This is a genomic window from Pantoea sp. SGAir0183 (genome assembly GCF_043545505.1).
Map to the genome: position 1 here is coordinate 856129 of NZ_CP028053.1, position 115343 is coordinate 971471.

At 55.3% G+C, this 115343-nt stretch carries 102 protein-coding genes, 3 tRNA genes and 1 other RNA gene (1 of these 106 running past the window's edge); 69 read left to right on the forward strand and 37 right to left on the reverse strand.

Annotated features, from left to right (window positions below):
• The first annotated feature begins 52 nt into the window (after positions 1-52).
• From mscS to C1N59_RS04165, 3 genes are all read left to right on the forward strand, one after another.
• Positions 53-928 (forward strand): small-conductance mechanosensitive channel MscS, encoded by an 876-nt coding sequence (gene mscS / locus C1N59_RS04155; protein ID WP_394550355.1) that lies wholly within the window; start codon positions 53-55, stop codon positions 926-928.
• A 122-nt stretch (positions 929-1050) separates the two neighbouring features.
• The gene (gene argO / locus C1N59_RS04160) at positions 1051-1674 is read left to right on the forward strand and encodes an arginine exporter ArgO (RefSeq protein WP_394550356.1); all 624 of its coding nucleotides are present in this window, start codon (positions 1051-1053) and stop codon (positions 1672-1674) included.
• A 141-nt stretch (positions 1675-1815) separates the two neighbouring features.
• A complete protein-coding gene (locus C1N59_RS04165; protein WP_006120834.1) occupies positions 1816-2547 on the forward strand; it encodes an oxidative stress defense protein in 732 nt (243 codons plus the stop codon).
• 456 nt (positions 2548-3003) lie between these two features.
• On the opposite strand, the gene C1N59_RS04170 is transcribed toward C1N59_RS04165, so the two are convergent.
• A complete protein-coding gene (locus C1N59_RS04170) occupies positions 3004-3906 on the reverse strand; it encodes a LysR family transcriptional regulator ArgP (protein ID WP_006120833.1) in 903 nt (300 codons plus the stop codon).
• A 181-nt stretch (positions 3907-4087) separates the two neighbouring features.
• On the opposite strand from C1N59_RS04170, the gene rpiA reads away from it, so the two are divergent.
• The gene (gene rpiA, locus C1N59_RS04175; protein WP_033739634.1) at positions 4088-4747 is read left to right on the forward strand and encodes a ribose-5-phosphate isomerase RpiA; all 660 of its coding nucleotides are present in this window, start codon (positions 4088-4090) and stop codon (positions 4745-4747) included.
• Between the two features lie 280 nt (positions 4748-5027).
• Positions 5028-6266 (forward strand): phosphoglycerate dehydrogenase, encoded by a 1239-nt coding sequence (gene serA / locus C1N59_RS04180; RefSeq protein ID WP_006120831.1) that lies wholly within the window; start codon positions 5028-5030, stop codon positions 6264-6266.
• 42 nt (positions 6267-6308) lie between these two features.
• On the opposite strand, the gene C1N59_RS04185 is transcribed toward serA, so the two are convergent.
• The 3 genes from C1N59_RS04185 to zapA all read right to left on the reverse strand — a co-directional run bounded on the left by C1N59_RS04185 (position 6309) and on the right by zapA (position 7535).
• The gene (locus tag C1N59_RS04185) at positions 6309-6905 is read right to left on the reverse strand and encodes a 5-formyltetrahydrofolate cyclo-ligase (RefSeq protein WP_394550357.1); all 597 of its coding nucleotides are present in this window, start codon (positions 6903-6905) and stop codon (positions 6309-6311) included.
• 77 nt (positions 6906-6982) lie between these two features.
• Positions 6983-7166: non-coding RNA, 6S RNA (gene ssrS, locus C1N59_RS04190), on the reverse strand.
• A 39-nt stretch (positions 7167-7205) separates the two neighbouring features.
• Entirely contained in the window at positions 7206-7535 is a 330-nt protein-coding gene (gene zapA / locus C1N59_RS04195) for a cell division protein ZapA (protein ID WP_006120829.1), read from the reverse strand.
• A 170-nt stretch (positions 7536-7705) separates the two neighbouring features.
• Between zapA and C1N59_RS04200 the strand changes: the two genes are divergently transcribed.
• The 8 genes from C1N59_RS04200 to C1N59_RS04235 all read left to right on the forward strand — a co-directional run bounded on the left by C1N59_RS04200 (position 7706) and on the right by C1N59_RS04235 (position 17729).
• The gene (locus tag C1N59_RS04200; protein ID WP_006120828.1) at positions 7706-8284 is read left to right on the forward strand and encodes a YecA/YgfB family protein; all 579 of its coding nucleotides are present in this window, start codon (positions 7706-7708) and stop codon (positions 8282-8284) included.
• Between the two features lie 33 nt (positions 8285-8317).
• Positions 8318-9640, forward strand: coding sequence for a Xaa-Pro aminopeptidase (pepP, locus tag C1N59_RS04205; protein ID WP_080752861.1), 1323 nt, complete (start codon positions 8318-8320; stop codon positions 9638-9640).
• Positions 9637-10815: a 2-octaprenyl-6-methoxyphenyl hydroxylase gene (gene ubiH / locus C1N59_RS04210; protein ID WP_394550358.1), complete on the forward strand. Its 1179-nt coding sequence runs from the start codon at positions 9637-9639 to the stop codon at positions 10813-10815. The genes pepP and ubiH overlap by 4 nt, the downstream gene beginning before the upstream one ends.
• 13 nt (positions 10816-10828) lie before the next feature.
• Positions 10829-12031, forward strand: a complete 1203-nt coding sequence (ubiI, locus tag C1N59_RS04215; RefSeq protein ID WP_006120825.1) for an FAD-dependent 2-octaprenylphenol hydroxylase — start codon at positions 10829-10831, stop codon at positions 12029-12031.
• 431 nt (positions 12032-12462) lie between these two features.
• The gene (gcvT, locus tag C1N59_RS04220; RefSeq protein WP_054633207.1) at positions 12463-13560 is read left to right on the forward strand and encodes a glycine cleavage system aminomethyltransferase GcvT; all 1098 of its coding nucleotides are present in this window, start codon (positions 12463-12465) and stop codon (positions 13558-13560) included.
• 24 nt (positions 13561-13584) lie between these two features.
• A complete protein-coding gene (gene gcvH, locus C1N59_RS04225) occupies positions 13585-13971 on the forward strand; it encodes a glycine cleavage system protein GcvH (RefSeq protein ID WP_033739626.1) in 387 nt (128 codons plus the stop codon).
• An 81-nt stretch (positions 13972-14052) separates the two neighbouring features.
• Positions 14053-16926 carry an aminomethyl-transferring glycine dehydrogenase gene (gcvP, locus tag C1N59_RS04230; protein WP_054633208.1) on the forward strand — a complete coding sequence of 958 codons (2874 nt, stop codon included), beginning with the start codon at positions 14053-14055 and terminating at the stop codon, positions 16924-16926.
• A 59-nt stretch (positions 16927-16985) separates the two neighbouring features.
• Positions 16986-17729 (forward strand): SDR family oxidoreductase, encoded by a 744-nt coding sequence (locus tag C1N59_RS04235; protein ID WP_054633209.1) that lies wholly within the window; start codon positions 16986-16988, stop codon positions 17727-17729.
• Between the two features lie 34 nt (positions 17730-17763).
• Here the strand turns inward: C1N59_RS04235 and C1N59_RS04240 are convergent, their stop codons facing one another.
• Together C1N59_RS04240 and C1N59_RS04245 are read right to left on the reverse strand one after the other, a co-directional pair.
• Entirely contained in the window at positions 17764-19191 is a 1428-nt protein-coding gene (locus C1N59_RS04240) for a 6-phospho-beta-glucosidase (protein WP_054687105.1), read from the reverse strand.
• A 114-nt stretch (positions 19192-19305) separates the two neighbouring features.
• Positions 19306-20025: a MurR/RpiR family transcriptional regulator gene (locus C1N59_RS04245; RefSeq protein ID WP_054633252.1), complete on the reverse strand. Its 720-nt coding sequence runs from the start codon at positions 20023-20025 to the stop codon at positions 19306-19308.
• 163 nt (positions 20026-20188) lie between these two features.
• On the opposite strand from C1N59_RS04245, the gene C1N59_RS04250 reads away from it, so the two are divergent.
• Complete coding sequence (locus tag C1N59_RS04250; RefSeq protein ID WP_394550359.1) at positions 20189-20842, forward strand: PAQR family membrane homeostasis protein TrhA; 654 nt, start codon at positions 20189-20191, stop codon at positions 20840-20842.
• Positions 20843-20874: 32 nt separating this feature from the next.
• Here the strand turns inward: C1N59_RS04250 and ygfZ are convergent, their stop codons facing one another.
• Positions 20875-21861, reverse strand: a complete 987-nt coding sequence (gene ygfZ / locus C1N59_RS04255; protein ID WP_033739617.1) for a tRNA-modifying protein YgfZ — start codon at positions 21859-21861, stop codon at positions 20875-20877.
• Positions 21862-22085: 224 nt separating this feature from the next.
• Here ygfZ and sdhE point away from each other — a divergent pair, with 224 nt between their 5' ends.
• Positions 22086-22352: an FAD assembly factor SdhE gene (gene sdhE, locus C1N59_RS04260; RefSeq protein WP_006120816.1), complete on the forward strand. Its 267-nt coding sequence runs from the start codon at positions 22086-22088 to the stop codon at positions 22350-22352.
• Positions 22327-22743, forward strand: coding sequence for a protein YgfX (locus tag C1N59_RS04265; protein WP_054633211.1), 417 nt, complete (start codon positions 22327-22329; stop codon positions 22741-22743). The genes sdhE and C1N59_RS04265 overlap by 26 nt, the downstream gene beginning before the upstream one ends.
• 10 nt (positions 22744-22753) lie before the next feature.
• On the opposite strand, the gene fldB is transcribed toward C1N59_RS04265, so the two are convergent.
• Positions 22754-23272, reverse strand: coding sequence for a flavodoxin FldB (fldB, locus tag C1N59_RS04270; RefSeq protein WP_006120814.1), 519 nt, complete (start codon positions 23270-23272; stop codon positions 22754-22756).
• Between the two features lie 102 nt (positions 23273-23374).
• Between fldB and xerD the strand changes: the two genes are divergently transcribed.
• The 6 genes from xerD to C1N59_RS04300 all read left to right on the forward strand — a co-directional run bounded on the left by xerD (position 23375) and on the right by C1N59_RS04300 (position 30181).
• Positions 23375-24268: a site-specific tyrosine recombinase XerD gene (gene xerD, locus C1N59_RS04275; RefSeq protein ID WP_033739613.1), complete on the forward strand. Its 894-nt coding sequence runs from the start codon at positions 23375-23377 to the stop codon at positions 24266-24268.
• Positions 24269-24289: 21 nt separating this feature from the next.
• A complete protein-coding gene (gene dsbC / locus C1N59_RS04280) occupies positions 24290-25003 on the forward strand; it encodes a bifunctional protein-disulfide isomerase/oxidoreductase DsbC (protein ID WP_033739611.1) in 714 nt (237 codons plus the stop codon).
• 3 nt (positions 25004-25006) lie between these two features.
• Positions 25007-26746: a single-stranded-DNA-specific exonuclease RecJ gene (gene recJ, locus C1N59_RS04285; RefSeq protein ID WP_039338426.1), complete on the forward strand. Its 1740-nt coding sequence runs from the start codon at positions 25007-25009 to the stop codon at positions 26744-26746.
• Positions 26747-26936: 190 nt separating this feature from the next.
• Positions 26937-28035 (forward strand): peptide chain release factor 2 gene (gene prfB / locus C1N59_RS04290; protein WP_100208631.1). Its coding sequence is split into 2 segments (ribosomal slippage): positions 26937-27011 and positions 27013-28035, totalling 1098 coding nucleotides; the frame shifts between segments, so codons are not numbered across the junction.
• Positions 28036-28044: 9 nt separating this feature from the next.
• On the forward strand, positions 28045-29565 hold the full coding sequence (gene lysS, locus C1N59_RS04295; RefSeq protein WP_033739607.1) for a lysine--tRNA ligase: 1521 nt from the start codon (positions 28045-28047) through the stop codon (positions 29563-29565).
• A 124-nt stretch (positions 29566-29689) separates the two neighbouring features.
• Positions 29690-30181, forward strand: coding sequence for a cupin domain-containing protein (locus tag C1N59_RS04300; protein WP_039338424.1), 492 nt, complete (start codon positions 29690-29692; stop codon positions 30179-30181).
• Here C1N59_RS04300 and C1N59_RS04305 read toward each other — a convergent pair.
• A complete protein-coding gene (locus C1N59_RS04305) occupies positions 30178-30804 on the reverse strand; it encodes a hypothetical protein (RefSeq protein WP_006120808.1) in 627 nt (208 codons plus the stop codon). The genes C1N59_RS04300 and C1N59_RS04305 overlap by 4 nt on opposite strands.
• Positions 30805-31172: 368 nt before the next feature.
• Between C1N59_RS04305 and C1N59_RS04310 the strand changes: the two genes are divergently transcribed.
• Positions 31173-32336 (forward strand): MFS transporter, encoded by a 1164-nt coding sequence (locus C1N59_RS04310; protein WP_006120807.1) that lies wholly within the window; start codon positions 31173-31175, stop codon positions 32334-32336.
• Here the strand turns inward: C1N59_RS04310 and C1N59_RS04315 are convergent.
• On the reverse strand, positions 32333-33253 hold the full coding sequence (locus C1N59_RS04315; RefSeq protein WP_054633212.1) for a LysR family transcriptional regulator: 921 nt from the start codon (positions 33251-33253) through the stop codon (positions 32333-32335). The genes C1N59_RS04310 and C1N59_RS04315 overlap by 4 nt on opposite strands.
• A 101-nt stretch (positions 33254-33354) precedes the next feature.
• Between C1N59_RS04315 and lysA the strand changes: the two genes are divergently transcribed.
• Positions 33355-34611, forward strand: coding sequence for a diaminopimelate decarboxylase (lysA, locus tag C1N59_RS04320; RefSeq protein WP_033739602.1), 1257 nt, complete (start codon positions 33355-33357; stop codon positions 34609-34611).
• A 51-nt stretch (positions 34612-34662) separates the two neighbouring features.
• Here the strand turns inward: lysA and C1N59_RS04325 are convergent, their stop codons facing one another.
• The 4 genes from C1N59_RS04325 to mutH form a co-directional block, all read right to left on the reverse strand.
• Positions 34663-35703 carry an NADP(H)-dependent aldo-keto reductase gene (locus C1N59_RS04325; protein WP_006120804.1) on the reverse strand — a complete coding sequence of 347 codons (1041 nt, stop codon included), beginning with the start codon at positions 35701-35703 and terminating at the stop codon, positions 34663-34665.
• Between the two features lie 139 nt (positions 35704-35842).
• Complete coding sequence (locus tag C1N59_RS04330) at positions 35843-36061, reverse strand: YgdI/YgdR family lipoprotein (RefSeq protein ID WP_006120803.1); 219 nt, start codon at positions 36059-36061, stop codon at positions 35843-35845.
• A 119-nt stretch (positions 36062-36180) separates the two neighbouring features.
• Positions 36181-36891 carry a TerC family protein gene (locus C1N59_RS04335; RefSeq protein WP_006120802.1) on the reverse strand — a complete coding sequence of 237 codons (711 nt, stop codon included), beginning with the start codon at positions 36889-36891 and terminating at the stop codon, positions 36181-36183.
• 98 nt (positions 36892-36989) lie between these two features.
• The gene (gene mutH, locus C1N59_RS04340; protein ID WP_006120801.1) at positions 36990-37667 is read right to left on the reverse strand and encodes a DNA mismatch repair endonuclease MutH; all 678 of its coding nucleotides are present in this window, start codon (positions 37665-37667) and stop codon (positions 36990-36992) included.
• Between the two features lie 685 nt (positions 37668-38352).
• Between mutH and rppH the strand changes: the two genes are divergently transcribed.
• From rppH to recD, 12 genes are all read left to right on the forward strand, one after another.
• Entirely contained in the window at positions 38353-38880 is a 528-nt protein-coding gene (rppH, locus tag C1N59_RS04345) for an RNA pyrophosphohydrolase (protein WP_006120800.1), read from the forward strand.
• A 12-nt stretch (positions 38881-38892) separates the two neighbouring features.
• On the forward strand, positions 38893-41139 hold the full coding sequence (ptsP, locus tag C1N59_RS04350; RefSeq protein ID WP_006120799.1) for a phosphoenolpyruvate--protein phosphotransferase: 2247 nt from the start codon (positions 38893-38895) through the stop codon (positions 41137-41139).
• Positions 41140-41247: 108 nt separating this feature from the next.
• The gene (lgt, locus tag C1N59_RS04355; RefSeq protein ID WP_033739682.1) at positions 41248-42129 is read left to right on the forward strand and encodes a prolipoprotein diacylglyceryl transferase; all 882 of its coding nucleotides are present in this window, start codon (positions 41248-41250) and stop codon (positions 42127-42129) included.
• Positions 42126-42920, forward strand: coding sequence for a thymidylate synthase (thyA, locus tag C1N59_RS04360; RefSeq protein WP_054633214.1), 795 nt, complete (start codon positions 42126-42128; stop codon positions 42918-42920). Before lgt ends, thyA begins: the two co-directional genes overlap by 4 nt.
• A 189-nt stretch (positions 42921-43109) precedes the next feature.
• A complete protein-coding gene (locus C1N59_RS04365) occupies positions 43110-43580 on the forward strand; it encodes a prepilin peptidase-dependent protein (protein WP_033739681.1) in 471 nt (156 codons plus the stop codon).
• Entirely contained in the window at positions 43577-44104 is a 528-nt protein-coding gene (locus tag C1N59_RS04370; protein ID WP_081011334.1) for a prepilin peptidase-dependent protein, read from the forward strand. Before C1N59_RS04365 ends, C1N59_RS04370 begins: the two co-directional genes overlap by 4 nt.
• On the forward strand, positions 44101-44505 hold the full coding sequence (locus C1N59_RS04375) for a DUF2509 family protein (RefSeq protein ID WP_394550360.1): 405 nt from the start codon (positions 44101-44103) through the stop codon (positions 44503-44505). The genes C1N59_RS04370 and C1N59_RS04375 overlap by 4 nt, the downstream gene beginning before the upstream one ends.
• Positions 44465-44791 carry a prepilin-type N-terminal cleavage/methylation domain-containing protein gene (locus C1N59_RS04380; protein ID WP_205955632.1) on the forward strand — a complete coding sequence of 109 codons (327 nt, stop codon included), beginning with the start codon at positions 44465-44467 and terminating at the stop codon, positions 44789-44791. Before C1N59_RS04375 ends, C1N59_RS04380 begins: the two co-directional genes overlap by 41 nt.
• Positions 44792-44894: 103 nt before the next feature.
• Positions 44895-48272 carry an exodeoxyribonuclease V subunit gamma gene (recC, locus tag C1N59_RS04385; protein WP_054687109.1) on the forward strand — a complete coding sequence of 1126 codons (3378 nt, stop codon included), beginning with the start codon at positions 44895-44897 and terminating at the stop codon, positions 48270-48272.
• A gap of 99 nt (positions 48273-48371) precedes the next feature.
• A complete protein-coding gene (gene ptrA, locus C1N59_RS04390) occupies positions 48372-51260 on the forward strand; it encodes a pitrilysin (protein WP_033739595.1) in 2889 nt (962 codons plus the stop codon).
• The gene (gene recB / locus C1N59_RS04395) at positions 51257-54796 is read left to right on the forward strand and encodes an exodeoxyribonuclease V subunit beta (RefSeq protein ID WP_205950720.1); all 3540 of its coding nucleotides are present in this window, start codon (positions 51257-51259) and stop codon (positions 54794-54796) included. Before ptrA ends, recB begins: the two co-directional genes overlap by 4 nt.
• Positions 54793-56646 carry an exodeoxyribonuclease V subunit alpha gene (gene recD, locus C1N59_RS04400; RefSeq protein WP_054633220.1) on the forward strand — a complete coding sequence of 618 codons (1854 nt, stop codon included), beginning with the start codon at positions 54793-54795 and terminating at the stop codon, positions 56644-56646. Before recB ends, recD begins: the two co-directional genes overlap by 4 nt.
• Before the next feature lie 34 nt (positions 56647-56680).
• Here the strand turns inward: recD and argA are convergent, their stop codons facing one another.
• Positions 56681-58009 carry an amino-acid N-acetyltransferase gene (gene argA, locus C1N59_RS04405; protein WP_033739589.1) on the reverse strand — a complete coding sequence of 443 codons (1329 nt, stop codon included), beginning with the start codon at positions 58007-58009 and terminating at the stop codon, positions 56681-56683.
• A gap of 233 nt (positions 58010-58242) precedes the next feature.
• Here argA and amiC point away from each other — a divergent pair, with 233 nt between their 5' ends.
• Positions 58243-59487, forward strand: coding sequence for an N-acetylmuramoyl-L-alanine amidase AmiC (gene amiC, locus C1N59_RS04410; protein ID WP_033739588.1), 1245 nt, complete (start codon positions 58243-58245; stop codon positions 59485-59487).
• Positions 59488-59604: 117 nt separating this feature from the next.
• Here the strand turns inward: amiC and dsdA are convergent, their stop codons facing one another.
• From dsdA to C1N59_RS04430, 4 genes are all read right to left on the reverse strand, one after another.
• Positions 59605-60942: a D-serine ammonia-lyase gene (gene dsdA / locus C1N59_RS04415; protein ID WP_394550361.1), complete on the reverse strand. Its 1338-nt coding sequence runs from the start codon at positions 60940-60942 to the stop codon at positions 59605-59607.
• A 176-nt stretch (positions 60943-61118) separates the two neighbouring features.
• Positions 61119-61195: transfer RNA gene (locus C1N59_RS04420), tRNA-Met, on the reverse strand.
• Positions 61196-61256: 61 nt separating this feature from the next.
• Positions 61257-61333: transfer RNA gene (locus tag C1N59_RS04425), tRNA-Met, on the reverse strand.
• A gap of 62 nt (positions 61334-61395) precedes the next feature.
• Positions 61396-61472 (reverse strand) — tRNA-Met (locus C1N59_RS04430).
• 204 nt (positions 61473-61676) lie between these two features.
• Here C1N59_RS04430 and mltA point away from each other — a divergent pair.
• Together mltA and tcdA are read left to right on the forward strand one after the other, a co-directional pair.
• Entirely contained in the window at positions 61677-62825 is a 1149-nt protein-coding gene (mltA, locus tag C1N59_RS04435) for a murein transglycosylase A (RefSeq protein ID WP_394550362.1), read from the forward strand.
• Positions 62826-62874: 49 nt separating this feature from the next.
• Positions 62875-63675, forward strand: coding sequence for a tRNA cyclic N6-threonylcarbamoyladenosine(37) synthase TcdA (tcdA, locus tag C1N59_RS04440; protein WP_394550363.1), 801 nt, complete (start codon positions 62875-62877; stop codon positions 63673-63675).
• 106 nt (positions 63676-63781) lie between these two features.
• Here the strand turns inward: tcdA and csdE are convergent, their stop codons facing one another.
• Together csdE and csdA are read right to left on the reverse strand one after the other, a co-directional pair.
• Complete coding sequence (gene csdE, locus C1N59_RS04445; protein WP_033739583.1) at positions 63782-64231, reverse strand: cysteine desulfurase sulfur acceptor subunit CsdE; 450 nt, start codon at positions 64229-64231, stop codon at positions 63782-63784.
• Between the two features lie 2 nt (positions 64232-64233).
• Complete coding sequence (gene csdA / locus C1N59_RS04450) at positions 64234-65442, reverse strand: cysteine desulfurase CsdA (RefSeq protein ID WP_367143680.1); 1209 nt, start codon at positions 65440-65442, stop codon at positions 64234-64236.
• 207 nt (positions 65443-65649) lie between these two features.
• Between csdA and C1N59_RS04455 the strand changes: the two genes are divergently transcribed.
• The 4 genes from C1N59_RS04455 (at position 65650) to rlmM (ending at position 68664) form a co-directional block, all read left to right on the forward strand.
• Complete coding sequence (locus C1N59_RS04455) at positions 65650-65871, forward strand: YgdI/YgdR family lipoprotein (RefSeq protein WP_006120783.1); 222 nt, start codon at positions 65650-65652, stop codon at positions 65869-65871.
• A gap of 336 nt (positions 65872-66207) precedes the next feature.
• The gene (locus C1N59_RS04460) at positions 66208-67125 is read left to right on the forward strand and encodes a transcriptional regulator GcvA (RefSeq protein WP_006120782.1); all 918 of its coding nucleotides are present in this window, start codon (positions 66208-66210) and stop codon (positions 67123-67125) included.
• Positions 67126-67175: 50 nt separating this feature from the next.
• Complete coding sequence (locus C1N59_RS04465) at positions 67176-67571, forward strand: DUF423 domain-containing protein (RefSeq protein WP_014605150.1); 396 nt, start codon at positions 67176-67178, stop codon at positions 67569-67571.
• A complete protein-coding gene (gene rlmM, locus C1N59_RS04470) occupies positions 67564-68664 on the forward strand; it encodes a 23S rRNA (cytidine(2498)-2'-O)-methyltransferase RlmM (protein ID WP_164482529.1) in 1101 nt (366 codons plus the stop codon). The genes C1N59_RS04465 and rlmM overlap by 8 nt, the downstream gene beginning before the upstream one ends.
• A 39-nt stretch (positions 68665-68703) precedes the next feature.
• Here the strand turns inward: rlmM and xni are convergent, their stop codons facing one another.
• The 3 genes from xni to queF form a co-directional block, all read right to left on the reverse strand.
• Positions 68704-69462 (reverse strand): flap endonuclease Xni, encoded by a 759-nt coding sequence (gene xni / locus C1N59_RS04475; protein ID WP_006120779.1) that lies wholly within the window; start codon positions 69460-69462, stop codon positions 68704-68706.
• Between the two features lie 33 nt (positions 69463-69495).
• Positions 69496-70860 (reverse strand): nucleotide 5'-monophosphate nucleosidase PpnN, encoded by a 1365-nt coding sequence (gene ppnN, locus C1N59_RS04480; protein ID WP_006120778.1) that lies wholly within the window; start codon positions 70858-70860, stop codon positions 69496-69498.
• A 169-nt stretch (positions 70861-71029) separates the two neighbouring features.
• Positions 71030-71875 carry an NADPH-dependent 7-cyano-7-deazaguanine reductase QueF gene (gene queF / locus C1N59_RS04485; RefSeq protein ID WP_033739575.1) on the reverse strand — a complete coding sequence of 282 codons (846 nt, stop codon included), beginning with the start codon at positions 71873-71875 and terminating at the stop codon, positions 71030-71032.
• 61 nt (positions 71876-71936) lie between these two features.
• Here queF and syd point away from each other — a divergent pair, with 61 nt between their 5' ends.
• From syd to C1N59_RS04505, 4 genes are all read left to right on the forward strand, one after another.
• Positions 71937-72485, forward strand: coding sequence for a SecY-interacting protein (syd, locus tag C1N59_RS04490; protein ID WP_006120776.1), 549 nt, complete (start codon positions 71937-71939; stop codon positions 72483-72485).
• A 577-nt stretch (positions 72486-73062) separates the two neighbouring features.
• Positions 73063-73392 (forward strand): YqcC family protein, encoded by a 330-nt coding sequence (locus C1N59_RS04495; RefSeq protein WP_006120775.1) that lies wholly within the window; start codon positions 73063-73065, stop codon positions 73390-73392.
• Complete coding sequence (truC, locus tag C1N59_RS04500; RefSeq protein ID WP_039338392.1) at positions 73392-74171, forward strand: tRNA pseudouridine(65) synthase TruC; 780 nt, start codon at positions 73392-73394, stop codon at positions 74169-74171. Before C1N59_RS04495 ends, truC begins: the two co-directional genes overlap by 1 nt.
• 12 nt (positions 74172-74183) lie before the next feature.
• Positions 74184-74630, forward strand: a complete 447-nt coding sequence (locus C1N59_RS04505; protein WP_394550364.1) for a flavodoxin — start codon at positions 74184-74186, stop codon at positions 74628-74630.
• Between the two features lie 87 nt (positions 74631-74717).
• Here the strand turns inward: C1N59_RS04505 and garD are convergent, their stop codons facing one another.
• Positions 74718-76277: a galactarate dehydratase gene (garD, locus tag C1N59_RS04510; RefSeq protein ID WP_110268347.1), complete on the reverse strand. Its 1560-nt coding sequence runs from the start codon at positions 76275-76277 to the stop codon at positions 74718-74720.
• A 510-nt stretch (positions 76278-76787) separates the two neighbouring features.
• Between garD and C1N59_RS04515 the strand changes: the two genes are divergently transcribed.
• From C1N59_RS04515 to C1N59_RS04540, 6 genes are all read left to right on the forward strand, one after another.
• Positions 76788-78131 carry an MFS transporter gene (locus C1N59_RS04515; RefSeq protein ID WP_054633225.1) on the forward strand — a complete coding sequence of 448 codons (1344 nt, stop codon included), beginning with the start codon at positions 76788-76790 and terminating at the stop codon, positions 78129-78131.
• Positions 78132-78140: 9 nt separating this feature from the next.
• Entirely contained in the window at positions 78141-79487 is a 1347-nt protein-coding gene (locus C1N59_RS04520) for an enolase C-terminal domain-like protein (RefSeq protein ID WP_054687115.1), read from the forward strand.
• A gap of 10 nt (positions 79488-79497) precedes the next feature.
• Positions 79498-80829 carry a glucarate dehydratase gene (gene gudD, locus C1N59_RS04525; protein WP_394550365.1) on the forward strand — a complete coding sequence of 444 codons (1332 nt, stop codon included), beginning with the start codon at positions 79498-79500 and terminating at the stop codon, positions 80827-80829.
• A 46-nt stretch (positions 80830-80875) separates the two neighbouring features.
• Positions 80876-81646, forward strand: a complete 771-nt coding sequence (gene garL, locus C1N59_RS04530; protein WP_033739566.1) for a 2-dehydro-3-deoxyglucarate aldolase — start codon at positions 80876-80878, stop codon at positions 81644-81646.
• Positions 81647-81664: 18 nt separating this feature from the next.
• Positions 81665-82549: a 2-hydroxy-3-oxopropionate reductase gene (gene garR, locus C1N59_RS04535; RefSeq protein ID WP_058708949.1), complete on the forward strand. Its 885-nt coding sequence runs from the start codon at positions 81665-81667 to the stop codon at positions 82547-82549.
• Positions 82550-82622: 73 nt separating this feature from the next.
• Complete coding sequence (locus tag C1N59_RS04540) at positions 82623-83759, forward strand: glycerate kinase (protein ID WP_054687127.1); 1137 nt, start codon at positions 82623-82625, stop codon at positions 83757-83759.
• A gap of 52 nt (positions 83760-83811) precedes the next feature.
• Here C1N59_RS04540 and barA read toward each other — a convergent pair whose 3' ends face one another.
• Complete coding sequence (gene barA, locus C1N59_RS04545; RefSeq protein ID WP_054687129.1) at positions 83812-86541, reverse strand: two-component sensor histidine kinase BarA; 2730 nt, start codon at positions 86539-86541, stop codon at positions 83812-83814.
• 87 nt (positions 86542-86628) lie between these two features.
• On the opposite strand from barA, the gene rlmD reads away from it, so the two are divergent.
• The 7 genes from rlmD (at position 86629) to queE (ending at position 96482) form a co-directional block, all read left to right on the forward strand.
• Positions 86629-87948, forward strand: a complete 1320-nt coding sequence (gene rlmD, locus C1N59_RS04550; protein ID WP_394550366.1) for a 23S rRNA (uracil(1939)-C(5))-methyltransferase RlmD — start codon at positions 86629-86631, stop codon at positions 87946-87948.
• Positions 87949-87980: 32 nt separating this feature from the next.
• Positions 87981-90212 (forward strand): GTP diphosphokinase, encoded by a 2232-nt coding sequence (gene relA, locus C1N59_RS04555; RefSeq protein WP_006120764.1) that lies wholly within the window; start codon positions 87981-87983, stop codon positions 90210-90212.
• An 89-nt stretch (positions 90213-90301) separates the two neighbouring features.
• Positions 90302-91090 (forward strand): nucleoside triphosphate pyrophosphohydrolase, encoded by a 789-nt coding sequence (gene mazG, locus C1N59_RS04560; protein ID WP_033739678.1) that lies wholly within the window; start codon positions 90302-90304, stop codon positions 91088-91090.
• 229 nt (positions 91091-91319) lie between these two features.
• Positions 91320-92957: a glutamine hydrolyzing CTP synthase gene (pyrG, locus tag C1N59_RS04565; RefSeq protein ID WP_006120762.1), complete on the forward strand. Its 1638-nt coding sequence runs from the start codon at positions 91320-91322 to the stop codon at positions 92955-92957.
• A gap of 76 nt (positions 92958-93033) precedes the next feature.
• Positions 93034-94329: a phosphopyruvate hydratase gene (gene eno / locus C1N59_RS04570; RefSeq protein WP_006120761.1), complete on the forward strand. Its 1296-nt coding sequence runs from the start codon at positions 93034-93036 to the stop codon at positions 94327-94329.
• Between the two features lie 240 nt (positions 94330-94569).
• Positions 94570-95685, forward strand: a complete 1116-nt coding sequence (locus tag C1N59_RS04575; RefSeq protein WP_205955624.1) for an endonuclease/exonuclease/phosphatase family protein — start codon at positions 94570-94572, stop codon at positions 95683-95685.
• 125 nt (positions 95686-95810) lie between these two features.
• A complete protein-coding gene (queE, locus tag C1N59_RS04580; RefSeq protein WP_006120759.1) occupies positions 95811-96482 on the forward strand; it encodes a 7-carboxy-7-deazaguanine synthase QueE in 672 nt (223 codons plus the stop codon).
• A gap of 33 nt (positions 96483-96515) precedes the next feature.
• Here queE and C1N59_RS04585 read toward each other — a convergent pair whose 3' ends face one another.
• The 3 genes from C1N59_RS04585 to C1N59_RS04595 all read right to left on the reverse strand — a co-directional run bounded on the left by C1N59_RS04585 (position 96516) and on the right by C1N59_RS04595 (position 98595).
• The gene (locus C1N59_RS04585) at positions 96516-97115 is read right to left on the reverse strand and encodes an inorganic diphosphatase (RefSeq protein WP_039338364.1); all 600 of its coding nucleotides are present in this window, start codon (positions 97113-97115) and stop codon (positions 96516-96518) included.
• Positions 97116-97274: 159 nt separating this feature from the next.
• Complete coding sequence (queD, locus tag C1N59_RS04590) at positions 97275-97634, reverse strand: 6-carboxytetrahydropterin synthase QueD (protein WP_006120757.1); 360 nt, start codon at positions 97632-97634, stop codon at positions 97275-97277.
• 133 nt (positions 97635-97767) lie between these two features.
• Positions 97768-98595 carry an arylamine N-acetyltransferase family protein gene (locus tag C1N59_RS04595; RefSeq protein WP_162286006.1) on the reverse strand — a complete coding sequence of 276 codons (828 nt, stop codon included), beginning with the start codon at positions 98593-98595 and terminating at the stop codon, positions 97768-97770.
• Positions 98596-98871: 276 nt separating this feature from the next.
• On the opposite strand from C1N59_RS04595, the gene cysJ reads away from it, so the two are divergent.
• From cysJ to C1N59_RS04610, 3 genes are read left to right on the forward strand one after another with little or no spacing between them, the layout of a single operon-like run.
• On the forward strand, positions 98872-100674 hold the full coding sequence (cysJ, locus tag C1N59_RS04600) for an NADPH-dependent assimilatory sulfite reductase flavoprotein subunit (protein ID WP_054633233.1): 1803 nt from the start codon (positions 98872-98874) through the stop codon (positions 100672-100674).
• Positions 100674-102395 carry an assimilatory sulfite reductase (NADPH) hemoprotein subunit gene (cysI, locus tag C1N59_RS04605; protein ID WP_394550367.1) on the forward strand — a complete coding sequence of 574 codons (1722 nt, stop codon included), beginning with the start codon at positions 100674-100676 and terminating at the stop codon, positions 102393-102395. Before cysJ ends, cysI begins: the two co-directional genes overlap by 1 nt.
• Positions 102392-103123, forward strand: a complete 732-nt coding sequence (locus tag C1N59_RS04610; protein ID WP_006120753.1) for a phosphoadenylyl-sulfate reductase — start codon at positions 102392-102394, stop codon at positions 103121-103123. The genes cysI and C1N59_RS04610 overlap by 4 nt, the downstream gene beginning before the upstream one ends.
• Positions 103124-103214: 91 nt before the next feature.
• Here C1N59_RS04610 and C1N59_RS04615 read toward each other — a convergent pair whose 3' ends face one another.
• From C1N59_RS04615 to C1N59_RS04640, 6 genes are all read right to left on the reverse strand, one after another.
• Positions 103215-104486 carry an alanine racemase gene (locus C1N59_RS04615; protein ID WP_058708941.1) on the reverse strand — a complete coding sequence of 424 codons (1272 nt, stop codon included), beginning with the start codon at positions 104484-104486 and terminating at the stop codon, positions 103215-103217.
• 9 nt (positions 104487-104495) lie between these two features.
• On the reverse strand, positions 104496-105233 hold the full coding sequence (locus C1N59_RS04620; protein WP_033739676.1) for an amino acid ABC transporter ATP-binding protein: 738 nt from the start codon (positions 105231-105233) through the stop codon (positions 104496-104498).
• Positions 105233-105874 (reverse strand): amino acid ABC transporter permease, encoded by a 642-nt coding sequence (locus C1N59_RS04625; protein WP_006120747.1) that lies wholly within the window; start codon positions 105872-105874, stop codon positions 105233-105235. The genes C1N59_RS04620 and C1N59_RS04625 overlap by 1 nt, the downstream gene beginning before the upstream one ends.
• Positions 105871-106608 carry an amino acid ABC transporter permease gene (locus tag C1N59_RS04630; protein WP_394550368.1) on the reverse strand — a complete coding sequence of 246 codons (738 nt, stop codon included), beginning with the start codon at positions 106606-106608 and terminating at the stop codon, positions 105871-105873. The genes C1N59_RS04625 and C1N59_RS04630 overlap by 4 nt, the downstream gene beginning before the upstream one ends.
• 48 nt (positions 106609-106656) lie before the next feature.
• Complete coding sequence (locus tag C1N59_RS04635; RefSeq protein WP_039338353.1) at positions 106657-107499, reverse strand: ABC transporter substrate-binding protein; 843 nt, start codon at positions 107497-107499, stop codon at positions 106657-106659.
• Between the two features lie 122 nt (positions 107500-107621).
• The gene (locus C1N59_RS04640) at positions 107622-108014 is read right to left on the reverse strand and encodes a RidA family protein (RefSeq protein ID WP_033739549.1); all 393 of its coding nucleotides are present in this window, start codon (positions 108012-108014) and stop codon (positions 107622-107624) included.
• Between the two features lie 362 nt (positions 108015-108376).
• On the opposite strand from C1N59_RS04640, the gene C1N59_RS04645 reads away from it, so the two are divergent.
• Positions 108377-109129: an IclR family transcriptional regulator gene (locus C1N59_RS04645; protein WP_033739547.1), complete on the forward strand. Its 753-nt coding sequence runs from the start codon at positions 108377-108379 to the stop codon at positions 109127-109129.
• Positions 109130-109172: 43 nt separating this feature from the next.
• Here C1N59_RS04645 and C1N59_RS04650 read toward each other — a convergent pair whose 3' ends face one another.
• Positions 109173-109457 carry a YciI family protein gene (locus C1N59_RS04650; RefSeq protein WP_033739545.1) on the reverse strand — a complete coding sequence of 95 codons (285 nt, stop codon included), beginning with the start codon at positions 109455-109457 and terminating at the stop codon, positions 109173-109175.
• Between the two features lie 9 nt (positions 109458-109466).
• Positions 109467-110477 carry an aminopeptidase gene (locus C1N59_RS04655; RefSeq protein ID WP_006120741.1) on the reverse strand — a complete coding sequence of 337 codons (1011 nt, stop codon included), beginning with the start codon at positions 110475-110477 and terminating at the stop codon, positions 109467-109469.
• Between the two features lie 251 nt (positions 110478-110728).
• On the opposite strand from C1N59_RS04655, the gene cysG reads away from it, so the two are divergent.
• The 5 genes in view from cysG to C1N59_RS04680 are tightly spaced (at most 55 nt apart) and all read left to right on the forward strand, a layout consistent with a single transcriptional unit that may run on beyond the window.
• On the forward strand, positions 110729-112144 hold the full coding sequence (cysG, locus tag C1N59_RS04660) for a siroheme synthase CysG (RefSeq protein ID WP_033739542.1): 1416 nt from the start codon (positions 110729-110731) through the stop codon (positions 112142-112144).
• A gap of 11 nt (positions 112145-112155) precedes the next feature.
• On the forward strand, positions 112156-113064 hold the full coding sequence (cysD, locus tag C1N59_RS04665; RefSeq protein WP_394550369.1) for a sulfate adenylyltransferase subunit CysD: 909 nt from the start codon (positions 112156-112158) through the stop codon (positions 113062-113064).
• An 11-nt stretch (positions 113065-113075) separates the two neighbouring features.
• Positions 113076-114503 carry a sulfate adenylyltransferase subunit CysN gene (gene cysN / locus C1N59_RS04670; protein WP_033739540.1) on the forward strand — a complete coding sequence of 476 codons (1428 nt, stop codon included), beginning with the start codon at positions 113076-113078 and terminating at the stop codon, positions 114501-114503.
• Positions 114503-115108: an adenylyl-sulfate kinase gene (gene cysC / locus C1N59_RS04675; RefSeq protein WP_033739539.1), complete on the forward strand. Its 606-nt coding sequence runs from the start codon at positions 114503-114505 to the stop codon at positions 115106-115108. Before cysN ends, cysC begins: the two co-directional genes overlap by 1 nt.
• Positions 115109-115163: 55 nt before the next feature.
• On the forward strand, positions 115164-115343 hold the 5' portion of the coding sequence (locus tag C1N59_RS04680) for a DUF3561 family protein (protein ID WP_006120736.1). 141 nt of this gene lie beyond the right edge of the window; 180 of the gene's 321 nt are visible here — the first part of the coding sequence; it begins with the start codon at positions 115164-115166; the stop codon falls past the right edge of the window.

A 115343-nucleotide genomic window follows, 5' to 3' on the forward strand; every position in this document is an offset into this window, starting at 1 on the left:
CATCTGGCAGTTTTTGTTTTTCCCCTCGGGGATTCATCAACAGGGCTTACAAATGGAAGACTTGAATGTTGTGGATGGTATCAACAGTGCCGGTGGCTGGTTAGTACACAACCAGGCGCTGATTCTGAGTTATGCCGTGAATATCGTTGCGGCTGTTGCCATCATTATTGTCGGGATGGTCATCGCCAGAGTGATTTCAAACGCCGTTAATCGTCTGCTCATCGCGCGTCATATTGACGCCACCGTGGCAGACTTTCTTTCCGCGCTGGTTCGTTATGGCGTCATTGCGTTTACGGTGATTGCTGCGCTGGGACGCGTTGGCGTGCAAACCGCGTCGGTCATTGCCGTGCTGGGTGCGGCGGGTCTGGCCGTCGGCCTTGCGCTACAGGGCTCATTGTCCAATCTGGCAGCCGGTGTACTGCTGGTCACGTTCCGTCCTTTCCGTACCGGTGAGTTTGTTGATCTGGGCGGCGTGATGGGCACCGTACTGAATGTGCAGATTTTCTCGACCACACTGCGGTCGGCGGATGGCAAGATTGTGGTGGTTCCCAATGGCAAAATCATCAGCGGGAATATCATCAACTTCTCGCGTGAACCCGTGCGCCGTAATGAATTCATCGTCGGCGTGGCCTATGAAGCCGATGTGGATGAGGTGATTGCCCTGCTGCGTGAAGTGGTGGAAGCCGATCAGCGTGTCTTAAAAGATCGTGGCATCCAGATTGGCCTGAATGAATTGGGCGCTTCATCGCTGAATTTCGTTGTGCGTTGCTGGAGCAACAGTAGCGATCTGCAGGACGTTTACTGGGATCTGCTCAAGAACTTCAAACGTGCGCTGGATAACAAAGGCATTGGTATTCCTTACCCACAGATGGATGTCCATCTGCATCAGGTGAACAAACCTGAAGCGGAAACTGCGGTCACCCGTTAAGCCGATGGGCGGCAGCCGCCGCCCATTAAAATGGCTAATGACGTATTAATTTTTTCCATTTCCGCTAATCATATAGGCTTCCCTATAATGCCTGACATCTGACTGATGTAAGGATATTTCCCGTGTTATCGATTTATTTTCAAGGGCTTGCTCTTGGGGCCGCGCTCATTCTGCCGCTGGGGCCGCAAAATGCCTTCGTACTTAATCAGGGCGTGAAACGGCACTATCATCTGATGACCGCCACGCTCTGCTCGCTGAGCGATGTTGTGCTGATCTGCGCAGGGATTTTCGGGGGAAGTGCGCTCCTGCAGCAGTCGCCACTGCTGCTGACCGTGATTACCTGGGCAGGTGTGGCCTTTTTGCTCTGGTATGGCTGGGGCGCATTACGGACCGCTTTTCGCCGCGAGCTGGCGCTGGCGTCAGGCCTGGATATCCGGCAGAGCCGAGGCCGGATCATTGCCACCCTGCTGGCAGTCACCTGGCTCAATCCCCACGTTTATCTCGATACCTTTGTTGTGCTTGGCAGCCTGGGAAGCCAGTTTTCTGATACCCTCGCGCGTCAGTGGTTCGCCCTGGGGACCGTCAGTGCCTCTGTGTTGTGGTTTTTTGGCTTAGCCCTGTTGGCGGCCTGGCTTGCACCGTTACTGCAGACAACGCGCGCGCAACGCCTCATCAACCTGCTGGTCGGCGCGGTCATGTGGTTTATCGCGTTTCAACTCGCACAGCAGGCTATCACAGGATTTTGAGCAAAAGGTAAACGAAAACGAGTTATCCAGACCCGTTTTCCGAACTTTTGTCATTACCTTCACTCCAAGCAAGGCGTAATATGATGCGCGTGCCGGCTTCGGACCCGAAGCCACCGAACTGACCTTTCAAGGAGGACTTTCATGAAACTGAAAGCATTGGCGCTTGTCGCGATGATGAGCGCAGGGGCATTGCCTTTAAGCGCACAGGCTGATGAACTGCCAAACGGACCGCATGTTGTGACGTCAGGCAAAGCGACGGTTGATGCCCGCCCGGATATCGCGACGCTGTCAATTGTGGTGAATGTCTCATCGAAAGATGCCGCAGAGGCAAAGAAACAGGTCGACAGTCGTGTTGCGCAGTATTTTGATTTCCTGCAGAAAAACGGCATCGAGAAAAAGGATATTGAAGCGGCCAACCTGACCACGCAGCCAGAATACGATTATACCAAAGACGGTAAATCGCAGTTGAAAGGTTACCGTGCGGTACGTCAGGTTCAGGTGACCGTCCGCCAGCTGGACAAGCTGAATGAGCTGCTTGACGGCGCGCTGAAATCGGGCCTGAACGAAGTTCGCAGCGTCGAGTTAGGCGTCGCCAATCCTGAGCGCTACAAGCAGCAGGCGCTGAAAGCCGCCATCAAAAATGCGACTCAGCAAGCCACAGAACTGGCAGAAGGCTTTAACGCCAAACTGGGGCCAATCTACAGCATTCGCTATCAGGTCGCTAACTACCAGCCTATGCCGATGAATCGCATGTTTAAAGCCTCCGCGGCAGCGGCCGATACTTCCGCGCAGGAAACCTACGACCAGCAAAGCATTAACTTCGATGACCAGGTTGATGTGGTTTTTGAGATGAAACCGAATACGGCACAGTAAGCCTATCGACGCTGTCGTGAAGCCATCAGCGGCCGTGTTTACCAGGCGCGCTTTGCGCCGCTGATGTGGTGCCTTTCCATCGCTCAGCAACCTGACGGACTGTCGCAGTCGGCCTGTTCCTTTGCCGGCGGCGCTTTTCCCCCGCATTCCTGCGGGGGCAATCCCTGGTTGATTCCCGCTTTTCAGCGCCCGGTATCACCTGCTGAAATCACGCCCCTGATGGCCATGGAGCCGTGCTGCTTTTAGCAGGGTACACTCTCACTGCAACGCCTGACGCTTGCTGTGGCACAGGGGATTATTCTCTTTAGTTCAGCAGAAGCCCGGACAGGCTGTCCGGTTCCGGGCGGTTTGTCAGGAGAATAAGCAGACCGGGAATGCTGCCCGGTAGCGGCAGAGAGTCGCGTTTGACACGCACCGTCCCCCAGTTTATCCGGCCTTCACTTTCGCCTTTGGCCGCTATTCCATCGTGTCCTGACGCAGAACCCGATGACCATGCGCAATCAGCGCATCGGTTACCCGACGCATCAATCGGCTTTCCGGTGCAAAACGGTGCCAGTACAACATCCGGCGCTGATACAGCCCCGGTGTCAGATCGATCAGCTCACCGCTCGCCAGTTCGCGCTCAATCTGCAGATGCGGGATCATACAGCAGGTTGAGCCCTGACGGGCCATCTGCACAAAGGCTTCAGAAGAGTTAACGATATGGCAGGGCACGCTGCCCGGCGAAAGATCGAAGTTCTGCTGTAAAAAGGCCTGATGCATATCATCCAGATGGTCAAATGCGACGGCAGGCGCTTTCAGCAACGCGGAACGGGTGACGCCGTTGGGAAAAAAGCGCTCGGCAAAGTCACGGGAAGCCACAAACAGGTAATCCAGGGCGCCCAGTTGATCAACCAGACAACTGGGTAAAGGCTGGGGCTGGATACTGACTGCGCCGACCACTTCGCCACGTCTCAGACGTTCCTGCGTACGGGTTTCATCTTCAACCTGGAGGTTAAGGCGCACCGGCGAATCGGCCAGCACGTCTTTTAATGCAGGCAACAGCCAGGTGGCCAGACTGTCGGCGTTCACCGCCAGGGAGAGCAGTAACGGCGTCGTACCGCTGATTTCGTCCCCCAGCCACTCTTCCTCCAGCAGTTCAACCTGGTGCAACAGCGCAAGCAGCTTTTGCCCCTGCTCAGTGGGACGAGGGGGCACGGTGCGAACCAACAGCGGCTGACCAAACAGGTTTTCCAGCTGTTTGATGCGTTGCGATACGGCCGACTGGGTGATGCACAGTTTTTGCGCAGCACGTTCAAAGCCACGTTCACGTATCACTGCGTCCAGCGCCTGAAGCGTTCTGTAGTCCGGGCGTTTCATTATTCTTTTCTCTCCTTCAGGGTGGACGTTACGATGCCACAAATGTGCCTGAGCAAAAGTCTGGGGTATTTTTGTGGGCTGGCTTCCAAAGCATTAAATCCGCACAATGCATCCGAGCATTTTCAGCAAACCTTGCTTTATACTACGCGCATTTTCTTATCGCACAGGTTCTAAACATACCATGACGCAGGATGAACTGAAAAAAGCTGTTGGTTGGGCTGCACTTGATTATGTCCAGCCAGGTACGATCGTCGGCGTGGGAACAGGCTCTACCGCTGCCCATTTTATTGATGCGCTCGGCAGCATCAAACACCAGATTGAAGGTGCCGTGTCCAGCTCTGAAGCCTCCACGCAAAAGCTCAAAAGCCTCGGTATTCAGGTGTTTGATTTGAATGAAATCGATGACCTGGCCATCTATGTTGATGGTGCCGACGAAATTAATCCCCAGATGCAGATGATCAAAGGCGGCGGTGCCGCGCTGACCCGCGAAAAAATCGTCGCGGCCGTGGCTAAAAAGTTTATCTGTATTGCCGATGCATCGAAAGAAGTCGATGTGCTGGGGCGTTTTCCGTTGCCCGTTGAAGTGATTCCTATGGCACGCAGCTACGTCGCGCGTGAACTGGTCAGGCTGGGCGGTTTGCCTGAGTATCGCCAGAATGTCGTCACTGACAACGGTAATATCATCCTGGACGTGCATAATCTGCGTATTCTGGATCCCATTGAGCTGGAAAAAACCATTAACGCGTTACCGGGCGTCGTCACCGTCGGGCTTTTCGCTACCCGGGGTGCCGATGTGGCGTTGATTGGCGGACCGGATGGGGTCAAAACGCTGAAAAAATAACGCGACGGGCGCATAATTTGCGCCCGCGTTTTTTTAATTAAAAAAAAACTTTTCTCGCCAGGCTGAAATTTGGTGACTTATGTCACATAAGCGTCATCAACAGCGGGTTCATTCTCCCCGATGCGGCCAACCCACGATTTTGTCCGGCAAAGTTTGGCTTCTGAATCCAGCCAGCCAGCCGGTCAGGCAATCGTTTGTATTGCTGCTGGCGTTTTTTTTGATATTTTGACTGCTGGCTGACTGCGTTCAGTCCTCGTTGAATTCTGAATAGGGTTGGGAAATGGCAAAGGTTTCACTGGAAAAAGACAAGATTAAGTTCCTGCTGGTGGAAGGTGTCCACCAGAGCGCGCTGGACAATCTTCGTGCTGCAGGTTACACCAATATTGAATTCCACAAAGGCGCACTGGATAGCGAGTCATTAAAGGCTTCCATCCGTGACGCGCACTTTATCGGTATCCGTTCCCGTTCCCAACTGACTGAAGAGATTTTTGCCGCAGCAGAAAAACTGGTCGCTGTGGGCTGTTTCTGTATCGGTACCAACCAGGTTGATTTAAATGCGGCGGCAAAGCGCGGTATTCCCGTTTTTAACGCCCCGTTCTCTAACACGCGCTCGGTCGCCGAACTGGTGATTGGCGAAATGCTGCTGATGCTGCGTGGCGTGCCAGAAGCGAACGCCAAAGCCCATCGCGGTGTCTGGAATAAGATTGCTAAAGGCTCATTCGAAGCGCGCGGTAAGAAGCTGGGCATTATCGGCTATGGTCACATTGGTATGCAGTTAGGCGTGCTGGCCGAGGGCCTGGGCATGCACGTGTATTTTTATGATATTGAAAATAAACTGCCGCTGGGTAATGCCTCGCAGGTGCGAAGCCTGACGCAGTTGCTGAATATGAGCGATGTCGTCAGTCTGCATGTGCCTGAAACTGCCTCGACACAAAATATGATCTCTGCTGACGAGCTGGCGCAGATGAAACCTGGCGCGCTGTTAATCAACGCCTCACGCGGCACCGTCGTGGATATTCCGGCACTGTGTGACGCGCTGGCCAGCAAGCAGGTCGGGGGCGCGGCCATTGACGTGTTCCCGGTTGAGCCAGCCACAAACAGCGATCCGTTTGTCTCGCCACTGAGTGAGTTCGATAATGTCATTCTGACGCCACACATCGGGGGTTCCACCGAAGAAGCGCAGGAAAACATTGGTATCGAAGTGGCAGGCAAACTGGCGAAATATTCCGATAACGGTTCAACGCTGTCTGCAGTGAACTTCCCTGAAGTGTCCTTGCCGATGCACGGCGTCAGCGCAAGCCGTCTGCTGCACATTCATGAAAACCGTCCGGGTGTGCTGACCGCAATTAACCAGATTTTTGCCGAACAGGGCATCAATATCGCCGCGCAGTACCTGCAAACCTCACCCATGATGGGGTATGTGGTGATTGATATCGATGCCGAGCACGAACTGGCAGAGAAAGCGCTGCAGCTGATGAAGGCTATCCCTGGCACTATCCGCGCCCGTCTCCTCTACTGATTTATCAAAATAATAAACCCAGGCGCACAACAGTGCCTGGGTTTATTCTTCCCACAACCACAACGTTGACGGCGTCAGCACGGCGGGCAAAGGAATATCCCAGGCCGCCACAGGCAGCGAATCGACCAACTGGCAGTCGTGCGCGATGCCAACCGGCAAAAAAGCGTGCTGTTTCCAGTTTTGTAACGTGCGGTCGTAAAAGCCGCCCCCCATGCCCAGACGCTGACCACTGCGATCAAAGGCCACCAGCGGCACCATCATCACATCCAGTTCGTCCAGCGTAACCATATGCCGGATATCGAGTGGCGGTTCAGGAATACGTAGCTTGTTCGGGCTCAGCGGCGTTTCTGGCGTATAGCGCAGAAAAAGCAGATGACCGGCAGAGAAGGGATGAAGCACAGGAAGATAAACGCGTTTGTTCTGCTGCCATAATTTTGCGATAAGCGGACGCGTATTAATTTCCCCATCGACGGATAAGAACAGCGCGACGTTTTGGGCGTCGGAGACAGGCGCAAAGTTAATCGCGTGTTCCGCAAGCTGTTCGGCGGCAGTATGTTGCTGTTCCGGGGTTAAGGCGCGACGTAAATGACGAACATGATGACGAATGTCCTGTCGCTGAAGTAAAGAGGGTTCTGACATGGTGTCCCCCAGAAGAAGTCGCCTGAGCGACGCACTATATCATGTCTGGTGGGGGATAATGCAGTACAACCAGAAAGGAGATCTCCGAGATGCCGCCGTAGGCTGTAACCCTTGAACCCTTGGTTCAAGGTGAACATGCCGTCGCAACCATCAGGCTTCTCGGACGGACCGAGCATGCTCACAGGTTGCGGAGCGTCACATTCTGTTGGTATGAAATATCGGCTCAGGGGACTGGCCCACTTGCAAACATCTCAGAGAAAATTGACTTCACCGTCAGTGTAGCACAGTGACCATGAAGTATTATTCGAACTTCGCATCCTGACGATCAGTTATGCGACCTTGCTCAACTAATGCCTGCTCTATCGTCTGCTGTAACATACGGATTCGTTGTTCCATATTAGCAGCATAGTCGCGCGTCTTGTTTTTTTCTTGTGCCAGTTCATGGCAAATGTTTAACGCGGCAATGAACACCAGTTGCTCTGTATTGGTGACTCTAGTGCGAACTTTTAAATCTTGCAACCGTTGATTGAGATCTTCCGCCGCCGCGTTCAGCGCATCTTGCTGTTCAGGCGGACAATTTACTCTCAAAGAACGACCAAAAATTTGTAAATCTACCGGTTGTGCAGACATGCCACCTTCCTGACTGATTACCTGGCTCGCCATTCCCTTAGCCTTCAATGGCCTGGGAGGCGGGCAACTATATAGACCTGAGAAATAAGATACAACCCCTTTTCTGGAAACCTTGAGGCAGCTAGTGGTAGCATACCACGAACTCTTACAGCCAACGACGATGAAAAATGATGTCTTCACAGAACGCAACCCCTGATTACAATGCGCTGGCGGCGGCGCTCTCACAGCACGGCGTCGGAATGACACCTGCCGAAATGCACGGATTACTCAGCGGTATTCTGTGTGGCGGTAATCAGGATACCAGCTGGAAAACGCTGGTCCACGATCTCGCGAATGAAGGCATGGCTTTTTCGCACACGCTGGCCCAGCCGCTGCAGGATTTGCATGCAAATATTACGACGGCGCTTGAAGAAGATGGCTTTCTCTTTCAACTGATGCTGCCCGACGATGATGACATCACCGTGTTTGATCGGGCGGACGCCCTGGCTGGCTGGGTAAACCATTTTTTACTCGGCCTGGGCGTAACTCAGCCTAAACTGGATAAGGTCACCGGCGAAACCGGCGAGGCCATTGATGATCTGCGTACTATCGCGCAGCTTGGCTATGACGAAGACGAAGATCAGGAAGAGCTGGAGCAGTCGCTGGAGGAGGTGATCGAGTACGTCCGCGTCGCGGCGCTACTTTGTCATGATACGTTCACGCGCCCGCAGCCAACCGCACCTGAAGTACAGAAGCCAACGTTACACTAAGCCAGATATCTCAGTTCAACAGGGAGTGCAGACATGATTTCACTGGAGACCTTCCAGCAGCGTCGTCAGGCGCTGTTAGCGAAAATGGTTCCGGGCAGCGCAGCGTTAATTTTTGCGGCGCCTGAAGTAACGCGCAGTAACGACAGCGAATATCCGTTTCGTCAAAACAGTGATTTCTGGTACTTCACAGGTTTTAATGAGCCTGAAGCCTTACTGGTGCTGATCAAAAGTGATGAGAACCACAATCACAGTGTGCTGTTTAATCGTGTCCGCGACCTGACCGCAGAAATCTGGTTTGGTCGCCGTCTGGGCCAGGAGGCGGCACCGGCAAAACTGGGTGTGGATCGCGCACTGCCCTGGAACGATATCGGTGAGCAGCTTCATCTTTTGTTGAACGGTCTGGATGAGGTTTATCACGCGCAAGGGTTATATCCTGAGGCTGACAAGCTGGTGTTCAGTGCACTGGATAAACTACGTCGCGGTTTCCGCCAGAACCTGAGCGCCCCTGCCAGCCTGACAGACTGGCGTCCCTGGGTGCATGAGATGCGCCTGTTCAAAAGTCCGGAAGAAATCGCCATTCTGCGCCGTGCAGGTGAGATCAGTGCGCTGGCCCATACGCGCGCTATGCAGGCCTGTCGCCCCGGCCTGTACGAATATCATCTGGAAGGCGAAATTCATCATGAGTTTAACCGCCACGGTGCGCGTTTTCCCTCCTACAACACCATCGTCGGTTCCGGTGAAAATGGATGTATTCTGCACTATACCGAGAATGAATGTGAGCTGCGGGATGGCGACCTGGTGCTGATTGATGCGGGATGTGAATGGCAGGGGTACGCAGGCGATATTACCCGCACCTTCCCGGTAAACGGTAAATTCTCACCCGCTCAACGTGCTGTCTACAACATCGTGCTGAAATCGTTAGAGACGGCATTATCCCGTTTCCGGCCTGGCGTCAGTATTCGCGAGGTGAATGATGAGGTGGTGCACATCATGGTGACCGGTCTGGTTGAACTGGGCGTGTTGCAGGGCGAGGTTGACGCGTTAATTGCTGAAGACGCGCATCGCAAATTCTTTATGCATGGCCTGAGCCACTGGCTGGGGCTGGATGTCCATGATGTGGGGCACTACGGCACGCCAAGCCGGGATCGCATTCTGGAACCGGGAATGGTCATTACTATTGAACCAGGCTTATACATTGCCCCCGATGCCGACGTGCCGGTGGAATACCGCGGTATCGGCATTCGCATTGAGGATGACATTGTGATCACTGAAACAGGTAATGAGAATCTCACTGACAGCGTGGTGAAAGATCCGGATGCTATTGAGGCGCTGATGGCGGCGGCACGCGCAGGATGACCGTCCTCATCGCAGGTGGCGGAATGACCGGCGCCACGCTGGCGCTGGCTATTTCGCACCTGACACACGGCGCGCTGCCCGTCACGCTGATCGAAAGCAGCGAACCTGCCAGCCGCGCGCATCCAGGTTATGACGGCCGTGCCATTGCGCTGTCTGCCGGCACCTGTCAGCAACTGGCCAATATTAATCTCTGGCAGCGCATTGCCCCCTGCGCAACGCCGATCACGACGATCCATGTTTCCGATCGGGGTCATGCGGGTTTTGTCTCACTGACGGCCAGCGACTATGCGATTCCCGCGCTGGGCCAGGTCGTCGAATTGTTCGACGTAGGCCAGCGTTTATTCGCGCAGCTTAAACAGGCTCCCGGCGTCACCCTGCGCTGTCCGGCACGGGTCACCAATGTGAACCGTACTCAGGCGCACGTGAAGGTCACGCTGGATAATGATGAACAGCTGGACGCTGATGTGCTGGTGGCGGCTGATGGCACGCGTTCGGCTGTCGCGGCAGCCTGCGGTATTCAGTGGCAAACCGAAACTTATCAGCAACTGGCACTCATTGCGAATGTCACCAGCGAGATACCGCACCAGGGGCGGGCCTTTGAACGGTTTACTGCGTTCGGCCCGCTCGCCCTGCTGCCGATGTCTGACAACCGTCTGTCGCTGGTGTGGTGTCATTCATTGGATAAGCGCCCGCAGCTTGAGCGCTGGGACGACGAGACGTTTCTCAGCGAACTTCAGCACGCGTTCGGCTGGCGACTGGGGAAATTTACCCACACCGGTAAACGCGATATCTATCCGCTGGCATTGCAACAGGCCGAACCGGTCGTTTCACATCGTGTTGCCACCGTGGGCAACGCAGCCCAGACGCTGCACCCTATTGCCGGGCAGGGATTTAACCTGGGCCTGAGGGATGTCATGTCCTTAGCCGAAACCCTGGCCACCGCGCACCGGCAGCAACAGGACCCTGGCAGCTATGCTGTCATGCAGCATTACCGCCAGCGTCGCCAACAGGATCGGGCCACGACCATCGGTCTCACCGACGGTCTGGTGCGCCTGTTTGCCAACCGCCATGCACCGCTGGTCGTCGGGCGCAACCTTGGCCTGCTGGCAATGGATCATCTGCCGTTGCTGAGAAATCTTCTGGCCGAGCGCACGCTTGGCTGGGTTAAGCGTTAACTGAGAGGCACTGATGCAAACTTATGATGTGGTGATCGCCGGTGGCGGTATGGTAGGACTGGCCGTGGCCTGCGGTCTGCAGGGCAGTGGCTTGCGTATCGCCGTACTCGAACAAGCGCCCGAGCCGCAATTTGATGCCACCGCTTCTCCGTCTGTCCGCGTATCGGCTATCAATGCGGCCAGTGAACGTCTTTTACAAAAACTGGATGTCTGGTCGACGATCCTGTCGCTCAGAGCCAGCCCTTATCAGGCCATGGAAGTCTGGGATCGTGACAGCTTCGGTGCTATCTCATTTGACGGTGAGCAGCAGGGCTTAACCCATCTCGGGCACATTATCGAAAACCCGGTGATTCACTGCGCCTTATGGCAGCGAGCCAGGCAGTGCAGTGACGTGACGTTGCTGCCGTCGTCACATCTTCAGCAGGTGGCATTTGGCGATAACGAAGCCTTCATTACGCTACAGGATGGCGGCATGATGAGCGCACGGCTGATGGTTGCCGCAGACGGTGCCAATTCCTGGCTGCGCAACAAAGCCGATATTCCGCTGACTTTCTGGGATTATGAACACCATGCCCTGGTGGCGAACATCCGTACCTCCATGCCACATGATGGCGTCGCGCGTCAGGTATTCCATGGGGATGGCATTCTGGCGTTTCTGCCGATGCAGGATCCGCATCTGTGCTCCATCGTCTGGTCGCTGTCGCCCCAGGAAGCCACCCGGCTGGAAACGATGCCTGAGGCGCTCTTTAATCAACAGTTGTCGGTGGCGTTTGATATGCGCCTTGGCCTGTGCGAACTGGAAGGCGAACGGAAGGCATTCCCCCTCACGGCACGCTATGCGCGCAGCTTTGCTGCACATCGCCTGGCGCTGGTGGGCGATGCTGCGCATACCATTCATCCGCTGGCCGGGCAGGGTGTCAATCTCGGTTTTATGGATGCCGCAGAGTTGATTGGTGAAGTTCGCCGCCTGCATCAGCAGGGCAAAGATATCGGGCAGCACCTCTATCTGCGCCGCTATGAACGCAGCCGTAAACACAGTGCCGCCATGATGCTCGCGGGCATGCAGGGATTTCGTGAGCTGTTTGCGGGCAATAATCCGGCTAAAAAGCTGCTTCGCGATGTCGGGCTAAAATTGGCCGATAATTTACCGGGCGTGAAACCTGTCATGTTGCGGCAGGCGATGGGCCTGAACGACATTCCCGCCTGGCTTCGCTGACGCGAATCCCTTTCTTAAAGCCAGCGTAATTGCTGGCTTTTTTATTTTAAAAAAGGACTGCACCGTAAAAATGCAGTCCTGCACCGTTGCAGCGCCTCATTTGATTTATTCTAATTTTGCGTGATGTTTCGCATTACTTATTTTTATTCGACGCCATTTTTGCTTCGCTATTTTTTTAACATCTTGCGTGTCGGTACGAATAAAATGGCTGTAAAAAAATGAATAGGTCGTATTTGTTGTGTGTCTAATCACAAAATTACAGTCTTTTGTCCTGCTTTTTCTTTTGCGCGATTAGGCTGTGCGTCTGCGTTCGACCTCGCTTTGCTTATGGTTAATCGACCCGTTCAGTGGTAACGTCATTGCAAAGAGAACGTTTGCGTCGGCTCCCGGCGGCGTGGTTTCAAACTTACTTGTTTCAGCACAGGATAGTTATGACTCAGCACACACCTCTGTTTGACCAGCATCAGGAAAACGGTGCGCGTATGGTGGATTTCCATGGCTGGATGATGCCGCTGCACTATGGCTCCCAACTGGATGAACATCATGCTGTTCGCAACGACGCAGGCATGTTTGATGTTTCGCACATGACCATCGTCGATCTGCACGGTGCACGTACGCGTGAGTTTTTGCGTTTTCTGCTGGCAAACGATGTCGCGAGGCTGACGCAACCCGGCAAAGCGCTTTACACCGGCATGCTGAATGCGTCGGGCGGCGTGATTGACGATCTGATCGTGTATTTCATGGATGAGACGTTTTTCCGCCTGGTCGTGAACTCTGCGACGCGTGAAAAGGATCTGGCATGGATCAATGAGCATGCACAGGGTTATGGCGTGGAAGTCCGCGAGCGTGACGATCTGGCGATGATCGCCGTGCAGGGCCCACAGGCCCAGCAAAAAGCACAAACGCTCTTCAGTGATGCACAGCGTCAGGCTGTACAAGGTATGAAGCCGTTCTTTGGTATCCAGGCCGGGGAGCTGTTTATCGCCACCACCGGTTATACCGGCGAAGCGGGTTACGAGATCGCGCTACCTGCGGCGCAGGCCGTTACATTCTGGCAGCGCCTGCTCGCCGCGGGCGTCAAACCCGCCGGGCTGGGCGCACGCGATACATTGCGTCTGGAAGCGGGCATGAATCTTTACGGTCAGGAAATGGATGAAAGCGTTTCACCGCTGGCCGCCAACATGGGCTGGACCCTGTGCTGGGAACCGGCGGACCGCAATTTTATCGGGCGCGAAGCACTGGAAAGTCAGCGCGAAAAAGGCACTGAAAAACTGGTTGGCCTGATCCTGACAGAAAAAGGCGTACTGCGTAACGGCCTGCCCGTGCGTTTTACGGATAGTCAGGGGCAGATGCAGCAGGGCATTATTACCAGCGGATCTTTCTCACCAACGTTGGGTTACAGCATTGCGCTGGCCCGCGTGCCTGCGGGCATTGGCGGAGACGCTATTGTTGAAATCCGCAACCGTGAAATGCCCGTAAAAGTGACTAAACCCGTTTTCGTTCGCGCCGGCAAGCCGGTTGCGCAGTAAAACATAATTACAGGAGAAAGGGCGATGAGCAATGTGCCAGCTGAGTTGAAATACCGCGACAGTCATGAATGGCTGCGCAAAAATGCGGATGGATCTTACACCGTCGGCATCACCGAACACGCGCAGGAATTACTGGGCGATATGGTCTTTGTGGACCTGCCAGAAGTAGGGGCGACGTTCGCTGCCGGCGAAGAGTGCGCCGTCGCCGAATCCGTAAAAGCGGCTTCCGATATCTATTCTCCTGTCAGTGGCGAAATTATCGCCGTGAACGACGCGCTGAATGATTCCCCAGAGCTGGTTAACAGCGAGCCTTATCAGGACGGCTGGTTATTCCAGATCAAAGCCAGCGATGAGTCAGAACTAGACTCACTGCTGGACGCGGATGCCTACAAAGCATCTATTGACGAGTAATCGTTGCGCGGCCTCCAGATGAGGCCGCCGATATCTGACCAGCACTCTCTGTTCCCCAGCCCGATTCAGGATTTACAGCTCATGACTCAGACTCTCAGCCAGCTTGAACACAACGGTGCGTTTATTGAGCGCCATATTGGTCCGTCGCCAGAACAACAGGCCGTTATGCTGGAGGCGATTGGTGCCAGCTCTCTGGCGTCGTTGATTGGTTCTATTGTTCCCGCCGACATTCAGTTGCCCGGTCCGCCCGCCGTTGGCGATGCGGCAACTGAACAGCAGGCGCTGGCAGAGTTAAAAGCGATTGCCGCGCAAAACCTGCGCTACAAATCCTGGATCGGCATGGGATACAGTGCGGTGATAACGCCGCCCGTTATCCTGCGGAACATGCTGGAAAATCCGGGCTGGTACACGGCTTACACGCCGTATCAGCCCGAAGTTTCTCAAGGGCGCCTGGAGGCGCTGCTAAACTTCCAGCAGGTCACCATTGATCTGACCGGCATGGATATCGCGTCCGCTTCACTGCTGGATGAAGCCACCGCGGCGGCCGAAGCGATGGCGATGGCAAAACGCATCAGCAAACTGAAAAATGCCAACCGGTTCTTTATCGCTGATGATATCCATCCGCAAACGCTGGATGTGGTACGGACCCGCGCCGAAACCTTTGGTTTTGAACTGATTATCGACAGCGCGGAGAAAGCCCTGGAGCACGATAATCTGTTTGGTGTCCTGCTTCAGCAGGTAGGCACCACGGGCGAGGTACACGATTACACCAGCCTGATTGCCGAGCTGAAAACCCGTAAAGTAGTCGTCAGCGTGGCCTCGGATTTTATGGCCCTGGTGTTACTTGAATCGCCGGGCAAGCAGGGCGCGGATATTGTGTTCGGTTCCGCTCAGCGCTTTGGTGTACCAATGGGCTATGGCGGTCCTCATGCGGCCTTCTTTGCCAGCCGTGATGAACACAAGCGTTCTATGCCTGGCCGTATTATCGGTGTCTCACGCGACGCCGCTGGCAACACCGCGTTGCGTATGGCGATGCAAACTCGCGAGCAACATATCCGTCGGGAAAAAGCCAACTCCAATATCTGTACCTCTCAGGTGCTGCTGGCCAATATCGCAGGACTGTATGCCGTGTTCCACGGGCCTGTTGGGCTGAAACGTATCGCTTCACGTATTCACCGCTTCACCGATATCCTGGCTGCCGGACTACAACGTGGCGGGCTGAAGCTGCGTCATCACCACTGGTTCGACACGCTGACAGTGGACGTGACCGATAAAGCCGCCGTGTTAAACCGTGCGCTGAGTTTCGGCGTTAACCTGCGTAGTGATATTCATAACGCTGTCGGTATCACGCTGGATGAAACCACATGTCGTGAAGACGTTGCGACATTGTTCGCCATCCTGCTGGGCGATGATCATGGTCTGGATATCGATCAACTTGATAGCCAGGTTGCGGCAGACAGCCAGTCAATCCCTGCAAGCCAGCAGCGCGTCAGCGACATCCTCTCTCACCCTGTGTTCAATCGTCATCACAGTGAGACCGAGATGATGCGCTATATGCACAGCCTGGAGAAAAAAGATCTGGCTCTCAACCAGGCGATGATTCCGCTGGGGTCATGCACGATGAAGCTTAACGCTGCCGCAGAGATGATTCCCATCACCTGGCCTGAATTTGCCGAAATGCATCCGTTCTGCCCGGCAGAACAGGCGGGCGGCTACCTGCAAATGATTGGCCAGCTTTCCCAGTGGCTGGTTCAGCTTACCGGTTACGATGCGCTCTGCATGCAGCCGAACTCCGGTGCACAGGGGGAATACGCGGGGCTGTTAGCGATTCGTCGTTACCATGAAAGCCGTGGTGAAAGTGAACGTCATCTTTGCCTGATTCCCAGCTCAGCACACGGGACCAATCCGGCCTCAGCCCAGATGGCGGGCATGGATGTGGTGGTCGTGGCCTGTGACAAACAGGGTAATATCGATCTGGGCGACCTGCGCGAAAAAGCCGCACAGGCGGGCGATAAACTGTCATGCATCATGGTGACCTACCCATCCACGCACGGCGTGTATGAAGAGACTATTCGTGAAGTGTGCCAGATCGTGCATCAGTACGGCGGCCAGGTGTACCTGGACGGTGCAAACATGAATGCCCAGGTGGGTATTACGACGCCGGGTTATATTGGCGCTGACGTTTCGCACCTTAACCTGCACAAAACTTTCTGTATTCCGCACGGCGGCGGCGGCCCGGGCATGGGACCTATTGGCGTGAAAGCGCATCTGGCACCGTTTGTACCCGGTCACAGCGTGGTGCAGATTGATGGTGTGCTGACACAGCAGGGGGCTGTCTCTGCTGCACCGTTTGGCAGTGCTTCCATTTTACCAATCAGCTGGATGTACATCCGCATGATGGGCGCGGAAGGGCTCAAGCAGGCCAGTTCGGTGGCGATTCTCAATGCCAACTACATCGCCAGCCGTCTGAAATCAGCTTATCCGATTTTGTATACCGGGCGCGATGGTCGTGTGGCGCACGAATGTATTCTGGATATTCGTCCGCTGAAAGAGCAGACCGGGATCAGTGAACTGGATATTGCAAAACGCCTCATCGACTACGGTTTCCATGCGCCAACCATGTCATTCCCGGTCGCGGGCACGCTGATGGTAGAACCTACCGAATCGGAAGGCAAACTGGAGCTGGACCGCTTTATTGATGCCATGCTGGCGATCCGTATGGAAATTGGGCGGGTGGAAAAGGGCGAGTGGCCAATGGATGATAATCCGCTGGTTAACGCGCCTCACACACAAATGGAAGTGACTGGCGAATGGACGCATCCTTACAGCCGCGAGCTGGCCGTTTTCCCGGCAGGCAGCCACAATAAATACTGGCCAACAGTGAAGCGCCTGGATGATGTTTTTGGTGACCGCAACCTGTTCTGCTCATGTGTACCGATGAGCGACTATGCCTGAGTCGGGTTAACACAACTGTTTTGAGGGCCGGTTTTCGGCCCTTTTTTATGGAGGCTCAGATGAAACTCGCGCTTGTTACTGGCGGTAGTCGCGGCATTGGCCGTGCGACCGCCGTTTTACTGGCGACACGGGGCTACCGTGTGGCCGTGAATTATCGCACGCGCGAAAGTGAAGCGCAGCGGGTGGTGGATGAGATTGTGCGTAACGGCGGAGAAGCCTTTAGCGTACAGGCCGATATCAGTGACGAGGCGCAGGTCATGGCGCTGTTTCAACGGCTGGATCAGGAGAACCTGCCGCTCTCGCTGCTGGTAAATAACGCCGGTATCCTGTTTCAGCAATGCCGTCTTGAGCAACTGGATGCGGCGCGCATTCAACAGGTTTTTGCCACAAATGTCACGGGTACCTTCCTCTGCTGTCGTGAAGCCGTCCGGCGCATGGGAACGCACCTGGGAGGACTGGGCGGCAGTATCGTGAACGTTTCCTCCGCGGCAGCCCGTACGGGTTCTCCCGGTGAATATGTCGACTATGCCGCATCGAAGGGCGCGATGGATACGCTGACGAAAGGTCTGTCACTGGAGGTCGCGCAACAGGGGATTCGTGTCAATGGTGTGCGGCCCGGTCTGATCTACACCGGGATGCATGCCGATGGCGGGGAGCCCGGCCGCGTCGACCGACTGGCGAGCGGCGTTCCGATGGGACGTGGTGGACATGCCGAAGAAATTGCAGAAGTGGTGGTCTGGCTGGCCAGCGATGCGGCCTCTTACATCACCGGCAGCATCATTGATGCCGCCGGCGGGCGGTAAATTCATGCCGCAGCGTGACGCTGCGGCAGCCGACTTACAGCTTTTCACCGTTACTGGCGATAACCTGCTGATACCAGGCAAAGCTTTTCTTTTTCGCGCGTGAGAAATCACCGCTGCCATCGTCGTTTTTGTTAACGTGAATGAAACCGTAGCGCTTGTCGTACTGGCCGGTCGTAAAGGATACACAATCGATGCAGCCCCACGGCGTATATCCCATCAGATCCACACCATCATGAATGACGGCTTTTTTCATCTCTGCGATATGCGCCGCCAGATACGTAATGCGGTAATCATCTTCGATCACGCCCTGCGCATTCGGTTTGTCGATCGCGCCAAAGCCGTTTTCCACGATAAACAGCGGCTTCTGGTAGCGTTCGTACAGATCGTTCAGCACATAACGCAGGCCAACGGGATCGATCTGCCAGCCCCAGTCTGAGGCGCTGACATGCGGGTTTTTGACCACCCCGTCAAAACCGGTAATGGGGTCGTCAACACCGCTGGCGCTGTGCTGCACGGCATTACTCATGTAATAGCTGAAACCGATGTAATCGGCACAGCCCTGACGCAGGGTATCTGCATCCTCTGGTTGCATCTCAATGTGGTAGCCTTTGCGTTCCCACTCTTTCAGCGCGTAGGCAGGGTAGTAACCGCGCATTTGTACATCGCTAAAGACATAGCGTTGATGCATCGCTTCTTTAGCCAGCATGACATCGTCAGGATGGCAGGAGAACGGATAAACCGGCACCATGGCGATCATGCAGCCAATTTTGAAGTCCGGGTTGATCTCGTGTCCGCGCTTCACCACCCGGGCACTGGCAACGAACTGATGGTGCATGACCTGATACATCGCCTGTTCAGGTTTTTCATGGTCGGTGAAAATAACGCCGGAACAGCAGTAGCCAAACAGCGGATATTGCCAGTTACGTTGGTTGTTAATTTCGTTAAAGGTCATCCAGTATTTAACTTTATTTTTGTATCGTTCCAGCACGACTTCACTGAAACGCACAAAGAAATCGACGACTTTACGGTTATGCCAGCCGCCATACTCTTTTACCAGGTGGTAGGGCATTTCAAAATGGGAAAGGGTGATTACTGGTTCGATGCCATATTTCAGTAATTCATCAAACAGGTCATCATAAAACTGCAGGCCGGCTTCGTTAGGTTGCTGCTCATCGCCATTAGGGAATATACGCGTCCACGCAATCGAGGTACGGAAGCATTTAAATCCCATCTCCGCAAATAACGCAATATCCTGCTTGTAGTGTGAGTAAAACTCGACGGCCTGATGATTAGGGTAAAATTTTCCGGGCTGAACGCCATCGGTAATGACACGATCCACGCCGTGTGCACCCCCTGTCAGCACGTCAGCGATGCTAATACCTTTTCCAACCTGATCCCACCCGCCTTCAACCTGGTGAGCCGCGACGGCACCGCCCCACAAAAATGTGTCTGGTAAGCTCATTACCCACTCTCCAATACAGATAAAATTGGGCTGAGTGTAGCAAAGCACTTTATAAAGTCACGGTATAACACCGTGCGAAAAAAGGGATTTGTCACAGCTAAAAAACGCTGTGTTTTACTGGCTTAACCGTCGGCCAAGTGATTCGATAATATAAATCGCCGGTACCTGAGTGGTAATATCGCAGTTATCCTCCAGGCGGATAACCGGGACGTGATAGGAAACCGTAAAGTCGCTCATTTTTGCCAGCGAACAGTTTTCACTGTTGGTGACCGCAATAATTTTGCATTTATTCAGGCTAAACTGGCTGGCGATACGCAGTACTTCTTCTGTTTCGCCCGAGACAGAAAGGATGATCGCCAGGGCATTTTCATACAGGCTCGGACTGACGGGATAATAAGGATCATCAATAGCATGACTGAATTTCCCCACATTCGAAAAAAAACGTGCACCGTATTTTCCCAGGCTCCCTGATGTGCCCACACCAATAAAAAATACCCGCTCAGCCTGCCTGATCATCGCGGCTGCCTGGGTGATGACCTGCTCAAATTCAGCATTATTGATGCTTTTAAAAAAACTCAGCATATCGGCCGGGCCAGAGACCGGTAAAGCTGGGGCCGTGTGTTCCTGGGCCAGCCGCAGACGGATACGAAACTCAGACCAGCCTTCACAGTGCATTTTGCGACAGAAACGCAGCACGGTGGTAGTTGACACGGCGGCCTGCTCCGCCAGTTCACGAATGGTCATGTAACTGACACTTTCACGATGTCTGATGATGTACTGATAAACCTGCAATTCCAGATCGTTGAGCGTGGCAAGATCGTGATGCGCGAACATGAAAAAATCACCAGATAGTTGACCAGTCAGCATTTTAACAGAATTTGAACCGGCGTTGACCGCATTAATTAATTTAAGCTTACACTTGTACACTGAAAGTTTTTCTGATTAATTTGTCTGGTGATTAATCTGCAATGGCTCTCACTTTTCAGGCAGGAAGGTTATGACGCATAAACATTTTTCCACGCAGGGCTATCCACTGGCAGAGGAAATTGCCAACAGTATCAGTCACGGGCTGGGTTGCCTCTTTGGAATCGTTGGGTTAGTGCTGCTACTGGTTAAGGCAACAGCGATCCATGCGGATGTCACCACCATTGTCAGCTCAAGCCTGTATGGCGGCAGCATGATCGTGCTGTTTCTGGCGTCCACGCTTTATCACGCTGTCAGTCATCCACGCGCCAAACGCGTGCTGAAAAAAGTGGATCACTGCGCCATTTATCTGTTGATTGCGGGCACTTATACGCCGTTTTTGATGACAGGGCTGCAGTCACCGCTGGCTCACGCATTAATGGCGGTCATCTGGGGACTGGCGCTGCTGGGCATCCTGTTTAAACTGACGATCGCTGAACGCTATAAGGTGCTGTCACTGGTCACGTATCTTTGTATGGGATGGCTGTCGCTGGTGGTGGTCTATCAACTGGCGATGAAACTGTCGCCGGGGGGAATCTGGCTGTTGGCGCTGGGAGGCATCATCTATTCCCTGGGGGTGATCTTTTATGTGGCGCGCCGCGTGCCGTTTAATCACGCCATCTGGCACGGTTTCGTGTTAGGCGGCTGCATCTGTCATTTCTGCGCCATTTATATCTACGTCATGTAGAAACAGGGCGGGAGAGGTTCCCGCCCCGACACTCAGTTTTCGTCCAGCGAATAAGGCAAAGGCTGAATAGTGAGTTTGCCTCCTTCATCCCCTTCGACGCGCAATACGCTGTCTGGCTCCAGATCGTTATTCATCACGACCTGCACCCAGGTCACGCCATCATCAAGCTGCACGGCGGCGAGAACGGTACCTGTGCGACGCCAGCGTTCACCCATCTGCAATTCCAGCGAGTCGTTTGCGGCAGGCAGATGGCTGGCCTGGCCTGACAGCCAGTACAGGGCGCGCTTATTGGCGCCACGGTATTTCGCGCGGGCCACCATCTCCTGCCCGGTGTAGCAGCCTTTTTTGAAGCTGATCGCGTCCAGTGCCTGCAAATTAGTCGCCTGGGGAATAAACTGCGCGCTGGTCGCAGGTTCAATCACCGGAATACCGGCTTCAATGTCCAGGGCCAGCCACTGTGTGCTGTCTGTTAACTGAGCATCCTCGGCCAGCTTCTGTTTCAGTGCTTCTGCCTCAGCAAGCGAGGTGACCAGTAAAAAGCGCTCTGCGGGCTGGGCAAACCACAGCAGGGTGGTTTCGCCCTGTTGCACCACGGGAGTGGTACTGTCAGGAAGGGCTTCAAACCGGTCGGCCAGCGCCGCCCGAGCCTGGAAACCGGCAACGCCCAGTAACACCACATCGTCATCGGCGGCCAGCGTCACTTTAGAGAATACGGCGTATTTTTTTAGCTCCGGCAACTGAGTATCACGCAGTGCCCGGCGCACTAAATAGGCATAACCTTCGCCGCGGTGAAACAGACGCAGATTGCTCCACATTTTGCCTTTCGCATCGCAGTGGGCGGCGGGCAGATGATGGGCGGCATCTAGCGCGGCGACATCCAGCGTCAACTGACCCTGCAAATAGGACGTACTGTCCGGGCCCACTACAGACACCAGAGCCCAGGTATCCAGAGACATTAACGTGAGCGGCAGACGCGATGAGGCCGCAGGTTGACGTGGGGGAAGCGTAAATGTTGGCATTGATAAATCCTGAGTATGAAGGTTCATCCGGAACAATATCTTCAATGGTAAAAGAGCAGACTGGCATTGCAACCTGTTTACTGAACAGGGCGCACAAAACGCGTGATGAACGCCAGCAAAAGCGTCATCCTGCGGCGTTGTGCACATGACGAAGTCTGGAGCCTGCAGCCGCTGTTAATCCAGGTTACACTAGTCGCCACGATGTGAAACAGGAAAACTGATGCATGGATATTCATGATAAATCGCGCGTTCAATGGGCCTGCCGTCGTGGCATGCTGGAACTGGATGTCGCTATTATGCCGTTCTTCAAGTACGAATATGACACGTTAAACGATACCGACAAGCAGGTTTTCATTGCCCTGCTGAAAAGTGACGATCCGGACCTTTTCAACTGGATGATGAACCACGGCGAGCCAGCCGATCCCGAGCTGAAACGCATGGTGAAGCTTATTCAGCAGCGTAATCGTGAACGCGGCCCGGTGGCAATGTAACCTTCATCCCTCGTTGCAGGCGCGCACAATCCTTGCCCTGACGCTGGTGGTAACGCTAGCCGGCGTCGGGCTGATGCCCTTGTCTGCGGCAGAGTGGGTGATAAAGCCGGTGCTGTTCGCCCTCATCGTGTGGGAAGGATGGCGGCAGGACAGGCGCTTGTGTCTGCGCTGTGGAGCGCTACGACGCGACAGTGCCCGTGACTGGCACTGGCAGGATGAACACTGGCAAACGCAGCAACCGCTTTACTGGTTACCTGGCGCGGTGTTGCTGGTCATGAAGAACCCTCAGGGCAGGATAACGCGGTTTTGGCTCATGCAGGATAATATGCAGCCTGCTGAATGGCGCGCCTTACGCGCCTGCTGTTTTCGCGACAGACAGCGCGCGCATTAACACCGACAGCCTAAAGTCGTTCGGCCGTTTCCGTCAGAATCTGCTCGCACCACTGCTCAACGCGCTCATCCGTCACGTCAAACTGATTGACGTCATCCAGCGCCAGCCCCACAAACTGTTTGCCATCCGCGCTAAGCGGTTTGGGGCTGGTAAATTCATAGCCATCCAGCGGCCAGTAGCCGACAAACTGCACGCCCATGGGTTGCAGCAGGTCGTGCAGCATACCCAGCGCGTCGAGAAACCATTCACCATAGCCAATCTGGTCGCCCATGCCGTAAAGCGCCACTATCTTGTTATGCAGATTGAGGGTGGGCAACTGCGGCCAGATGGCCTCCCAGTCTTCCTGTAGCTCGCCGAAGTCCCAGGTCGGAATGCCCAAAATCAGCAGGTCGTACTCTTCCATCAGACGCGGATCGTCATCTTTCACGTTGTGCAACGTCACTAACTCGTCGCCAATAAAATCCCGAATCTTCTCCGCTACGATTTCGGTGTAGCAGGTACTGGAACCGTAAAAAAGACCAATTTTCATGCAGATAGTGCTCTGTTAATCCAGACTTTGGCGTAATTGTATCAGAAGCAGGGGTGAATCAGGCATAATGAGCACGATTTCAGACTGAACGGCGGGGAAAACGTGCAAGACAGCGAACTGACAGAACAGTTTCTTGACGCGCTGTGGATTGAGCGCAATCTGGCGCAAAATACCTTGTCCTCCTATCGACAGGATCTGCAAACGCTCACCGGCTGGCTGGCACATCACGGCCTGACGCTGGTGTCATTAAGCCCGCAGGATCTGCAACAGTTTCTCGCAGAGCGACTGGAAGGCGGCTATAAGGCCACCAGCTCAGCGCGTCTGCTCAGCGCTATGCGCCGCCTGTTTCAGTACCTGTACCGAGAAAAGATCCGTGTGGACGATCCCAGCGCCCAACTGGCCGCGCCAAAGCTGCCCCAGCGGCTGCCCAAAGATCTGAGCGAGGCACAGGTCGAGCGTTTACTGCAGGCTCCGGATGTCAACGTGCCGCTGGAACTGCGCGATAAAGCCATGCTGGAATTATTGTATGCCACCGGGCTGCGTGTTTCGGAGCTGGTGGGATTAACCCTGAACGACGTCAGCCTGCGTCAGGGCGTGGTGCGGGTGATCGGTAAGGGCAATAAAGAGCGCCTGGTGCCATTAGGTGAAGAGGCGGTTTACTGGCTGGAATATTATATGGAACATGGTCGTCCGTGGTTGCTCAACGGGCAAACGCTGGATGTGTTCTTCCCCAGTAGCCGCGCGCAGCAAATGACGCGGCAGACGTTCTGGCACCGAATCAAGCACTACGCCACGCTGGCAGGCATTGACAGCGAAAAGCTGTCGCCCCATGTGCTGCGCCACGCCTTTGCCACACATTTGCTGAACCACGGGGCAGACTTGCGTGTCGTACAGATGTTACTGGGACACAGCGATCTCTCCACGACCCAGATTTATACTCACGTCGCCACGGAACGTCTGCGACTGTTACATCAACAGCATCATCCGCGTGCATGACCGACGGATATAAGGAAAACAATGAACAAACATGTTGCCACGCTGGCGCTGCTGGTCAGCGTCTTTTCCGGTTTAACCCACGCTGATGACAGCGCTATTCAGCTTTCCCTGAAAAAACTGGGTTTACACCAGACCGAGATTCAGCCGTCTCCGCTGCCAGGCTTCAAAACCGTGCTCAGCGAAAGCGGCGTCCTGTATGTGACCGATGATGGTAAACACATGATCCAGGGTCCCCTTTATGATGTCAGCGGCACGCAACCGGTGAACGTGACCAATACGCTGCTGGATAAAAAGGTCGACGCGCTGGTTCCGGAGATGATCATCTATAAAGCGCCAAAAGAGCAGCATGTGGTCACGGTGTTCACGGACATTACCTGTGGCTATTGTCACAAGCTGCACGAGCAGATGGCCGATTACAATGCGCTGGGCATCACGGTTCGTTATCTTGCTTTCCCACGCGAAGGGATGAACGGCAACGTCGCCAGCGCCATGAAAGCGGTCTGGTGCAGCGCCGATCGTAACAAAGCCTTCGATGACGCGATGAAAGGTGATGCGCCGAAGATGGAGGCGCCTGCGTCATGCAAAACTGACATTGGTCAGCAGTATAAACTCGGCATTCTGTTCGGCATTCAGGGCACGCCCGCCATTCTGACCGATAGCGGAATGATGATCCCGGGCTACCAAAGCCCTCAGGAACTCAAACAGGTACTGGATAATCAAAAGCGTGGTGGTTAAGGCGTGGTAAAGCACGAAGTCGAATTACGTCGTCGTGAGGCGGTACCGGATTTGCCCGGGCTCCCTGCTGATTTGCCGCCGCTTCTGCGTCGGCTTTATTTGCAACGCGGCGTCAGTGATGCCGCTCAGCTGGAAAGAGGCGCGAAAAACCTGCTGCCGTTTAGTGCGCTGAGCGGTATTGATAAGGCCGTCGCCTTGCTGCATGAAGCGCTGCTGGATGGACGCTGTATTATGGTCGTCGGCGATTTTGATGCTGACGGTGCCACCAGTACCGCGCTTACCGTGCTGGCTCTGCGCAGCATGGGATGCAGCAATGTTCAGTATCTGGTACCTAACCGGTTTGAGGATGGATACGGCCTCAGTCCTGAGGTTGTCGAACAGGCGAAAGCGCGCGGCGCGGAGATGATCCTCACTGTCGATAACGGTATTTCCTCTCATGCTGGCGTCGCCGTCGCGCATGCGCACGGGATTGCGGTGCTGGTGACCGACCACCATTTACCCGGCGAAACGCTGCCTGACGCGGACGCTATCGTTAACCCAAACCTGCCTGATTGCACTTTCCCGTCGCGTGCGCTGGCAGGCGTTGGTGTGGCCTTTTACCTGATGATGGCGCTGCGTGCCCATCTGCGAACCCAGGGCTGGTTTGGCGTCACGCGGGCAGAACCTAACCTGGCTGACCTGCTCGATCTGGTGGCGCTGGGCACGGTTGCGGATGTCGTGCCGCTGGATGCAAATAACCGTATTTTGGTCTGGCAGGGCCTGAGCCGCATTCGTGCCGGTAAATGCCGACCGGGCATCAAGGCGCTACTGGAAATCGCCAATCGCGATGCGCGCCAGCTGGCCGCCAGCGACCTGGGGTTTGCGCTGGGACCGCGGCTGAATGCGGCCGGAAGGCTCGACGATATGTCGGTCGGCGTCGCGCTGTTACTGACGGACGATCTCAGCCAGTCGCGTATGCTAGCCAGCGAGCTGGATGCGCTCAATCAGATGCGCAAAGAGATTGAACAGGGCATGCAAAGCGAGGCGCTGGCGCTCTGTCAGACGCTGGAGCGTGAGCAAACCGATTTGCCGCTGGGGCTGGCCTTTTATCATCCCGAATGGCATCAGGGCGTGGTAGGTATTCTGGCTTCCCGGCTCAAAGAGCGTTTTCACCGTCCGGTCATCGCCTTTGCGCCTGCGGGCGACGGCATGCTGAAAGGCTCGGGACGTTCGATTGCGGGCCTGCACCTGCGGGATGCGCTGGAACGGCTCGATACGCTCCACCCCGGGCTGATGCAGAAGTTTGGTGGTCACGCCATGGCGGCCGGGCTGTCGCTGGAGGAGGCGCGCTACGAAGAGTTTCGTCAGCGGTTCGCTGAACTGGTCGGCGACTGGCTGGCTGGCGAAGCGCTGCAAGGGGTGATGTGGTCTGATGGCGCGTTACAACCCGCTGAGTTTTCTCTGGAGACCGCCGAAATGCTGCGCGATGCCGGTCCCTGGGGACAGGCCTTTCCGGAGCCTGCGTTCGACGGCAAATTCCGGCTGTTGCAGCAGCGGCTGGTGGGGGAACGTCATCTGAAAGTCATGGTGGAGCCACTGGGCGGCGGGCCATTGATCGACGGCATCGCGTTTAACGTAGATACCACGCTGTGGCCTGACAGCAGCGTTCGCGAGGTTGAACTGGCGTACCGGCTGGATATCAATGAATATCGCGGTAACCGCTCAGTGCAGTTGATTATTGAACATCTCTGGCCGCTCAGTTAACAGATGAAGGTGGACGGACGGGAGTCCGTCCGCCAGGCCTTTCTGACGTCGGCTCCCTCCCTTTCAGCACAGCCTGTCCCAAACGTTTACACCCTGCGCATTTTCTCAACGCTACAAACTGTCGCCGGTTTCGGGTAAACTCGCAGGTTAAATTTCTTATTCCATCAAACGTTAAAAAGACGCTAAACACATGTTTGAAATTAATCCGGTCAAATACCGTATTCAGGACCTCACCGAGCGCAGCGACGTTCTTCGGGGGTATCTTTGACTACGATGCCAAGAAAGAACGCCTTGAAGAAGTAAACGCAGAACTCGAACAGTCTGACGTCTGGAACGAACCTGAACGCGCCCAGGCGTTGGGTAAAGAGCGCTCCTCTCTCGAAGCAATCGTGAATACGCTGGATCAGATGACGCAGGGGCTGGAAGACGTACAGGGCCTGCTTGATCTGGCTGTGGAAGCCGATGACGAAGAAACCTTTAACGAAGCGGTCGAAGAACTGGACGCGCTGGACGTTAAACTGGGTGAACTCGAATTCCGCCGTATGTTCTCAGGTGAGTACGACAGCGCAGACTGTTATATCGACTTGCAGGCTGGCTCCGGCGGCACCGAGGCGCAGGACTGGGCCAGCATGCTGATGCGTATGTATCTGCGTTGGGCCGAAGCGAAAGGCTTCAAAACCGAGATTATTGAAGAGTCCGAAGGCGAAGTGGCGGGCATTAAATCGGTAACCATTCGCGTGTCGGGCGATTATGCGTTTGGCTGGTTACGCACCGAGACAGGCGTTCATCGCCTTGTTCGTAAGAGTCCGTTTGACTCCGGTGGTCGCCGCCATACCTCATTCAGCTCCGCGTTTATCTACCCGGAAGTCGATGACGATATCGATATCGACATTAACCCGGCAGACCTGCGCATTGACGTTTACCGTGCCTCCGGTGCCGGTGGTCAGCACGTTAACCGGACGGAATCTGCGGTGCGTATCACCCATATTCCGACCGGTACGGTCACGCAGTGTCAAAATGACCGCTCTCAGCACAAAAACAAAGATCAGGCGATGAAGCAGATGAAGGCGAAGCTGTACGAGCTTGAGATGCAGAAAAAAAATGCCGAGAAGCAGGCGCTGGAAGACAATAAGTCGGATATCGGCTGGGGAAGCCAGATCCGTTCTTACGTTCTGGACGACTCACGAATTAAAGATCTGCGTACCGGCGTGGAAACGCGTAATACGCAGGCGGTTCTGGATGGCGATCTGGACCGTTTCATTGAAGCAAGTTTAAAAGCAGGGCTATAAGGAACCGACATGTCTGAACAACAACCGCAGAGCGCTGACGTCGCACTTGAGTTAAATAACGAACTGAAAACGCGTCGCGAGAAACTGAGCGTGCTGCGTGAAAACGGCGTGGCGTTTCCTAACGATTTTCGTCGTGATACCACCTCCGATCGGCTGCACGCCAGCTATGACGAGAAGAGTAACGAAGAGCTGGAAGACTTAGGCATTGAGGTCAGCGTGGCGGGCCGTATGATGACGCGCCGTATTATGGGCAAAGCGTCTTTCATCACCCTGCAGGACGTTGGCGGTCGCATTCAGCTGTACGTAGCACGTGACGATCTGCCTGAAGGCATCTATAACGAGCAGTTCAAAAAGTGGGATCTGGGCGATATCCTCGGCGCACGCGGTAAGTTGTTCAAAACTAAAACCGGCGAGCTGTCTGTTCACTGTTCAGAACTGCGTTTACTGACCAAAGCGCTGCGTCCGTTGCCTGATAAGTTTCACGGCCTGGCCGATCAGGAAACACGTTATCGTCAGCGTTATCTTGATCTCATCGCCAACGATGAATCACGCAACACCTTCAAAATTCGCTCTCAGATTATGGCCGGTATTCGCCAGTTCATGGTCGCTCGCGACTTTATGGAAGTGGAAACGCCAATGATGCAGGTGATCCCGGGCGGCGCATCAGCGCGTCCGTTTATCACGCATCATAATGCGCTGGATATCGATATGTACCTGCGTATTGCGCCAGAGCTGTATCTGAAACGTCTGGTTGTGGGCGGTTTTGACCGCGTGTTTGAGATCAACCGTAACTTCCGTAACGAAGGGATTTCGCCACGTCATAATCCAGAGTTCACCATGATGGAACTCTATATGGCGTATGCGGATTATAAGGATCTGATCGAACTGACCGAAAGCCTGTTCCGCACGCTGGCGCAGGATGTTCTGGGCAGCACCGTCGTGCCTTACGGTGAGCAGGAATTCGATTTCGGCAAGCCGTTTGAAAAGCTCACCATGCGTGAAGCCATCAAAAAATACCGTCCGGAAACCGATCTGGCCGATCTTGACGATTTCGATAAAGCCGTGGCAGTCGCCCAGGCCATCGGCATCAAAGTCGAGAAAAGCTGGGGCTTAGGCCGCGTGGTGACCGAGATTTTTGAGGAAACCGCAGAAGCGCACCTGATTCAGCCTACCTTCATTACCGAATACCCGGCGGAAGTTTCTCCGCTGGCTCGTCGTAACGATGAAAACCCGGAAATCACCGACCGTTTCGAGTTCTTTATCGGCGGACGTGAAATCGGCAACGGCTTCTCTGAGCTTAACGATGCGCAGGATCAGGCTGATCGCTTCCTGCAGCAGGTTAATGCCAAAGACGCGGGCGATGATGAAGCCATGTTCTATGACGAAGACTACGTTACCGCACTGGAACACGGCTTACCGCCAACGGCAGGTTTAGGCATTGGTATCGACCGGATGGTGATGCTGTTTACCAACAGCCATACCATCCGTGACGTGATCCTGTTCCCGGCGCTGCGTCCTGGCGCTAAATAAGTCTTGCTGTTCTGTAAAAAGGCCGGGTTATCCCGGCCTTTTTTCTTTCTGCTGTTCGCGATGCCGTGCTTGAGTCATCCCGCTCCCTCTGCCAGACTGAAATCTCAACAGGGAGCCAACCACGATGACACAACGTCCCGACTGTATTCGCCACTGGCAGACGCTGGAAGGCGACGATAACGAACACTATTCTGACAGCGATGAGCGCATGTCGATTGGCGCGCCACTGGGGCGGTTACTGGGGTTAACCCGCCTCGGCATTCACCATGAAAGGCTGTTGCCCGGACGCCGCATGTCCTATCCGCACGCGGAGAGCGCGGAAGAAGAGTTTATCTTTGTGCTTGAAGGTCATCCTGACGCCTGGATAAACGGTGAGTTGTACCCGCTGTCGCCGGGCGATGCCGTTGCTTTTCCGGCCGGAACAGGCATCTGCCACACCTTTATCAACAACCGCGACCATGAGGCGCGCTTTTTAGTGGTGGGCGAGGTGAGCAAACCCGAAAACCGTATTACTTATCCGCTCAATCCGGACTACGAAGCAACCCGTGAGGACAGGTGGCTGAATCCGCCTGAACAGACGATGGGCAAGCATCCCGGTTTGCCCGACAAAAATTAAGATTTTACGGCGTCATCCAGCCAGTGCTGAAAGCGAGAGTAAGGAACATAGAGGGCGACGTCTTTATACAACGTCTTGCCGCTGTGGTTATCGTTAATGCGCTGGCTGTAGCCGACGATCACGCCTGCCAGTGTGTCGTCAGAAGCATTGTAAACCGCGCCACCAGACATCCCTTTCACTACGCCGGCATTCGCTGCCACCACCACACAGTTAGCTTTGTTCCAGTCATTGGCCAGCGTGGTATTCACCAGATTCTGACCGGTTGAGCTGACCGGCATGGCCGAGATAAAGCTGTACCCGTAAAGGTTCACCTTGTCGCCAATGTGGCTGTTACGGAAGGCGGGAGGAAGGTTGGCTTCGCTGTTCTTGTGGTAGACCACCGCCAGGTCGCACTCCGGATGCCAGGCTTTCACCCGGTAAAGCGAATATTTCGCCACGTGGGCCGCCGTGAGGCTGTAGTCCGGGGTCAGGGGAATGGTCGTACCCAGCGTGCCCAGCCCCATGATGGTTGGAATGCCGGTAACGGTCATATCAACCCGCTTTTCAGCTTCTTTACTGTACTCATAGTGACCGACTGAGCAACCCGTTAAGCCCAGTACCAGTAAGAGGGTAAGCCGTTGCATTATTCTCTCTCCGCGTCAGTTGGACTGCATTTCATCTGGCGATTCATAAGAGCTTTATCGGCAACGCTAATACTTTATTGATAACTAAAATCGGTATTAGCTAAAAAACGGCTACTTCGCTGGCAACCTTTCTGCTTGTTTTAAGTGGCGGGCTATCCTTTTCTCCTTAACCTCATGTTTAATAAGCATAGTTCATCTTACTGTCAATTATTGCCTTTCCTGCAATACAGTGTTGCCTCTGTGTGAGTATCCGATGACAGTCAGCTATGGTGTAATACAGAATGTGACAGAGATCATAAATTATAGCCTGTTCATCGCGATGTACGCGGAAGCAACCGCGTCGCAATAATCATATTTGGGAGAGTGTTATGCCTGTGGCATTACTGGCATTGGCGCTGAGTGCGTTCGCCATCGGAACCACTGAGTTCGTTATTATGGGGTTACTGCCGGAAGTGGCAAACGATTTACAGGTGACCATTCCGTCAGCGGGCTGGCTCATCAGCGGTTATGCCCTGGGCGTGGCGATTGGCGCGCCGGTCATGGCACTGTTGACCGCGAAACTGCCACGCAAGAAAACGCTGATTCTGTTAATGGCCATCTTCATCATCGGTAACCTGTTGTGCGCGCTGGCGTACAGCTACAACCTTCTGATGCTGGCGCGGGTGATTACCGCCCTCTGTCACGGTGCGTTTTTTGGCATTGGCGCTGTGGTGGCTGCCAGTCTGGTGGCTGCCGATCGCCAGGCGTCCGCCGTGGCGCTGATGTTTACCGGCCTGACGTTAGCCAACGTATTAGGCGTGCCATTGGGGACCTGGTTTGGTCAGCTGTTTGGCTGGCGTGCCACCTTCTGGGGCGTTGCGGTAATTGGTGTGCTGGCCTTTATTGCGTTGATCACCAGCCTGCCGGGAAATAAAAACGAGAAGCCCGTCAATCTGGCCAGCGAAATCAGCGCGCTGGCAAACGGTAAACTGTGGCTGTCGTTACTGATGACGGTCTGTTTTGCTGCCGCCATGTTTACGCTGTTCAGCTATATTGCGCCGTTGCTGTTGCAGGTCACCGGCATCAGCGATCATGGCGTGAGCTGGACTCTGTTCCTGATTGGGGCGGGGCTGACGGCAGGCAATATTTTGGGCGGTAAACTGGCTGACCGCAATGTGGCGCTCAGCCTGACAGGCAGTTTCCTGCTGATCGCGCTGTTCTCACTGCTGTTTAGCTGGACCAGCCATGCGCTGTGGCTGGCGGAAATCACCTTGTTCCTTTGGGCGATGGCTACCTTCGCTACGGTACCCGGCTTGCAGATAAATGTCGTGCGCCACGGTAAGGAGGCACCAAATCTGGTGTCGACCCTGAACATTTCGGCCTTTAATGTCGGGAATGCACTGGGCGCCTGGGTAGGCGGAGCGGTTATCGCCCGGGGCTATGGGCTGACCAGCGTGCCGGTTGCCGCGGCCGCGCTGGCGGCGGTGGGGCTGATCGTCTGCGTGATCACCTTCCGTAAATCAGGCGGCGCGGCGGCCAGCGTTCACGCCTAAACCAGCCTGGCCGCAATCAGCGCCGGAAAACGGGCAATCTGATGTTGAAGGTGCGCCGCAAAGGCGTCAACCAGTGCTGAAGCCGGCCGGTGGCGCGGCCGGACCAGACTGACGGTAAAGGGCACCGCCACGCTAAACGGACGCATGACGATCCCGCTGTCAGCATAATCGAGTGCTGTCAGCGGATTAACGACAGAAATACCCACGCCAGCCTGCACCATCGCGCACACCGAGGCTGCGCTATGGGTTTCCATCACCATCCTGCGCGTCACGCCTTGCTCATGAAACAGTGCATCCAGTAACTGCCGATAGCTGTCCGTACGTGACAGGCTGACATAGTTTTCACCCGCAAAATCCTGCGGCGTAAGTAAGTTGCGCTGCGCCAGAGGATGCTGTTTCGGTAAGACACAGACTTCATCGCAGGTCAGTAAAGCCTGGCGATCGGTACCGGCAGGTGCGTGCAGCGTTTCTGTCAGGCCCAAATCATAGCGCTGCGCCGACAGCCACTTTTCCAGCAGCGGTGAATCCTGCGGAATGATGTTCAGGCTGACGTCGGGATAGCGTTGTAAAAACGTCTGACAAATGGGCGGCAGCAACGACTGTGAGAAGGCCGGCAGACAGGCAATCGACAGCTCGCCCTGCCGAAACTGCCGCAAACCTTCTGCCGCATCCATAATGCGGTCCAGCCCATACCACGAGCGCTGCACCTCTTCAAACAGGCGTAATCCCTGCACCGTCGGTTGCAGGCGGCCACGCACGCGCTCAAAAAGTTGCAGACTCAACTGCCGTTCAAGCCGCGCCAGTTCACGGCTGACCGTGGGCTGTGAGGTTTGCAGCAGCGTGGCGGCCTGGGTGAGGTTGCCGCTGGTCATCACGGCATGAAAGATCTCGATGTGGCGCCAGTTAATCGTGGCCATGGGATATCCCATATCATTTATGCATAGATGCTATTAAAACAGATATTTTTCGACATGGCACGAATCTGGCTTAATAGGAGGATTGCCACAGGAGACATGCCATGCCGCGTCCGTTAAACACCACAGAAACCGCCCTCAACGTTGATCATCTGCTGCCGCTTGCCCGCCAGTATTCGGGCCCGTTCTGGGCTTATGATGCGCAGGTGATTCAGCAGCGTATTGCACAGCTTCACGCTTTTGATGTGGTGCGCTTTGCTCAAAAAGCCTGTTCAAATACGCACATCCTGCGCCTCATGAAATCGGCCGGAGTTAAGGTGGATTCCGTTTCGCTGGGCGAAATTGAGCGCGCCCTCGTGGCCGGTTTTACGCCTGGCGGTGACGACATCGTGTTTACGGCTGACGTGCTGGATGAACCTACACTCGCCAGAGTTGCAGAACTAAAGGTGCCGGTGAATGCCGGTTCGGTCGATATGCTGCATCAGCTGGGTGCGGTTTCGCCAGGGCACGCGGTCTGGCTACGTATCAATCCGGGATTTGGTCATGGCCACAGCCAGAAAACCAATACAGGCGGTGAAAACAGTAAACACGGCATCTGGCCGAGTGATTTGCCTGCTGCTCAGGCGGCGATTGAGCAATATGGATTGCGCCTGATCGGCATTCACATGCATATCGGCTCGGGCGTGGACTATGCGCACCTGCAGCAGGTCTGCGATGCCATGGTCGATCTGGTGGTGGCGTTCGGTCAGGATCTGGAGGCGATTTCTGCGGGCGGCGGTTTATCCATTCCCTATCACTATGGGGAAGAAGCGATTGATACCGATCACTATTTTGGCCTGTGGGACGCCGCGCGCCAGCGTATTGCCTCACATCTGGGTCACGCCGTGAAGCTGGAAATTGAACCGGGTCGTTTCCTGGTGGCGGAGTCAGGCGTGCTGGTGTCGCAGGTGCGGGCCGTTAAAGAGATGGGCAGCCGTCACTTTGTGCTGGTGGATGCCGGATTCAGCGATCTTATGCGCCCATCGATGTACGGCAGCTATCACCATATCTCCCTGATGGCTGGCGACAACCGACAGATTGATGAACAGGATACGCGTGAAAGCGTTGTCGCGGGGCCACTTTGCGAGTCCGGCGATGTGTTTACTCAGCTTGAAGGGGGCAAAGTGGAAACGCGGGCGATTCCCGACGCGAAAGTCGGCGACTATCTGGTGTTCCACGATACCGGGGCGTACGGTGCGTCCATGTCCTCTAACTACAACAGTCGACCGCTGATTCCGGAAATCCTGTTTGAAAACGGCACGCCACGCGAGATTCGTCGCGCGCAGCGTATCGAGGATCTGCTGGCTCTGGAATTGGGTTAACGCAGGCTGTCAGTCAGGACTGCCAGCCGCACTTGCGGCTGGCACATGGCATCACGGTGCTGGGTAGGTATAACGGCGGTGAATCGCCTCAAGCTCTTCCAGAATCTCACTACTGAGCGTCAGGTTGGCGCTGTCGATATTGATCTTTAACTGATCCAGCGTGGTGGCGCCCAGCAGCGTGCTGGAAACAAACGGTTGCTGGCGAACAAACGCCAGGGCCATTTGCGAGGGATCGATCTGATGCTTGTTTGCCAGCGCCACATATTCTGCGACTGCCAGCTGAGACTGTTCGCCACTGTAGCGGGTAAACCGGCTAAACAAGGTATTACGTGCACCAGCAGGCTGTGCACCGTTCAGGTATTTCCCACTTAGCGTACCAAAAGCCAGGCACGAATAGGCCAGCAGTTCCACGCCTTCATGCTGGCTGATTTCCGCCAGGCCCACCTCAAAACTGCGGTTCAGCAGGCTGTAGGGATTCTGAATAGAAACAATGCGCGGTAACTCATGCTTTTCTGCCAGTTGCAGGTAACGCATCACGCCCCAGGGGGTTTCATTAGAGACGCCGATGTAGCGAATTTTACCGGCCCGCACCTGTTCTGCCAGCGCTTCCAGCGTTTCCAGCAGGGTCACCGGGACGCTGGAAGCGCTGTACTGATAGCCAAGTTTGCCAAAGAAGTTGGTCTGGCGCTGCGGCCAGTGCAGCTGGTACAGGTCGATATAATCGGTATTCAGGCGCTTCAGGCTGGCATCCAGCGCTTCGCGAATGTTCTTACGATCCAGCGCCATATTAGGGCGAATGGAGGCATCGTTGCCGCGGGTCGGCCCTGCGACTTTACTGGCGAGAATGATTTTATCGCGGCTGCCGGTCTTTTTTAACCAACTGCCAATGTACTTTTCGGTCAGGCCCTGGGTTTCCGGGCGAGGCGGCACCGGATACATTTCGGCAGTATCGATCAGGTTGATGCCGGAACTGATCGCAAGATCCAGTTGCGCGTGGGCGTCGGCTTCGCTGTTTTGCTCACCAAACGTCATGGTGCCCAATCCAAGCTGACTCACTTCCAGCGTGCTATGGGGGATACGGTGATAATGCATTGCCGGCTTCCTTTTCTCTGAGGATGGATATTGTGTCTTAAGGGACTATAGCGCGAGGCGTAGCGGCTAAGAAAGGGAAACAACAAGGAGAAACAGCCTGCCGGAGAGGGAAAGGTCGACAGGCCTGCTCGTTTCGCATTTAACGCTCAATGATGGTTGATACTTCATCACTGTTAATCTGTACCGTATGGCCTGACTGATCGGTGTACTGTACCAGTCCGGTCTCCTTATCAATGCTCGGTTTGCCTTCCGTCATAATCATGCGACCGTCTTTTGTCGCCATCACATAATCAGAACTACAACCACCTAATGTCACTGCGGCAACGGCCGCCAATATAATCTTACTCAGCCCTTTCATTGTGCTTATCCTCGCAACGCGTCCACTGTAAAAAAGTGTAGTAATAAATCCTTTTACCGATTGGGTTAATCGTATCAATCTGAAAATAGGTGGGCGGCAGGCCGCCGCCCTTGACAACGCTAGCTGACTTTTTTCTTACTGCGCATCAGGTTAAGGCACTCAACGGCCATCGAGAAGAACATGGCAAAATAAATGTAACCTTTTGGTACATGCACGCCGAAACTCTCCAGAATGAGGGTGAAACCCACCAAAATCAGGAAAGAAAGCGCCAGCATTTTGACCGACGGATGACGGTCAACAAATTCGCCAATACTGCGTGCCGCAAACATCATCATTAAGACGGCAATCACCACGGCGGCCATCATAATAAACAGATGGTCTGAAAGGCCGACGGCTGTAATAACCGAGTCGAGGCTGAAAATAATGTCGAGCAACATAATCTGCACTATCGCTCCCAGGAACGAATGCACATTGGATTTGTGTTCGGTTTCCTCACCTTCGATAGTTTCATGGATTTCCATGCTGGATTTCCAGAGCAGAAATAAGCCACCAAACAGCAGAATAAGATCGCGCGCGGAGAACGGATGATCCATCAGGGTAAACAGGGGATTGGTCAGTTTTGCTACCCAGGCAATCGAGGCCAGCAGTCCCAGCCGCATCAGCATCGCGCCCATCAGACCAATGCGCCGTGCGCGGGCCTGCTGATGTTTAGGCAGTTTTGCCACCACTAATGACAAAAAGATAATGTTATCAATGCCCAGAACCACTTCCAGAATGGTCAGGGTGCCCAACGCCAGCCAGGCGTTAGGATCGGAAATCCACTCGAACATACCTGCACTCGTATCCTAAACGAAAAGTAAACGAAGATTATACGCACCTAATCTGTCGAACTCACATTTAAATAGTGCATGGCCTGGGGAAAGGGGATTCAGAGAAGAAAATGGCGGGCAAGCAGCGGGGCGGTAAAACTTTTCTTGAGATAAAACCCGCGCGGTAACGTCATAATGGGCTGTCCCTGTTCGCCGATCCCTTCGGTCAGGGCCCGGCTGTTAGCCGCTTTGGGGCGAATTTGCAGCCAGGCACCATGACGGGCAGTAATACGTTCCACCTGACCCAGCACAATCATATCCATAAGTTCTTCCCAGTCCTGACGCAGCATGTCTTCTTCTTGTGCCGTCGGGCTCCACAGCAAGGGCGCGCCTACCCGGCGCTCGCCAGGGGGAATATCACGCTCACCCTCAACCGGCATCCACAGTACGCGAGCCAGCTTATGGCGAACATGACTGTTTTCCCACGTCACGCCGCTGTTACCGGTCAGCGGTGCAACGCAGACAAATGTGGTTTCCAGCGGTTTGCCTTCACGATCGACAGGGATAGTTTTCAACTCAATGCCCAGATGCGCAAAATCCTGCTCGGCTTTACTGCCTGCGCTGGCCCCCAAATGCCATTCCAGCAGCATGCCCACCCAGCCTTTATCGCGCTTCAGATTGGCTGGCGTTGGAATGCCGGCCTGTTCTGCCAGACAGTGTAAAGGTAAACCTGCCAGTGCCTGCGCCCGCGCGAACAGTACCGATTCGTTTTCAGGTGGCTCTGGAAGAGTGATCATATGCGTAACCCGGCATGGTTAAAAAATAAGCGCCCTGCGGCCTGTCAGGTTTTCCACAGGAATGAGCAGGGTAGGGCGCGCATAATAACATGAAACATAGTGCTTTTTTAAGAATGCACCGCCTCATGCTGTTAACGACGGGTCAGGTTATCCCAACTTGCTATCAACAATGAACAGGATCTTATGACCAGTTATCCACAGAAAGATGGGATAACCTGGCATCAGACGGGTTACTGGTTCGATTTACAGCCTTGACTTTGCTGTTTTTTAGCAAAAATTAGCCGGTTTGCTGCAAGCTTGAACCGATCTCTGTGGATAAAAAGCCGGGTGGTGGATCTTTAGCCAATTGTCAGCGGCAGGACATTATACAATGTCACTCAGACGAATTTATTCAAACCTCATCAGAGAAATAGTCTTATATTTCAATGGCTATTTCAGAATCACAGTAAAGCGTATTCAGATTCCTCCCAACGGGTTATTCAGTTAACTCCCGTGTTCTACACAAAGCTATCCACAGAAAACGTGAATAAGATCGATGTTTTCTCGGTACTTTGTTTATAACTTTGCATTCTTCTGTGAGTTATCCCGAGATTACGGTCCCCATTGCCCGTGAATCCAGTGGTTTACCGCCTGTAAGGAGTGTGAAACAATCAGACCATTCAAATTTAGCTTTTGAGGTAGTCCAGTGATCGATGATGATGGCTACCGCCCGAATGTTGGTATCGTAATTTGTAACAGGCAGGGACAAGTGTTATGGGCCAGGCGCTTTGGACAGCACTCCTGGCAATTTCCTCAGGGAGGCATCAATCCCGGTGAAACCGCAGAACAGGCGATGTATCGCGAATTGTTCGAAGAAGTAGGGTTACACAGAAAGGATGTCCGAATACTTGCATCTACCCGTAACTGGTTGCGCTACAAATTGCCAAAACGTTTGGTGCGTTGGGACACAAAACCGGTTTGTATTGGTCAGAAACAAAAGTGGTTTCTTCTGCAGTTGATGTGCAGTGATGCAGATATTAATGTGCAACACAGTAGCACGCCGGAATTCGACGGCTGGCGCTGGGTGAGCTTTTGGTATCCGGTACGTCAGGTTGTCTCTTTTAAACGCGATGTGTACCGTCGGGTGATGAAGGAGTTTGCAGGCGTTGTCATGTCCATGCAGGAGAGTGCGGTGCAGCGAAATCATCCTGCCCATCGACGTAAAAGAGGATAGGCCACGCCCTTTATGCTCACTCAGTTGCGAGAAATTGTTGAAAAGGTGGCGAGTGCGCCCCGTCTGAACGAAGCACTCGACATCCTGGTTAATGAGATCTGTCTGGCGATGGAAACGGAAGTCTGTTCCGTTTATCTGGCCGATCACGATCATCGCTGTTATTACCTGATGGCGACGCGCGGTCTGAAAAAACCACGTGGCCTGACGGTGAAACTGGCGTTTGATGAAGGGATTGTGGGCCTGGTCGGTCGCCTGGCCGAGCCTATCAACCTGGCTGATGCGCAGAGCCATCCGAGCTTTAAATACATCCCCTCCGTTAAGGAAGAACGCTATCGCTCTTTCCTTGGTGTGCCCATCATCAGCCGCCGCCAGCTTCTGGGTGTGCTGGTGGTGCAGCAGCGCGAGCATCGCCAGTTCGACGAAAGCGAAGAGTCTTTTCTGGTTACGCTCGCCACCCAGCTAGCGGCCCTGCTGTCACAATCGCAGCTGAGCCAGCTTTTTGGCCAGTATCGGCAGGCCCGTGTTCGCGCCATCGCGGCCGCGCCGGGTGTGGCGGTTGCGCCGGGCTGGGTGGATGAAACTCAACCCCTGCTCGATCAGGTCTCCGCGGCCTCCACGCTGGATCCACTGCGCGAACGTGAGCGCTTGTCACTGGCGATGAGTGAAGCCGCCAGTGAGTTTCGTCGCTTCAGTAAACGCTTTTCTGCCAGCGCGCAGAAAGAAAGCGCGGCAATCTTCGATCTCTACTCGCACCTGTTAACGGATGCCCGCCTGAAAAAAGATCTCTTCGATGAGATCGAACGCGGATCCGTGGCCGAGTGGGCAGTCAAAACCGTGATTGAAAAGTTTGCCGCGCAGTTTGCCAGCCTGACGGATAGCTATCTGAAAGAGCGCGCGGGCGATCTGCGAGTGCTTGGACAGCGGTTGCTGTTCCACCTTGATGATTCCCTGGTGGGCGTCAATGCCTGGCCCGAACGCTTTGTATTGGTAGCCGATGAGCTGACAGCGACAACGCTCGCCGAGATCCCGCATGATCGCCTGGCCGGTATTGTGGTGCGTGACGGCGCCGCGAATTCGCACGCCGCGATCCTGACCCGCGCCATGGGGATCCCCACGGTGATGGGCGCAGACATTCAGCCCGGCCAGCTCAATAAGCGCCTGCTGATTGTCGATGGCTATCGTGGTGAACTGCTGATCGACCCTGAACCGGTGATCGTGCAGGAGTACCAGCGGTTAATCAATGAAGAAAATGCCCTCAGCAAGATGGCTGAAGGCGGTGTAGACAGACCGGCAGAACTGAGAAGCGGTCAGCGCATACAGGTGATGCTTAATGCGGGACTGAGCCCGGAGCATGAGCAAACGCAGGGCAGTTGGGTTGACGGCATCGGTCTTTACCGTACGGAAATCCCGTTTATGCTGCAAAGTGGATTCCCGTCAGAAGAAGAGCAGGTGGCACAGTATCAGGGCATGTTACAGCTCTTTCACGACAAGCCCGTTACGCTGCGTACGCTGGATATCGGGGCCGATAAACAACTGCCTTACATGCCGATTAGCGAGGAGAACCCGTGTCTGGGCTGGCGCGGGATTCGATTGACGCTCGATCAACCGGAAATTTTCCTGGTGCAGGTGCGCGCGATGCTGCGTGCGAATGCCGCCTCCGGCAACCTGAGCATCTTACTGCCGATGATCAGCCACATTGATGAGATCGACGAGGCCAAACGGCTGATTCAGCGTGCCGGGGCAGAAGTGGAAGAGATGCTCGGCTATGCGATTCCTAAGCCGCGCATCGGCATCATGATTGAAGTGCCCTCGATGCTGTTTATGATCCCGCATCTGGCCTCGCGTGTTGATTTTATCTCGGTAGGCACCAACGATCTGACCCAGTATTTGCTGGCGGTTGATCGTAACAATACGCGCGTGGCGAATCTGTACGATTCCCTCCATCCGGCCATGTTGCGTGCACTGCAGGCCATTTCTGTTGAAGCCCATTTGGCGAATCTGGAATTGTGTTTGTGTGGTGAAATGGCGGGCGATCCGACCTGCGTGGCGCTGTTGGTGGGAATGGGATATCACCACCTCAGTATGAACGGGAAAAACGTCTCGCGTGTTAAATACCTGCTGCGTCATCTGGATTACGAAGAAACGCAGAAGCTCAGCACCCAGGCGCTTAAAGCCTCGTCAGCGACGGAGGTACGCCAGATGATGTCGGCGTTTATGGAACAGCGTGGTCTGGGCGGTCTGATCCGCGGCGGGCGTTAACCCAGGTTACATTTCTGCGACTACGCAAAAAACTGGCTGTGCTATGATGCACAGCCTTAATTTATGTGCATCACGTCCCCTTTCAGGGCAGAAAAAAAACGGTGAATGATGAATAACGGCTACATCGCATTTCCACAGTTTGATCCGGTGATTTTCTCAATCGGACCGCTTTCGCTTCACTGGTACGGGTTGATGTATCTGGTGGGATTTGTGTTCGCCATGTGGCTGGCGGTGCGCCGCGCGAACAAACCCGGCAGCGGCTGGAAAAAAGAGGAAGTCGAAAACCTGTTGTATGCCGGCTTCCTGGGGGTTTTCCTGGGCGGACGCATCGGTTACGTGCTGTTTTATAACCTGCCGCTGTTCCTGGAAAATCCGCTTTACCTGTTCAAAGTCTGGGATGGCGGCATGTCGTTCCACGGCGGTCTGATTGGCGTCATCCTGGTGATGCTGATTTTTGCGCGCCGTACCAAACGTCATTTCTTCCAGGTTGCTGATTTTATTGCCCCTCTGATTCCGTTCGGCCTCGGCGCCGGTCGTCTGGGCAACTTTATCAATGGTGAACTGTGGGGCCGCGTCGATCCCAATTTCCGTTTCGCCATGCTGTTCCCCGGCTCGCGCAGCGAAGATATCGCGCTGGCGGCTAACAACCCACAATATCAGGCATTGCTGAACACCTATGGCGTCCTGCCGCGCCATCCTTCACAGCTCTATGAACTGTTCCTTGAAGGCATTGTGTTGTTCATTATCCTGAACCTGTTTATTCGCAAACCCCGCCCGATGGGCAGCGTGTCCGGCCTGTTCCTGATCGGCTACGGTTGCTTCCGCTTTATTGTTGAGTTCTTCCGTCAGCCCGACGCGCAACTGGGTTTGCTCACCGGCGGCCTGAGCATGGGACAAATACTGTCTCTGCCGATGATCATCGCCGGTGTGATTATGATGATTTGGGCGTACCGTCGACGTCCGCAGCAACAACTTCACGAGGAAAAATGAAACAGTATCTGGACTTAATGCGCTACGTGCTGAACGAAGGCACACCAAAATCTGACCGTACCGGTACAGGCACGCTTTCAATTTTTGGTCACCAGATGCGTTTTAATCTGCAGGATGGCTTTCCCCTGGTCACGACTAAAAAGTGCCATGTTCGCTCCATCATTCATGAGCTGCTGTGGTTTCTGCAAGGGGACACCAACATTGGTTACCTGAAAGAAAACAATGTCTCTATCTGGGATGAGTGGGCAGATGAGCAGGGCAATCTGGGACCGGTATACGGCAAACAGTGGCGTAGCTGGGGCACCGCCCGTGGCGAAGAGATTGATCAGATCACCAAAGTGATTGAACAGATCAAGCGCGATCCGGATTCCCGCCGCATCATTGTCTCGGCGTGGAACGTGGGCGAACTGGATGAAATGGCGCTGGCTCCGTGCCATGCCTTTTTCCAGTTCTACGTCGCGGATGGCAGGCTCTCCTGTCAGCTTTACCAGCGTTCCTGCGACATTTTCCTGGGGCTGCCGTTTAACATCGCCAGCTATGCGCTGCTGGTGCATATGGTCGCGCAACAGTGCGAACTGGAGGTCGGTGACTTTGTCTGGACCGGCGGCGATACGCACCTTTACAGCAACCACCTGGAGCAGGCGCGCCTGCAACTGACGCGCGAACCGCGTCCGTTACCGAAGCTGGTGATTAAACGCAAGCCTGCCTCGCTGTTTGACTATCGCTTCGATGATTTTGAGATTGAAGGTTACGATCCGCATCCCGCCATCAAAGCGCCGGTTGCAGTCTGAACACCCGCCGCCAGCATCCGCCCCGGTCTTGCCACAGCATGCCGGGGCGTTTTTTTTACAGCGATGTTGCGGCGCGGTGCACACTTGCACTGATCATGTCTTTATCCAGAGGAAAAATCCTGTAGCTTTGCTTCCAACAGGTGGCTTTCGGGCTTGCTGAAGCGCTCGCTGCTGCGGCACTCTGCCGCCATGAAAAGATCACAGTCAAAAGGGTTTACGCTGGCGGAGCTGCTGCTGGTGATGGTAATCGCTGGCATACTCAGCGCCTTTGCCACGCAAGGCTGGCAGCGCTGGCAGCAGCGTCAACAGCTTCGCGATACGGCGCTGCAACTGCAACACTTTCTGTTACGCGTCCGTGCTCAGGCCAATGCGCAAAACCGGGACCTGGTGCTGTGGCACCGCCCCACACAGCCCTGGTGTATCGGCGTGGCAGCACCGCCACAGAATGGCTGCAGTACGGCAAGCCGCCTGCACTTTATCGCGCCGTATGCGGACATCACCCTTCACGCCCTGCGTGGCGAGCCGGGTTTTTACGGACGCCGCAACGTGGCCAAAGCGGGCAGCATTGAGCTGCGCAATCGCGCCGGAAAAATACGGGTGATTATTTCTGCACGGGCGCGAATTCGTCTTTGCCGTATTGACGATGCGGACTGCGAATGAAAAGGGCCGGGTTTAGTCTGCTGGAAATGCTCATCGCCATGGCGATCAGTGCGGTGCTGATGGTCAGTGCAGGACGCTTTATGCCGCGACTGTTGGCCGAAAACCTCAGGCTGCAACAACAGGTTCAACTGCGTCAGGAGTTACAGCAAATGCTGTCCACGCTGGAAAAAGCGATCCGGCGGGCGGGTTATTGCCACGGGGAGTGCGGAACGGGTGGCCTGATGACAGCCGAAGGCTGTGTGCTGATCCGGTTTGACGAGAACAGCAACGGTCAGTGGGAAGGGGTTACGCACAGTGAGAGCGATTACTACGGTTACCGGCTGCGACAACACCAACTGGAGATGCAGCGTGGTGTGGATAACTGCAACGGCAGTGGATGGGAACGGCTTTCCGATCCGGCTTTCCTTTCGATTGAGGCATTCGACGTGCGCCGTGAAGGCCGGCTGGTCACCGTTGTACTGCAGGGGCGAAGCGGGAACCGAACCGAAACGCTGGAAAGCCGGGTCGAAGGAATGAATCTGTGAACGTCGAGGGCAACAGTGCGCTGGGGATGGTACTCGTCATCCTGCTGGCAGGCGGCATCACGCTTCAGGCCAGCCGCGAGATGCTGGCGCAGGGAATGTTTATCGTCGCCGATGAGCAACACGCTATTCAGGGGTTTTGGCAGGCCCAGTCGGCACTGCAATGGGGACTGACATTAACGTGGCCAACGCAACCACCTGCCACCTGCCAGCGCGAGTCGCAGTATGGCTGGCAGGCGTGCCTGCATCGCGTGGACGATGAGAAGGGATTGCTTAAAGGTGAAACGCAAAAAGGTGATAAGGCGTTATGGTACTGGGTCAGGCTGGAGGGCAGCAAAATCAGTCCCTTGCCACAGGGCTGGATTGATTATTGCCCGCAATCCGCGCCGGAGCAGTGCCTGTGAGGCGGCAGGATTCAGCCTGCCGGAAGCCTTGTTTGCCCTGTTACTGATGGCCGTCAGCACCAGCGCCTTATTGCAGTATCACCGGGTGTTAACGCTCGGCTTTAGTCAGCAATGGCAGCAGCGTGAAGCCTGGCGTGTGGCGGAACAGCGGTTGTTGGGGCGCGAGGTGGTGGGCTGGCAAACCCGGTCAGATAAAAAAGCGGGACCGGACGGCTGCACGCTGGAAACGGTTACGGTGAGCGGTCCGCATCAACGTCAGGCCAGCCTGACGCGATTACACTGCTGAGCGGATGAGAATGGGTTTTCACGGTAGGCTTCAAATGCGATACGCGGTAGAGTGAGTACCGTCTGCCATCGCCATGCCGTTTAGTGTTTCCACAGGAGTTTGCATGTTTCACGTTTATCACTCTAATCAGCTTGATCTGCTCAAAAGTCTGGCAGCGAGAGTGATTAAACTGGATCCGCTTGACGATCCCTTTGCGTCAGAAATGGTGCTGGTGCAAAGCCCGGGGATGGCGCAGTGGTTGCAGATGGAACTGGCGCGCACCTTTGGCATTGCGGCAAATATCGAATTCCCGCTCCCGGCCAGCTTTATCTGGGAAATGTTTGTGCGCGTCCTGCCAGACATTCCGCCGGAGAGCGCCTTCAGCAAAGCCAGCATGAGCTGGAAACTGATGCATCGTTTACCCACGTTGCTGCTGCAGGACGAGTTTGCCTCACTGCGCCATTATCTGAGTGACGACGGAGACAGGCGCAAACTTTTTCAGCTCAGCGCCCGCATTGCCGACCTGTTTGACCAGTATCTGGTTTACCGCGCGGACTGGCTTAACAGCTGGGAACGCGGTCAACAGATCGAGGGCCTGGGAGAGGCGCAGGTGTGGCAGGCCGCGTTGTGGCGTGATTTAGTCGACTATACCGACGCGCTGGGCCAGCCCAAATGGCATCGTGCCAACCTCTATGCGCGCTTTATTACCACGCTTGAGCAGGCACAAACCCGACCTGATAACCTGCCGCAGCGGGTGTTTATCTGTGGTATTTCAGCGCTGCCGCCGGTCTATTTACAGGCGTTGCAGGCGCTGGGGCGGCACGTTGATATCTATCTGCTGTTTACCAATCCCTGCCGTGATTACTGGGGCGATATTCAGGACTATGCGTTTCTGGCGAAGCTACAAAGCCGCCAGCGGCGGCGTCATGACCGGGAAGAATATCGCGGTTTATTCAGTGATGTGGCGCGCGCGCCAGCCCTGTTTAGTGAGCAAGGGGAACAACATCTGACTAACCCGCTGCTGGCCTCCTGGGGCAAGTTAGGCCGCGATAACCTCTTCCTGCTCAGCCAGATGGAGCTGAACAGCGAAATCGATGCGTTTGTTGACGTCGAAGAAGACAACCTGCTGCACTGCATGCAGCACGATCTTCTTAATCTGCAGGACAGGGCAATCATTGGCCTGACGGCGGATGAACTGGCTTACAGTGGGCAGAAACGGCGGCTGGACCCGCAGGATCGCTCTGTTGCCATCCAGGTTTGCCACAGTGCGCAGCGCGAAGTTGAAGTGCTACAGGATCATCTTCTGGCATTGATGGAAGCCGATCCTGAGCTGAAAGCGCGGGATATTATCGTCATGGTGGCCGATATTGACGCTTACGCGCCTTTTATTCAGGCCGTGTTTGCAAACGCCCCGGCAGAACGCTATCTGCCGTTTGCCATTTCTGACCGTCGTGCCAGTCAGGCGCATCCTGCTATCGTCGCGTTTCTGCAATTACTGTCACTGCCGGACAGCCGGTTTGTCTCTGAAGATGTGCTGGCGCTGCTGGATGTCCCGGCCTTAGCGAATCACTTCTCGATTGACGAAAGCGGCCTGCGTCTGTTGCGCCGCTGGGTCAGCGAATCAGGCGTGCGCTGGGGGCTGGATGATGCCAGTGTGGAAGCGCTGGCTCTGCCGGTCACCGGTCAGCATACCTGGCGCTTTGGTTTGCAACGTATGCTGCTGGGATATGCAATGGAAAGCCAGCATGGCGACTGGCAAGGTATTCTGCCTTATGACGAATCAAGTGGGCTGGTCGCCGAACTGGCGGGCCATCTGGCCGAACTGCTGTCCCGGCTTAATCACTGGCGACAGGTCTTATCGGAGCCGCGCCCGCTGGAGGCCTGGCTGCCGCTGTGTCGCGAACTGCTGAATGCCTTTTTTACACCGGATACCGAAACAGAAGCGGCATTGCTGCTGGTGGAAGAGCAGTGGAAGACGCTGATTGAGTACGGTATGGACGCGCGTTTCAATGAGGCGATTCCGGTCGTGCTCCTGCGCGACGATCTGCGTGGGCGGCTGGATCAGCAGCGGATCAGTCAACGCTTTCTGGCCGGGCAAATCAATTTTTGTACCCTGATGCCGATGCGCTCGATTCCCTTCAGCGTGGTGTGCTTACTGGGGATGAACGACGGCGTTTATCCGCGCACCTTAGCGCCGCTGGGGTTTGACCTGATGCAGCAGCAGTCGCGCAAAGGTGACCGTAGCCGTCGTGATGACGACCGCTATCTGTTTCTGGAAGCCCTGATTTCCGCTCAGCAACAGCTCTATATCAGCTATATTGGCCGCGCTATTCAGGACAATACCGAACGTTACCCTTCGGTGCTGGTCACCGAATTGCTGGAGTATATCGGGCAAAGTTTTTACCTGCCTGGCGACGAGGACAGGGAACTGGATGACAGCGCACAGCGGGTACGGGCACACCTGGAACATTTACACAGCCGGATGCCGTTTGCGCCGGAAAACTTCCAGCCTGCGTCAGCGGCACACAGCTTTGCTCGTGAATGGCTGCCTGCCGCGCAGGGCACCGGTCAGCCCCAGCCTGATTTTGTTCAGCCGCTGAGCACACCACCTGTAGAGACATTAGCCTTCGAACAGTTTCTGCGCTTCTGGCGTCATCCGGTTCGGGCCTGGTTTCAGCAGCGCCTGGGGGTCAATTTCTGGCTTGAAGAAAATGAACTGCCCGACAGTGAACCCTTTGCTCTGGACAGCCTGGAGCGCTATCAGATCAATGCGCAGCTACTGAATGCGCTGGTAACAGGGGAGGACACCGATCGCCTTTATGCCCATCACCGCGCCGCTGGCAATTTACCTTATGGGGCGTTTGGCGAGCTGTTCTGGCAGGCTCAGCGCGAAGAGATGCAGGAGGTGGCCGCAGAGGTGATCACTCAGCGCAGTGAGGGTGAAAGTCGGGAGATCAATCTGGCACTGGCGGGCGTCACATTAACTGGCTGGTTAACCCAGGTGCAGAGCGATGGCCTGCTGCGTTGGCGACCGGGTGTGCTGAATATCAATGACGGTTTATTACTGTGGCTGGAACATTTAGTTTATTGTGCACTGGGTGGCGACGGTAAAAGTCGGATGTTTGGTCGACAGCACAGCTACTGGTGCTTCCCTGCCGTGCCGCCGGACGAGGCGACTGATGCGCTGGCGCGCTATATGCAAGGCTATCTGCAGGGCATGCGCGAGCCTCTGATGTTGCTGACCAAAAGCGGTGGTGCCTGGCTTAATGCGTGTTTTGACAAGAAAAATCATCAGTTTATGACAGATGAGGCGACACAGCTCAAAGCCCGTAACGCTCTGCTTGCCGCCTGGGTCGGCGGTTACCAACAGGAAGGTGAGGGAAGCGATCCCTACCTGCAACGGTTATGCAGGGCACTGGATGAACCCCGGATACAGCAGATAACCGACGCGGCTGAATGCTGGTATTTACCGGTACTCCAGGCGCATCAGGACGACCGGTAAGCGACCGCTGCCGGGTAATGAAAACATCAAAAAGTTTGTTGTACTTTCAGCCGTTAATGCGCTCGCAACGCGGCTTTTGGGTAACGTAAGAGGTTTTACATGCGCACACATGCACGCTTGATCGCCGCCATTCTGCTGGGCTTACTGGCGCTGGCGGTACAAGCCGAAACCGGCGCCGGCTGGCAGCCTGTCAACACGCCCATCGGGAAAAGCGAACAGGATCCGCGTCAGTATCAGGCCATCACGCTGAATAATGGCATGACGGTGCTGTTGGTTTCAGATACTCAGGCGCCGAAATCCCTTGCTGCGCTGACATTGCCCATTGGCTCACTGGATGATCCCGCGCAGCAGCCCGGCCTGGCGCACTACCTTGAACATATGGTGCTGATGGGCTCAACGCGTTACCCACAGCCTGACAGCCTTGCCGATTTTCTCAAGAAACACGGTGGCAGCCATAATGCCAGCACCGCCTCCTGTCGCACGGCTTATTACCTCGAAGTCGAAAACGATGCGCTTGAGCCTGCCGTCGATCGTCTGGCCGACGCGATTGCCGAACCCTTACTGGATCCGGTCAATGCCGATCGGGAACGCCATGCGGTCAATGCGGAGTTGACCATGGCACGGTCCCGTGACGGTTTGCGCATGGGACAGGTCGGGGCTGAGACGATTAACCCGGCGCACCCGGCCGCGCATTTTTACGGCGGCAATCTGGATACCCTGCGCGATAAGCCCGGCAGTAATCTGCATCAGGCGCTGCTGGACTTTTACCACACGCACTATTCAGCCAATCTGATGAAGGCGGTGATCTACAGTAATAAACCGCTGGCAGAGATGGCGACCATCGCCGTGAATACGTTTGGGCGCGTGGCTAACCACAATGCCAGCGTTCCCGCGATTACCGAGCCGGTCGTCACGGAAGCCCAGCAGGGCATCATTATTCACTATGTGCCGGCGCAGCCGCGTAAGCAGTTAAAAATCGAGTTCCGTATACCGAATAACAGTGACCGCTTTCGCAGTAAAACGGACACGCTTATCAGCTATGTCATTGGTAACCGCAGCCCCAATACGCTGGCCGACTGGCTGCAAAAACAGGGCCTGGCCGACGGCGTCAGCGCGGGGGCCGATCCGGTGACCGAGCGCACCAGCGGCGTGTTCTCCATCAGCGTGTCATTAACGGACAAAGGTCTGGCACAACGTGATGAGGTCGTCGCGGCTGTTTTTAGCTATCTCGCGATGCTGCGCAAAAACGGTATCGACCAACGCTATTTCGATGAAGTTTCGCATGTGCTGGCGCTGGACTTCCGTTATCCGTCAATCACCCGCGACATGGACTATATTGAGTGGCTGGCGGATACGATGCTGCGTGTTCCGGTTGAGCACACGCTGGATGCCCCTTATCTGGCCGATCGCTACGATCCCGCGGCTATCAATGCTCGTCTGGAAAGCATGACGCCAGCGCAGGCGCGAATCTGGTACATCAGCCCGCAGGAACCGCATAACAAGCTGGCCTATTTTGTGAATGCGCCTTATCAGGTTGATAAGATAACGGCCCAGACGTTGACGCAATGGCAACAGCGTGGCCAGGCGATTCAGCTCGCCATGCCGCGCTTAAATCCCTACATTCCCGATGCGTTTACCCTGGTGTCGACTGACAAAACCTACCGTCATCCGGTTAAGCTCGACAATGATTTCGGGATGCGTATTTACTGGATGCCAAGCCAGTTCTATGCCAGCGAGCCAAAGGCCAGCATCACCGTCGCGCTGCGAAATCAGCAGGCGATCAGTGATGCGCGTCAGCAGGTGCTGTTCGGCCTGAATGATTATCTGGCAAGCCTGGCGCTGGATGAACTGAGTTCCCAGGCGTCTATTGGCGGCATCAGTTTTTCAACCAGCGAAAACGATGGTCTGGTCTTTAATGCCAGCGGCTTCACACAACGCCTGCCTGACCTGCTTAAGCAGTTAGTTAATCGCTACAGCACTTTTCAGCCCAGCGAGGCACAGCTACAACAGGCCAAATCCTGGTATCTGGAGCGTCTGGATGCTGCAGAGAAAGGAAAAGCCTTCGAGCAGGCGATCCAGCCTATGCAGCTCTTATCCCAGCTGCCTTACACGCAGCGAGACACGCGCCGTAAGCTGGTCAAGGGGATTACACTGAAGGATGTCGTGGCCTATCGCGATGCCTTAATTAAAAATGCCACGCCAGAAATGATGGTGATCGGTAACCTGAGTGCTGACAGTGTGACGCAACTGGGACGCGAGCTGAAACAGCAGATGCAGTGCGACGGTACGCACTACTGGCACAGCAATTACCTCAGTGTCGAAAAGCCACTTAAGGCGAATCTGGAGCAGCACGGCAGCAGCACGGACTCTGCGCTGGCGGCGCTCTATATTCCCCTGGGTTATGACGAATACCAGAGTATGGCCAACAGCGCGATGCTCAGTCAGATTGTCCAGCCGTGGTTCTATAACCAACTGCGTACCGAGGAGCAGTTAGGTTATGCCGTGTTTGCGTTCAGGATGCCGGTAGGGCGTCAGTGGGGGATTGGCTTTCTGCTGCAAAGTAACAGTAAACCACCCGCTTATCTGATGCAGCGCTATCAGGCGTTTTATCCCCAGGCGGAACACCGCCTGCGCTCGATGAGTCAGGCCGATTTTGTGCAGTATCAGCAGGCCATGATCAACGATTTGAAACAGCGTCCACAAACGCTGAATGAAGAGGCCGACCGTTACAGCCGCGATTTTGATCGGCAGAATTACGATTTTGATACCCGACAAAAGCTGATGGAGCAGGTTCAACAGCTTACCCCTGCCGGACTGGCGGACTTCTTTCACCAGGCCGTCATGCAGAAAAAGGGCATGGCAATGACCTCTCAAATCGCCGGTAGCGGCGAGCATAACATCGCCTTCGCACCGTTACCGGGCTGGCGGACCTGGCCAGAAATCGCCAAATTACAGCAGTCTCTGCCGGTCAAGAGTGAAACACCATGACGGCGTCCAGACCTGAACCGTTAAACCCCCTAACGCTGCCCCTCAACGGCGAGCGGTTAATTGAAGCCTCAGCGGGCACCGGTAAGACCTTTACGATTGGTCTGCTCTACCTGCGTTTGTTATTAGGGCTGGGGGGCGAGAACGCCTGGCGCAGGCCGCTGTCAGTCGAAGAGATCCTGGTGGTGACTTTTACAGAAGCCGCCACGGCGGAGCTGCGCGGCCGTATTCGTGACAATATTCATCAGCTTCGGCTCGCCTGCGTGCGGGGTAAAAGCCATAACACCATGCACCAACAGCTGATTGAGCAGATAGCGGATTTGCCCCAGGCGGCCTCGCTGCTGCTGGCGGCTGAGCGGCAAATGGATGAAGCGGCGATTTTTACCATTCATGGTTTTTGCCAGCGCATGCTCAACCTGAATGCCTTTGAGTCAGGCATGTTGTTCGAGCAGGAACTCATCGAAAACGAACAAACGTTACTCCGCCAGGCCGCGGCGGATTTCTGGCGTCGCCAGTGTTATCCCCTGTCACTGGATGTGGCCCGGGTGATCGCGGCGGAGTGGAGCGGCCCGGACAGTTTGTTGACGACGTTACGGCCCTGGCTGCAGGGGGAATCCCCCAGGCTGAAGCGTCCGCCTCGCGCAGACGAAACGCTGGCATCACGTCATACCGCTAACCTGCAACGCATCCAGGCCCTCAAGCAGCAGTGGCAGACTGTCTGTGCCGATATTGAAGGGATGATCGCGGCTTCCGGCGTCGACAAACGCAGCTACAGCAGTAAGCACTTACCTAACTGGGTGGCGAAAGTGACTCAGTGGGCACAGAGCGATACGCTGGATTACCAGTTTCCTAAAGAGCTTGAACGCTTTGGCCAGCAGGTGCTGCACGAAAAAACCAAAAAGGGCGAGGCACCGCAACATGCGCTGTTCGATGCCGTCGATGGCTTTCTTGCCGAACCGCTGACGCTCCGCGATATCATCATCTGGCAGGCGCTGAGCGAGGTGAAAGAAACGGTGCAGCGGGAAAAACGGCAGCGTGCCTTGCTGGGATTTGACGATCTGTTAAGTCGTCTGGATGAAGCGCTTCAGCAGCCGGGCGGGGCGTTGCTGGCCGAAACCATTCGTGGCCGTTTCCCGGTGGCCCTGATTGACGAGTTTCAGGATACCGACCCGCAACAGTACCGAATCTTCCGTACGCTGTATATTCAACAGCCGGATGTGGCGTTGCTGCTCATTGGCGATCCCAAGCAGGCGATCTATGCGTTTCGCGGCGCAGATATTTTTACCTACTTACGCGCCCGTAGTGAAGTTAGTGCTCACTATACGCTGGAGACGAACTGGCGCTCATCGCCCGCGATGGTGAACAGCGTCAACCGCCTGTTTTCACAGGTTGACGCACCCTTTTTATTTTCTTCCATTCCGTTTCTTCCGGTCAGCCCGGCCGCCCCGAATCAGGCGTTAACGCTGGTTTACCATGATCAGCCCCAGCCAGCCTTGCGCTTCTGGCTCCAGCCGGGCGAAGGTGTTGGAGTAAGTGATTACCAACAATTTATGGCCCAGCAGTGTGCGGCCGATATCAGCCGCTGGCTGGTGGCCGGTCAGCAGGGCAAGGCGCGGTTAGGGAAAGGCGATGCACTGCAGCCGGTTAAGGCCTCGGATATCACCGTACTGGTGCGTAGCCGCAATGAAGCCAGTCTGATTCGTGACGCGCTGAATAAGCTGGCCATTCCGTCGGTCTATCTTTCCAGCCGCGACAGCGTTTATACCACGCCTGAAGCGCGCGAGCTGTTATGGCTGTTGCAGGCGGTGCAGTCACCTGAACAGGAGCGACTGCTGCGTAGCGCGCTGGCCACGTCCATCTTTGCTATCGATGCCGCCCAACTTGATGCGCTGGCGCAAAACGAACGTGAGTGGGATGCGCTGGTAGAGCAGTTTGTCAGCTGGCAGCAGATCTGGCAGCAACGTGGCGTACTGCCCATGTTGCGCGATGTAATGATTAAACGGCAACTGGCGGAAAATATGCTGGCTTCCGAAAATGGCGAGCGGCGCTTAACCGATCTGATGCATCTGGGCGAATTACTGCAGGAAGCGGCAACGCAGCTCGACAGCACGCATGCTCTGGTGCGTTTCCTGGCACAGCAAATTGCCCGCCCTGACAGCCAGGCCGCCAGTCAGCAGCTGCGTCTGGAAAGCGATCGCCATCTGGTGCAGATCGTCACGATTCACAAATCCAAAGGCCTGCAGTATCCGCTGGTCTGGCTGCCGTTTGCGGCCGGATTTCGCGAAGCGGCCAGCGCCCTGTATCACGACCGTGAAAGTTTTGCTGCCATGCTCGACGTACAGGGCGATGCACAGAGCCTGACGCTGGCGGAAGAGGAGCGACTGGCCGAGGATTTACGGCTGCTCTATGTCGCGCTGACGCGCTCGGTTTACCACTGCAGCGTGGGTATTGCGCCCCTAATCAAAGGCGCGCGTAAAAAAGAGGGCGACAGCGATCTGCATAAGAGCGCGCTGGGCTACCTGGTACAGCGCGGTGAGAGCGGCGATGCCGCCGTGCTCAGTCACCATCTTGAGGCACTCGCAGGCGAAGGGATTGAGGTGATACGGAGCGAGCTGCAGCCCGGCGCGAAGTGGCAGGACAGCGAACACCGCGAGAACGCGCTGAGCAGTCGGGAAATGACCCGAGCGCTGGCGGACAGTTGGCGCGTCACCAGTTACTCCGGATTACAACAGCACGGCAGTTCCCCCCTGCTGGATGCTTTGCCGAAATTCGATATTGATGCTGCTGGTGAAGCGGCTGAGGATGAAGAGCCCTTGTTAACGCCGCACCACTTCCCCCGCGGTGCGGCTCCCGGCACGTTTCTGCACGGGCTGTTTGAGGCCATGGATTTCACTGAGCCGCCGGACGCATTCTGGCTGGAGGATCAGCTTCAGCAACAGGGCTATTCCCTGAACTGGCTGCCCGTGATTCAGCAGTGGATCGCCCGCGTACTGACCACGCCGCTCAATAAAGACGGCTTAACCCTGGACAGCATCCGCAGCGCTGATCGGCTGATTGAGATGGAGTTTTACCTGCCGATCAACCGCCTGCTGACGGCTGCCGATCTGGATGCGCTGATGCGCCGGTACGATCCACTGTCGCAGCGCGCTGCCGCGCTGGATTTCCGTCAGGTGAGAGGCATGTTAAAAGGGTTTATTGATTTGGTATTTCGCTGGCAGGGAAAATATTATCTGCTGGATTACAAATCGAACTGGCTGGGTGACAGCCATACCGCGTATACGCAGGAGGCGATGGCGCAGGCCATGATCGACCATCGCTATGACCTGCAATATCAGCTGTACACACTGGCGCTGCACCGGTATCTGCAGCACCGCCTGGCGGGCTATGATTACCAACAGCATTTTGGCGGCGTCTTTTATGTATTCCTGCGCGGTGTGGATGGCACCTCTGCCGATAACGGCATCTTTACCACTCGTCCCGATCCCGCCTTTATTGAGGAACTGGATGCATTGTTTGGTCATACAGAGGAGAGTTTATGAGTGATATAAACGCCTTGCTGCTTCAGGCAGTCGAAAAGCGTTTACTGCGTCCTCTGGATATTCAGTTTGCCCGCCTGATTGCAGATGAGACGCAACCCTTTCGGTTGCTGGCAGCGGCCTGTGTGAGTGCCGACGCGGGCGAAGGACATGTCTGCCTGCCGCTGGCTAACCTGAATGAGGCTGGGCTGTTCTCCGGTCGTCAGCACGCACTGGCGCAGGCATTGTGGCAGGCCGCAGGCGCGCCCGATGAAGCAGAGCGGCATGCACAGCTGGCCAGTTGGTCAGCGGTGAGCGATGGCCGCGTTGTGACGCCCCTGGTGCTGAGTCACCAGCGTTTATACCTGCACCGGCTCTGGCAAAGTGAAGGCCAGGTTGCCCGGTTTTTCTCATTGCAGCCGGATAGCGGGACGTTTGATTCGCAACAGGCACGAGATGTTCTGCAGACGTTATTTGGCCGTCAGCCTGACGACTGGCAAAAAATTGCTGCTGCGGTGGCACTGACCCGTAAAACCGCCGTTATTTCAGGCGGACCCGGTACCGGCAAAACCACGACGGTGGCGAAATTGCTGGCGGCGCTGATTCGCCTGAATCCCGAACCTCTGCGCATACAGCTGGCGGCACCGACAGGGAAAGCGGCAGCCCGTCTGACCGAATCCCTGGGAAAAGCTCTGCAGGGACTGGCGGTGGACGATGACGAGCGTGCGCGTTTTCCTGCTGAAGCGACCACGCTGCATCGCCTGCTTGGCGCACAGCCTGACTCGCAGCGCATGCGCTACCATGCGGGTAACCCGTTGCACCTGGATGTGCTGGTGGTTGATGAAGCGTCGATGGTTGATCTGACGATGATGGCAAAACTGATTTCCGCCTTGCCGCCTCACGCCAGAGTGGTGTTTCTGGGCGATCGCGATCAGCTGGCTTCGGTTGAAGCCGGAGCGGTGTTGGGGGACATTTGTCGTTGCAGCGAAACCGGCTTCAGTCCGGCGCGAGCCGCACAACTGGTGACGCTTACCGAATGTGCGCTTACGGGCAGCGATGACGATACCGCGCCTGCCGTTCGCGACAGCATTTGTCTGCTCCGCCAGAGTTACCGCTTTGACGAAAAGTCCGGTATTGGCCAGCTTGCCCGCACCGTCAACCAGGGCGATGCGCGCCAGATGAGTAAGGTGTTCGCCGCCGGACATGCTGACCTGTCTTTTCAGCCGCTGAATGACGGTGAGGCATATCAGACCATGCTGAACGAGGTGGCGCAGGGCTATCAGGACTATCTGGATGCCGTTCAGCGTCAGGCTGCGCCAGAACAGGCCATTGCGGCATTTAGCCGTTATCAGCTCCTGTGTGCCCTGCGTGAAGGGCCATTCGGTGTGCACGGATTAAATCAGCGCATCGAACAGCGTCTGATGCAGCTGCAGCGCATCCGGCGTCCTGCACTGGGCAGCCGCTGGTATCCGGGACGTCCGGTGATGATCACCCGCAACGACAGTGCCCTGGGGCTGTTTAACGGCGATATCGGGATTACGTTGCGTGATGCTGAAGGGCAACTCAGGGTGTTTTTTCCGTTGCCAGACGGCAGCGTGAAAGCGATTCAGCCCAGCCGTTTGCCGTCTCATGAAACGGCATGGGTGATGACGGTGCACAAGTCGCAGGGTTCAGAATTTGATCATACCGCGCTGGTCATGCCGACGCAGTTTTTGCCGGTCCTGACCCGTGAGCTGGTTTACACGGCCATTACCCGTGCACGCAAACAACTGACCCTTTACAGCGATCGCGCGATATTTGAACGGGCAGTCCAGCTGCAGACGCAGCGGCGAAGTGGCCTGGTGGAAAGGCTGGGGGCGGAAACGCAGGGATAACAGGTCGGGCGGCGGGATGGCCGCCCGGCTGCCATCAGGTTAAATCGGCCATCAGCACCTTGGAACGGCGCTGGTAGTTGTACATCTCTTTCTTACTCTCCGGCAGCGACTCGATATCCACCGGCGTGAAGCCGCGCTCCTGGAACCAGTGGATACTGCGTGTGGTTAACACAAACAGTTTTTCCAGCCCCATCTGCTTCGCCTGAAGTGCAACGCGTTGCAGCAGCAGCTCTCCGCGTGAGGAGCTGCGGTAATCCGGATGGACCGCAACGCACGCCATTTCGCCAATCTTTTCATCCATAAACGGATAGAGCGCGGCGCAGGCGATGGTCAGGTTATCCCGCTGAATGATGGTGAATTTGTCGATCTCCATTTCCAGCTGTTCGCGTGAACGGCGTACCAGAATCCCTTGCTGTTCCAGCGGACGAATCAGCTCCAGAATGCCACCGATGTCGTTGATCGTGGCCCGACGAATCTGCTCGGCGGACTCCATGACAATCTGCGTACCAATGCCGTCGCGCGAGAAGAGTTCCTGTAACAGGGCGCCGTCTTCCTGATAGCTGATCAGATGGCTGCGACGGACGCCGCTGCGACAGGCTTTAACGGCGCCACGCAGAAAGCGCACCGTGCCAGACAGAAAATCGCCATCGCGTTCCATTTCATCAATGCGTGCCTGAGCGTCATTGGGAAATAACTCCGAGACAATGTTGCCTTCACGATCGATTACGCCCTGTTCCGAGCAGAAGCCAATCATTTTTTCTGCTTTAAGCTTAATTGCCAGCTGCGTGGCCACTTCTTCAGAAGTCAGGTTAAAACTTTCACCGGTCACTGACACGGCCACCGGACCCAGCAGCACAATGGCATCGTTGTCGAGCTGGCGGTGAATAGCCTCTTCATCGATACGACGAATGCGACCGCTGTGACAGTAATCGACGCCGTCATCTACGCCGAGCGGCTGGGCAATGATAAAGTTGCCGCTCACCACGTTGATATGCGCGCCCTGTAACGGAGTGTTATTCAGGCTCATGGAAAGGCGGGCGGTAATATCCAACTGAAGACGGCCTGCGGCCTGCTTTACCAGCTCCAGTGACTGCGCGTCGGTCACGCGGGTATATTTGTGGTAAGCCGGTTCCAGCTGGTTTGCGGCGAGGCTGGCATCAATCTGCGGACGTGCGCCGTACACGACGACTAAACGAATGCCAAGGCTGTGAAGCAGGCCAATATCGTTGACGATGCTGGAGAAATTTTCATGCTCAATGGCCTCACCGCCAAGCATGATGACAAATGTCTTATCCCGATGCGCATTGATATAGGGAACGGTATGGCGAAAACCCTGAACCAGTTCAGTACTACGTTCCTTCACGGCTAACCCTCAGTGAATGTTTATTCGTATTTTCTGTATTTTTATGCCTTTGGCGGCCATTTTGCAAGCGCTAATCCTGACGTTTATTTACGTTTTTTCAGGTGATAACGCCGCTAACAGACTGCATTATTTAGAGTTTCCGGGGTGACATCGTCAGCCGGATTGGATAAAGTTTTCGCCGCCATTTTATTTGGTTGCCGTTTTTTTAAACACGATATAACAGCTGGAGTGGCATGTCGGAAGGTCATCCCCTTATTTCACGTAGACGATTATTAAAAGGTACTGGGGCACTGCTGCTGCTCAGCGTAAGCGGTGTGGGCATCGCGGCCACCAGCCATATTATGGCGGTTCGCATCTGGCCCTCTTCAACCTATTCGCGCATGACGCTGGAATCCAATGTTGCCCTTAAGTATAAGCAGTTCGCACTGACGAATCCGGACCGGCTGGTCATCGACATTGAGAACCTGCACCTTAATTCGGTCCTTAAGGGCGTTAACCAGCACGTCAGGGTGGACGATCCTTTTATCAAAAACGCCAGGGTCGGGCAGTTCGATGCCAATACCGTGCGGGTGGTGCTGGAACTGAAACGCAACGTCTCGCCAAAAATCTTCAGCCTTGCACCGGTCTCCAGTATTCAACACCGGCTGGTGGTCGATCTCTACCCCAGCCAGAATACGGTAGAAGATGATCCGCTGCTGGCATTACTGAAAGATTACAACCAGGGCGATCTGGATAAAAATGAAAGCGTTCAGCCGCCGTTACCCGGTAAAGCCGGGCGCGATCGCCCCATCATTATCATGATCGATCCTGGCCATGGCGGGGAAGATCCGGGCGCGCACGGTAAATACAAAACCCGTGAAAAAGACATTGTGTTGAAGATTGGCCGCCGCCTTAAGGCGCTGATTGAGAAAGAACACAATATGAAGGCGTACATGACGCGTAACGAGGATGTGTTTATTCCCCTGCGGGTTCGCGTGGCCAAAGCCCGTAAACAGCGGGCCGATCTGTTCGTCTCCATTCATGCGGATGCGTTCACCAGCCGGGCCGCACGGGGCTCCTCTGTGTTTGCCCTTTCGACCCGGGGGGCGACGTCAGCCGCGGCGCGTTTTCTGGCGCAAACCCAGAATGAATCCGACCTGATTGGCGGCGTCAGCATGAGTGGCGATCGCTATCTGGATCACACCATGTTTGATATGGTGCAGCGCCAGACGATCCATGACAGCCTGAAGTTTGGCAAAGAAGTGCTGCACCGGATGGGGCGGATTAACCATCTGCACAAACGCACTGTGGATCAGGCCGGTTTTGCGGTGCTGAAGGCACCGGATATTCCCTCGATCCTGGTGGAAACCGCGTTCATCAGCAACGTCGAAGAAGAGCGTAAACTCCGCACCACGCGTTATCAACATCAGGTCGCCGAGGCCATTCTGGAAGGCATTAAGGCCTATTTCAAAAACGGGGCGGCGCTGGCACACCGTTAAGCTGCCGGGCAGGAAAAATCACCCGCCCGGCCTTATCTGCTGTCAGGGTTTGCCGTCAGAAGCGGAACAGGGACCGGGTTGCGTGGCGTTCCTGTCTCGCCGACGATGTGCGTCCACTTAGCGGCCTTTTGCCAGGTAGTGCGCCATTTCCTGTTCCGGCACCATGCCGCCGCCCGTCGCCCAGACCAGGTGAGTGGCCTGTTGTAACTGTGTTGGGCTGAAGTCGTGCAGCGCGTGATAGTGCGCTGAACCACATACGTGCTGTGGACCGATCATCCCGGCCAGCGCAGAAGGTTCAAGCCGCAGACCTTCTTCCTGCGCCAGCCAGCCGAGCATGTCGTACATGCGCGCATCATCAAGTGTGTAAATGCCATCCAGCAGACGTTGCATGGCTCTGCCCACAAAGCCGGACGCCCGGCCTACCGCCAGACCATCCGCAGCCGTGACATTATCAATACCTATGTCCTGTACGGAAATGCCGTCGTGTAAGCCCGTTGTTATGCCCAGCAACATGCAGGGCGAATGAGTGGGCTCCGCAAACAGACAGTGAACATGGTCACCCCATGCCAGCTTCAGGCCAAATGCGACGCCGCCGGGGCCACCGCCCACGCCGCAGGGCAGGTACACAAATAACGGATGTTGGGCATCAACCACGCGGCCCTGTTGTTCAAACTGCGCTTTCAGCCGTTGGCCGGCGACCGCATAACCTAAAAACAGCGTGCGGGAGTTTTCATCGTCAATAAAGAAACAGTTGGGGTCCGATGCGGCCGCTTTGCGTCCTTGCCCGACCGCCACACCGTAATCCTGTTCATATTCCACCACCGTTACGCCATGGCTGCGCAGTTTTGCTTTCTTCCATTCCCGGGCATCCGCCGACATATGAACGTTTACGTTAAAGCCGAGACGGGCGCTTATGATGCCAATCGACAGCCCGAGATTACCGGTCGATCCTACGGCAATACGGTACTGGCTAAAAAACTGCCGAAGCGTGGGGGAGAGCAACGTGCGGTAATCCGCCTCCGGGGACAGCAAACCGGCAGCTAATGCCAGTTTCTCGGCATGATTCAGGACTTCATAAATGCCGCCACGCGCTTTGATGGAGCCAGAAATCGGCAGGTGGCTGTCTTTCTTCAGCAGCAGTGTGCCTGCAATTTTCTGGCCGTACGCCTGTTCCAGCCGGGCCTGCATGGCGGGGATCGCGACCACATCCGATTCGATTATACCGCCCGCGGCGGCGGTTTCAGGAAAGGCCTGAGCCAGCAAAGGCGCAAACCGCTTCAGGCGGGCATGAGCGGCTTCAACGTCCTGCTCTGTCAGACCCACAAAGGGCAGGGCGTCGGCGACGGTTGTGGTGGCAGGATTGAACCAGATGGTTTCTTTCAGCGCGATCATATCCGCAACCGGCGGATACTGTGCAGCAAGTGCAGCAAGTGCAGCAATGTTGAAGGTATTCATAACAGACCTTGTCGTGTCCGGATGAATCATAAAAGCAGAAACGGGTTGGCCAGAGCAAGATCTGTTGCGACATTCGCGTGCGGTCTGATCTCACTGCGTGTCTGAGCGGTAAAAAGGAGAGGGGGATTGACTGACGGAGGCCAGAAACAAAAAAACACCTTCTCAGGTGTTTAAAGTGGTTGCGGGGGCCGGATTTGAACCGACGACCTTCGGGTTATGAGCCCGACGAGCTACCAGGCTGCTCCACCCCGCGTCCGATTGCACATAGCGACTTTCACATTGTCCCTTCTGAGTGAGCATTATCTCAGAAGAATTGGTTGCGGAGGCCGGATTTGAACCGACGACCTTCGGGTTATGAGCCCGACGAGCTACCAGGCTGCTCCACCCCGCGTCCGATTGCGCATAGCGACTTTTCACATTGTTTCTTCTGTCTGAGCAAAACTACAGAAGAACTGGTTGCGGGGGCCGGATTTGAACCGACGACCTTCGGGTTATGAGCCCGACGAGCTACCAGGCTGCTCCACCCCGCGTCCGTGGATGCGCACTATACTCCGCACGATGATTGTTGCAACCCCTTTTTGCCCTAAAAGGCTAAATTTGCTGTTAATTGCTGAAGGATTCCACCAATTGGTGATTTATTGCACCGATATCCGTTATGACGAAAGAGGATGGATTTCATTCTGATGACGGCTTTGCTATCGTCGCGTGGCGAACACTTATAAAAAGAGATGAAGATGAAAGGACGTTGGGCGAAGTACGCACTTACTGGCGCATTTTTAGCGCTTCTGGCGGGCTGTAGTTCTAAGCCGACCGATCGGGGTCAACAATATAAAGACGGAAAACTTGATCAGCCCTTAGCGCTGGTGAATCAACCTAACGCCAAAGGCCGTCCGGTTAACGGCAGAGATTTTGAGCAACAGATTCAGCAAATCCAGGCGGCCGCTTCGGGTTTGTTTGGCCGTAACAACAGCACTTACAGTGCGGTTGAAAACTGGCTGATGGCGGGGGGCGATACACGACAGTTGCGCCAGTTTGGGTTAAATGCGTTTCAGATGGAAGGCACCGATAATTACGGTAACGTCCAGTTCACGGGCTACTACACGCCGGTCGTTCAGGCACGCTACACGCGACAGGGTGAGTTTCAGTACCCTATTTACCGCATGCCGCCGCGCAAACGCGGTCAGAAATTACCCAGCCGCGCATCAATATACAGTGGGGCGTTAGACGATCGCTACGTGATTGCCTGGAGTAACTCACTCATTGATAACTTTATTATGGATGTGCAGGGCAGCGGCTATGTCGATTTTGGTGACGGACGTCCGATGAGCTTTTTTGGTTATGGCGGCAAAAACGGCTGGGGTTATCATAGCATCGGTAAAGAGCTGATCGACCGGGGCGAGGTCAAGCGTGAAGACATGTCAATGCAGGCTATTCGCCAGTGGGCTGAGGAACATTCACCCGAGGAAGTGCGGGCGCTGCTAGAAACTAACCCTTCCTTTGTCTTTTTCAAACCCGAACCTTATGTGCCGGTACGTGGCGCGAGCGCGGTACCGCTGGTGGCGAAAGCCTCTGTGGCATCCGATCGTTCACTGATTCCTGCCGGAACGGTGCTGCTGGCGGAAGTGCCGCAGCTCAATGAAAAGGGCAAATTCAACGGGAAATATGAAATGCGGGTAATGGTGGCGCTGGATGTCGGCGGCGCAATCAAAGGCCAGCACTTCGATATCTATCAGGGCGTAGGGCCAGATGCTGCCCATCTGGCGGGGTTCTATAACCATTATGGTCGTGTGTGGGTGCTGAAATCAGCACCGGGAGCCGGTCAGCCGCTGTTCAGCAACGCGCAGAGCAACAACAACGGCAGCCTGCTGTTAGGCGCTAACTAAATTTTGAAGCGGCGGGCGATCGGGCCCGCGCTCAGTAACAGGTTCAACTATGAAAGTGTTAAACGATGCCTGGCACCAGCGATTTGGTGGCACGGCACGTCTTTATGGGCAGTCGGCGTTGCAGCATTTCGCTGATGCCCACTTCTGCGTGATTGGTATTGGCGGCGTGGGCTCCTGGGCTGCCGAGGCACTGGTAAGAACCGGCATCGGCAGGATTACCCTGATCGATATGGATGATGTCTGTATCACCAACACCAATCGTCAGATACATGCGATGAGCGGCAATGTGGGTAAAGCCAAAACGGACGTGATGGCCGAGCGTCTGCGCGCCATTAATCCTGACTGTGAGGTGATCTGTATTGATGACTTTATCACCCCGGAAAACACGGCGACGCTGCTGACTGCCGATATCGACTATGTAATTGACGCTATCGACAGTGTGCGCCCCAAGGCGGCGCTGATTGCCTGGTGTCGACGCAATAAGATTCCCCTGATCACCACGGGCGGCGCAGGTGGGCAAATCGATCCCACGCAAATCCAGGTGACTGACTTAGCGAAGACCATCCAGGATCCGCTGGCGGCTAAATTACGCGAGCGGCTTAAACAGCTGGGCGTGGTAAAAAACAGCAAAGGCAAGCTGGGCATCGACTGCGTTTTCTCTACAGAGGCGCTGTTTTATCCGCAGGCGGATGGCTCGGTTTGCGCCTCACGCAGCACAGCGGAAGGGCCGAAAAGAATGGATTGTGAATCCGGATTTGGCGCAGCCACGATGGTCACCGCCACCTTTGGCTTTGTTGCCGTTTCGCATGCCCTGAAGAAATTTCTGGCACGGGCCGCGCGCCAGGCGTAATGCTAATCTGCCGTGCAACGCGGTTGTACGGCTTTAGCCCGCGTTTGCCAGGCCGCCAGCCTGACCTGATTAGCTAAACACTGGCCGACGACTGCGCCATGAGCGGTTAACCCAGCGCCCGTTGCGCATGCTGCTGGACGGCATCGGCCAGCGCTTTCAGGCCGCTACTGCGTGAGGCGCTAAGCTGCGCACGCAGGCCCAGCGATTCAAACAGATCCAGTGGATCGGCCGCCAGTAATTGCGCGGGCGTCTGGCCTTCAACAGCGGTGAGCAGCACGGCCAGCAAACCACGAACGATGCGACCTTCGCTGTCACCGTAAAAATGCAGGGAACCTTCTTCCCGGATCTGGCTGCCCAGCCAGACGCGATTCTCGCAACCACTCAGCTCACTGTCCGGTGTTCTTAATGCGTCAGGTAAGGCCGGCAACTGTCGGCCAAGTAAAATCAGCTGCCGGTAGCGATCCTCCCACTGCCGACAGTGAGAGAAGGTTTCTTTCAGATCCGCAGGCGTAATTTCAACACCGAACGGATGCGGGGCAAGCAGGGATGCGTGCATGATTAAAACTCCGATAACAACGCGACAGCGCTGTGCATAGCGCGCAGCAGCGCATCGACGTCCTGTAAATTATTATAGGGGGCAAACGATACGCGCAGCGTCCCCTCAACGCCCAGTGCCGCCATTAACGGTTGGGCACAATGTTGACCCGCACGTAAGGCGATCCCATGCTCTGCCAGCAGTGTCACGATATCGCTGTGATGAATTCCCTGAATGTCGAAGGCCAGCAGGCTGGCCTGGCCACAACGGAAACTGCGAAAGCCCGGCAGTTCTGCAAGCTGTTCCTCGGCCAGACTGGCTAACTGCTGGCTCCAGATCTCCGCTTTAGACATATTATGCTGTTGCAGCCAGCTCAGCGCGGCACTCAGTCCGGTCACGCCCGCCACGTTTGGCGTACCGGCCTCAAAGCGCCAGGGCACCGGCTGGGGCGTAAAGCCGGTGAAGTCGACCTTCGTCAGCATCTTACCGCCGCCCTGCCAGGGGGCCATCTCTTCCAGCAATTCCGCTTTACCGTACAGCACACCGATGCCCATTGGGCCATAGAGCTTGTGGCCGGAAAAGGCATAGAAATCAATATCCAGCGCCTGTACATCCGGTGGGCAATGTACGACGCCCTGCGCGCCATCGACCATAACTTTTGCGCCTGCCGCATGGGCAAGAGCGATGGCCCGGGATAAATCGGGGCAGCCGCCTGTGACATTGGACATCTGACCCAGCGCGAGCAGACGCGTCCGGTGAGTGATCAGTGAGGGCAGCACGGCGATATCGGGCAGGCGATCCTCACCGATTGTCCATTTTACCACGCGCGCGCCCGTGGCCTGTGCGACCATGAGCCAGGGAACCAGATTGGCGTGGTGCTCGGCTTCGCTGACGAGGATTTCATCGCCGGGCTGTAAACGCGGGGCTAACCAGCTTTGCGCCACCAGGTTAATGGCTTCGGTGGTACCGCGCGTCCAGACAATCTGCCGGTCGCTGGCGGCATTGAGCCACTGCGCCACCTGGCCCCGCGCCTGCTCATACTGCTCGGTTAACCGGCGAGCCGCTGCAAACTGGCTACGATGAACCGTACCGGCGCTCAGGCTGTAGAACTGCTGAGTCGCCTCGATTACCGCCTGCGGTTTTAGCGTGGTGGCGGCGCTGTCGAGATAAACACCCGCGTCGCTCAGGGCAGGAAACTGCTGCCGGAATGAAGAAGGATTAAAGGCACGCATACATAGCTCGTTGTTAATTATCAGACTCAGGCTGAAAGATGGATGTCTGTCTGGCAAAGCTGGAAAAGCGGGTTATGCTGAATATTGCAAGGTAAAAACTTCACCCGCATGGCGATACGACATTCTGATAGTCGATCCCACTTGACCATTTCTCGGGTCAGCGTAACGCGGGCGGTTTGGTGCAATCAATCTGCAAGGAGATAGAAGATGAAAAAACTCGCCGCAATGCTGGCCGTTTGTACAATGGCCTTTACCCTGGCTGCCTGTTCAAGCAACTACGTAATGCATACCAATGACGGACGCACTATCGTTGCTGAAGGTAAACCAAGAGTCGATACTGATACCGGTATGATTAGCTATAAAGATGCGAATGGCAATGAGCAGCAGATTAACCGTTCAGATGTGAAAGAAATGGTTGAGATGAAGTAATCCGCGCATAAAAAAAGCACCGCAATTTGCGGTGCTACTCAATATCACAATGGACAGACAGGGTAAATCTACAGGAAATAAAAAAGCTTGATCTGTAAAGGTCAGATCAAAATTGCAAACACAACATCACGACCACAAGCCAAAAGCTTTCAGAAAATCTGCGAACTCACTCACAAATCTAAAAACTTTTCGTTCCGGCTCAGGAAGTACCGCAACTATAGGTATTTGCTGGAGCTTCCTCAACGGACAATTTATAATGTCTCGGATTATAAATTCTAATACGTTAAGGCTTTGTATTAGTCCGCGTATTTTTTGCCAGGCTGGCTATGGATAACCATGTCAAAACGTCTTCCTCCCCTGAATGCACTGCGGGTATTTGATGCCGCAGCACGCCATTTAAGCTTTACCAAAGCCGCTGAAGAGCTGTTTGTGACCCAGGCTGCTGTCAGTCACCAGATCAAATCACTGGAAGATTTTCTGGGACTGAAGCTGTTCAGACGGCGAAACCGGTCGCTTTTACTCACCGAGGAAGGCCAAAGTTACTATCTGGATATCAAAGAAATTTTCTCTGCGCTCAACGAGGCGACGCGTAAACTGCAGGCACGCAGCGCCAAAGGGGCGTTGACGGTGAGTTTGCTGCCAAGCTTTGCGATTCAGTGGCTGGTCCCGCGTCTTTCCAGCTTTAATCTGGCTTATCCGGGAATTGACGTCCGCATTCAGGCGGTCGATCGGGATGAAGAGAAGCTGGCCGATGATGTGGACGTGGCCATTTTCTATGGCCGGGGAAACTGGCCAGGCCTGCGGGTCGAAAAACTCTATGCCGAATATTTGCTGCCGGTTTGTTCGCCATCGCTGATGACGGGGGAAAATCCCCTGAAAACGCCCATGGATCTGGCTCGTTTTACACTGTTGCATGATGCTTCCCGCCGTGACTGGCAGGCGTATATCCGTCAGTCAGGCGTCCAGCATATCAATGTGCAACAGGGACCCATTTTCAGCCACAGCGCGATGGTGCTGCAGGCGGCCATCCATGGGCAGGGCGTTGCCCTGGCCAATAACGTTATGGCGCAAAGCGAAATCGAAGCGGGACGGTTGATTTGTCCGTTTAATGACGTTTTAGTGAGCAAAAATGCTTTTTATCTGGTTTGTCATGACAGTCAGGCAGAACTGGGTAAAATAGCCGCCTTTCGACAGTGGATCCTCGCCAAAGCGGCTACCGAACAAGAAAAATTCCGCTTTCGTTATGATCAGTAACTTTTTTATTTTTTTGCAGGGACCTGCAAACGCACCTTGAGGATACATTCATGTCCAGACGTGCCATGTTTATTTTTGCGGCCATCAGTGGGTTTTTCCTGGTGGCATTTGGTGCTTTTGGTGCTCATGTGTTGAATAAAACGCTAGGAGCGACTGAAATGGCCTGGATTCATACCGGGCTGGAATACCAGGCTTATCATACGCTGGCTGTGCTGGGGCTGGGAGCGGCGATGCTTTATCGCTGTAATATCTGGTTCTACTGGAGCAGCGCCTCTATGGCACTGGGTACCGTATTATTCAGCGGCAGCCTCTATTCCCTGGCGCTGTCGCACTTAACGTTTTTTGTTTTTATCACGCCAGTCGGGGGGCTGTTCTTCCTCGTTGGCTGGCTATTGATGTTGATTGGCGCACTGCGTCTTAAAACCAAGGCAGAACGCCATGAATAAAGTTTTACTGTATTGCCGCGCTGGCTTTGAAAAAGAGTGTGCGGCGGAAATTAGTGCTAAAGCCGCCGAGCGCAATATTTACGGCTTTCCTCGGGTTAAAGAGGATGCAGGTTATGTCCTGTTTGAGTGCTACCAGCAGCCCGATGCGGAGAGACTGATTCGCGAGTTGCCGTTTGAGCAGTTGATATTTGCCCGCCAGATGCTGGTTGTTGGCGAACTGCTGCGGGATCTGCCCCAGGACGATCGTATTTCCCCCATCGTAGGCATGTTAAGCGGCGTGGTGGAAAAGGGCGGGGAACTGCGTGTTGAAGTGCCGGATACCAACGAAGCCAAAGAGCTCACCAGGTTCTGCCGCAAGTTTACCGTCCCGCTGCGCGCCAGCCTGCGTGAGAGCAAAATCCTGCTCAACTATGAAAGCCCAAAACGCCCGGTCGTGCATGTGTTCTTTATCGCCCCCGGCACCTGCTACGTCGGGTATTCACTGCCGGAGAACAACTCACCCTTTTATATGGGCATTCCGCGTCTTAAGTTCCCGTCTGATGCGCCGAGTCGGTCCACGCTTAAGCTGGAAGAGGCCTTTCACGTTTTTGTTCCGGCCGATGAGTGGGATGAACGTCTGGCCAGTGGAATGTATGCCGTCGATTTGGGGGCCTGTCCAGGCGGCTGGACCTATCAACTGGTACAGCGCAGCATGATGGTTTACGCCGTGGATAACGGGCCGATGGCGCCCAGCCTGATGGAGACCGGCCAGGTTTTTCACGAGCGTGAAGACGGTTTCCGTTTCCGTCCGCCCCGCACCAACATCAGCTGGCTGGTCTGCGACATGGTGGAAAAGCCGGCTCGCGTGGCGAACCTGATGGCGGACTGGCTGGTCAACGGCTGGTGCCGCGAAGCCATATTTAACCTGAAACTGCCCATGAAGAAGCGCTACGAAGAAGTCACGCAGAATCTGGCCATGATCGAGCAGCGACTCAATGAAAATGGCGTTAACGCGCAGATTCGGGCACGTCAGCTTTATCACGATCGTGAAGAAGTGACAGTGCACATTCGTCGCATCTGGGCCGCTGTCGGTGGCCGCCGCGACGAGCGTTAACCCTGCAGACCGGGCGCGATTGTGCCCGGTCTGATATGATTAGCCGCCATGGTAACGCAGTAGATTCAGATTCCCTTCCAGCACCAAATCCTGTTTCAGCCGGGCCACATCGCGGCTGATCAGCGCCATCTCCTGTCCGGCCTGTAACTTATTACGCCATTTGGTCGGCACCTGATCCAACTGCTGATACAGCGATTCCAGTGAACCAAACTGCTGTAGCAGTTCCCGGGCGCTTTTGGGGCCAATGCCTGCGATGCCGGGAATTTTACTGCTGCTGATGCCGCACAATCCCCAGTAGTCAGGCAGCAACGCGGGTGCAACGCCGAATTCGGCTTCAATAAAAGGCACATCCAGCCAGCGCTTTTGAAAATAGTCACGGATGCGAATCGTCGGTGCCAGTAACTGGCAGTAACCTTTGTCGGTTGAAACGATGGTCGCCTGATGACCAGCCTGCGCCATTTTGACCGCCAGCGTCGCCGCCAGATCGTCGGCTTCATCCTGGTCGGCTATCCAGCAACTGACGCCCGCGTTTCGAAAGGCGTCCTTCAGCGCGGGCATTTCGGCCTGCAAATCGTCGGGCATCGGTGGGCGTCCACTTTTATAGTCAGGCAACAACTGGTGCCGCCATCCCTGATGGCGGGCTTCACCATCAAACACCGCCACCACGTGCGTCGGCCGCGTGTGCCCCAGAAGCTGACGCAGCGCGCCTACGCAACTGTCGACGCAGGGCGAGCCTTGTACCGCATGCAGGCGACGAATTAAATTGAGGGCGTCAACAATGAGTAAGTGAAGAGACATAAGATATGGGCAGCCCGCAGGCTGCCTCCAGATTTACTTGATGATTTCGTAGCACGGAATATAGGCAGTGCCGGGCAGTTTCATACGTTGCTGCGCCACAAAGCCCTGTAGCAGTTCATCCATGCGGTGCATGATGTCGGCATCGCCGTGCAGTTTGTAAGGGCCTTTTTCGCGGATTTCGCGAATGCCCATCTCTTTGACGTTTCCTGCAACAATCCCAGAGAAGGCCCGGCGCAAATCCGCCGCCAGTTTTTCTGGAGCCTGGTTTGTGTAGAGATTGAGGTTGGCCATATTTTCATGCGTTGGCATAAACGGCACCTGCAGATCCTGAGCAATACGCATTGACCAGTTAAAACTGTAGGCGTCACCGGTTTCACGGCGATGCTCTTTCACCTGCGGCATGGCTTTTCTCATCAGACGGGCAACTTCAGCAGCATCGTCAATGATGATCTGATAATGCTTACGTGCCTGCTCGCCGAGCGTGCTGACAATGAAGTCGTCCAGTACGCGGAAATAATCGGCGCTCTCTTTCGGGCCGGTCAGAATAAGCGGCAGAACCTGATGCGCGTTCTGTGGATTCATCAGAATGCCCAACAGATAGAGGAACTCCTCTGCGGTACCCACGCCGCCCGGGAAGATGATGATGCCGTGCGCGATGCGCACAAAGGCTTCCAGGCGCTTTTCGATATCCGGCATGATGATAAGTTCGTTCACCAGCGGATTCGGTGGCTCAGCCGCGATAATAGACGGCTCAGTTAACCCGATAAAGCGGCTGTCACGATAGCGCTGCTGGGCATGGCCCACGGCGGCACCTTTCATCGGCGCTTCCATCACGCCCGGTCCACAACCGGTACAAATGTTCAGCTCACGCAGCCCCAGTTGCGTGCCCACGTTGCGACAATACTGGTATTCCACCGCATTGATCGAGTGGCCACCCCAGCAGACAACGGTATTGGGATATTCACCCACATGCAGGGCGCGGGCATTGCGCAAAATGGAAAACACCGTGTTGGTGATGGTGGCTGAGTCGTTGTCCTCTTCGCAGGGTAAACGCCCCGAGCTGGCGAGCTGGCCATTCACAAACAGGATGTCGCGCAAGACGGCAAACAGGTTGGCCTGGAGTGAACGGATGATACGACCGTCGACGAAGGCTTCTTCCGGGGGATTAATCAGTTCCAGCTTAACGCCGCGCTCACGGCGCAGTACGTTGATGTCGAAGTTCTCAAAACGCGACAGCAGTTCATGGCTGCTGTCAGTCTGACTGCCAGAGTTGAGTACGGCGAGCGAGCAGTTACGGAAAAGTTGATACAAATCGCTGCTGGCCGTGCGCTTCAGCATATCTACTTCCAGTTGGGAGAGCAGATCCATAGAGCCAAGAGGGCTGACATGTGTAATCAAATGAACTCCTTTGCACCCGCTGGGGTGATAACTGACACTGCAAATGCAGTGACCAAAATCCCTGGTTGGCAACCCGCAGGTTACCGCCCTGTCCAGAGTAGCCTTGTCGGCAAGGTTTGCTCAAGTGGAACCGTATGCGCGTTTAACAGTCTGAGAAAGGATTCGCAAACTATTGACGAACCAGACGAGAATGGCCCGGCGTAAAGGGCACATTACTGCGCCACGGATTGATATCCAGTCCACCCCGTCGCGTGTAACGTGCGTAGACGGTCAGCTGTGATGGCTGACAAAAGCGCATCAGGTCGTTGAAAATACGCTCCACGCACTGTTCATGAAACTCATTATGCTGACGAAATGAAACGATATAGCGCAGCAGAGCTTCACGATCGATGCGCGGGCCCTGATAGCGAATCATTACCGATCCCCAGTCAGGCTGATTGGTGATCAAACAGTTGGATTTAAGCAGATGGCTGACCAGCGTTTCTTGCACCTGTTCCTGACCGGCGGCGTCGATCAGATAATCGGCATTGAAGCCGTAATCTTCAATCTCGATGTCCTGCTCATCAATGCAGGTGCCCGCAAAGTGGCCGACAGGCTGACCTTCGATCTCCTGTAAGCGAAACAGCGCCACACGGACATCGCCCTCGGCACAGGCGCGCAGGTCCTGCTCCAGCGTCTGGCGTACCTCGGCCCAGTCTGTAAATCGCGTCTGGTTAAAGCTGTTAAGGTAGAGCTTAAAACTCTTTGATTCGATAAGATTACGGCTCCGGGCATCAAGCTCGACTTCGCCCACGGCCACCTGGGGCACGCCTTTGCTGTTGAGCCATGAGAGTTCATAGAGCGTCCAGATATCACTGCCCGAGAACGGCAAATTATCGGGATAAAGGCCCAAAGGCTCGCGATTCATGCTGCGCGGCACGGCCTGTAATAAGCTGTTGTCATAGCGATCGTGATACGCTGTAGGCTTGCCCAGCGTCAGGTTGCTCAGTGCCGGGTCCGGCTGGTAAGAAGACATAACGGTTACCACTAGAGTCATCAAAGTGAGTAAGTGTAACCTATCAGAAGTGAGAATTTGAATGATGCAGCAAACCGCTGAAGCGTTAACGGATTTTACCACGCGCTACTGCCAGCACTGGCAGCAGAGCCGGGGCCATGCGCCAGCCAGTCGCGATCTTTATGGTATTCCTTCCCCCTGTTTGCTGGAAAACCGTGATGAGTGTGCGCTCTGGCAACCGCAACCCTTTACACTACCGCCCTCGCTGGAGGCGGTTGAGCGGGCGCTGGAGATTGCGCTGCAACCGCAGATTACGGCCTTTTATACGCACCAGTTCGCGGGGGACATGCAGGCCATGTGGCAGGACCACAGGCTAACGCTGCTCCAGGTCTGGAGTGAAACCGACTTTGTCCGGCTGCAGGAAAACCTGATCGGGCACCTCGTCATGCAGCGGCGCCTGAAGCAGAATCCAACACTGTTTATTGCCACCACTGCGTCAGAAGAGAACATTATTTCCCTGTGCAATCTGAGCGGTGACATCATCCTTGAAACGCCCGGTCAGAAGAAACGTATTACGTTGGCATCGGATATCTGTACTTTTCTTAATAATTTACAACCGCTTAGTGATTAATTGCAGAGATGTGCCGCTTCGCGTGTGAGAGATCTCTTACATGCCGTGTGAGAGATCGCCATATTAGCGAAACGGTGAAGTAGCGGCCGAGATGTAAAAATATTGTAAATCATTAACTTATTAGCACCGCTGTTCAATCTCTTGAACAGGATCGCGTTATATCGTGTTTTAACACCTTGTGCCCTGAGGCTTTTCTTAAGAGAATAGGCCTCGCTGACAGGACGTCATGGACAGCAGGAACCGTCAGGAAGACGGTAGCCAGGAGGCAGGAACGTAATGCTGTTACGTCACAAGGAAGGCTTCAGGACGAAGCAGGACACTCAGGAATGAGTTAAGGGACACCTCCAGGATGGAGAATGAGAGCCCCTCGGACGAGGCGGTGGGCCAGGAGGCTAAGGAGTGATCAGGATGATTCGCGGAAGGACTACGCACGGGAAAAGTTGTCAAGGATGAGCAGGGAGCATTAACGTAGCAGGAGAGCTGCAAACGAACCGGGAGCACTGTTTAATACAGTGCTCCCTTTTTTTGTGCCTGCGGGTTATCCTTGCCGCCCCTTTTTATTCGTCAGAGGTGAGGCATGACGTCAGAACAGTTTATTATGCAACGGCTTGAACAGCTCGAAGCCGTCATGCGTGAGCACGATCTGTGGCAGGTGGACGCGCCAGACGAACAGGCTTTCGCAAGCCAGCAACCTTTTTTCCTCGACACGATGCAGCCGCTGGAATGGTTGCAGTGGGTCCTGATTCCACGGGTGCAGATGCTGATTCGTGCGGGCCAGGCATTGCCAAAAAATTTTGCGGTTGCCCCCTATTTTGAAATGGCGTTAACGCCGGTTCAGCCGGGGCGCACACTGTTGTTGCTGACCTTACAGCAGCTGGATGCATTGCTGCAGGATGACCCGGTCTGATGCTGGAAATCATTTATCAGGATGCGTGGCTGGTCGCGGTGAATAAGCCCGCAGGCTGGCTGGTGCACCGCAGTTGGCTTGATCGCCATGAAACCCGGTTTGTGATGCAGACGGTACGCGACCAGATAGGCCAGCATGTTTTCACGGCGCATCGGCTGGATCGCCCCACATCAGGCGTGCTGCTGATGGGGCTGTCCAGTGAGGTAGGCCGCCTGCTGTCCCAGCAGTTTGAGCATCACCACATGGAAAAGACCTACCATGCCATTGTGCGCGGCTGGCTTGAAGGCAGTGACAGGCTGGATTATCCGTTGGTGGAAGAGCTGGACAAGATCGCGGACAAATTTGTCAGCGAACCCCGTGCGCCGCAGCCGGCGGTGACCGATTACGCCGCACTGGCAACGGTAGAAATGCCGGTCGCCATCAGTCGCTATCCCACGGCACGTTACAGCCTGGTTGAGCTTAAACCGCAAACCGGGCGGAAACATCAACTCCGTCGGCACATGTCCCATTTGCGTCATCCCATCATCGGCGATTCGGCCCACGGGGATTTACGCCAGAATCGTGGTGCGGCTGCGCACTTTGGGGCCAGCCGTTTGATGTTGCATGCCAGCAGCTTATCCCTTAACCATCCTGTGACGGGCGAACCGCTGCTTATTCGTGCCGGGCTCGATCCTGTCTGGCAACGGGTGATGGAGCAGTTTGGCTGGCAGGCCTGTATTCCTGATGTGCCACGGGTTGAGTTTCTCGCAGGCTCAGGTCAGGATAGCGTTCCGGAATAAAGGGGAAAAGAAATGGCAAAGATTGGGATTTTTGTAGGCACCGTCTATGGGAACGCCTTACTGGTTGCAGAAGAAGCTGAGCCGTTGTTGCAGCAGCAGGGCCATGAGGTAACGATTTTCGAAGATCCGACACTGGCCGACTGGCAACACTATGCCAGTGATGTCGCTCTGATCATCACCTCGACCACCGGTCAGGGCGATTTTCCGGATACGATTTCCGGCCTGTTTCATGCTATTCAGGATAAGCTGGGCCATCAGCCCACGCTGCGTTATGGCGTGATAGCGTTGGGCGACAGCAGTTATGAAAATTTCTGCGGCGCAGGCAAGCGTTTTGATGCATTACTGCAGGCGCACCAGGCGAAGCGGATCGGTGACGTGTTGCTCATCGACGCCACCGAAAATCCGGAGCCAGAGTCGGTAACGTCTCCCTGGGTTGAGCAGTGGGGCAAACAGCTCTGACTGTACAGGGTGGGAGAAGACGGCACCCGCGTGGCTGACATGCGCGCCACGCGGGTGTCAGCACGGCCTGTCGGCATAAAAACGGCATCAGGTGATCGGTGCGGGATTAAAGACCGCCAGCTGATTGCGGATGCCCCAGCGGTCTGACCAGGTTTGTTTCCGGCCGCTGGCAATGTCCAGAATTAATGTAAACAACCGCCAGCCAACCTGCTCGATGGTTTCTTCGCCCGTGGCAATCGTACCGGCGTTAATATCCATTAAATCATGCCAGCGTTCAGCCAATGCGGTACGGGTCGCCATCTTAATCACCGGAATCGCCGCCAGGCCGTAAGGCGTTCCCCTGCCTGTTGTAAAAACCTGTAAGGTGATGCCTGAGGCCAGCTGCTGCGTGCCGCAGACAAAATCGCTGGCGGGCGTGGCGGCAAAAATCAGCCCTCGTCGTGTTGGCCGTTGTCCCGGTGACAGCACTTCCATAATCGGGCTTCGGCCTGATTTGGCAATCGAGCCTAATGCTTTTTCCACCACGTTGGCCAGTCCGCCTTTCTTGTTGCCGGGCGAGGGATTGGCGCTGCGGTCCGTTTTGCCTTGATCGAGATAGCGATCATACCAGGCCATTTCCTCAATCAGTCGCTGGCCCACGGTCTGGTCAACCACGCGTGGCGTCAGCAAATGAATGGCATCCCGTACCTCCGTGACTTCAGAAAACATTACGGTGGCTCCGCAGCGTACCAGCAGATCAGCGGCGAAGCCGACGGCGGGATTCGCGGTCACGCCCGAAAACGCGTCGCTGCCGCCACACTGCATGCCCACCACCAGTTCAGAGGCCGGGCAGGTTTCGCGCTGGCGTTGATTAAGGCGGCTCAGGTGGCGCTCTGCGACCTGCAAAATCTCATCCACCATGGCACCGAAGCCCACCCGGCTCTCGTCCTGCAAACGCACAATATCCGCATCGTCCAGCGAGATGGGCTGTACGTCAGGCGTGCCGGTCAGCAGGCGTTCGGGTTGTAACTTTTCGCATCCCAGACTGACCACCATGATTTCGCCGCCGAAATTGGCATTCAGGGCCAGATTATGAACGGTTCGGATCGGGATCACCGCCGCGGGGGCATTGATCGCCACGCCACAGCCATAAAGATGATTTAGCGCCACCACGCCATCAACGTTGGGATAGCGGGGCAGTAAATCACGCTCAATGATTTGCACCACATAATCCACCACGCCCGCGACGCAGTGCACGCTGGTAGTGATCCCCAGCAGATTACGGGTGCCCACGCTGCCGTCAGCGTTGCGATAGCCCTCAAAGGTATAACCGTCCAGCGGCGGTAACGCCGGCGGCACATTATTCGCTAAAGGTAAATGCGCTAAGTCCGGGGCGTCCGGCAGAGCAATTAGCGATTCGTCGATCCAGCTCCCCTGGGCGATATCACGCATGGCCAGACCAATCACCTCGCCATAGCGCAGTATGGGCTGCCCATCAGGAATAGCCTGCAGCGCCACCTTGTGTCCCTGGGGAATATGCTCGGTCAGAGTTAAGCCATCACGAAACGTGGTACCGGCAGGCAGTCCCTGGCTGTTAACCACAATGGCCACGTTATCGTTTTCATGAACTTTGATATAGAGCGGTTGTTCGTTTGACAGGGGGATCATCGCTCACCTTCCAGTGCGTCGCGCCTTATTTCTGTGGCGCATTCATTATAAGAAGTCAGATGTCACAGGTTCAGTATTTGCCACCGTCAGTATAAAGAGGGGTTCTCACCTGCACATTGTGCAATTGACCTACATTCAGCCTTCAGAGACGGCCGTTTTCATGTCTTTTTACCAAATCAAGTGAAGATTCTCACAAAGCCGGCGATCGTCGGGCGTAGGAGCTGGCTTTGGGTGAGGAATACCAAAATACGTGAAATGCGCCGCAGTGTTTTATGCAATAGCCCAAAAAAGCACGATTCCTTCTCCTTATTCCAGGGAGATATTCCAATGTCACCGTGAAACCCACTTCTTATACTGATTTCCGTTTCCCCGGTCAGGTTATATGTCACGCCGCGTGAGCAATTTGCCAATAAAAAAATCGCCGTGTTTAACCTACATCTCTCTGATACCCAACGCGATGTGTATGCAGTCAGAGCGAATGTCACTTTCGCTATTTTTCAGGAGTGCATCATGAGTAGTTTTCACCAGACGTCAGAGGCGGTCCAGAAACGGACAAATGCACGCTACTGGATTGTGGTCATGTTGTTTATTGTGACCTCATTCAACTACGGCGACCGGGCGACGTTATCCATCGCTGGCTCCGCGATGGCAAAGGATATTGGCCTCGATCCCGTGGGCATGGGTTACATCTTCTCGGCGTTTTCGTGGGCCTATGTTATTGGACAAATCCCCGGCGGCTGGCTGTTGGATCGCTTTGGGTCCAAACGCGTCTATTTCTGGAGCATCTTCCTCTGGTCGTTATTTACCTTGCTGCAAGGCTTCGTGGACCTGTTCAGCGGTTACACCATCGTGATGGCGCTGTTTATGTTGCGCTTTATGGTGGGGCTGGCAGAAGCACCTTCATTTCCGGGTAACAGCCGAATTGTGGCCGCCTGGTTTCCGGCTCAGGAGCGCGGCACCGCCGTGGCCATTTTCAATTCTGCCCAGTATTTTGCGACCGTGATTTTCGCACCCATCATGGGCTGGCTGACCTCCGCAGTCGGTTGGGCTCATGTCTTCTGGTTCATGGGGGGACTGGGCATCATCCTGAGCCTTATCTGGCTCAAAGTGATTCACGATCCCAGCGATCATCCTGGCGTTAATCAGGCGGAACGGGAATACATGGAGCAGGGCGGTGCGCTGATCAACATGGATCAGAAAAGCGAAAAGCAAAACGTCAGCTTCCGTGACAAGCGGTTCCAGATCAAACAGCTGCTGCAGTCACGCATGATGATCGGTATCTATATTGGCCAGTACTGCATCAACGCACTGACCTATTTCTTTATCACCTGGTTTCCGGTTTATCTGGTTCAGGCGCGCGGAATGTCGATTCTTAAAGCCGGTTTTGTTGCCTCCGTACCGGCACTGTGCGGCTTTATTGGCGGCGTGCTGGGTGGCGTGATCTCCGACTGGCTGATGCGCAAAACCGGTTCCCTGAACATCGCCCGCAAAACGCCCATTGTGCTCGGGATGCTGCTCTCGACCTCTATGGTGATATGTAACTACGTTGAAACCGACTGGGTTGTGGTGCTGTTTATGGCGACGGCCTTTTTTGGCAAAGGCATTGGTGCGTTGGGCTGGGCGGTGATGGCCGATACCGCGCCGAAGGAGATCAGCGGTCTGAGCGGCGGCCTGTTCAATATGTTTGGTAATGCGTCCGGCATTATCACGCCTGTCGCGATTGGCTACATCATTGCCTCGACCGGATCGTATAACGGTGCGCTGGTATACGTGGGTATCCACGCCTTTGTCGCGGTACTCAGTTATCTGGTGCTGGTGGATAACATCAAGCGCATTGAGCTGAAAACCCGCTAAGGAGCCTGTATGAATACGCAATCCACGCCCGTTATCACCGCTATGCAGGTTGTGCCGGTGGCCGGTTACGACAGTATGCTGCTCAACATTGGGGGGGCACACAATGCCAGTTTTACCCGCAACATTGTAATACTGACGGACAGTGCGGGTCATACCGGGCTGGGTGAGGCACCGGGAGGCGAGACCATTTATCAGACCTTGCTGGATGCCGTACCGCAGGTGACAGGTCAGCAGGTCGCCTGCCTGAACCGGCTGGTACAGCAGGTGCATCGGGGCAATCAGTCTGCGGATTTCGAGACCTTTGGCAAGGGCGCCTGGACGTTCGAACTGCGCGTAAATGCGGTTGCGGCGCTGGAGGCCGCGCTGCTGGATCTGCTGGGGCAATGTCTGGGCGTGCCGGTCGCCGAGCTGCTGGGGCCGGGTAAACAACGCGATGCGGTCACGGTGTTGGGTTACCTGTTCTATATCGGTGACCGGCGCAAAACCGATCTGCCTTACCTCACTGGTGAGAACGCGCAGCATGACTGGTATCGGCTGCGTCATCAGGAAGCCCTGAGCAGTGAGGCCATCGTCAGGCTGGCGGAAGCGGCTCAGGATAAATACGGATTTCACGATTTTAAACTCAAGGGCGGTGTGCTGCCGGGCGAACAGGAAATCGCGACCGCGCAGGCGTTGAAAAAACGCTTTCCCGCTGCGCGTATCACCGTTGATCCTAACGGCGCATGGCGGCTGGACGAGGCGATCCGGCTGTGCAAAGGCATGCAGGATGTGCTGACCTATGCAGAAGATCCCTGTGGGGCGGAGCAGGGTTATTCCGGGCGTGAGGTGATGGCGGAGTTTCGGCGCGCGACGGGCCTGCCGGTCGCCACCAACATGATCGCCACCAACTGGCGCGAGATGCAGCATGCACTGATGCTCAACGCGATCGATATCCCGCTGGCCGATCCCCATTTCTGGACGCTGAGCGGTGCCGTGCGGGTCGCTCAGCTGTGCGATGAATGGGGACTCACCTGGGGCTGTCACTCCAATAACCACTTTGATATTTCCCTGGCCATGTTTACCCATGTCGGCGCTGCGGCACCCGGTAACCCCACCGCGATAGACACGCACTGGATCTGGCAGGAGGGCGACCAGCGCCTGACGAAAAATCCACTGCCGATTCAGCAGGGAAAAATTGCAGTGCCCACTGCACCGGGCCTGGGCATTGAACTGGACTGGGCGCAACTGCGGCGGGCAAACGAACGCTACAAATCACTGCCAGCGGGCGGACGTAATGACGCGACGGCCATGCAATACCTGGTTCCCGGCTGGACATTTGACCGTAAACGCCCGGCTTTTGGCCGGGCCTCTGCTTAAGGGATAACAGATGAACACGACACCGAAGATCACCGCCATGCAGGTCATTCCGGTCGCCGGCTATGACAGTATGTTACTGAACCTGAGCGGCGCCCATTCACCTTTCTTTACCCGTAATATCGTCATCCTTGAAGATAATGCCGGCAATACGGGCCTGGGAGAAATCCCCGGCGGCGAAAAGATACGCCAGACGCTGGAAGAGGCTGCCGCGCAGGTGGTGGGTAAAACGGTGGGTGAATATAAAAATATCCTGAATCTGGTGCGCACGTCTTATGCCGATCGGGATGCCGGTGGGCGCGGTAATCAGACGTTTGACCTGCGCACCACCATTCACGTCGTCACCGGCATCGAAGCCGCGCTGCTGGATCTGCTGGGACAGCATCTGGGCGTGAATGTCGCCTCACTGTTAGGGGACGGGCAGCAGCGCGACAGCGTCGAGATGCTGGGTTACCTGTTTTACGTCGGCGACCGCCGAAAAACCACCTTGCCTTATCAGAATCAGGACAGCGAGACCTGTGACTGGTATCGCCTGCGTCATGAGGAAGCGCTCACGCCTGGGGCCGTGGTCAGGCTGGCCGAAGCGGCCTATGAAAAATACGGCTTTAACGACTTTAAACTGAAAGGCGGTGTGCTGAACGGTCATGATGAGGCGGAAGCGATCGCTGCGCTGGCGAAACGTTTCCCCCAGGCGCGTATCACGATCGATCCCAACGGGGCCTGGTCGCTTGAGGAGGCCATCGCGCTGGGTAAACAGCTTAAAGGTGTGCTGGCCTATGCAGAGGATCCCTGTGGCGCAGAGCAGGGCTACTCCGGACGCGAAGTTATGGCCGAATTTCGGCGCGCCACCGGCCTGCCTACCGCCACCAATATGATCGCTACAGACTGGCGTCAGATGGGACACACCTTGTCTTTACAGTCAGTCGATATCCCGCTGGCCGATCCGCACTTCTGGACGATGCAGGGATCCGTGCGCGTGGCGCAAATGTGCCATGAATTTGGCCTGACGTGGGGTTCCCATTCCAACAACCATTTCGATATTTCCCTGGCGATGTTCACGCACGTTGCGGCCGCCGCACCGGGCAACATCACCGCCATTGATACGCACTGGATCTGGCAGGAGGGCAATCAACGGCTCACAAAAGCGCCTTTCCAGATTGAAGGTGGCAGGGTGGCAGTGCCGCAGAAGCCGGGCCTGGGTATTGAGCTGGACAGGGAGCGGGTGATGCAGGCTAATGCGCTTTATCAAAAGCATGGCCTGGGTGCCCGTGATGATGCACAGGCCATGCAGTTTCTGATTCCGCAGTGGACGTTCGATCACAAGCGTCCGTGCCTGGTGCGTTAACGTTTTTGGGCTTCCTGCAGGAAACCCGTTTCACAGGAGTAAAACCATGAGTAATACAGCCTGGCGCAATGAATTTCGCCATCGCCTGCTGGCAGGTGAAACCCTGATTGGCAGTTGGTGTGCCCTGGCGAATCCCCTTTCGACCGAAGTCCTGGGGCTGGCCGGATTTGACTGGCTGGTGCTGGACGGCGAGCACGCGCCTAACGATATCACCACCTTTGTGCCTCAACTGATGGCGCTGAAAGGCAGCAATAGTGCGCCGGTTGTGCGTCCACCCTGTAACGAGCCGGTGATTATTAAACGCCTGCTGGATATTGGTTTTAACAACATTCTGGTGCCCTTCGTCGAGAACGAAGACGAGGCCAGACGTGCGGTCGCCTCGACGCGTTATCCGCCTGCGGGGATTCGCGGCGTATCCGTTTCACATCGCAGCAATATGTACGGCACCATGCCAGCGTACAACAGCACTATCAACGACAACATTACGGTGTTAGTCCAGATAGAAACGCAGCAGGCCGTGGACAACATCGATGCTATCGCGGCCGTTGAGGGCGTGGACGGGATCTTTGTCGGACCGGGCGATCTGTCCGCCGCGCTGGGTTATCTCGGCCAGCCTGCGCACCCGGCGGTATTGCCCGTCATCAAACACATCTTTGAACGGGCAAAAGCTGCCAACAAACCCAGCGGGATTCTGGCGCCGGTCGAGGCCGACGCCCGCCGCTACCTCGAGTGGGGCGCGACCTTTGTTGCTGTGGGTAGCGATCTCGGTGTTTTCCGCAGTGCCACGCAGGCGTTGTGTGACAAATTTAAAACGTAATCATCCAGGAGAGACGCAATGAAAATTGGCTTTATTGGCCTTGGGATTATGGGCAAACCTATGAGTAAAAACCTGCTGAAGGCGGGTTATTCACTGGTCGTGCGGGATCATCATGCCGAAAACGAGGCCGAGCTGGTCGCGCTGGGTGCGACAACGGCCAGCAACGCGAAAGAGATTGCCGGGCAGTGCGATGTGGTCATCACCATGGTGCCGAACTCGCCGCAGGTCAAAGAGGTTTGTCTGGGTGAAAATGGCATTATCAATGGGGCAAAACCCGGTCTGATTGTCATCGATATGAGCTCAATCGCCCCACTGGCAAGCCGGGAAATCCATGATGCGCTGGCGGCAAAACAGATCCGTATGCTGGATGCGCCGGTCAGCGGCGGCGAACCCAAAGCCATCGAAGGCACGTTGTCGGTGATGGTGGGCGGCGATAAAGCCGTGTTTGACCAGTGTTACGACATCATGAAAGCCATGGCGGGCTCGGTCGTGCATACCGGCGATATCGGTGCCGGTAACGTGACCAAGCTGGCCAATCAGGTGATTGTGGCGCTGAATATTGCCGCGATGTCAGAAGCGCTGTCACTGGCGACCAAAGCCGGTGTCAATCCGGAGCTGGTCTATCAGGCTATACGTGGCGGTCTGGCAGGAAGCACCGTGCTGGATGCGAAAGCGCCGATGGTGATGGACCGCAATTTTAAACCCGGCTTTCGTATCGATTTACATATTAAAGATCTGGCTAACGCACTGGATACCTCACACGACATTGGTGCTCCTCTGCCACTGACAGCGGCGGTGATGGAGATGATGCAGGCACTGCGTAACGACGGGCAGGGAACCGCCGACCACAGCGCGCTGGCCTGCTATTATGAAAAGTTAGCAAACATCGAAATTTCGCGCTAAGCGTTGCCCGGTATCTGCGGATGCCGGGCGAATGTCCTTCCCTTACCGTCAAACCATACCGCCTGGATTGCTTATGAAAATCGTCATCGCACCGGATTCATATAAAGAAAGTCTCTCTGCCCTGGATGTGGCGTCGGCAATCGAAGCGGGATTTCGCGAGATTTTCCCCGATGCGCATTATGTGAAAATACCGGTCGCTGATGGCGGTGAAGGCACGGTTGAAGCGATGGTCGCTGCAACCCAGGGAAAAAAGATCAGGTTACAGGTGACCGGTCCACTGGGGGAACCTGTGGAGGCGTTCTATGGGGTGTCGGGCAACGACGAGACCGCCTATATCGAGATGGCCGCCGCCAGTGGCCTGGAGCTGGTCCCGGCGGCGTGGCGCGACCCATTGATTACCACTTCGTTTGGCACAGGTGAACTGATCAAAAACGCGCTGGATAAAGGGGTAAAGCACATCATTATTGGCATTGGTGGCAGCGCCACCAATGACGGCGGCGCAGGAATGATGCAGGCGCTGGGTGCACGTTTGCTGGATAAGCAAGGTGAAGAGATTGGCCCAGGCGGCGGCGCGCTGCCGCATCTGGCCCGCATTGATATTTCCCGCCTGGACAGGCGTATCCGGGCGTGCCGTTTCGAAGTGGCCTGTGATGTGACCAATACGCTGACAGGCGATGACGGTGCGTCGGCGGTCTTTGGCCCGCAAAAGGGCGCAACACCTGAACGGGTGGCACTGCTCGATAAGGCGCTGACGCACTATGCTGCGATGATTCAGCGCGATCTGGGCATGGATGTCCTGCAGGTCAGCGGTGGCGGTGCCGCAGGGGGAATGGGGGCCGCGCTGTATGCATTTTGCCAGGCGGCTCTGCGCCCCGGTATTGAAATCGTTACAGAAGCGCTCGGGCTGGCGGCGCAGTTGCAGGACGCCCAACTGGTGATTACGGGCGAAGGGCGCATAGACAGTCAGAGTATCAATGGCAAAGTGCCGATTGGCGTCGCGAAAGTTGCAAAGCGGTTTGGTCTTCCGGTGATTGGCATTGCCGGTAGCCTGACGGACGATGTCGGCGTCGTTCATCAACATGGCATTGATGCGGTATTCAGCGTGCTATACCGTATCTGTTCGCTGGATGAAGCGCTGGATGGCGCACGCAACAATGTGCGGCTTACTGCACGCAATGTGGCGGCCACCCTGAAAATCGGGGGTTTTTAAACGCTAATTTGGGGGCCCCTGGCGTTCAGGGGCCTGCTGACTGACCGGCCTTTCACGGCATAGCGAGCACGCGGCGCGCCTGTCTGGCCACATTTTCCATCTCATCCTGCAGCTCCAGCAACTCCGGCTCCAGCGCCTCAATATCACTGGCCTGATGCAGTTCTTTTTCCAGTTTACGACAGAGTTGCTTCATCCGCGGTACGCCGCTGTAACTGGCGCTGCCGTGAAGTTTATGGATAATTTCCCGCAAGGCAACCGCATCGTTTTCAGCCATATACTGTACGATCTTAGCGTGCACTTCCGGCAAAAATTCCAGCAGCATTCGCAATAAATCCCGCGCTAAATCAGGTTTGTTGGCCGCCTGACGTAACGCCAGTTTCCAGTCCAGCGTGGGCAGGATCTGGGGAACCTCAGGCACAGCGCTGGCCGGGCTGGGCATATAACGCGTCAACACCTGACTGAGCTTATTTTCATCAATAGGCTTAGCAAGATAGTCGTTCATGCCGGCCCGGATCAGGTGCTCACGTTCACCATCGATCGCGTGCGCGGTTACAGCGACGATCGGCGTGTTGGCATGGTTTGGCAGCGTGCGGATAATTTCACTGGCGCGAATGCCATCGATGTCGGGCATCTGGATATCCATTAAAATCACGTCCAGTGCTTGCCGGTGGGCGACGTGGATGGCCTGCTCGGCGTTATTGCACAGGATGCTGTGCTCAACCTGTTCTTCCAGCAGTGCGCCGATCAGCTTGAGATTCGCAGGATTATCATCCACCGCCATGACGGTTAACGACAGACGCGGCGAGGAAGAGGCATCGTTACTGTGGCGGGCATGCAGCTCCAGCAGCATGGGCAGTAAACGCGTTTGTGAGACAGGTTTGGCAATACAGCCGTCAATACCGCGTACTTTTAGCTCATCGGCCAGCAACATCATTGGGCTTGGCAGCGCCATGATGACCTGATCGGCGCGTTCCAGCAGCGAATTGATAAACCGGCTTTCCAGCACCTGCGACTGGCTGGCATCGACAGGCATCGCCATCAGCAACAGGGGATAACGCGGCTGACTCAGGCCTTCCAGCGTTAAGCTGTGCTCTACCTGTAACGGCGTCGCGCCTAAAATCTCGACGACTGCGCTGGCAACATCGGGATTCGCTTCCACATAGGCCATGCGGGTGTTCGATAGTGCGTCAAGGACGCGCGGCATACTCGGTGCATTCGGATTGAGATCAAGTTTCACGCGCACCCAAAAGGTGGAACCGTGATTCTGGCGGCTGACGAAGGTGATCTCCCCGTTCATTTCCCGCACCAGTTTCTGGGTGATCACCAGTCCCAGCCCCGATCCGCCGTGGCGACGGGAAATGCTGGCATCCGCCTGGCGAAAAGCCTGAAACAGCTGCGCCTGCTGTTCTTCGGAAATGCCTATCCCCGTATCACGCACCTGAATCTCCAGCTCAACCTGGGTTGCCGTAAGGGTATGTTGCTCAACCCGTAAATTGATGGTGCCTTTTTCGGTGAACTTAATCGCATTGCCCATCAGGTTAATCAGGATTTGCTGCAGGCGAAGCGCGTCACCGATCACGTTGTCGGGGACGTTGTTATCGCATACCACCGTCAACTCCAGCTTCTTTTCGTGGGCCGATGGGGCCAGCAAAACCAGCGTTTCATCCAGCGTGGCGCGAAGCGGGAAAGGAATGGATTCCAGCATCAGCTTTCCGGCTTCCAGCTTCGAGAAATCCAGTACGTCATTGATAATCGACAGCAGGTTATTGGCCGAACGTTCAATCGTCAGCATATAGTCACGCTGGGTGGTGCGCAGCGGCGTTTTCAGCATCTGACGGGTAAAGCCCAGCACGCCATTCAGCGGCGTGCGCAGTTCATGGGACATGTTCGCCAGGAATTCGGATTTGATGCGGGCAGCTTCCTGGGCACGTTTTTTGGCCAGATCCAGCTCAACATTCTGAATTTCGAGCTGCTCCAGCGTTTCCCTCAGGTCCCAGGTCGCCTGATCGATGTTGTGCTGCATCTCTTCGTGGTAGGCGGTAAGCGACATCGCCATGGCATTGATCCCATTCTTCAGGATGCTCAGCTCGCCCAGCATGTGGCCTTCCACCCGGCTGTCCAGTTGCCCACGACGAATCCGGTCAACGGTGCTGACCATATTGCGAATGGGGCCGGTAACGTCCCGCATCAGGCGATAGGCAAACAACATGGCAATACACAGGCAGAACAGCAGCATCAGGGTGGCAATAAAGACTTCCCGGTATTGCTGTAAACGCACGGACTGCAAATCCAGCTCTATCGCCACGTAGCCCAGCGGATTCCCGGCGGGCTTGGCATCCTGTCCGGGCAATTCATCCACGGCGTAACGCTCGGAGGTGATGGGTTTGCGCAGGATCAACAGGTTGCCGCTGCCCTCCAGGGAAACATCCTCGGGCAGCGCCTGGATCGCCTGCTTTGTCTTCAGGCTGAGGTTTTGGTTGGTGTTGGAGGTGACGTAGAGCTGGTTATTATCATCAAAAACAGAAATGGCCCGTACAATGCCGGAATGGCGGCGATGGAGTAAACTCACCAGTTCACGCAGCGCATCACGATTGTGCCAGGTCATGCTGTATTCTGTGGAGACCGCCAGCGGTTCAATGATATTTGCCCCCGCCTCAATCACCTGGCGCTGTAATTCATTGTAGCGATGTACCACAAAAAATGAGCTGAGCAGCAAGCCTACCATTAGCGTAGGCGCCAGGATTAAAATCATCATTCGCGCCCGCAGGCTGTATTTAGTCATAATAGTCGCCTGCTGTTTCGGCCTGAACGTCCCTGTGCACGTCGCTGAAATGGATGCACATCGAATTTAAAGAGAAAGAACTACACTATGGCGCAATTTTATTCCGCAAAACAGCGCGTGACGACCCGAAAAAGGCTGACCGTCACTATCGAAGACCTGGATCCTTTCGGTCAGGGCGTGGCCCGGCACAAAGGAAAAACCCTGTTTGTCGCGGGTGCGCTGCCCGGCGAACAGGCGGAAGTCACCCTGCTGGAGGAGAAGCGCCAGTATGCTCGCGCCAAAACAGAGCGTCTGTTGAACCACAGCCCGTCACGGGTTGAACCTCGCTGTCCGCATTTTAGCCGCTGTGGCGGCTGCCAACAGCAACATGTTGATGAGCCGCTACAGCAGCAGAGTAAAGCGCGTGCGCTGGCACGAATGCTTACTCAGGCAGCAAAGCAGCCGATCACGGTGGATGAGACCATCGCCGGTCCTGCCTGGGGCTATCGCCGCCGTGCCCGCCTTGGCCTGCAGTGGCACAGCAAAACACAGCAGCTCCAGATGGGCTTTCGCCAGGAAGCCACCAACGATCTGGTCGATATCCAGCAGTGCCCCGTTTTGGCGCCCCAACTTGAGGCGCTGATTATTCCGCTGCGCAATTGTCTCACTACGCTTAATGCTGTCAACCGTTTAGGCCATGTCGAACTGGTGCTGGCTGATAACGGGCCGGTGATGTTATTGCGTCATCTGGATGCATTAACTGCTGACGATATGGCAAAACTGGAACGGTTTTCGCATCAGCATCAGCTCATGCTGTTTTTGGATGATGGCGGCGAGGCACTGCGCGCAATCAGTGAACAACGCCCGTTTTATCATTCACACCAGCTTACGCTAACCTTCAGTCCACAGGATTTTATTCAGGTTAACGATACGGTGAATCAGCAGATGGTCGCCAGGGCAATCGCGTGGCTGGATTTACAGCCTGACGATCGTGTGCTGGACCTGTTTTGCGGCATGGGAAACTTTACGCTCCCTGTAGGAAAAACGGTACAAAATGCCGTAGGTGTGGAGGGCGTTGCAGCATTAGTCCAGCAGGCGGAGTATAATGCTGAGGTCAATGATCTTAAAAACGTCAGATTTTTTCAGCACAATCTGGAAGACGATGTTTCGCGTCAGCCCTGGGCGACGCAAGGCTTTAACAAGGTGTTACTCGATCCGGCGCGGGCCGGGGCGGCGGGTGTCATGTCCCATGTCGTCAAACTATCACCACAGCGTGTGGTCTATGTGTCGTGTAATCCTGTAACACTCGCGCGTGACAGCGAAACACTGTTGTCGGCGGGCTACCAATTGGAAAGGGTCGCGATGCTGGATATGTTTCCGCATACCCGTCATCTCGAATCCATGGTGCTGTTCAGAAAAAAAACATAAGTGTCCGGCAGGGGCGCTGTGCAGGAGAGGATATGGTTGCGGTCAGAAGTGCACATTTAAATACGGAAGGGGAATTTGCCCTCGACCAGTGGATCGCCAGTCTTGGCGTGGCTAACCCGCAATCATGTGAACGTCTTGCTGAAACCTGGCGCTATTGTGAGGCGCAGACGCAAGGCCATCCCGACCAGTCGCTGCTGCTGTGGCGCGGTATTGAGATGGTGGAAATCCTCTCAATGCTCAGCATGGACATTGAAAGCCTGTGCGCGGCACTGATTTTCCCGCTCGCCAATGACGAAGTGGTCAGCGAAGAAGAGCTGGAAAAAACCGTGGGCAAAGGCATCGTTTCGCTGGTACATGGCGTACGCGATATGGATGCGATTCGCCAGCTGAAAGCCATTCATAACGATTCAATGGCCTCAGAGCAGGTGGATAACGTGCGCCGCATGCTGCTGGCGATGGTGGAAGATTTCCGCTGCGTGGTGCTCAAGCTGGCAGAGCGCATTATGAACCTGCGCGAGGTGAAGGATGCACCGGAAGACGAACGCGTTCTGGCCGCCAAAGAAAGCACCAATATTTACGCGCCGCTGGCCAACCGGCTGGGCATCGGCCAGTTGAAATGGGAGCTGGAAGATTACTGTTTCCGCTATCTGCATCCCGAAGAATACAAGCGCATTGCGAAACTGTTGCACGAACGTCGTATCGATCGTGAGCAATATATCGATAACTTTGTCGTTAACCTGCGTAAAGAGATGGCGAAAGAGGGCGTTCGTGCCGAAGTGTACGGCCGTCCCAAACATATCTACAGCATCTGGCGCAAGATGCAGAAAAAATCGCTCGCCTTTGATGAGCTGTTCGACGTGCGCGCGGTGCGTATTGTGGCTGAGCGTTTACAGGACTGCTATGGCGCGCTGGGTACGGTACATACGCTGTACCGCCATCTGCCCAGTGAATTCGACGATTACGTCGCTAACCCGAAGCCTAACGGCTATCAGTCCATTCATACGGTGGTGCTGGGACCGCAGGGTAAAACCGTTGAGATCCAGATTCGTACGCGTCAGATGCATGAGGACGCGGAACTCGGCGTCGCGGCACACTGGAAATACAAAGAAGGCCCGTCGTCCAGCCATGCCCGTGGGGCGGCAGGCCATGAAGAACGCATTGCCTGGTTACGTAAGCTGATCTCCTGGCAGGAAGAGATGGCCGATTCCGGCGAGCTGCTGGAAGAGGTCCGCAGTCAGGTGTTTGATGACCGCGTCTACGTCTTTACCCCGAAAGGCGATGTGGTCGATTTGCCCGCCGGTTCTACGCCGCTGGACTTTGCCTACCATATCCACAGCGATATCGGCCATCGCTGCATCGGTGCCAAAATCGGTGGGCGCATCGTGCCCTTTACCTATCAGTTGCAGATGGGCGACCAGGTTGAAGTCATCACACAAAAACAGCCGAATCCGAGCCGCGACTGGCTGAACCCGAATTTAGGATTCATCACTACCAGCCGTGGCCGCGCCAAAATTCACAACTGGTTCCGTAAGCAGGATCGCGATAAAAACATTCTTGCCGGTCGCCAGATTCTGGACAACGAGCTGAACCAGATGGATATCAGCCTGCGTGAAGCCGAGAAGCTGCTGCTGCCGCGCTATAACGTCACCTCGCTGGACGAGTTACTGGCCGCCATTGGCGGCGGGGATATTCGTCTGCACCAGATGGTGAATTTCCTGCAGGCCAAGCTTAATAAGCCGACGGCGGAAGAACAGGACCGTGAAGCCCTGCGTCAGCTGACGCAAAAATCGCACGCGCCGTCTGCCCGCAAGGAAAGTGGTCGCGTCGTGGTGGAAGGGGTGGGCAACCTCATGCACCATATCGCACGCTGCTGTCAGCCTATCCCGGGCGACGATATCGTCGGCTTTATCACCCACGGACGCGGTATTTCCATTCACCGTGCCGACTGCGATCAGCTGTCGGAGCTGATCTCCAACGCGCCAGAGCGCATCGTCGATGCCGTATGGGGCGAAAGCTACTCCAGCGGCTATTCGCTGGTGGTGCGCGTCACGGCTAACGATCGCAGCGGGCTGTTGCGCGATATCACCACGATTCTCGCCAACGAAAAGGTCAACGTGCTTGGCGTATCGAGCCGCAGCGATACCAAAAAACAGCTCGCCACCATTGATATGGACATCGAGATTTACAATCACCAGGTCCTGGGGCGCGTGCTGTCTCGCCTCAATCAGGTACCTGACATCATCGATGCCCGCCGCCTGCACTAACCTGTCATCAGGCGCACGTTTTGACCGACGTGCGCCTGGCTGCTTTTATCACCGCGTTTATGCCAACGAAACACCGGAAGGATTACCCTATGACGTCAATTGATCGCCTGCTGGGCATTATGAAAACCCTGCGCGATCCGCAACAGGGCTGCCCGTGGGATCGCGAGCAGACCTTTGCCACCATCGCGCCTTATACCCTGGAAGAAACCTACGAAGTGCTGGATGCCATCCAGCGCGAAGACTTCGACGATCTGCGGGGGGAGCTGGGCGATCTGCTGTTTCAGGTGGTGTTTTATGCCCAGATGGCACAGGAGCAGGGGCGCTTTAATTTTGATGATATCTGCCATGCCATCAGTGACAAGCTGGAACGTCGCCATCCGCATATTTTTGCGGAAGGCACCGCCGGGAACAGCGCTGAGGTGTTGAAAAACTGGGAGGCGATAAAAAGCGCGGAACGGGCAGAGAAAGCCCAGCATTCGGCACTGGACGATATTCCAAAAGCGCTGCCTGCGCTGATGCGCGCTCATAAAATTCAAAAGCGTTGCCACAATGTGGGCTTCGACTGGACAACGCTAGGCCCGGTGGTCGACAAGGTGCATGAAGAGATCGATGAGGTGATGCACGAGGCGCAGCAAAGCGTCGTCGACCCGCAAAAGCTGGAAGAAGAGATCGGCGATTTACTGTTTGCGACGGTTAACCTCTCGCGTCACTTGGGCAGCAAAGCCGAAATCGCGCTACAGAAGGCCAACGATAAGTTTGAACGCCGTTTCCGTGCGGTGGAAGCAATCATTACTGCACAGGGGCTGTCTATGCCGGGCGCCACGCTGGAACAAATGGAAGCGGCCTGGCAGCAGGTAAAAGCCGACGAAAAACGCTGATTATTCCAGCGCTGCGCATAAAGTGCGCGCTCGGGCTTACTCGATTCAGCTTCGCGTCAACTTTGTGATGTACGTCAACATTTTGTTAACCGCTATCCGCTAAGGTACGCGCAGCAATGCGTGAGGAGAGGGATGTGATTCATCAATTGTGGCTGATGGCGGTTTCCAGTATACTGTTTTCCCGTCCTGGTTATTCCACCGTCTTTAAACCTAAACTCTCAGGTTCAGCATGACAACGAATTATATTTTTGTGACCGGCGGGGTCGTTTCCTCTCTGGGTAAAGGCATTGCCGCAGCCTCCCTCGCAGCCATTCTCGAAGCGCGTGGTCTGAACGTGACCATCATGAAACTGGATCCGTACATTAACGTCGATCCGGGTACCATGAGCCCGACACAGCACGGTGAAGTATTCGTCACTGATGATGGGGCCGAAACCGATCTGGATTTGGGTCACTATGAGCGCTTCATCCGCACGAAAATGTCGCGCCGCAACAACTTCACCACTGGCCGTATCTACTCGGAAGTCCTGCGCAAAGAGCGCCGTGGCGACTATCTGGGTGCCACGATTCAGGTCATTCCGCATATTACTAATGCGATTAAAGAGCGCATCATCGAAGGTGGCGAAGGTCACGACGTCGTGCTGGTCGAAATCGGCGGTACGGTCGGTGATATCGAATCCCTGCCGTTCCTGGAAGCGATTCGTCAGATGGCCGTCGACGTGGGCCGCGAACATACGATGTACATGCACTTGACGCTGGTGCCTTACATGGCGGCAGCGGGCGAGGTCAAAACCAAGCCGACGCAGCACTCTGTAAAGGAACTGCTCTCTATCGGTATTCAGCCAGACGTCCTGATCTGCCGTTCCGATCGGGCTGTGCCGGCCAACGAGCGTGGCAAAATTGCCCTGTTCTGTAACGTGCCAGAAAAAGCCGTTATTTCGCTCAAAGACGTCGATTCCATCTACAAAATTCCAGGCATGCTGAAATCGCAGGGTCTGGATGACTATATCTGTAAGCGTTTCAATCTGAATGCTCCGGAAGCCAATCTGGCCGAGTGGGAGCAGGTGATTTATGAAGAAGCGAACCCGGGCGGCGAAGTCACCATTGGTATGGTGGGCAAATATGTCGAACTGCCGGATGCGTATAAATCTGTTATTGAAGCCCTGAAGCACGGCGGGCTGAAGAATCGCGTTACCGTCAACATCAAGCTGATCGACTCCCAGGACGTAGAAACCCGCGGTGTCGAATTGCTGAAAGATTTAGATGCCATTCTGATTCCGGGTGGGTTTGGTTACCGCGGTGTCGAAGGCAAGCTGATGACGGCGAAATATGCCCGCGAAAACAACGTGCCTTATCTCGGCATCTGTCTTGGCATGCAGGTTGCCCTGATGGAGTTCGCGCGCAATGTTGCCGGTATGGAAGGCGCAAACTCCACAGAATTTGTGCCAGACTGTAAGTACCCGGTGGTCGCCTTGATCACCGAATGGCGTGACGAAGAAGGTAACGTTGAAGTCCGTTCTGAGCAGAGCGATCTGGGCGGTACCATGCGTCTTGGCAGCCAGCAGTGCCAGTTGACCCCGGAAAGCAAGGTTCGCCAGCTGTACGGTTCTGACACGATTGTTGAGCGCCATCGTCACCGCTACGAAGTAAATAATATGCTGCTGAAGCAAATTGAAGCAGCGGGTTTACGCGTGGCAGGACGTTCTGGCGACGATCAGTTGGTTGAGATCATTGAGATCCCGAACCATCCATGGTTTATTGCTTGCCAGTTCCACCCTGAGTTCACATCGACGCCACGCGATGGTCATCCGTTGTTTGCCGGGTTTGTGAAGGCAGCACATGAGCATCAGAAGCGTTTAGCGAAATAAGTTTAACGAACAACGCGCGAACTTTTCGCGCGTTGTTTGTCTTAGGATTGACTAACTTGTACTGAGGAAAATCGTAATGGCCAAAATCGTAAAAGTCATCGGTCGCGAAATTATCGACTCACGTGGCAACCCAACTGTTGAAGCTGAAGTGCACCTGGAAGGCGGCTTCGTAGGCCTGGCTGCAGCACCATCAGGTGCCTCTACCGGTTCTCGTGAAGCACTGGAACTGCGTGACGGTGACAAATCTCGCTTCCTGGGCAAAGGCGTAACTAAAGCGGTTGCTGCGGTTAACGGTCCGATTGCTGAAGCGGTAAAAGGCAAAGACGCGAAAGATCAGGCGAACATCGATAAAATCATGATCGACCTGGACGGTACTGAGAACAAATCTAACTTCGGTGCTAACGCCATTCTGGCTGTTTCACTGGCTGCGGCAAAAGCGGCGGCAGCCTCTAAAGGTCAGGCGCTGTATGAGCACATCGCTGAACTGAACGGCACCCCAGGCAAATATTCTATGCCACTGCCTATGATGAACATCATCAACGGTGGTGAGCACGCGGACAACAACGTCGACATTCAGGAATTCATGATTCAGCCTGTCGGCGCATCAAGCGTGAAAGAAGCGATCCGCATGGGTTCAGAAGTGTTCCACAACCTGGCGAAAGTGCTGAAAAGCAAAGGTATGAGCACAGCGGTAGGTGACGAAGGTGGCTATGCGCCAAACCTGGGTTCTAACGCCGAAGCGCTGGCGGTTATCGCGGAAGCGGTAAAAGCAGCAGGCTATGAGCTGGGTAAAGATATCACCCTGGCAATGGACTGTGCGGCATCTGAATTCTACAAAGATGGCAAATACGTGCTGGCCGGTGAAGGCGGTAAGGCCTTCACCTCTGAAGAGTTCACCCACTTCCTGGAAGATCTGACGAAGCAGTATCCGATCGTTTCTATCGAAGATGGCCTGGACGAATCTGACTGGGATGGCTTCGCCTACCAGACCAAAGTGCTGGGCGACAAAATCCAGCTGGTAGGTGACGACCTGTTCGTTACCAACACGAAGATCCTGAAAGAAGGTATCGAGAAAGGCATCGCGAACTCCATCCTGATCAAATTCAACCAGATCGGTTCACTGACCGAAACCCTGGCTGCGATTAAAATGGCGAAAGACGCAGGCTACACCGCTGTGATCTCTCACCGTTCAGGTGAAACCGAAGATGCGACCATCGCTGACCTGGCGGTCGGTACTGCTGCAGGCCAGATCAAAACCGGTTCAATGAGCCGTTCTGACCGTGTTGCGAAGTACAACCAGCTGATCCGTATCGAAGAAGCGCTGGGTTCAAAAGCGCCCTTCAACGGTCTGAAAGAAGTAAAAGGCCAGTAAGTTTACTGACTTCTGACTTCTGACTTCTGATGAAAACCCGCCCACGTGGCGGGTTTTTTTATGCCTTTGCCGTCAGGCTTCCTCACCTTTTTCTGCGACGTCTATGCTGTTTACATCTGTGCTTAACACAACCCACCGATACTGACGCTGTATACATGAATCTGACGCATCCTGTTGCTCGCCTGAGGCGCATGAATCACCGCTTTCAGGCAAAGTTTAACTGGCTGAAGGAGAAAACCTGTGAGGCTGGCTTCGTATAACGTTGAAAACCTGTTTGATCGCGCCAGAGCGATGAATCAGAACGAATGGCGTGCAGGAAAACCGGTACTCGAAAAATTCGCCGAGCTGAATGCCCTGCTGGGGCAGGCTGAGTATACCGACGCGATGAAAAAACAGATGGTTGAACTGATGGTGGCGCTGGGACTGCAAAAGTCAGACACCGGGCCTTTTGTTCTCCTGCGGCGCAACCGGGGTAAACTGTTGACCCGACCCACAGACAACAGCGGCATTCGCATTATCGCCAATGGCCGTGCTGACTGGGTCGGATCGCTGGAACTGCGACGTGCGCCGATAGACGAGATTGCTATGGGATTAACGGCGCAGGTCATGACAGATCTCAGGGCGGATATCCTGACGGTCGTGGAAGCAGAAAGCCGCCCCGCGTTGCTGGAATTTAATAACACGATGCTGCCCGCACGCGGCGGCACGCCGTTTAATCATGTGATGGTGATTGATGGCAACGATGAGCGGGGCATTGATGTCGGGCTAATGAGCGCGGCAGACTTTGCTATCGACACAATCCGAAGCCATGTCGATGACAAAGATAAACAGGGCGAGCTGATTTTCTCGCGCGACTGTCCCGAATTCACGATTCCTTTGCCCGACGGTCAAACCCTGCTTGTGCTGGTTAACCATTTTAAAAGCAAAGGGTACGGTGCAAAAGCCAGCTCTGACGCCCGCCGTAAACGGCAGGCGGAGCGGGTCAAAGCGATATATCAGCAACGCATTAAAGACGGGCAAACCCTGATCGCGATCACGGGCGATTTTAACGACACGCCAGACAGCGAGGCCTTATCGCCGTTGCTGAAGGACACCGACCTGAAAGATATCTTTACCCATGAAAAGTTTGATAACGGTGGCTATCCCGGTACCTGGGGCGGTTGCAGCGCCAGTAATAAAATTGACTATATTTTGCTGTCGCCCGCCCTGTGGAAAAAGGTCGAAAAAGGCGGCGTGTGGCGCAAAGGGATGTGGCCCGGTGTTCGCCCGGTAAAATGGGAAACCTATCCCGAACTGAAAAAAGAGGTCAATGCAGCGTCTGATCATGCGGCGGTGTGGGTGGATCTGACCCTCTGATCCCGCCTGCTGTCCTCCTGTCGCCTGGCGCGTTCACAGAAGATCGCGTCGGTTCAGCATCACCTGACATGATCTCAGCGCTGAGTTCTGCGATAATCACGTTTTAAAACTTCACAGAGATGATTATGCAGTACCCGATTAACGAAATGTTCCAGACGCTGCAAGGCGAAGGCTATTACACCGGCGTGCCGGCGATTTTCATCCGCTTACAGGGATGTCCGGTAGGATGCAGTTGGTGTGACACCAAACACACCTGGGAAAAACAGGCGGATCGGGAAACAGCATTAGGCGATATTCTGGTTAAAACGGTGGAAAGCGATGCCTGGGGCAACGCGGATGTGCCAATGCTGCTCAGCAGCATCGCGCAACAGGGCTGGACGGCCCGTCACATTGTGATCACCGGCGGAGAACCGGCCATCTACGATTTGCGCCCACTGACCGACGCGCTGGAAGCCGCAGGGTTTCAGTGCCAGATCGAAACCAGCGGGACCCACGAAATCCACTGCTCTGCACAAACCTGGGTGACCGTGTCGCCGAAGGTTAATATGCGCGGCGGTTATGATGTCCTGGCACAGGCGCTGAGCCGTGCAGATGAGATCAAACATCCGGTAGCACGGCAACGTGATGTGGAGGCCTTAGACGATTTACTGGCCGGGATTCAGGACACAAAAGCGCGCATTATTGCGCTGCAGCCGATCAGTCGCAAAGATGATGCAACAAAACTGTGTATCGAAACCTGCATTGCGCGCAACTGGCGCCTGTCGATGCAGACGCATAAATACCTGAATATTGCCTGACAGCAAAAAGGCGGCCCTGGCCGCCTTTTTCATTTACTGTTTCGCTTTCCAGGTTTCATAAGCCTGCTTAATCTCCGCTTTTGCGGCGTTCGCGTCTTCAAACCCTTTCAGCTCAACCTTCTTACGGCCCTCGGGCAGTTCCTTGTAAACGCGAAAAAAAGCCTCCAGCCGCTGCTGCTCCATTTTGGGCAAATCGGCTACCGTCTGAATCGCATCATAGGTTGGATCGACATGACTGGCGGGTACGGCGACAATTTTGTCATCCACTTCGCCGCCGTCGATCATTTTCAGTACGCCAATCGGGCGCAGTTTAATGAGTGTCCCGGGGGCGAGTGGGGCGCGCGTATAGAAGATCACATCCAGCGGATCGTTATCACCGCCCAGTGATTGCGTCAGCGAACCGTAGTTAGCCGGATACGCAACCGGCATGGACTGAAAACGGTCGGCAACGATGAAACCGGTTTTCGCATCGGTTTCATATTTAATGATGCCGCCTGCCGGAATTTCCGTGACGGCATAGAAGGCATCCGGCAGCGTTTCGGGTTGCGGGAAGTTAAGGATGTTTTCCGCCTGGACGGCGGCAGAGGCAGTGATAAAAACGGACAAGGCCAGAAAAGGCTTTCTCAGGTTCATTGTTGATTCTCTTGATCTTTAATGAAGGAGAGAACAGCCTGGTCGGTAAAGATGACAGCGGGATGACAGCCGACGGAACGTTACAATGCACATGTCAGCAACCCTGCCGACTGATCAACCCTGTGTCCGATCAGCCGCCCGTTGGCGAAGGGCGGCCGGTTAACCGCGGTAGGTACAGCCTGCGGTGCAGGTTTCTTTGATCATGACCGCGCTCAGCAACGGCAGGCGAGGCTTCATATGATCCCAAATCCATTTGGCCAGCACTTCGCTGGTCGGATTCTCCAGTCCCGGAATGTCATTGAGGTAATAATGATCAAGCCGGTCATAAAGGGGTTTAAAGGCCGCTTTCAGTTCAGCAAAATCCATCACCCAGCCGGTATGCGCATCCACTTCGCCGGTGATTTCCAGACGCACCAGGAAGGAGTGACCGTGCAAACGACCGCATTTGTGTCCGGCCGGTACATTAGGTAAATGGTGTGCGGCTTCGAACTGGAACTCTTTAAATAACGTGGTAGACATAATCGCTCTCAGGCATTAAAAACGGGCCGAATTCTACCTGAAAAGCAGCTTTTTCGCACCCGTTAAGCGCAGTTTGCTCAGCCAATCGCCAGAATGGTTAAGCGCATCAGGGCGTTAACCCGGCATAAAGTCGTTAACCGTTGTGCGACACGTCGGCGGGAAGACGCGCCACGATTTCTTCGGCGATACCGAAATGTTCAATTAACAACTGATGTTGTTGTGATTGTGACAGCGGCGTGAAGCTTTCGCTTCCGTCCTGGGCTCTTACTACCTGCTCACCTTTAACGATACCGGTGAGAGTGTCATGACTTGCCCGACGAATCAGCAGTGCACCGTCAAAGCGACTGGTGTTGCGGCTTTTTTGATGGCGCGCCTGAAAGTCAGCGAAGGGGATATTAAGCGCCAGGAGCTGACAATCCAGCCTTGCCCGACCTAACGGCTTCCAGTTAATCAACCAACTGTCGCCCTGCTGATGAACCTGCGTGCCCCAGACGGGATGCGCATACTCCGCCACCTCAAGCGGCAGCGGATGGTCATGAAGCATCGTAGCATCCACCACCAGAGGACGATCGTCGAGGGTGACCAACAGCAGGCCATGACCGGGAGAATCGACGGGGGACGGACGCGAGGACAGCATCCTGGAGACACCGAGTTGCGCACGAAATCCCAGTTGCATAAGCAGCGCAAAGAGTGCGCCATGACCGGCCCAGCAGGTGCCGCCGGTGCCAAATTGTAGCCAGTGCGTGAAAAAATCGTCGGCCGTAGTGCCGGGCAACGGTTGGGAAGGAGGATCGTCCGCGAGAATGCGCCGGCGGATATTGTCGAAGGGCACCTTCTGGCACCAGGCGCGGTAAAGCGCCTGAAGTCCGGCCGCATCTGGGGCAGGGGAGTGATCCAGGCCCAGTTTATCCAGGATTCGCTCTGTCAGCGCAGGCGATAATGCAGTTACTGTCTCAGGCACCCGATCCTCTCGTATCGTCGCTTTGGCAATTCGTTATGCCACGTATTCAGGGCAATCACCCGCCATTAATCAGAGCGGGAAGGATGATTACCTGAGTCTGTTGATGACTGTCAGGATTACCACTTTTAACGATTAATTGTATCTGAAAAACCATTTAGTCATTTTGGTTATTTGATATGTCGAAGGCGTCTTTAATCGTTAATATAGCTGGCTGTACCCTTCTCTCTCTTCCGCCACTATTCGGTCCGGATTTCTGCTACTGGAATTTTTATCGCGATGACGACTCAGGCACCAGGTTCACTGCTTCCGCTCTCTCCGGAGCAACTTGCCCGTTTAGAGGCAGCAACGACAGATTTTTCCACCACTCAAATGGCGTGGCTCTCCGGCTACTTCTGGGGCAAAGTTAATCATGCGCCTGGTCAGGCGGTGGCCAGCGCTCCGGCACAGCCTGAAGCGCCCGCGATTACGCTGCTTTCCGCCTCGCAAACCGGCAACGCCCGTCGGGTGGCTGAACAGCTCCGCGATGACCTGCAGGCCGCAAAGCTGACCGTGAATCTGGTGAACGCCGGCGACTACAAATTTAAACAAATCGGCCAGGAAAAGCTGCTGATTGTGGTGACCTCCACGCAAGGGGAAGGCGAGCCGCCGGAAGAAGCCGTTGCGCTGCATAAATTCCTGATGTCGAAAAAAGCGCCCAAAATGGACGGTGCGGCTTTTGCCGTACTGGGTCTGGGCGACACCTCCTATGAATTCTTCAGCAAGGCGGGCAAAGATTTCGATACACGGCTGGCTGAGCTGGGGGCGGAACGCCTGCTGGATCGGGTTGATGCCGATGTTGACTATGCTGAGCAGGCCAGCGCCTGGCGCCTGGCGCTCACCGACATTCTGAAAGCACGGGTCCCGACGGCCTCGCCCGCACAGGCGGCGGCAACCGTGGCGGGCAGCGTCAATGAAGTGTCCACCAGCCCCTATTCCAAAACGCAGCCCCTCAGCGCGAGTTTATCGGTCAATCAGAAAATCACCGGCCGCGATTCGGATAAAGACGTCCGCCATATCGAAATTGATTTGGGCGATTCCGGTTTGCGCTACCAGCCCGGCGATGCGCTGGGCGTCTGGTATGAAAACGATGCCGCGTTGGTCAGCGAACTGCTGGAGCTGGTGTGGTTAAAAGGCGATGAGCCGGTTGACGTACAGGGCCAGACGCTGCCGCTGGCAGAGGCGCTGCAGAAACATTTCGAGTTAACGGTCAACACCGCGCAAATTGTGGCGCAGTACGCCACTTTGTCCCGCAACGACGAACTGCTGTCGCTGGTGGATGACAAAGCTAAACTTCAACAGTACGCGCAACGTTATCCGATTGTCGATATGGTTCGCCTGGCGCCTGCGCAACTGACGGCTGAGCAGCTGACCAGCCTGCTGCGTCCCTTAACCCCGCGCTTGTATTCGATTGCCTCTTCGCAGGCGGAGACCGATACTGAAGTGCATATCACCGTGGGTGCGGTACGTTTTGATATCGAAGGACGGCAGCGCGGCGGCGGCGCATCAACCTGGCTGGCAGACCGTGTTGAAGAAGACGGCGAAGTCCGGGTGTTTATCGAACATAATGATAACTTCCGCCTGCCGGAGAATCCCGATGCACCTGTGATCATGATTGGTCCGGGCACCGGAATCGCCCCGTTCCGCGCCTTTATGCAACAGCGTGATAACGATGGGGCCAGCGGGAAAAACTGGCTGTTCTTTGGCAATCCGCACTTTACGGATGACTTTCTGTATCAGGTTGAATGGCAGAAATATGTTAAAGACGGCCTGTTAACGCACATCGATCTGGCCTGGTCGCGCGATCAGGCAGAGAAAATATACGTACAAGATAAAATCCGCGCGAAGGGTGCGGAAGTCTGGCGCTGGATTCAGGATGGCGCGCACCTGTATGTCTGCGGCGATGCAAATCGCATGGCAAGAGACGTTGAGCAGGCGTTACTGGATGTGGTGGTCGAGCACGGTGCTATGGATCGTGAAACGGCTGACGAATTTTTAAGTGAGCTGCGCATTGAGCGCCGCTATCAGCGAGACGTTTACTAATGACTGAAAAATACCCTGGACCGCTGGTGGTTGAAGGCAAACTGACGGATGCAGAGCGGTTAAAAAAAGAGAGCAATTACCTGCGTGGAACCATTCTTGACGATCTTGAGGATGGACTGACCGGTGGTTTCAGCGGCGACAACTTCCTGCTGATCCGTTTTCACGGCATGTACCAGCAGGATGATCGCGATATTCGCGCAGAACGCGCCGAGCAAAAGCTGGAACCGCGCCATGCCATGATGCTGCGCTGCCGCCTGCCGGGTGGGATTATTACGCCGACCCAGTGGCTGGCGATCGATAAGTTTGCCACCGAGAAAACGCTCTACGGCAGCATTCGTCTGACGAACCGTCAGACGTTCCAGTTTCACGGCATCCTGAAAAAGAACGTCAAACCTACGCATCAGATGCTGCACGAAGTGGGGCTGGATGCGCTGGCGACGGCGAATGACGTTAACCGTAACGTCCTGTGTACCTCCAACCCGGTGGAATCCGCGTTGCATCAGGAAGCCTACGAATGGGCGAAAAAGCTGTCAGAACATCTGCTGCCGCAAACCCGCGCCTATGCTGAGATTTGGTGGGATCAGGAGAAAGTCGCCACAACGGACGAAGAGCCGATCCTGGGGGAAACCTACCTGCCGCGTAAGTTTAAAACCACGGTGGTGATCCCGCCGCACAATGATGTCGATCTGCACGCTAACGATCTGAACTTTATTGCCATTGCGAAAAACGGCAAGCTGGTCGGCTTTAACCTGCTGGTGGGCGGCGGTTTGTCCATTGAGCACGGTAACAAAGCGACCTATGCCCGTACCGCCAGCGAATTCGGCTATTTTCCGGTAGAGAAGATTCTGGACGTCGCCGCGGCGGTGGTTACCACGCAGCGCGACTGGGGCAACCGTACCGATCGTAAAAACGCCAAAACCAAATACACGCTGGAGCGCGTGGGCGTTGACACCTTTAAGGCCGAAGTTGAGAAGCGCGCCGGTGTGACGTTTGAGCCGACGCGCCCTTACGAATTCACTACACGCGGCGATCGTTTCGGCTGGATCAAAGGTATCGACAACAAATGGCATCTGACGCTGTTCATTGAAAACGGCCGTCTGCTGGATTATCCGGGACGTCCGTTAAAAAGCGGCATCGCCGAAATCGCCAAAATCCATCAGGGCGATTTCCGCCTGACCGCCAACCAGAATCTGATCGTGGCGGGCGTGCCAGAAAGCCAGAAAGCGCAGATTGAGGCGATTGCCCGTGAACATGGACTGATGGAAAATGTGACGCCGCAGCGAGAAAACTCAATGGCCTGCGTGGCGTTTCCGACCTGTCCACTGGCTATGGCGGAGGCTGAGCGTTTCCTGCCGTCTTTCGTCACCCGGGTTGAAGCGATCATGCACAATCACGGCGTCGGTGAAGAGCACATCGTGCTACGCGTTACCGGTTGTCCGAACGGCTGTGGCCGTGCGATGCTGGCAGAAGTGGGCCTGGTCGGGAAAGCGCCAGGGCGTTACAACCTGCACATTGGGGGTAACCGTATCGGCACGCGTATCCCACGTATGTATCGTGAAAACATTACCGAACCTGAAATTCTCGCCACAATTGATGAGCTGGTAGGGCGCTGGGCGAAAGAGCGCGAGGCCGCAGAAGGCTTTGGCGACTTCGTGATCCGTGTGGGCATCGTTGCACCGGTGCTGGACCCTGCGCGCGACTTCTGGCAGGAGGCAAAATGAGTATCGATCTTGCAGCACTGAATGCGATGTCGAAGGTCCAGCGCGCGATGGCGCTGGCCGCGACGAATGCCCAACTGGAAAAAGCCTCTGCGGAAGAACGCGTAAGCTGGGCACTGGAAAACCTGCCGGGTGCTTATGTGCTCTCGTCCAGCTTTGGTATTCAGGCTGCCGTATCGCTACATCTGGTCACGCGTGTGCAACCCGATATTCCGGTTATCCTCACGGATACGGGCTATCTGTTTCCGGAAACGTATCGCTTTATAGATGAGCTGGCCGACCAGCTCAATCTCAACCTGAAGGTGTTCCGCGCCGAAACGTCGCCTGCCTGGCAGGAAGCGCGTTATGGCAAGCTGTGGGAACAAGGGGTTGAAGGCATTGAGCAGTACAACCAAATCAACAAAGTTGAGCCGATGAACCGGGCACTGGAAACGCTGGGCGCCCAGACCTGGTTTGCGGGCCTGCGTCGCGATCAGTCAGGCAGTCGTGCCAGTCTGCCGGTGCTGGGCGTTCAGCGCGGTGTGTTTAAAGTGCTGCCGATTATTGACTGGGATAACCGCCAGGTTCATCAGTATCTGCAAACCCATAATCTGAAATACCATCCGTTGTGGGACGAAGGCTACCTGTCGGTGGGAGATACGCACACCACGCGTAAGTGGGAGCCGGGCATGGCGGAAGAAGAAACACGTTTCTTTGGCCTGAAACGCGAGTGCGGCTTGCACGAAGGCTGATGAAGACAGCATAGCAAAACGGGCGATTCATCCGAATCGCCCGTTTTGTTATGGGCCGGGTCGCGGCCTCAGCGGTGGAGATTCTCTGCGGTCAGAACGCGGTTTCTACGCTGTCCACGACGCGGTAGTCGTCATCGACCAGCGGAAGATAGCGCCACTTATCAAAAGCGGTACAGGGATGAGAAATACCGCATCCTACCCAGTCGCCCGGCTGAAGGGATTCATCCGCGGGAAGGCGCAGATAGGCATGCTGATCGTTAACCTCGCTGATCGACAGATGCGTGCCGGATCGCGGTGCGCTGCCGTCAGCGGCACGCATCCATAGCGGGACAGGTAAATCCTGATCGAAAGGGACATCGCGTCGGCCAAAGTCCAGCAGCGCCAGTCCTGGTTCCGGACGGGACAGTACGCGCCCCCAGATTTCCAGCGCGGCTTCAAAATGGTGGCCTGAGCCCGGCTGCGCAAAGGGGGCGATACGGGAATAGAGACCGCTGTCGTGTGCCATATACGCACCCGAGCGAATTAAAGGCTGAACCGGTAGCGGCAGCGTGGCCTGGGTAAAGCACGCTGTCACCACATCAAACCAGGCACCCCCACCGGCGCTCAGCAGAATGGTCTCACTCTGAAACAGCTGGCGTTCAGCCAGCAGAGTGGCGGTAGATATCATGACGTTGCAGTAGTGCTGAATTAACGCCACGCCCGCTGCATCACGCGCGGCACCCAGCGCCCCTTCATAGCCCGCGACACCGACAAGCTGCAGGTGACGACTTTGGGCGATGCGTTCAGCTATCCTCAGCACTTCCTCCTCGGTTCGGCATCCTGTTCTGCCGCCGGGAATCGATACTTCAATCAACACGGCAATGGCCGTATCGCCCAGGTTCTCTTCCAGCAGCGTGATGCCCGCCAGTGAGTCCACATAACAGAGAAAGCCGTGGTCAGGATGCTGGCGCTGCCATTCACCGATCCAGCGAATACCGGCAGGATCGACTAACTCGTTTGCCAGAAAGACATTGCGGATACCAAAGTGTCGCAGGGCACGGACCTGAGCGGGCGTGGCGGCGCTGATGCCCCATGCACCGCCCTGACTGACAGCTCGCCGTAAGATGGTCGGTGCCATCGACGTTTTACCGTGCGCCGCCAGCATGACACCTTTTTCGCGACAGAATGCCGCGAGTTGCTGCAGGTTATTCTCCAGTGCGGCCTGTTTCATGACCATCACCGGCGAAAACACCGCTGCGCTGCGCAGGACGTCGGTGCCGATCTCAAGCGGCGCCGCGCCGGTACCGGCAACGGATTTAAAACGGGGCGATGGCTGCGCGGCATCCAGCGTGGCATCCGCGTTTAGCGGAAGACGTAAAGACATAGCGGCTCCTTAATGCTCAAGAACGCGTGACAGAAACTGTTGCGTGCGTGGATTCTGGGGATGCCCGAAAATGGCGTCTGGCGTGCCCTGTTCGGCAATCACGCCCTGATCCATAAACACCACCCGGTCAGCGGTTTTGCGGGCAAAGCCCATCTCATGCGTAACCACAACCATGGTCATCCCTTCACGCGCCAGCCCGCGCATGACTTCCATGACTTCGCCGACTAATTCGGGATCGAGTGCGGAGGTCGCTTCGTCGAAAAACATGATTTTGGGCTGTACCGCCAGCGCGCGTGCGATAGCCACACGTTGCTGTTGTCCGCCCGAAAGCTGAGAAGGATAGTGGCCGGCGCGGTCAGCCAGTCCGACGCGTTCCAGCGCGGCCATGCCGCGCGCGTTTGCCTCTGCAACGGAGAGTTTCTGAGCTTTAATCAAGGCCAGCGTGACGTTGCCCAGTGCCGTTTTGTGGGGAAACAGATTGAACTGCTGAAACACCATGCCGACGTGCCCACAGATATCACGACTCCGTTTTTGATCGTGCAGCGGTATGCCGTTAACCCAAATTTCGCCGCCGTCGGCTTTTTCCAGACCGCTCATAATGCGCAGTACCGTACTTTTACCCGAACCGGACGCTCCGATCAGCACCAGAACTTCGCCCGGCGAGACATCCAGACTGATTTCTTTCAGAACCTGAGTCGCGCCGAATGACTTCGTGATCCGGCTCAGGGTAATGGCTGCATTTTTCATCATAACGGGTTCCTGGTTTGCTGGTGTTGCACCCAGCGAGAAAGCGGGTAACAAAGCGCGAAGTAGAGCAGGGCGACCAGACCATAAATCAGCACCGGCTGCCCGATACGATCAACGATGGCCTGGCCCTGATGCATCAGTTCAGACATGCCGATCATGCTGACAATCGAGGTATCTTTGATGAGCGACAGATACTGGCCGACAAGCGGGGGCAAGACGATCCCACGGGTTTGCGGCAGGATAACACTGGTGAAGGTCTGTCGTCTGGACAGGCCGAGGATCCAGGAAACCTCCCACTGGCCTTTCGGAACCGCCTCAATGCCACCACGAAAGATCTCGGCAATGTATGCGCCCTGATAAATGCTCAGCCCCAAAATGCCCGCGGCAAACAGGTTGATGTCATAGCCAAAATACGCCACGCCAAAGTAGATAAACATCAGCGTGATCAAGACCGGTGTGCCGCGAAACAGCTCGGTATAGATCACCGCAATCTGCCGGGCGACAGGCAGGCGGCTGGTCCGCAAGACGGCGGCCAGAAGGCCAAGCAACGTACTGCCGACAATGGCGGCAACCGACAGCAACAACGTAATTATCAGACCGCGCCACAACAATGGCAGGCTGCTGAGAATCAGTTCGCTCATTGGACCGGCTCCTGTTTAGCGGAAGGTGACAGCATTTTTCTGGCCTGTGACCAGAGCGGCCTTTTTACGGCGACGACCAGCGGTGGCATGAACAGCCGACGTCCCGCAACCGTCCCTAACCACGAGAACAGGTTGCTGAGAAACAGGTAGACCAGCGCGACAACGCTAAAGGTCTGGATGTAGAGCAGCGTCCGGGCGTTAATCACGGTGGCTGTGCCCGTCAGTTCCGGCAGCGCAATCGCTGACAGCAGTGAGGTGCCCAGCAACAGCTGAATCAGGTTATTCACGATAGCGGGCCAGACCGCGCGTGCTGCCTGGGGCATGACCACATTGATAAACATCTGGCGGCGGCTGATGCCCAAAATCCAGGCGGCTTCCAGCTGACCTTTAGGAACCGACTGAATCCCGGCCCGGAAAATCTCGGCCAGATAGGCTCCGACGTTAATTCCCAACGCCAGCACACCCGCCGTAAACGCACTCATGGTGATGCCCAGCGAAGGCAGCCCAAAGAACACGATGAATATTTGCAACAGCACGGGCGTGTTACGGATAAATTCAACATAGCCGTGGCTCAGCCAGCGAACAGGCGCAAAGCGGGCGGCTTTTGCCACGGCAGCCAGCAATCCCAGCGCCAGCGCCAGCATAAACGCCAGCAGCGTCACCTGAAGCGTCAGCCAGGTCGCGGCGAGAAAGGTGTCGGCATACTGCCAGAGTGTCAGCCATTGATAGTGCATAGGAAGCCTCCTTAACAGGACGCAGGACATCACCTGCGTCCTCTCTGGTCAGAACTGCGGATTCAGCGGATAGCGAGGTTTACTGCCAAACCATTTCTGGTAGAGCTGGGCATTCTCACCGGATGCATTAATTTCAAACAGGAACTCGTTGAGGTAGTTCGTCCAGATCTGATCGCCCTGTTTAACACCAAACGCGTTATATTCCAGCGGGACCAGCGCTTCGTTTGTCACTTCCAGCGTCGGATCGAGCTTGGCCTGGTAGGCGAGGAAGTTGTTATCCTCAATCATCGCATCGGCTTGTCCCTGTTTCACCGCCAGGATAGCGGCCTGAGAAGAGTCATATTCCTGAATCTTCACGTCGATCCCCATGCTGCGTACTTCGTCGCCGTTGGTCGAGCCTTTCACGGTCGCAATGGTTTTGCCCGCCATGTCGTGGGCCGATTTGATCCCGCTCGCTTTACGCACCAGCATGGCTTCACTGGCCACCACGTAGGGCTGAGTAAAGCCAATCTCTTTCGCGCGCGTCAGGTTACGGGTGAAATTACAGAACACGACATCCACTTTGTTGGTTTGCAGATTGGGAATACGGTTAGCGCTGGTGGTATTCACCATTTCCAGTTTGACGCCCATCTCTTTTGCCAGCGCTTTCGCCAGGTCGACATCGTAACCATCCGGATTACCCGCTTTATCGTAAAAACCGAACGGTGCAAAACTCAGGCAATCGCCCACCCGCAATGTGCCGCGCTGAAGAACGGTTTGTAGCGTGGATGGCGGTGCTGCACCTGCGGTTTCGTTTTTATTTTCGGTCGGTGTACAACCGGTCAGCGCCGCGACGGTGAGCAGAGCGGGAAGGAGCCGGACGAATACATTTTGCTGGAAAGTGGTATTCATATTTCTTCTCTCAAATAAAAGAGGGATATCACCAACATTATTAAATAATGTGGCGGGATATTTTTAATTATGGCTTTTCTGTTGGATGCGTTTATTTTTACCAGGCGAATAAACCGCAGCTATTATTTTCGTCCGGCATTAAAACACGTCATATCGACTTCGACTTTGCAATCCACAACCAGGTCCTGCACGCTGCAGATTCGGGCGGGCGGATGGTCGTGAAAAAGTTCACTAAACACTTTATTAAATGAACTAAAGTACCGGGCATCCGTCAGGACCGCCGTCACATGCACCACGTCCTTAATCTGATAACCCGCTTCCCGCATGATGGTCAGGCAGTTTTCAAAGGCCAGCCGAGTTTGCTCAATGATGCCGCCCTCTACGACTTCACCGCCTGTCATCGGTGTTTGTCCGGAGATATAAAGCCAGCCATCGGCTTCGACCGCACGTGCAAAAGGCAGTTTTTGTCCTCCGGTTCCGACGCCGCCTTCCGTACCGTAACGCTTGATAGTCATACTTATGCCCTTAAAATCGTCACCTTGCTTTGTCTGGTATACCGGAATTCAATCTGCAATACCGGATAGGTCGAGATTTGCACAATGTTAATTATTTTGCAATAGCGAGTAACGGGATTATTTTTTAGCATTAACGTATGGCTCACGAATATTTTTTATCAATGATTAGTTTTTTAAATTAAAAGTGATCGATGTCTCTTTTTTTAATTCAGCGTGCGCGTTTTTGGTGCCCCAATAATTAGCATCAGGAGGAAAAAGAAAAGGATGGTTATTGTGCGCGTACTCAGGTAAAACCGTGTTGGCTGTGTATGATGGCGGCCTGAACCGATTTAACGTGGCGATGCCGGTAGGAGAAAAGTGGTATGCAGGAAGATAAACCCGCCAGAGCGCGCGGCGTGGACCGCGTAATTGATATTTTCCGTCAGCTGCATATTGCCCGCCAGCCGATGGCGATGCGCGAACTGATTGAAGCGACCGGTGCGCCGCGTTCCAGCGTTTATGAACTGGTTAATCTGCTGAGTGAGGCAGGGCTGGTTGAACTGGATGCAGAAGGCAGCGTGTATTTTGGCCGCGAAATGCACTATTACGGTGCGGACTACATGGCGCACAATCCCCTGATTCGCCGCGCGCATCAATTAATGATCGAGATGGTTGCTGAGCATGGCGAAACCGTGCAGCTGTGCATGCTGGAAGGCAATAAATATACGGTGGTGCTGTCAGAGAGCAATGCGCATCCTTTCAAAATCACCTCAGACATCGGCGTTAAAATTCCGATTCCCTGGACCGCAACGGGCCGTCTGCTATTGAGTAACTGGAGTGATGAGGCGATTCTGGCCCTGATCCCCGAGGAGGATTACCGGCTGGCCAATGGTAACGTCTTAGATAAGCAGGCTTTTCTGACCGATATTCATCGGGCGGGCCATCAGGGCTATTCGATGACGGAAGGGCTGTCTGAAAGTTTTACCTGTTGTATGGCCGCCCCGATTCGCGCCCGAAACGATCTGGCCGTGGCCGCGATTTGTTTTATGGTCAGTCGGGATACGCCCGAGGAGCGACGTCAGATGCTGTTAAAAACGCTTATTAACGCGGGGCAAAAGCTGTCTGACTTTACCTGAACCGACAGAAGAGCCTGCTTCTTCTGTCGGTCACACTGACGCGCTAATAACCTTTGAGGACCGCGACTTCATCGGCTGCGCGCGTGATGTTGACGTTAGTGACCTCGTAATGGGCCACCGCAACGAAAGGATCGTCCGCCAGAATGTGATCTAACCGGGCGCGCGGCATTGCTTTGACCATAATCATGCCACCGGTACGCGGATCCTTTCGGCCCGCAGCGATAAAGTCGCCGCTGTTAAAATGCTGATCCAGCCACGTAATGTGCGGAGCCAGCAGGGCCTCGACGTCCTCAATCGGGCGGAAATAGTTCAGGTAAACGATGTACATCGTAGCTCCTCACACTTTGGGGTTGGTTAGTTCACTCAGTAACGGCAGCAGGACTTTCACACTGTCATGGGTGCGCAGACTGATACGACCGGGCAGCCAGTGATCCAGGAAATCCAGATTGTCGCGGTCGGTCTGATGCCAGGTGGTACCGTCAGGGAAATGCCGGGAACGGCGGCGCTGTTGGTCGCCGTCTTTGCTGCCTGCGTTCCAGTTTCTGGCGGTGACATCCAGTAAGGGAAAACCTGCCGCATCGAAAGGATTGACACCGTGAAAGTCATTTTTCGTGAGCTGACGACTGGCGGCGGAAATGCCAAAACGACGCGCCAGCAGCAGGGCGCGTTCGCTGGTCTGTTTGCGTACGGCACGCGGCGTGTTCATACCGCTGTTGAAATAGAGGTGGTCGCCCGTAATCAAACTGTTGAGATCGATTACCAGCAGCGTATTCTTCTTCTCTTTCTCGCTCATGCGCGCCACATAATCGTCCATGCCATGCAGATGGGATTCGCTGGCGCTGAGCGCCACAAAGCGCACCCCGTAATGAAGCGGCTTATGGCTTAACTGCTTAGCCAGTTCCAGCATCACGCCTAATCCGGAAGCATTATCATCCACGCCTTGCAAACGCAGGCCACCCAGGCCGCGCGCCTGCTCATTGTCGCTGAGTGGAATCCAGGTATCCAGGCTGGCAATCACCAGAATTTCCTGTGGGGCGCTGCCTTCCCGTGCGGCGATCACCGAGGTCGCGGTAAGCTTGCGCCAGCGTGATGTGCCATCACGTTCCTGCCATGTGTAACCCGTATTGAACTGTCGGGTATTGGTTTCAAACCCCAGGGCCGTAAACTGATGTTGCAGGTATTCCGCCGCCATCAACTCGGCCGGGCTGCCGCTCATGCGACCGGGAAAGTACGTTGAGATATGACGGACCTGCTGTTCGGCGAAGTGTCCTGTGAGGTCGGTCAGGGCCTGAGCGCTGAAGATCACGCTGCCACCAAGCAGTGCGGCCAGGCGGAGAAAGGCAAGCATGTCGGGTTCCTTGTGGCTTATTCCTAAAAAGGAGGGGCATTTTTTGTGGCCTAGTATGAAACTGTGATGCTCATTACACAATTTGAATCGTCCTGAAAGGCCTGTAGGATCATCCGCTAAGCACATTTTGTTCTGAGCTTTTCTTTAGCGTTATTCCATTCGGTAACATCTCATTCCAATTCGTAATTTCATCTCAATTCACCAGGGAACGTATAGTCGCGATAACGCATCGTAACAACACCAGGGTTAACGTGGATTATTTGCCTCTTTTTGCCGATCTCGCGGGTCGACCTGTACTGGTCGTGGGCGGGGGAGATATCGCGGCGCGCAAGATTGAATTGCTGCGTCGGGCGGGGGCGCGCATTCAGATTGCCTCACGCGAGCTGTGCCCGGAGTTACAAACCTTACTGGATGAACAGCAGCTTGAATGGCTGGCGACGGCTTTTGAGCCTGCACAGCTAGACAAGGTGTTTCTGGTCATTGCCGCGACCGACGATAACGCGCTGAATGCGCAGGTTTATGACGAGGCCAATGCCCGCCATAAACTGGTCAATGTCGTCGACGATCAGCCGAAATGCAGTTTTATTTTCCCCTCCATCGTAGACCGCTCACCGCTGGTGGTGGCGATCTCCTCCAGCGGGACGGCACCGGTCCTTGCCCGCATGTTACGTGAAAAGCTGGAAACGTTGCTGCCGTCTCATCTGGGCCAGATGGCCGAGCTGGCGGGGCAGTGGCGTGACAAAGTCAAAGCCCGCTTCAGTCGCATGTCCGATCGCCGCCGCTACTGGGAACGGATCTTTAACGGCCGCTTTGCCAGTCAGATGGCAACAGGCGATGTTGAGGCCGCCAAAGCGACGCTGGACAGCGAACTGGGCGATCAGCCGCCCCGGCAGGGCGAGATTATCCTTGTCGGTGCCGGGCCGGGCGACAGCGGTCTGCTGACGCTGCGCGGGCTGCAGGTGATGCAACTGGCCGATGTGGTGCTCTATGACCATCTGGTCAGTGAAGAGGTGCTGGATCTGGTTCGACGCGATGCCGACCGTATCTGCGTGGGCAAGCGTGCCAGCGCGCATCTGTTACCGCAGGACGAAATCAACCAACTGATGGTGCAGCTGGCGCAGAAAGGCAAGCGCGTGGTGCGGTTGAAAGGCGGCGATCCGTTTATCTTCGGCCGCGGCGGCGAAGAGTTACAGGCCGCCCAGCAGGCGGGCATTCCGTTCCAGGTCGTGCCTGGCGTTACCGCTGCCGCTGGCGCAACCGCCTACGCCGGTATCCCGCTGACGCACCGTGATTACGCGCAGAGCGTTCTGTTTATTACAGGTCACTGTCGGCCGGACAGTGATGACATTGACTGGCCGTCCCTGGCGCGCGCGCGACAAACGCTGGCGATTTATATGGGTGCGATGAAGGCCGCCGAAATCAGTCGACAGCTTATTCTCCATGGACGCGCGGCGTCGACGCCGGTGGCGGTAATTGGCCGCGGCACCCGGTCCGACCAACAGGTTCTGACCGGCACGCTTGAACATCTTGAAACGCTGGCAGCGTCAGCGCCTTCCCCGGCCCTGCTGGTGATTGGGGAAGTGGTTAATTTACACGGGCAACTTGCCTGGTTTCAGCATTCGGCACAGCAGGGGGCTCGTGAGTCCGCCGTTGTCAATCTGGCTTGAGAGGAAAAACGATGGATCAAAAACGACTCACTCATCTGCGCCAACTGGAGGCAGAGAGTATCCATATCATCCGTGAAGTGGCAGCCGAATTTGGCAATCCGGTCATGATGTATTCTATCGGCAAGGATTCTTCTGTGATGCTGCATCTGGCACGCAAAGCCTTCTATCCGGGTACGCTGCCCTTCCCGTTGCTGCATGTCGATACCGGCTGGAAGTTTCGTGAGATGTACGAATTCCGCGATCGCACCGTAAAAGCGATGGGGGCCGAACTGCTGGTGCATCGCAACCCGGAAGGCGTGGCGATGGGCATTAATCCCTTTGTGCACGGCAGTGCCAAACACACCGACATCATGAAAACCGAAGGTCTGAAGCAGGCCCTGAACAAGTACGGTTTCGATGCGGCCTTTGGTGGCGCGCGCCGTGATGAAGAGAAGTCACGCGCTAAAGAGCGTATCTACTCATTCCGTGACCGTTTTCATCGCTGGGACCCGAAAAACCAGCGCCCGGAATTGTGGCACAACTATAACGGCCAGATTAACAAAGGCGAGAGCATCCGTGTTTTCCCGCTGTCAAACTGGACCGAGCTGGATATCTGGCAGTACATCTTCCTGGAAAACATTGAGATTATTCCGCTCTATCTTGCCGCGCCGCGTCCGGTACTGGAACGTGACGGCATGCTGATGATGATCGATGACGACCGTATCAACCTTCAGCCAGGTGAAGTGATTAAACAGCGCATGGTGCGTTTCCGTACCCTGGGATGCTGGCCGCTCACCGGTGCGGTGGAATCTGAAGCGCAAACCTTGCCTGAGATTATTGAAGAGATGCTGGTTTCGACCACCAGCGAGCGTCAGGGCCGGGTGATTGACCGCGATCAGTCCGGTTCGATGGAACTGAAAAAACGTCAGGGTTATTTCTAAGGAGACGCCAGATGAATACCGTAATTGCACAACAAATTGCCGAACAGGGCGGCGTTGAAGCCTGGCTGACCGCACAACAATACAAAAGCCTGCTGCGTTTTCTGACCTGCGGCAGCGTGGACGATGGGAAAAGTACGCTGATCGGTCGCCTGCTGCACGACACCCGACAAATCTACGAAGATCAGCTGTCGTCATTACAAAGTGACAGTAAACGTCATGGTACGCAGGGCGAAAAACTGGATCTGGCCCTGCTGGTGGATGGCCTGCAAGCCGAGCGTGAGCAGGGCATCACCATTGACGTCGCTTACCGCTATTTCTCTACCGAGAAGCGCAAATTCATCATTGCCGACACGCCGGGGCATGAGCAGTACACCCGCAATATGGCGACGGGGGCATCGACCTGCGATCTGGCTATTCTGCTGATCGACGCCCGTAAAGGCGTGCTGGACCAGACCCGCCGCCACAGCTTCATTTCCACTCTGCTGGGAATCAAGCATCTGGTCGTGGCGATCAACAAAATGGATCTGGTGGACTATCAGCAGTCTGTGTTCGAGCAGATCAAACAGGATTATCTCGATTTTGCCGGACAACTGCCCGACGACCTGGATATTCGTTTCGTGCCGATGTCGGCGCTGGAAGGCGAAAACGTCGCCTCACAGAGTCAAAGCATGCCCTGGTACACCGGTCCGACCTTACTGGACGTGCTGGAAACGGTGGAGCTGAACGCAGTCGTCGATCATCAGCCAATGCGGTTTCCGGTGCAGTACGTCAACCGTCCCAATCTTGATTTCCGGGGTTATGCCGGTACGCTCGCGTCCGGGACCGTAAAGGTGGGCCAGCGGGTTAAAGTGCTGCCCTCCGGCGTTGAATCGACTGTTGCCCGTATCGTGACTTTTGATGGCGATTTGCAGGAGGCGGGCGCGGGTGAAGCCATTACGCTGGTTCTCAATGATGAGATTGATATCAGTCGTGGCGATCTGCTTGTGGAGGCAAGCGCGGAACTGCGTGCGGTTCAGTCAGCCACCGTCGATGTGGTGTGGATGGCAGAGCAGCCGTTACAGGCCGGGCAAAGTTACGATGTAAAAATTGCGGGCAAAAAAGCGCGCGGTCGTGTTGAAAAGGTCATTCATCAGGTTGAGATTAACTCGCTGGAAAAACGCGAGGCGGACAGCCTGCCGCTGAATGGCATTGGTCTGGTGACGTTTACCTTTGACGAACCGCTGGTGCTCGACAGCTATCAGGATAACCCGGTCACCGGCGGAATGATTATCATCGATCGTCTGAGTAACGTGACCGTCGGGGCTGGGCTTATTCATGAGCCGCTGGCCGATAACCCCCAGCAGCACGGTGAATTTAGTGCGTTTGAACTGGAACTGAATGCGCTGGTTCGTCGTCATTTCCCGCACTGGAATGCACGCGATCTGCTGGGCGGTCAGTAATGGCCCGGCATGATGAAAATGTCGTATGGCATGACCATCCCGTCACGCGCGATGCGCGTGAACAGCAGCACGGCCATCAGGGCGTGGTGCTGTGGTTCACCGGCCTTTCGGGGTCGGGAAAATCCACCGTGGCTGGCGCGCTGGAACAGGCGTTGCACCGCATCGGCGTCAGCACCTATCTGCTGGACGGCGACAACGTGCGTCATGGCCTGTGCCGCGATCTGGGCTTTAGCGATGCCGATCGTAAAGAGAATATCCGCCGGGTAGGCGAAGTCGCAAAACTGATGGTGGATGCGGGGTTAGTGGTGCTGACCGCGTTTATCTCACCGCATCGGGCCGAGCGTCAAATGGTGCGTGATCTGCTGGATGAAGGCCGGTTTATTGAGGTTTATGTCGATACACCGTTGGCAGTCTGTGAAGCGCGCGACCCGAAAGGGTTATACAAAAAAGCCCGCGCGGGCGAATTGCGAAATTTCACCGGTATAGACAGCGTTTATGAAGCGCCGGAACAGCCAGAAATCCGGCTTAATGGGGAACAATTGGTTACAAAACTGACGCCCCAATTATTAGATCTGCTGCGCCAGCGCGATATTATCAGTTCCTGAACAGACAGCGGCAGAGCGCATTCCGTTTTGCCGCCTTCGCGTTGACAGGATATTTATGCAGAATATAACCCCCATGCTGGCACGCAAAGACTCACGTACGCCTGATGAACCGCGTTCGGTGTTACCGGGTGGTATCATTGGTTTCGTATGTTACTGGTGTGCGCTGGCCATTCCTTTCCTGTTGTACGGCTCCAGTACGCTGTTTTTCTTTCTCTACACGTGGCCCTTTTTCCTG

Coding starts and splice junctions, on each gene's coding strand:
- mscS (WP_394550355.1), top strand. CDS start 53: ATGGAAGACTTGAATGTTGTGGATGGTATCAACAGTGCCGGTGGCTGG.
- C1N59_RS04165 (WP_006120834.1), top strand. CDS start 1,816: ATGAAACTGAAAGCATTGGCGCTTGTCGCGATGATGAGCGCAGGGGCA.
- C1N59_RS04170 (WP_006120833.1), bottom strand. CDS start 3,906: ATGAAACGCCCGGACTACAGAACGCTTCAGGCGCTGGACGCAGTGATA.
- rpiA (WP_033739634.1), top strand. CDS start 4,088: ATGACGCAGGATGAACTGAAAAAAGCTGTTGGTTGGGCTGCACTTGAT.
- serA (WP_006120831.1), top strand. CDS start 5,028: ATGGCAAAGGTTTCACTGGAAAAAGACAAGATTAAGTTCCTGCTGGTG.
- C1N59_RS04185 (WP_394550357.1), bottom strand. CDS start 6,905: ATGTCAGAACCCTCTTTACTTCAGCGACAGGACATTCGTCATCATGTT.
- zapA (WP_006120829.1), bottom strand. CDS start 7,535: ATGTCTGCACAACCGGTAGATTTACAAATTTTTGGTCGTTCTTTGAGA.
- C1N59_RS04200 (WP_006120828.1), top strand. CDS start 7,706: ATGTCTTCACAGAACGCAACCCCTGATTACAATGCGCTGGCGGCGGCG.
- pepP (WP_080752861.1), top strand. CDS start 8,318: ATGATTTCACTGGAGACCTTCCAGCAGCGTCGTCAGGCGCTGTTAGCG.
- ubiH (WP_394550358.1), top strand. CDS start 9,637: ATGACCGTCCTCATCGCAGGTGGCGGAATGACCGGCGCCACGCTGGCG.
- ubiI (WP_006120825.1), top strand. CDS start 10,829: ATGCAAACTTATGATGTGGTGATCGCCGGTGGCGGTATGGTAGGACTG.
- gcvT (WP_054633207.1), top strand. CDS start 12,463: ATGACTCAGCACACACCTCTGTTTGACCAGCATCAGGAAAACGGTGCG.
- gcvH (WP_033739626.1), top strand. CDS start 13,585: ATGAGCAATGTGCCAGCTGAGTTGAAATACCGCGACAGTCATGAATGG.
- gcvP (WP_054633208.1), top strand. CDS start 14,053: ATGACTCAGACTCTCAGCCAGCTTGAACACAACGGTGCGTTTATTGAG.
- C1N59_RS04235 (WP_054633209.1), top strand. CDS start 16,986: ATGAAACTCGCGCTTGTTACTGGCGGTAGTCGCGGCATTGGCCGTGCG.
- C1N59_RS04240 (WP_054687105.1), bottom strand. CDS start 19,191: ATGAGCTTACCAGACACATTTTTGTGGGGCGGTGCCGTCGCGGCTCAC.
- C1N59_RS04245 (WP_054633252.1), bottom strand. CDS start 20,025: ATGTTCGCGCATCACGATCTTGCCACGCTCAACGATCTGGAATTGCAG.
- C1N59_RS04250 (WP_394550359.1), top strand. CDS start 20,189: ATGACGCATAAACATTTTTCCACGCAGGGCTATCCACTGGCAGAGGAA.
- ygfZ (WP_033739617.1), bottom strand. CDS start 21,861: ATGCCAACATTTACGCTTCCCCCACGTCAACCTGCGGCCTCATCGCGT.
- sdhE (WP_006120816.1), top strand. CDS start 22,086: ATGGATATTCATGATAAATCGCGCGTTCAATGGGCCTGCCGTCGTGGC.
- fldB (WP_006120814.1), bottom strand. CDS start 23,272: ATGAAAATTGGTCTTTTTTACGGTTCCAGTACCTGCTACACCGAAATC.
- dsbC (WP_033739611.1), top strand. CDS start 24,290: ATGAACAAACATGTTGCCACGCTGGCGCTGCTGGTCAGCGTCTTTTCC.
- lysS (WP_033739607.1), top strand. CDS start 28,045: ATGTCTGAACAACAACCGCAGAGCGCTGACGTCGCACTTGAGTTAAAT.
- C1N59_RS04300 (WP_039338424.1), top strand. CDS start 29,690: ATGACACAACGTCCCGACTGTATTCGCCACTGGCAGACGCTGGAAGGC.
- C1N59_RS04305 (WP_006120808.1), bottom strand. CDS start 30,804: ATGCAACGGCTTACCCTCTTACTGGTACTGGGCTTAACGGGTTGCTCA.
- C1N59_RS04310 (WP_006120807.1), top strand. CDS start 31,173: ATGCCTGTGGCATTACTGGCATTGGCGCTGAGTGCGTTCGCCATCGGA.
- C1N59_RS04315 (WP_054633212.1), bottom strand. CDS start 33,253: ATGGCCACGATTAACTGGCGCCACATCGAGATCTTTCATGCCGTGATG.
- lysA (WP_033739602.1), top strand. CDS start 33,355: ATGCCGCGTCCGTTAAACACCACAGAAACCGCCCTCAACGTTGATCAT.
- C1N59_RS04325 (WP_006120804.1), bottom strand. CDS start 35,703: ATGCATTATCACCGTATCCCCCATAGCACGCTGGAAGTGAGTCAGCTT.
- C1N59_RS04330 (WP_006120803.1), bottom strand. CDS start 36,061: ATGAAAGGGCTGAGTAAGATTATATTGGCGGCCGTTGCCGCAGTGACA.
- C1N59_RS04335 (WP_006120802.1), bottom strand. CDS start 36,891: ATGTTCGAGTGGATTTCCGATCCTAACGCCTGGCTGGCGTTGGGCACC.
- mutH (WP_006120801.1), bottom strand. CDS start 37,667: ATGATCACTCTTCCAGAGCCACCTGAAAACGAATCGGTACTGTTCGCG.
- ptsP (WP_006120799.1), top strand. CDS start 38,893: ATGCTCACTCAGTTGCGAGAAATTGTTGAAAAGGTGGCGAGTGCGCCC.
- lgt (WP_033739682.1), top strand. CDS start 41,248: ATGAATAACGGCTACATCGCATTTCCACAGTTTGATCCGGTGATTTTC.
- thyA (WP_054633214.1), top strand. CDS start 42,126: ATGAAACAGTATCTGGACTTAATGCGCTACGTGCTGAACGAAGGCACA.
- C1N59_RS04365 (WP_033739681.1), top strand. CDS start 43,110: ATGAAAAGATCACAGTCAAAAGGGTTTACGCTGGCGGAGCTGCTGCTG.
- C1N59_RS04370 (WP_081011334.1), top strand. CDS start 43,577: ATGAAAAGGGCCGGGTTTAGTCTGCTGGAAATGCTCATCGCCATGGCG.
- recC (WP_054687109.1), top strand. CDS start 44,895: ATGTTTCACGTTTATCACTCTAATCAGCTTGATCTGCTCAAAAGTCTG.
- ptrA (WP_033739595.1), top strand. CDS start 48,372: ATGCGCACACATGCACGCTTGATCGCCGCCATTCTGCTGGGCTTACTG.
- recB (WP_205950720.1), top strand. CDS start 51,257: ATGACGGCGTCCAGACCTGAACCGTTAAACCCCCTAACGCTGCCCCTC.
- recD (WP_054633220.1), top strand. CDS start 54,793: ATGAGTGATATAAACGCCTTGCTGCTTCAGGCAGTCGAAAAGCGTTTA.
- amiC (WP_033739588.1), top strand. CDS start 58,243: ATGTCGGAAGGTCATCCCCTTATTTCACGTAGACGATTATTAAAAGGT.
- dsdA (WP_394550361.1), bottom strand. CDS start 60,942: ATGAATACCTTCAACATTGCTGCACTTGCTGCACTTGCTGCACAGTAT.
- mltA (WP_394550362.1), top strand. CDS start 61,677: ATGAAAGGACGTTGGGCGAAGTACGCACTTACTGGCGCATTTTTAGCG.
- tcdA (WP_394550363.1), top strand. CDS start 62,875: ATGAAAGTGTTAAACGATGCCTGGCACCAGCGATTTGGTGGCACGGCA.
- csdE (WP_033739583.1), bottom strand. CDS start 64,231: ATGCACGCATCCCTGCTTGCCCCGCATCCGTTCGGTGTTGAAATTACG.
- csdA (WP_367143680.1), bottom strand. CDS start 65,442: ATGCGTGCCTTTAATCCTTCTTCATTCCGGCAGCAGTTTCCTGCCCTG.
- C1N59_RS04455 (WP_006120783.1), top strand. CDS start 65,650: ATGAAAAAACTCGCCGCAATGCTGGCCGTTTGTACAATGGCCTTTACC.
- C1N59_RS04460 (WP_006120782.1), top strand. CDS start 66,208: ATGTCAAAACGTCTTCCTCCCCTGAATGCACTGCGGGTATTTGATGCC.
- C1N59_RS04465 (WP_014605150.1), top strand. CDS start 67,176: ATGTCCAGACGTGCCATGTTTATTTTTGCGGCCATCAGTGGGTTTTTC.
- rlmM (WP_164482529.1), top strand. CDS start 67,564: ATGAATAAAGTTTTACTGTATTGCCGCGCTGGCTTTGAAAAAGAGTGT.
- xni (WP_006120779.1), bottom strand. CDS start 69,462: ATGTCTCTTCACTTACTCATTGTTGACGCCCTCAATTTAATTCGTCGC.
- queF (WP_033739575.1), bottom strand. CDS start 71,875: ATGTCTTCTTACCAGCCGGACCCGGCACTGAGCAACCTGACGCTGGGC.
- syd (WP_006120776.1), top strand. CDS start 71,937: ATGATGCAGCAAACCGCTGAAGCGTTAACGGATTTTACCACGCGCTAC.
- C1N59_RS04495 (WP_006120775.1), top strand. CDS start 73,063: ATGACGTCAGAACAGTTTATTATGCAACGGCTTGAACAGCTCGAAGCC.
- truC (WP_039338392.1), top strand. CDS start 73,392: ATGCTGGAAATCATTTATCAGGATGCGTGGCTGGTCGCGGTGAATAAG.
- C1N59_RS04505 (WP_394550364.1), top strand. CDS start 74,184: ATGGCAAAGATTGGGATTTTTGTAGGCACCGTCTATGGGAACGCCTTA.
- garD (WP_110268347.1), bottom strand. CDS start 76,277: ATGATCCCCCTGTCAAACGAACAACCGCTCTATATCAAAGTTCATGAA.
- C1N59_RS04515 (WP_054633225.1), top strand. CDS start 76,788: ATGAGTAGTTTTCACCAGACGTCAGAGGCGGTCCAGAAACGGACAAAT.
- C1N59_RS04520 (WP_054687115.1), top strand. CDS start 78,141: ATGAATACGCAATCCACGCCCGTTATCACCGCTATGCAGGTTGTGCCG.
- gudD (WP_394550365.1), top strand. CDS start 79,498: ATGAACACGACACCGAAGATCACCGCCATGCAGGTCATTCCGGTCGCC.
- garL (WP_033739566.1), top strand. CDS start 80,876: ATGAGTAATACAGCCTGGCGCAATGAATTTCGCCATCGCCTGCTGGCA.
- garR (WP_058708949.1), top strand. CDS start 81,665: ATGAAAATTGGCTTTATTGGCCTTGGGATTATGGGCAAACCTATGAGT.
- C1N59_RS04540 (WP_054687127.1), top strand. CDS start 82,623: ATGAAAATCGTCATCGCACCGGATTCATATAAAGAAAGTCTCTCTGCC.
- barA (WP_054687129.1), bottom strand. CDS start 86,541: ATGACTAAATACAGCCTGCGGGCGCGAATGATGATTTTAATCCTGGCG.
- rlmD (WP_394550366.1), top strand. CDS start 86,629: ATGGCGCAATTTTATTCCGCAAAACAGCGCGTGACGACCCGAAAAAGG.
- relA (WP_006120764.1), top strand. CDS start 87,981: ATGGTTGCGGTCAGAAGTGCACATTTAAATACGGAAGGGGAATTTGCC.
- mazG (WP_033739678.1), top strand. CDS start 90,302: ATGACGTCAATTGATCGCCTGCTGGGCATTATGAAAACCCTGCGCGAT.
- pyrG (WP_006120762.1), top strand. CDS start 91,320: ATGACAACGAATTATATTTTTGTGACCGGCGGGGTCGTTTCCTCTCTG.
- eno (WP_006120761.1), top strand. CDS start 93,034: ATGGCCAAAATCGTAAAAGTCATCGGTCGCGAAATTATCGACTCACGT.
- queE (WP_006120759.1), top strand. CDS start 95,811: ATGCAGTACCCGATTAACGAAATGTTCCAGACGCTGCAAGGCGAAGGC.
- C1N59_RS04585 (WP_039338364.1), bottom strand. CDS start 97,115: ATGAACCTGAGAAAGCCTTTTCTGGCCTTGTCCGTTTTTATCACTGCC.
- queD (WP_006120757.1), bottom strand. CDS start 97,634: ATGTCTACCACGTTATTTAAAGAGTTCCAGTTCGAAGCCGCACACCAT.
- cysJ (WP_054633233.1), top strand. CDS start 98,872: ATGACGACTCAGGCACCAGGTTCACTGCTTCCGCTCTCTCCGGAGCAA.
- cysI (WP_394550367.1), top strand. CDS start 100,674: ATGACTGAAAAATACCCTGGACCGCTGGTGGTTGAAGGCAAACTGACG.
- C1N59_RS04610 (WP_006120753.1), top strand. CDS start 102,392: ATGAGTATCGATCTTGCAGCACTGAATGCGATGTCGAAGGTCCAGCGC.
- C1N59_RS04615 (WP_058708941.1), bottom strand. CDS start 104,486: ATGTCTTTACGTCTTCCGCTAAACGCGGATGCCACGCTGGATGCCGCG.
- C1N59_RS04620 (WP_033739676.1), bottom strand. CDS start 105,233: ATGAAAAATGCAGCCATTACCCTGAGCCGGATCACGAAGTCATTCGGC.
- C1N59_RS04625 (WP_006120747.1), bottom strand. CDS start 105,874: ATGAGCGAACTGATTCTCAGCAGCCTGCCATTGTTGTGGCGCGGTCTG.
- C1N59_RS04630 (WP_394550368.1), bottom strand. CDS start 106,608: ATGCACTATCAATGGCTGACACTCTGGCAGTATGCCGACACCTTTCTC.
- C1N59_RS04635 (WP_039338353.1), bottom strand. CDS start 107,499: ATGAATACCACTTTCCAGCAAAATGTATTCGTCCGGCTCCTTCCCGCT.
- C1N59_RS04640 (WP_033739549.1), bottom strand. CDS start 108,014: ATGACTATCAAGCGTTACGGTACGGAAGGCGGCGTCGGAACCGGAGGA.
- C1N59_RS04645 (WP_033739547.1), top strand. CDS start 108,377: ATGCAGGAAGATAAACCCGCCAGAGCGCGCGGCGTGGACCGCGTAATT.
- C1N59_RS04650 (WP_033739545.1), bottom strand. CDS start 109,457: ATGTACATCGTTTACCTGAACTATTTCCGCCCGATTGAGGACGTCGAG.
- C1N59_RS04655 (WP_006120741.1), bottom strand. CDS start 110,477: ATGCTTGCCTTTCTCCGCCTGGCCGCACTGCTTGGTGGCAGCGTGATC.
- cysD (WP_394550369.1), top strand. CDS start 112,156: ATGGATCAAAAACGACTCACTCATCTGCGCCAACTGGAGGCAGAGAGT.
- cysN (WP_033739540.1), top strand. CDS start 113,076: ATGAATACCGTAATTGCACAACAAATTGCCGAACAGGGCGGCGTTGAA.
- cysC (WP_033739539.1), top strand. CDS start 114,503: ATGGCCCGGCATGATGAAAATGTCGTATGGCATGACCATCCCGTCACG.